We start from the raw sequence: 112,669 nt of genomic DNA, 5'->3' as shown, positions 1-112,669 counted from the left end.
CGCCGGAGGCGACCAGCGCGCCCCCAGCGGTGAGCAGCACGACGCCCGGCACGACCAGCCCGACGAAGGCCAGCGACTCCGCGAAGGCGCACAGGAACAGGATCGCCTCCGCCCAGGACGCGTTCGCCTCGATGAAGGCGCCCCAACGCGCCACGCCGTCGCTGAGCATGGTCCGTGTCGCGTCGTTCATGGAAGCCCCCTTTCGAAATCCTGGTTCATGCTTGGACCGGCCGCGGCGTCACCGGTCCGCCCTCAGGGGCCGCATTTGGAATAGCCGCAATTCAGGCAGCTGTCGCAGCCTTCCTGCCGGATCAGGCCGGGCTGGCCGCATTTCGGGCATTGCGGAAGGCCGGCCGTCTCCATCCCGCCGGGCGGGGCCGCCGCCAGCGTCCCGCCGGCCGCCCCATCCTCGGGCAGCATGCCGATGGCCTTCAGATGCCGTTCGATCACGTCCCCGATGGCGGCGAGCAGCGACGGGACGTAACGGCCCTGCATCCAGGCGCCGCCGCGCGGGTCGAAGACCGCCTTCAACTCCTCCACGACGAAGCCGACCTCGCCGCCGCGGCGGAACACCGCGGAGATCATCCGCGTCAGCGCCACGGTCCAGGCGTAATGCTCCATGTTCTTGGAGTTGATGAAGACCTCGAAAGGCCGGCGCCGCCCGTTCTCCACGATGTCGTTGATGGTGATGTACATGGCGTGGTCGCTGTCCGGCCAGCGCACCTTGTAGGTCTCTCCCGGCAGGGTTTCCGGACGGTCTGGCGGCTTGGCCGCCAAGGCGCCCGCCCCTTGGGCCGGGGAAGGGGGCCGGGGAGCGGGCGAGGCCGCACCCTCCTTCTTGACCGACAGGACGGAGCCGGTGACCGCGTTCGGGCGGTAGGTGGTGCAGCCCTTGCAGCCCAGCTCGAAGGCCTGCCAATAGACGTCCTTGAAGGCGTCGAAGGGCAGATCCTCCGGGCAGTTGATGGTCTTGGAGATGGAGCTGTCCACATGGCGCTGGGCGGCGGCCTGCATCACCACATGCTCCGCCGGGGTCAGGGACTGGGCGTCCACGAAATAGTCGGGCAGGGGGGCCTCGTTCCCGAAGCGCGCACGGAACAGGCGATAGGCGTGGTCGCTCACCTCCTCCGTCCGGCGGGTGCCGTCGGGCATCAGAACGGCGCGCTCGTAGCTGTAGGAGAAGACCGGCTCGATCCCCGACGACACGTTGTCGGCGAACAGCGAGATCGTGCCGGTCGGCGCGATGGAGGTGAGCAGCGCGTTGCGGATGCCGTGCTCGGCGATCAGAGCGCGCACGTCCTCGTCCAGTCCGCGCACCATCGGGGCGTCCAGATAGGCGTCGCGGTCGAAGAGCGGGAAGGCGCCCTTCTCCGCGGCCAACCGGGCGGAGGCGCGGTAGGCCTCGTTGCGGATCGTCCTCAGCCAGGATTCGGTCAGCGCCACCGCCGCCTCGCCGCCGTAGCGCGTGCGGCAGAGGATCAGCGCGTCGGCCAGCCCGGTGACGCCCAGCCCGATGCGGCGCTTGGCGTGGGCCTCCTGGGCCTGCGGCTCCAGCGGGAAGCGCGAGGCGTCCACCACATTGTCCATCATCCGCACGGCGAGCGCCGTCAGTTCCTTCAGCCGGTCGGTGTCGAGCCGGGCCGTCTCCTCGAACGGGCCGATCACCAGGGCGGCGAGGTTGATCGAGCCGAGCAGGCAGGCCCCGTAGGGGGGCAGCGGCTGCTCCCCGCAGGGGTTGGTGGCGGAGATGGATTCGCAATAGCTCAGGTTGTTCCGACCGTTCACCCGGTCGATGAAGATGACGCCCGGCTCCGCATAGGCGTAGGTGGCCTGCATGATGCGGTCCCACAGGCCGCGGGCCCGCACCTCGCGGTGGACCTGTCCGTCGAAGACCAGCGGCCAGGGCCGGTCCTCCCGAACGGCGTCCATGAAGGCGTCGGTGACCAGGACCGACAGGTTGAACATGCGCAGCCGGCCGGGCTCGCGCTTGGCGTCGATGAAGTCCTCGATGTCGGGATGGTCGCAGCGCAAGGTCGCCATCATCGCGCCGCGCCGGGCGCCCGCCGACATGATGGTGCGGCACATGCTGTCCCACACGTCCATGAAGGACAGCGGGCCGGAAGCGTCGGCGCCCACACCCTTCACGAAGGCGCCCTTGGGCCGCAGGGTGGAGAAGTCGTAGCCGATGCCGCCGCCCTGCTGCATGGTCAGCGCCGCTTCGCGCAGATGGGCGAAGATGGCGCCGAGGTCGTCCTCGATCCGCCCCATGACGAAGCAGTTGAACAGCGTCACCGCCCGTCCCGTGCCGGCCCCGGCCAGGATGCGCCCGGCGGGCAGGAATTCGAAGCTTGACAGCGCCCGCTCGAAGCGCGGCGCCCAGACCTGCGGATCGGCCTCCGGCGCGGCGAGCGCCGTGGCGACGCGGCGCCAGGTGTCGGCGACGGTCTGGTCGACGGGATCGCCCGCGGCGGACTTGAAGCGGTACTTCATGTCCCAGATCCGCTGGGATATGGTGGCGATCCCCGGCATGCGTCCTCCCCTTTCGCGGGCGGCCGGTCCGAAACGCCGGGCCGCCGACAATGATGCCCGGAGAGTAGGGGGCGCCCTTCCGGGGGTCAACCCGGCCGTTCCTCTTGCGTTCCGTCGGTCAGTTGCTGATGCGGTTCTTCTGGTCCGGCATGGCCTTGAGCGTCGCCAGGATCCGTCCGGTGTCGGCGCCGGACCCGCACAGGCCGAGAGCGGTTTCGCCGAAGTCCACGAGGCTGTGGTGGCGGGGGGCAGGCGCCCGTTCCAGCGGCACCAGCCACGCCGCGTGCCCGCGCGCCGCCAGGGCGTCGAAATAGCCGCGCTGGGTGTCGAACGGTATGTTGGTCTCGCGCGGGTCGCCGATGACGAAGACGCGGCGTTTGGGATCACGCGGGATGCGGTCGAGGGATTCGGCGGGGTCGAACCAGCCCTGCGGGCGGGCCAGCACCCTCTGGAGCCCGCGCGCCTCCAGATAAGCCCGATAGGCGGGCGCGCCGGAGGAGATGACCGCGCAGCGCAGGTCGTTTCGGCGGGCGAGGAACTCGGCGGTCAGCGTGCCGCCGGCGCTGTGCCCGCCCAGGGCCCACTCCGTCACTCCGTAGCGGGCTTTCAGGACGTCGAGCAACGCGTTCATCAGGGCCGCCTCGCGCGGCGTGTGGCGCGTCGTCCAGAAGCGGCCGGAGCTGCCATAGGCGCCGGGCCGGGCGAGGAACAGGAAGGGGATGCCGAACCGCTCCGCCAGGGCGCGCTCCTGGTCGATCATGGCGGCGACGCCCAGCCCTTCCTGGTGGCCGACGGAGGTCGGCTTGGTCCCCATGATGTCGCCGTGCATCCAGGCCGCGGCGATGGGGTTGGGCCCGGGGGCGGGGCGCAGTCCCGCCGCGTAGTAGCGCAGGCATTCCCCGCGCCCGTCCACCTCGACCCAGGCGGCACTCTCCTGCGCTTCCAGGGCGGCGCAGGCTTGGCGGGAGATGGTGACGCCCTTGGCCACCGCGGCGTTGGAAAAGCGCTCCGCGCTCGGCTGCGACTGGGCTTGCGCGTCCGACGCCATCGGCATCGCCAGCGCCAACGCCAGGGCGAGCCCCGCGAGGATGGCGATGGCCGCGGCGCGGCGCATCAGGAGGCGGTTTCCGTGACCGGGGCGGCGACCGTGTCCGTCGTCTTGGGCCGCACGGTGGCCGGGCCTCCCGCGGCGACGACCAGCCGGTCGGTGGCCGCCTCCAGCCGCTCCTCCAGCTCCTTCATGGCCTTGGCGCGGCCCAGACCCGGCGGGATGGGGGGCAGGAATTCCACGATGATGGTGCCGGGCCGCTTGATGAAGCTGTTGCGCGCCCAGTAGAGGCCGGCGTTCAGCGCCATCGGCACGATGGGGATGTCGAGGTTGTCGTAGAGCACGCCGACGCCGATCCGGTAGGGGCGGTAGGCGCCGACGGCGACCCGCGTGCCCTGCGGGAAGATCACGATGGGCCGCCCCTCGTCCCGCACCGGACGGGCGTTGCGGACCATCGAGGCGACGGCGCGGCCCTTGGCCCCGCGGTCGACGGCGATCATTTTGGCCTTCGCGGCGTACCAGCCCCAGATGGGAATCCACAGAAGCTCGCGCTTCAGGATGATCGCCGGGTCGTTGACGAGGAAGTGCAGCTTCATCGTCTCCCAGGCCGACTGGTGCTTGGCGGCCAGCAGGAAGGACCCGCTCTGGGGTACATGCTCCCGCCCGCGCACCTCGTAGCGGATGCCGGCGAGCGTGCGCTCCAGCCACGAGACGGTGCCGAAATACCACGTGACGACGCGGATCATGCTCGGCCGCGGCAGCAGCAGCGTCCACAGGATGCCGACGCAGATGACCGCCGTCCACACATAGAAGGCGACGTTGAAGGCGAGGGAGCGCAGGAAGATCATGGCCGGGAACTTGTCAGGATTCGATCAGCTTCTCAAGCGTGTAGCGAAGCCGCGTCACAATGTACTTGTTGTATTCGGTCATCAGCAGATTCGCCGTGCCCGGCCACAGCCACCAGTCGTTGAGATGCACGTTGGGGGAGGCGACGGGGTGGGGCACCACCTCGATCTCCGGGATCACCATGCGGAACTCCAGCAGGCTGCGCATCATGTGGTAATTGGCGGTGACCAGCCGCATCGAGCCGTAGCCCTGCGCACGCAGCCAATCCGCCGTCTCGTAGGCGTTGCCGATCGTGCTGTCCGCCGAATAGCCGAGGGTGATGCAGCATTCCATCTCGCCGGGGAACTGGCGGGAACGCTTCAGAAGCTCCTGCACCTCCAGCCCCTCGTAGACTCCGGAGACGAACAGCCGGTGCGCCCGCCCGTCGGCCAGCAGCTCCAGACCGGTGCTCAGCCGGCCGCTGCCGCCGGTCAGCACGACGATGGCGTCGGTGTTGCGGGTGGCCTCGGCGCTGCCGGGCGGCGGCGGGGTGCGGGGGATCGACGCGGCGAACCAGAACAGCCCGCCGAGCCACGCCAGCCCGCCGAGCATCGCCAGCAGCAGCAGCCGTCGGAAAACCCGCAGGACCCGGGCGCGCCGCGAGTGGGCCATCCCTCAGCCTCCGGACGGGCGGGTCGGGAACGCGGTCACGGCATCGACTCCAGCGTGCGCAGCACCGTCCAGCGCGCGGTCAGCGCGGCCAGCAGGCAGGCGGCCAGCGGGACGGCGGCCAGCGCGCCGACGGCCCACCAGGGCGAGGTGGCGAGGTCCGGCAGCAGGCTGGCATGGAGACCGGCGGCGGCATGGCCGATCCCGCCCAGCGTGCCGGCGGCCAGCAGCAGCCCGGTCGTGCCGCCTCGCAGGGTCAGGCCGATGACGTGCGATTCGAACTGCCGTGCCACATAGCGGTCGGTGGCTCCCATCAGGTGCAGCAGCTCCACCACATGGCGGTGGATGGCAAGGCCGGAGCGCACCGCGAAGATCACAGCCATCACGCCCGCCCCGCCGATCAGCGCGACGATGCCGAGCGCCGCCAAATGCATCGCCCCGGCGAAGCGGCGCAGGTCGGCCAGCCACACCGCGTGGTCGTCCAGCGTGGCGCCGGGGGCGGTGGAGGTCAGGCGCGACGCCAGCGCCGCCGTGTCCACCGGCCCGTTGGTCATCACGTCGATCAGCCGCGGCATCGGCAGCAGCGGGTCTGCGGCCTCCTTGCCCAGCCAGGGTTCGAGAAGCCGGCCCACGTCGCCGCTGGACAGGAGGCTGGCGGTCGCGATGCCGGGGGTGGCGCGCAGGACGGTCAGCGCCGCCTCCGTCCGCTCGTCCAGCGGGGCGGCCTGGGCGCTGTCGGGCAGCGGCATGACCTGCACGGTCAGCCCGCCGGCCAGGCCGCTGTCCCAGCGCCGGGTCATGTCGGAGACGAGCAGTGCCCCGGCGAGCGCCAGCGCCGCCAGATAGACCATCAGCGCGGTCAGCCACATCAGGAAGCGCGAGGTCGGGTCCTTGGCCAGCGGCAGGTCGGAGTTGCGGCGGGTCAGCGGCGGCAGGGCCATGGCGTGTCTCCTTCCCTCCGCGTCACGCCCAGCGCGAGGCGTGCGCCGGCAGGACGTGCAGGCGCCCGTTCTCCAGCATCAGGCGCGGGTGTTCGAAACGGCGGATCAGCGCCTCGTTGTGCGAGGCGATGACCACGGTGGTGCCCAGCTTGTGAAGCTCCTCGAACAGGTACAGGAGGCGCATGCCGATGCCGTCGTCCACGTTGCCGGTCGGCTCGTCCGCCAGCAGCAGGCGCGGGCGGTTGATGACCGCGCGGGCGATGGCGACGCGCTGCTGCTGACCGCCCGATAGGGTGGAGGGCAGGGAATTCAGGTGGTTGCCAAGCCCGACCCAGCGCAGGATCTCCGTGCAGTGCTCGACCACGTCCGATTCGCGGGCACCGCCCATGCGCAGCGGCAGGGCGACGTTGTCGAGCGCCGAGAGATGGTCGAGCAGGGCGAAGTCCTGGAACACCACGCCGATCTGACGGCGCAGCGCCGGCAGGTCGGTGCGCTTGACCCGGGCCATGTCCTTGCCGAACAGGGTGACCAGCCCGCGCGACGGGCGGAGCGCCAGATACATCAGCTTGAGCAGCGACGACTTGCCGGCCCCGCTCGCCCCCGTCATGAAGTGGAACGAGCCGGGCGGCAGGGTGAAGCTGATGTCGCGCAGCACCTCCGGTCCGGTGCCATAGCGCAGTCCCACATTCTCGAAACGGATCACGGTCCCACCAAAGGCGCAACGGAAGGCCCCGGCGGCGTCCCGCCGGGTGCGCGGATGGACAATGCACCGGCAGGGGCCGGCGCGTCCACCGCTGTCCGCCTTGCCGCGCCCATTGCCCTGGTTGGAGCGGCCGCGCACGGCGCCCGTGCGTTCCTTGCTTCACACCTCATGACTACCTATAAGGACAGTCTGCAAATTCGGTGACAACGATCGGCATCTATGATCATCACCTGCCCGGCCTGCGACACACGGTACACTCTTGCCGATTCGGCGGTTGGTCCGCAGGGCCGGAAGGTGCGTTGCGCCCAATGCGGCCACATGTGGTGGCAGTCGCCGCAGGATGAAGCCGCTTTTCCTCCCGACGCGGTGACCGAGTTCCATCCGGTCCCGCCGCCATCCTCCAAGACGCCGTCCTCCAAGATGAAGGCGGCTGCCAAGCCTGCGGCGGACCCCGGCGCGCGGCGCCGGGCGCTGGTCGGTTGGGGGGCCTTCGTGACGGTTCTGCTGGCCATCGGCGCCGCCGGCTATCTCGGCCGCGCCACCGTGGTGCGGCTGTGGCCCGCCGCCGCCCTGTTCTACGAGACGGTCGGCCTGCCGGTGGAGCCGCCGGGCACCGGCCTCCAGCTTCAGAACGTCCGCTCGGAACAGAAGGCCGAGGACGGCAGGGCCGCTTTGCTGGTGGAGGGGCAGATCGTCAACGTCTCCGAGACGCTGCGCACGGTGCCGGCGCTGCGGGTCACCGCGCTGGGCGCCGACCGTCAGCCGTTGCGGAACTGGACCGTCGAGCCGGTGCCGCCGCAGATCCTTCCCGGTGAGATCGCCACCTTCCGCGATGTCCAGGCGGACGCCGCCGGGGTGCTGGAGGTCATGATCACCTTCGACGGCGGTCGCTGACCGCAGTTCCGTTATGGCGCGTAGCCCCGGATGATCAGGGAGACCGCGCCGTCGACGATCCGGGTCAGCTGCTCCTCGGTCGGGCGTTCGGACAGGCACAGCATGAAGCGCAGGTGCGTGTGCGACTTGACGAGGCCGACGAACTGCTCCGCCGCGAGCTGCGGATCGGGGATGCGCAGCAGGCCGCGGCGGTCGAGGTCGGTCATGAAGGCGCTGATGTGCTCCATGGTGCGGGCCGGGCCGGCCTCGTAGAAGGCGCTCGCCAGCTCGGGGAAGCGGTGCGCCTCGCCGACGACCACGCGGTAGCCGGCCAGCGCTTGCGGCGACAGGATCAGCGTGACGAAATGGCGGGCGATCAGGCGCAGCCCGTCGGCCATGTCGAGCGCGCGCGCCTCGTCGCAGACGGCGGCCATCGCCTGACCCTTGCATTCGCGGGCGACCATGACGCGGAACAGCTCGTCCTTGCTGCCGAAATGGGCGTAGAGCGTCGCCTTGGACACGTTGGCCGTCTTGGCGATGGCGTCCATGCTGACGGCGCCGTAGCCATGGTCCAGGAACAGCTTTCCGGCGGCCTCCAGGATCTGCGCGGGCTTCGATCCTGCCTCCGGGGTGGGGGCGACCAGCGTGCTCATGCGTTCCTCATGTCCTGAAGCCGGGTGTCCTGAAACCGGCCCTGCGTCCTGTTTTACCACGGTGCCGGCGGTGCTTGCGGGACTTCGTGCGCCGAGTCCCCGCTGCCGTAGCGTGTTCCGCATTCAACCACAATCCCAAACGTTAAAACTAGACCGTTCAGTTCACTCTTGACAACAGGTAGGCCCGCGATCATCTTTTCGCAAGACTAAACTGAACGGTTCAGTTCCGGCGGAGCGGCGGCAAGCCGGATCATACCGGGCAAAGAACCGAAACGGGTGGGTTGGATCACGATGAAGGCCGTGCGGAAGATCGTTCTGTCGGGTGTGGCGGTGGCGGCGCTGGCTGGTGGCGGTTACGCCGGCTGGGAGTGGTGGACCGAAGGCCGCTTTTTCGAGTCGACCGACAACGCCTATGTCCACAGCGACATCACGGTGGTGAGCCCCAAGGTCTCCGCCTATGTGCGGGACGTCCGGGTGGCGGAGAACCAGCAGGTCGTTGCGGGCGACGTGCTGGCGGTGCTGGACGACCAGGACTTCCTCGCCAAGGTCGCGGAGGCCGAGGCCAACGTCGCCGCGCAGAAGGCGGCGCTCGGCACCATCGACAGCAAGCTGCAACTCCAGAAGGCGATCATCGATCAGGCCGCCGCCTCGGTCGCCAGCGCCGAGGCCGAGCAGCGCCGCGCCCAGCAAGATTTCGACCGCACCCGCGCACTGGCCAGCGACAGCTGGGCCAGCCGCCAGAAGTTCGAGACGGCCGACGCCGACCTGCGCAAGGCGACGGCGGAGACCGCCCGCAGCCGCGCCGCGTTGGTCGCGGAGCAGGATCAGGTCGGCGTGCTGAACGCCAGCCGCAGCGAGACCGACGCCCGCTTGCGCCAGGCGGAGGCCGCCTTGCAGACCGCGCGCAACGATCTGAACAACACGGTCATCCGCGCCCCGGTGGACGGGGTGGTCGGCAACCGCGGCGTCCAGGTCGGCCAGTACGCGCGTCCGGGCGTGCAGCTTCTCTCGCTGGTGCCGCTGCCCGACGTCTATGTGGTCGCCAACTTCAAGGAGACGCAGCTCGCCCGCATGCGCCCCGGCCAGCCGGTGACGGTGGAGATCGACGCCTATCCGGACAAGCATCTGCTCGGCCGGGTGGAGAGCTTCGCCCCGGCGTCGGGCTCGCAGTTCAGCCTGCTGCCGCCGGAGAACGCGACCGGCAACTTCACCAAGATCGTCCAGCGCGTGCCCGTGCGCATCGCCCTGCCGCGTGACAGCGCGCTGTCCGGCCTGCTGCGCCCCGGCCTGTCGGTGGTCGCCGAGGTGGACACCCGCGGCGCCGAGGACCAGCCGCACAACGCGGGCACCGTCATGGGCGCGCTGATCCCCGGCCGGACGGTCGCGTCGAAGTAACCGCGCCGATCATCGGAAACCGCTTTCTTTCCAACCGTTTTCGTCCTGGAGAGGGCGACCATGACCGCCATCACCAACGACGACACGCCCACCGCCCGCGACGCCAATCCCCCGGCGGACGCGGGCGGAGAGACCGCCGCGTCCCGGCTCCAAACTCCCCCGCCCCCCGCGGGCCGGGGCGCGGCGGCTCCGTCTTCCCCACCCGCGGCGGGACCGCGCCCGGTGACCACCCGCGACTGGCTGGGCTTCCTGTCCATGGTCGTCGGCATGTTCATGGCGATCCTGGACATCCAGATCGTTTCCAGTTCCCTGTCGGAGATCCAGGCGGGCCTCGCGGCCAGCGCCGACGAGATTTCGTGGGTGCAGACCTCCTACCTCATCGCCGAGGTGGTGATGATCCCGCTGTCCGGCATGCTGGCGCGGATTCTCTCCACCCGCGTGCTGTTCACCATCGCCGCCGCCGGCTTCACCCTGACCAGCGTCGCCTGCGCCTTCACTTCCAGCATCGAATCGATGATCGTGTGGCGGGCGCTTCAGGGCTTCATCGGCGGCGCGATGATCCCGACCGTCTTCGCCACCAGCTTCTCCCTGTTCCCGCCGGAGAAGCGCGCCGGCGTGTCGGTGATGATCGGGCTGGTCGCCACCATGGCGCCGACGCTGGGCCCGACCCTTGGCGGCTGGCTGACCCAGAGCTTCTCCTGGCACTGGCTGTTCCTGGCCAACGTGCTGCCGGGCATCGCCGTGACCGCGCTGGTGTGGACGCTGGTCGACGTGGACAAACCCAACCCGGCGCTGCGCAAGGGCTTCGACTTCATCGGGCTGGGGCTGATGGCCGCCTTCCTCGGCAGCCTGGAGTTCGTGGTCGAGGAAGGCCCGCGCCAGGACTGGTTCCAGGACGAGTATGTGGCGATCTTCGCCGTGGTCGCCGCGGTGGCCGCCGTCGGCTTCTTCTGGCGGGTCCTGACCTACGGCAACCCGATCGTCGAGCTGCGCGCCTTCCTGGACCGCAACTTCGCCATCGGCTCGCTCTACAGCTTCATCATCGGCATCGGGCTCTACGGGGCCGTCTACCTGCAACCGCTGTTCCTGGCGCGGGTGCGCGGGCTGAACAGTCTGCAGATCGGCACGATCATGTTCGTGACCGGCGCCTTCCAGTTCCTGTCCGCGCCGATCGCCGGCGCGCTGTCGAAGAAGCTCGACCTGCGGGTGATGCTGGCGATGGGGCTGTGCCTGTTCGGGACGGGCGTCTGGCTGAACGCCCACCTGACCAACCAGTCCGGCTTCTGGGAGCTGTTCCTGCCGCAGGCGGTGCGCGGCCTGTCGCTGATGCTGTGCTTCATCCCCGTGAACACGATCGCGCTCGGCACCCTGCCGCCGGAGCAGCTCAAGAACGCGTCGGGCCTCTACAACCTGATGCGCAACCTGGGCGGCGCCATCGGTCTGGCGGCGATCAACACCGTGCTGCTGGAGCGGTCGGCCCTGCACATGAACCGGCTGGGCGACAACCTGAACCTCGCCCGCCCGCTGGTGCAGGAGACGCTGGACGGGCTGGCGGCCAAGTTCGACGGGCTGGTCGCCGACCCGCAGGCCGCCGCCATGAAGACGCTGGCCCGCATGGTCGAGCGCGAGGCGATGGTGCTGACCTTCAACGACTGCCTGCTGCTGATGGCCGGGGTGTTCTTCGCCGGGCTCCTGCTGATGCCGCTGGTGCGGCGTCCCGGCGGCAAGCCGGCGGCGGCGGATCACTGACGCTTCGGCGCCGTCCCTTCGTGGCGGCGAAGCGTTCCGGTGAAGCGTTCCGGTGACCGGCGCCGGTCTTCGTGCTATAGGGCAGGCCGTCGCGTCGAAGGGTCTTTCCGCCGTCATGAGCAAGCGCCAATACACCCGCGCCGAGGTCAAGGAACTGCTGTCCGCGCTGGAGCGCCAGTGCCGGGAAGCGTCGAAGCTCGCCCAGCTTGCCGAGCATGAGGCGAGCAAGCACAGCTTCGGCGCCTACCGCGAGTTCCGCGACAAGGTCGGCGAGTTCCAGGCGCTGGTCATCCTGATCGAGCAGCGGCTGCGCAACCTCGTGGACACCCGCTCCGACGACCTGCGCGACCAGTTCGAGCGGCTGGACACGGTGATGCTGGCCCTTCTGGTGCGGGCCAGCATGCGCTTCTTCTTCGTGCTGTCGGCCAACCCGATCCTGCCGATGGGCGCCCGCGAGATCTTCGTGGCGGAGCTGCGCAGCCTGCACGACGCCCACGAGAAGCTGAAGCGCCCCAACTACGCCGGCAAGCTCGGCGCGGACCTGGAGCGCGATCTGGAGACCGCCTCCCTGATCCTGGAGGAGATCATCGACAAGGCGCCGAGCCTGCTCAACTTCCGCGGCGGCGGAGGGGGCGGCGGGGCGTAACCCGCCTCAGCGCTGGATCAGCGCGCTTTCCTTGCCGGACAGCACGAACACCTTGGCGTAGCTCTTGAGAAGCGCGTCGATCAGGGCGTTGACCTTCGGGCTGGACATGGCGCGCGGGTTGGCCGGATCGACGTGGAGGACGCAGCTGTCCTTGACGTCGTTGAAGGCGGCCAGGGCGTGGATGCGGTCGGGCCGGAACTCGTCGGGGAAGTTCTCGTCCATCAACCAGAAGCATTGGAAGTTCCGGCAGGACTGCGGACGCTCCTCATAAACGGTGCAGCCCTTGCCCTGGTCGCAGGACACGCACCATTTGGCCGACGGCTTCTTCAGTTCGGGCACGCCCATCAGCTTGCAGCACAGCGTGCATTCTCCGCAGTTGCGGTCGGCCATAACGCGAAATCCTGATCTGTCCCGGTGAAAGAGCGCGGACACTCGCACAAAGGGCGGTGCCGGGGAAAGTGTCCGTTGGATGGGGGAGGGATTGGGAGAAGCGACGTTCTACGCCAGGCTGGGAAGGACCAGCGGTTCCTCCGCCTCGCGGACCAGCAGAGCCTCGATGGCGTCGGCCGGGGCCGGGCGGGCGTAGAGATAGCCCTGGGCGTACTTGCACATGATGTCGCGCAGGAACTCCGACTCCATCTCGGTCTCCACGCCTTCGGCCACCGCCTCCATGCCCAGGATGGCGGCCAGCGTGGCGATCACCTGCACGATGGCGGCATTGCCTTCGCCTGACGAGATGGCCTGGACGAAGCTGCGGTCGATCTTCAGCGTGTCGGCCGGGAACTTGTGCAGGTAGGACAGCGACGAATAGCCGGTGCCGAAATCGTCGATGGACAGGCGCACGTCCATGTCGCGGATGCCCTGCATCAGCACCCGGCACTTGGCGGGGTCCTTCATCAACAGGCTTTCCGTGATCTCCAGCTTGAGGCTGGAGGGTGGCACCCCGCTCTCCTGCAGCACGTCGCTGACCAGCCCGATCAGGTCGTCGTCGCTGAACTGACGGGAGGAGACGTTCACGCTCATGAACAGCGGGGTGGGGCGGGGGAAGCGGGCCTGCCACCGGCCGAGCTGGCGCGCTGCCTCGCGCAGCGCCCAGCGGCCCATTGGGACGATCAGGCCCGACTCCTCGGCCAGCGGAATGAACTCGCCCGGCGGGACCAGCCCGCGCTCGGGATGCTTCCAGCGCATCAGCGCCTCGAACCCGGCGATGTGGCCCGAGGACAGGGCGACGATCGGCTGGTAGTAGAGGACGAGCTGATTCTGCTCCAACGCCGTGCGCAGGTCGGTTTCCGTGCGCATCTGGGCCATCGCCTGGCGGCGCAGGTTGCTGTCGAACACGTCGACGCGCGCCCGCCCGCCCGATTTGGCGCGGTACATGGCGAGGCTTGCGTCGCGCAGCATCTCCTCCGCCCGGTCGTAGCCGGAGACGCTGAGCGCGATGCCGATGGAGGCGGACAGCACCAACTCGTGGCCGTCCAGCGCCAGCGGCCGCGCGACGGCTTCGCCCATGCGCTCCGCCGCCGACAGGGCGTCGCCCACGTCGTCGATGCCGTCGAGCAGCATGGCGAACTCGTCCGCCGACAGGCGGGCCAGCGTGTCGCCCATGCGGCGGGTGTCGTCCAGCCGCTCCGCGATGGTCTTCAGCAGCCGGTCGCCGACGCTGGAGCCCAGCGCGTCGTTGATCGACTTGAAGCGGTCGAGGTCGACGAAGATGACGGCGAAGGCCTTGCCGCCGGCCCGCCGGTTGCGGTCCAGCGCCTGCCCGATGCGGTCCAGCAGCAGGGTGCGGTTGGGCAGCCCGGTCATGCCGTCGTGGAAGGCGTCGAACAGAAGCTGCTGCTCCGCCCGCTTCTGGGCGGTGATGTCGGTCATCGAGCCGGCGATTCGTACCGACCGGCCCGACCCGTCGCGAACGGCGAGGCCGCGGACCAGCATCCACAGCTCGTCGCCATCGGCGGCGCGGATGCGGAAGACGTGCTGGAGATGCTCGCGCTCGCCCGTCAAATGCAGATCGATGGCGGTGCGCAGACCAGCCAGGTCGTCGGGATGCACCCGGTCGAACCATTCGCCGATCCGGTTGGACAGGCTGTCCACGGCGAAGCCGAGCATGGCCGCCCAGCGCGGGGAGTAGTAAACCTCGTCCGCGTCCAGCCGCCAGTCCCACAGCCCGTCGTTGGCCCCGGCGGCGGCCAGCGCGTAGCGCTCCTCGCTCTGCAGCAGGCGCTGCTCGGCGGTCTTGCGGTCGGTGACGTCGGCCTGGCTGCCGACCAGCCGCACCGGGCGACCGTGGGCATCCAGCACCGCGATGCCGCGGCAGGCCATCCAGCGGATGCCGCCATCGGCGTGGCGCACGCGGTATTCGATCTGGAACACGGTGTTGTCGCTGCCCAGGGCGTCCAGAGTCTCGCGCAGCGACGGGCGGTCGTCGGGATGGACGCGTCCCATCCATTCATCGGGGCTGCTGCCGACCACGCCTTCCTCAAGCCCAAGAAGCGACAGCCAGCGCGGCGAGTAATAGATGGTTCCGGCGCCGAGGTCCCAGTCCCACAAGCCGTCGTTGCTGGCCGCGGCGGCAAGCGCGTAGCGCTCCTCGCTCTTGCGCAGCTGGCGTTCGGCGTGCTTGCGGTCGGTGATGTCGGCGACGGACCCGACGAGGCGGACCGGGTCGCCTGACTCGTCGGGCACCGCCATGCCCCGGCAGACCAGCCAGCGCCAGCCGGAGTCGCCATCGTCCGGCGATAAGCCGGCTTCGCCGTGGCGGACACGGTGTTCGATCTGGAAAGGCAGCGAGACGCCGACCATCTGGCCTTCGAAGGACGCGTAGAGCCAGTCGATGTCGTCCGGGTGGACGCGGTCGAGCCAATCTTCCGGGCGATTGACGTCGCCCGGCGGCAGGCCAAGAAACTCCTTGAAGCGGGGAGACAGGAACATCGTATCGTTGCGAAGGTCCCAGTCCCAGACGCCTTCGGAGCCGGCTTTCTCGGCCAGCAGATATCGCTCGATCGTGCTGCTCAAAGCCCCCTCACCGCCGCGGCGCGCCCGCATCTTGTGACTCGCAACATAGTGCCCGAATGGTGAATGAGAAATGAAGCCCCGTTGCGAAGGATTTGCGCCATGCTGGTGGTAAGGACGACCAAACCCGCTTCGCGGGCGCCCGGCAGCGCCCGCGGGCGCCATCGGCGAGTCGGATCCAGGCCGTCAATGTGAGGAAGCGGAAGCATGGAATGGTCCGATCAGGGCGTCGTGCTGTCGGCGCGGCCGCATGGCGAGACCTCGGCGGTCGTCAGCCTGCTGACGCGGGACCATGGGCGGCACGCCGGCATGGTCATGGGCGGGCGGTCCAGCCGCATGCGGGCAGCGCTGGAACCCGGCACGCTGGTGTCGGCGCGCTGGCGTGGGCGGCTGCCCGAGCATCTCGGCAATCTGACGCTGGAGGTGGTGCAGGGCTATTCCGCCGCCTTTCTCGATGATCCGTTGCGACTCGCGACCCTGACGGCCGCCTGCGCGCTGGCCGAGGCGGCCCTGCCGGAGCACCAGCCGCACCCGGCGCTGTTCGACGGGCTGCTGGCGCTGTTCGGCCTGCTCGGTGGCGACGCCTGGGCCGAGTCCTACGTGCGGTGGGAGGTCGGGCTGCTGGCGGAACTTGGATTCGGGCTGGATCTCGACCGTTGCGCGGTCACCGGGGCCAACGACTACCTTGCCTATGTCAGCCCGCGCACCGGCCGCGCGGTGTCGGCGTCGGCCGGCGAGCCCTACCGCGACCGGCTGCTGCCGCTGCCCGGATTCCTGATCGGACTGGGCGGCGGCGGGCCGCAGGCGGTGGCGGAGGGGCTGCGCCTGACCGGCCATTTCCTGGAGCGCCATCTGCTCAACGGCCCGCTGCCGCCCGCAAGGCTGCGATTAAGAGAACGTTACGAGAACACGGTGGCGCGTGTCCGCTAGATTTGGTATCCACAGGCCATGACGTCCCAAGACCCCGTCCTCGACATCCAGGAGAAGCCGCTCCGCGACGCGCTGAGCGAGCGGTATCTGAGCTACGCGCTGTCCACCATCATGGCGCGGTCGCTGCCCGACGTGCGCGATGGGCTGAAGCCGGTGCACCGGCGGCTGCTCTACGCCATGAGCCAGCTCCGGCTCGACCCCTCGACGCCGCCGAAAAAGTCGGCGCGCGTGGTCGGCGACGTGATCGGCAAGTTCCACCCGCACGGCGACACCTCCGTCTACGACGCGCTGGTCCGTCTGGCGCAGGACTTCGCGGTGCGCTACCCGCTGGTGGACGGGCAGGGGAACTTCGGCAACATCGACGGCGACAACGCCGCGGCCATGCGCTACACCGAGGCGCGCCTGACCGACGTCGCCAAGACCCTGCTGGAGGGCATCGACGAGGACGCGGTCGACTTCCGCCCGACCTACGACGGCGACGGGGACGAACCGGCGGTCCTGCCGGCCAACTTCCCCAACCTGCTGGCCAATGGCTCCAGCGGCATCGCGGTCGGCATGGCGACCAACATCCCGCCGCACAACGCCGCCCAGCTCTGCTCCGCCCTGCGGCTGGTGCTGAAGCACAAGCAGGACTGCGTGAAGGCGGCGTTGGCCGGCAAGGAGAAGCCGGCCCCGACGAAGATCGAGGATCTGGTGACCCTGATCTCCGGCCCCGACTTCCCGACCGGCGGCGTGCTGGTCGAGCCGCGGGCCAACGTCGTCGAGGCCTACCGCACCGGCCGCGGCTCCTTCCGCCTGCGCGCCAAGTGGGAGGTGGAGAAGCTGGGGCAGGGGACTTGGCAGGTCGTCGTCACCGAGATGCCCTATCAGGTCCAGAAGGCCCGGTTGGTCGAAAAGATCGCCGAGCTTCTGACCAACCGCAAGCTGCTGCTTCTGGAGGATGTGCGGGACGAGTCGGCGGAGGACGTGCGCCTCGTCCTGGTGCCGAAGAGCCGCAACGTCGATCCCGAGGTCCTGATGGCCTCCCTGTTCCAGACGACCGATCTGGAAATCCGCTTCGCCATGAACATGAACGTGCTGGACAAGGACAACGTCCCGCGCGTCATGAACCTGTTCGAGGTGCTGGACGCCTTCCTCGACCACCGGATGGAGGTGCTGGAGCGGCGGTCCCGCCACCGGCTGGCCAAGATCGACCACCGGCTGGAGGTTCTGGGCGGTTACCTGATCGCCTATCTGAACCTGGACGAGGTGATCCGCATCATCCGCGAGGAGGACGAGCCCAAGCGGGAGCTGATGCGCGCCTTCTCCCTGACCGAGGTCCAGGCCGAGGCCATCCTCAACATGCGGCTGCGCAACCTGCGCAAGCTGGAGGAGATGGAGATCCAGCGCGAGAACGACGCGCTGACCGCCGAGAGGGCCGGCCTGACCGAACTGCTGGCGGACGAGAGCCTGCGCTGGAAGACCATCGGCAAGGAGACGGAGGAAACGCGCAAGCGCTTCGGCGAGGACCGCCGTACCCAGGTCGCCGAGGCCACGGCCGTCATCGACATCCCCGTCGACGCCATGGTGGAGCGCGAGCCGCTGACCGTGCTGTGCTCGCAGAAGGGCTGGATTCGCGCGGTGCGCGGTCATCTGACCGACGCCGAACGCCTCGACGTCAAATACAAGGAAGGCGACAAGGAAGGCTTCTGGGTCCATTGCGAGACCACCGACAAGCTTCTCGTCTTCGGCACCAACGGTAAATTCTACACGCTGTCCGCCGACAAGCTGCCGCGCGGGCGCGGCTTCGGCGAGCCGGTGCGGCTGATGATCGATCTCGGCAACGAGGCGGACATCATCACCCTGTTCAAGCACCAGCCCGACCGCCGCCTGCTGGTCGCGTCGGAGGACGGGCGCGGCTTCCAGGTCGAGGAGAACGAGGTCGTCGCCCACACCCGCTCCGGCAAACAGGTTCTGAACCCCGACGACAACAAGGATGCCAAGATCTGCATCCCGGCGGAGGGCGATCACGTCGCCGTCATCGGCAACAACCGCCTGATGGTGGTCTTCCCGCTGGAGCAGGTGCCGGTGATGGCCCGCGGCAAGGGCGTGCAGCTTCAGAAGTACAAGGACGGCAGCCTGTCCGACCTGAAGGTGTTCACCATCGCTGAGGGGCTGAGCTGGAAGCATGGCGAGCGGCAGTTCAACGTCACCAATCTGACCGGCTGGCTGGGCAACCGAGCCGGCGTTGGCAAGATGCCGCCCAACGGCTTCCCCAAGGTCAATCGCTTCACCTGAGCCGTCAATACCTAACGTTGCGCGCAAACGGGGGGCTTCAGGCCCCCCGTTTCACTTTTGGCGGAATTTCCGATGGAAAATTCCCGAATTGGTAGGGTCCAGCCATGCTCGGGCTTGAACTCTGACCCGCGATTCCGGCATAGTGACCGTATCAAAACGAACTCGGTGCCGCCGACCGAAGGAGTGCCCCGAATGGGGCATCAGGGGTCGGAGGAACATCGGGCGATAGGGAGGCACGCGCATGGTCACCACAGATCCGTGTGAAGGCACAACGGTGGCACGGGGCTCCATCGGCCCTGGCAGCCTCGGTCCGTGACCCGCACGGTGACGTCGATCCGGCGTTGCCAGACAACTTCCTCAAAAACAACAGCCTTTCGGTTCGCACGCCGCGCTCCCTGTCCGGGGGCCGGAACGGCGGCGTGCACCCGCGCCGGGACGAGAGGACCCAAGGAGACCGCCATGAAACGCCGTACCTTCATCACCAGCGCCGGTGTCGGTGTCGCCGCCAGCACGCTGGCCGCCCCCGCCATCGCGCAGAGCAACCCCGAGATCAAATGGCGCTGCGCGTCGAGCTTTCCCAAGAGCCTGGACACCATCTACGGCGGGGCCGAGCGGGTGGCCAAGCGCGTCGCCGAGATGACCGAGGGCAAGTTCCAGATCCGCACCTTCGCCGGCGGTGAGATCGTCCCCGGCCTGCAGGTGCTGGACGCCGTGAAGGACGGTACCGTGGAGTGCGGCCACACCGTCTCCTACTACTATGTCGGCAAGGACCCGACCTTCGCCTTCGACGCGGCGATGCCCTTCGGCCTGAACGCGCGCCAGCAGAACGCCTGGATGACCCACGGCGGCGGCATGGAGCTGATGCGGGAGTTCTTCAAGGGCTACAACATCATCCAGTTCGCGGCGGGCAACACCGGCACCCAGATGGGCGGCTGGTTCCGCAACGAGTTGAAGTCCGTCGAGGACCTCAAGGGCCTGAAGTTCCGCATCGGCGGCTACGCCGGCACCATCCTGCAGCGCCTTGGCGTCGTGCCGCAGCAGATCGCCGGCGGCGACATCTACCCGGCGCTGGAGAAGGGCACGATCGATGCGGCGGAGTGGGTCGGCCCCTATGACGACGAGAAGCTCGGCTTCAACAAGGTCGCCAAATACTACTACTACCCGGGCTGGTGGGAAGGCGGTCCGCAGGTCTCCTTCCTCGTCAACCTGCCCCAGTGGGAACAGCTTCCCAAGCACTACCAGTCGGTTCTGGAGGCGGCCTGCGCCGACGCGACCGCCGACATGGTCGGCAAGTACGACGTGGTGAACATGCACGCGCTGAAGCGTCTGGTCGGCGCCGGCACGGTGCTGAAGCCCTACCCGCGCGAGATCCTGCAGGCCTGCTACCAGGCGACCTTCGACGTCTATGAGGAGGAGGCCGCGAAGAACGAGAAGTTCCGCAAGGTCTATGAGCCGTGGCGCAAGTTCCGCGACGAGGAATATTTGTGGTTCCGCGTCGCCGAGAACACCTTCGACAACTTCGTCTACTCCGCCCCGACGCCGAAGAAGAAGTCGTAGGGAGCGAGAGGCCGGACACGAAAAAGCCCCGCGGAAGCGGGGCTTTTTTGTTGCCGATGACCCGGTTGTTGTTCCGCTCCCCGATCCTCCCCCGCCGGGCGGGAGAGGAGGGAAACGAGGGGCGGGCTACTTGCCCTGCAACTGCTTCATGAGGTCGGCGTTGGGGTCCTCGGCGGGCTGTTCCGGCGCACCGAAGGGCGGCGGCGGCTCGCCCGAATCGAAGGCCGGGATCTCGATCTTCACGTCGTCCAGATTGATCGGCTCGCCGCGGTCCAGGCCGGAGAAGACCATCTCGGGGAACATGATGACCAGCGCCACCATGATCAGCTGGATGCAGACGAACGGCACGGCGCCCCAGTAGATCTGGCCGGTGGTGATCTTCTTGATGATCTTCCCGGTGATCTTGTCCTTGTAATCCTCCCGTGGAGCGACGCTTCGCAGGAAGAACAGGGCGAAACCGAAGGGCGGATGCATGAAGGAGGTCTGCATGTTGACGCCCAGCAGGACGCCGAACCAGATCAGGTCGATGCCCAGCTTCTCCGCGACCGGGGCGAGCAGCGGCACGATGATGAAGGCCAGCTCGAAGAAGTCGAGGAAGAAGGCGAGCAGGAAGACCATGATGTTGACGACGATCAGGAAGCCCAGTTCGCCGCCCGGCAGGCTGGTCAGCAGATGCTCCACCCAGAGGTCGCCGTTCACGGCGCGGAACACCAGACCGAAGACCGTCGAGCCGATCAGGATGAAGATGACGAAGGAGGACAGCTTGGCCGTCGTGTCCATCGCCTGACGCATCAGCGACCAGCTCAGCTGCCGCTTCATGAGCGCCAGGATCATGGCGCCCGCGGCACCCATGGCGCCGCCTTCCGTCGGCGTCGCGATGCCGATGAAGATGGTGCCGAGCACGAGGAAGATCAGGACCAGCGGCGGCACCAGCGAGGTCAGCACCCGGAACAGCAGCTGGAAGCCGCGCAGGGAGCGGGCCTCCGGCGGCAGGGCCGGGGTGAATTCGGGGCGGACGATGCTGACGACCAGGATGTAGCCGGCGTAGAGGCCGGTCAGAACCAGGCCGGGGACCAGGGCGCCGGCGTACATGTCGCCGACCGAACGGCCGAGCTGGTCGGCCAGGATGATCAGCACCAGCGACGGCGGGATGATCTGGGCCAGCGTGCCCGACGCCGCGATGACGCCCGACGCCAGCCGCCGGTCATAGCCGTAGCGCAGCATGATCGGCAGCGAGATCAGGCCCATCGAGATGACCGACGCCGCCACCACGCCGGTCGTCGCGGCGAGCAGCGCGCCCACGAAGATCACCGCGTAGGCCAGGCCGCCGCGCAGCGGGCCGAAGAGCTGCCCGACCGTGTCGAGCAAGTCCTCGGCCATGCCGGATCGTTCGAGGATCAGCCCCATGAAGGTGAAGAAGGGAATGGCCAGCAGCGTGTCGTTGCGCATGATGCCGAAGACGCGCTCCGGCAGCGCCTGGAACAGCGCCGGGGTCAGCAGGCCCAGCTCGATGCCGATCAGACCGAACAGCAGGCCGTTCGCGGCGAGCGCGAAGGCGACCGGGAAACCCATCAAAAGGAAAAGAACAAGCGCCGCGAACATCAGCGGCGCCATGTTCTCAATGAGGAAGGCGGCCATGGTGTGTGGTCCCCGGTCTCTTAGGAGTGGCTGTGCATCTTCTCGCCGGGCTCGTCAATGAGACCGGCCAGGAAGGCGATGCGTTTGATCAGCTCGGACACCGCCTGCATGGTCAGCAGGAAGAAACCGGCGGGAACCAGGATCTTGGCCGGCCAGCGGATCAGGCCGCCGGCGTCGCTCGACATTTCCTTGGTGATGAAGCTGTCCCAGAACATCGGCCAGGAAAGCCACATGATCAGGATGGCCATCGGGAACAGGAAGAAGAGGATCCCGAAGATGTCCACCATGCACTGGACGCGCCTGGAGAAGCGGCCGAGCACGATGTCAATGCGGATATGCTCGTTGCGCAGGAAGGTGTAACCCGAGCACAACAGGAAAATCGCAGAGAACAAATACCATTGCAGCTCAAGCCAGGCGTTGGAGCTGTAATGGAGGCTGTAGCGGATGACCGCGTTGCCGGCGCTGACAATCACGGCGACCAGCACCAGCCAATAGACGAGCTTGCCGATGCCGTCGTTGACAGCATCGATCAGCCCGCTGATTCGGAGCAGGAACCTCAACGGAGAGCCTCCCTGTTGGTTTGGAACGGGTGTATCCCCGTCCGTTCCTTTTGTTGCCCTGTGAACGGTGGCGCTGGGCGCCGGTTCAATCTTTTATGGTAACACCATGGGGTGTTTGCTGCGGCAATATTCCGCAGGAGACCCCGGCAGCGCAAGAGCTTGCAAGCCTTTATACGTGATTGCCCCAATAGTCTTCGATCACGGGCAATCCGCCAGTCGGTCGGTCAGTCCACCGGATCGTTCGGCAGGCGGAACCAGCCGTCGCGGCCCAGCGCCTCCAGCGGGCGGAACTTGGCCTTGTAGGCCATCTTGCGGCTCTGGGCGATCCAATAGCCGAGATAGACGTAGGGCAGGCCGTCCGCCCGGGCGCGCTCCAGCAGGCTGAGGATCATGAAGCTGCCCAGGCTGCGGCGGTCCTGGCGGGGGTCGTAGAAGCTGTAGACCGCGGAATAGCCGTCGGTCAGCCGGTCGGTCAGCATGCAGCCGACCAGCCGCCCCTCCGCGTCGCGGGCCTCGAACAGGCTGGTGTCGGCCCGGCCCTCGTCGATCATCGCGGCGAAATCGGCCATCGCCATGCGCGCCATGTCGGATTCGCCGTGGCGGGAGTTCTGGTAGAGCGAGAACAGCCGGTACTGCTCCGTCGTGGCCGCCGCCGGGGCCTCCGCCAGGGTCAGGTCGCCGTTGGCCCGGCGGACGCGCTTCTGCGACCGGGTGGGGACGAAGGAGGCCACCGGGATGCGGACGGGGACGCAAGCCTGGCAGTTCGGGCAGACCGGCCGGTAGACGATGTCGTGGCTGCGCCGGAAGCCGGCGCGCGACAGGGTGGAGTTGACCTCCGCCGAATAGGGGCCCAACAGCCGGGTGAACAGCTTGCGCTCCACCCGTCCCGGCAGATAGGGGCAGGGCATCGGCCCGGACCGGAAGAACTGCTGGAGCGGGCGGAGTTGCGGCTGGATGACCGACATCGGGCTGGCTGACTTCTGAGTAACCGGCCCGTGGGTCGGCTGTTGGGGGTCTGTGGCTGGAGAGGGTTGCTGAACGAAGACTACTGGGATTGGCTCTGGGTCATGGGGACGGTGTCCTGGCCGAAGAAGGCGCGTCCGATCTCGTTGGTGATGCCGCAGAGCTGAGCCTGCACGCCGTCCAGATACTCGTGCAGGCCGAGCTGGATCACCTCCTCGATCGGGTGAGCCAAAAGCGCGCCGAGCAACTCGTCCACCTTCTCCATCGCCTCGCTGCCGTTGCGCAGGGTGTAACGGGACTTCAGGCGGGTCAAGAGGCCGTCGATCTGTCGCACACACATCACAACGGAGCGTGGGAACCCCTCGTTGAACATCATGAAGCCGGCAACCGTGGTCGGCGACATGCCGCGCGGGTAGACGCGCCGGAAGGCGTGGTAGCCGGCGGCCGAGCGCAGCACCGTCGTCCACTGGCTCATGTCCAGTGTGGAGCCGACCACGACGGGGGAGGGCAGCAGCGTGTGGTACTTGATGTCGAGCAGCCGGGTGGTCTGGTCCGCCCGCTCGATGTACTTGCCGAGCTGGTAGAAGTACCAGCCCTGGTCGCGGTAGAAGGTGCCCTCGGTGATGCCGGTGTGGGTCTGGCACTCCTCCTTGATCCAGGTGCAGACCTTGGACAGGTTGGGCAGCGCCACGCCCTTGCCGTTCATCTCCACCAGCTTGTTGTGGAACACGTTGATCTGCGTCCACATCTCGGTGGAGATCCAGGGGCGCAGGACGCGGGCGTTCTCCCGCGCCATGCGCAGCATGGACACCAGCGAGTTCGTGTTCTGGGTGTCGAACATGTAGTAGTGGACCACCGCCTCCGCCGTGGGGCGGTCATGGCGGCTGAAGAAGTCCTTCTCGTCGGCGTTGAGCTGGACGATGGAGAACCAGTTGGTCATCCCCCGCGTGTCGCGCGCGAAGGTCTCATGCACGTCCAGGATCCGGGCGAGATTCTCGGCGCGCTCCATGTAGCGCGCCATCCAGAAAATGCATTCGGCGTAACGGGCCAGCAGATTCACGACGCGCTCCCTTCCTGTGCCCCATCCTGGGGACCCCCGTCCTGGAGAACCCAGGTGTCCTTGGACCCGCCGCCCTGCGACGAATTGACGATCAGCGTGCCCTTCTTCAGCGCCACGCGGGTCAGGCCGCCGGGCAGCACCCAGGTGTTCTTTCCCGTGATGGCGAAGGGGCGCAGATCGACGTGGCGGGGATCGATGCCGTCGTCGGTCACGGTGGGGCAGACCGACAGGTCGACCACCGGCTGGCTGATGTAGTTGGACGGGTCGGCCAGCAGCTTGGCCCGGCAATCCGCCAACTCCTCCTTGCTGGCGCGCGGGCCGATGGTGATGCCGTAGCCGCCGGCCTCGCCGACCGGCTTCACCACCAGCTTGTCCAGGTTGTCCAGCGTGTATTGCAGCGCGTCGGCCTCGCGGCAGATGCGCGTGTCCACGTTGGGGATGATCGCCTCCTGGTCCAGGTAGTATTTGATCATCCGCGGGACGTAGCAGTAGATCGCCTTGTCGTCCGCCACGCCGGTGCCGATGGCGTTGGCCAGCGCCACGTTGCCCTTGCGGTAGGCCTCCATGATGCCCGGCACGCCCAGCATGCTGTCCGGGTTGAAGGCCTTGGGGTCGAGGAAGGCGTCGTCGATGCGGCGGTAGATCGAATCGACCCGCGCCAGACCGTTGGTGGTCTTCATGTAGACGCGGTCGTTCTCCACCACCAGATCGCGGCCCTCGACCAGCGGCACGCCCATCTCGCGCGCTAGGAAGATGTGCTCGAAATAGGCGGAGTTGTAGGAGCCGGGCGACAGCAGCACGACCTGCGGGTCGGCCACGTCCTGCGGCGCGATCTCCATCATCGCGTCGAGCAGTTTGTGGCCGTAGTTGTCCACCGGTCGGATGCCGATGTCCTGCATCAGGTCCGGGAACACGCGCTGCATCATGTGGCGGTTCTCGACCACGTAGGACACGCCGGACGGCACGCGCCCGTTGTCCTCCAGCACGCGGAAGGTCCCCTCGCGGTCGCGGACGAGGTCCGTGCCCATGATGTGGATGTAGGTGTCGAACGGCACGTCCAGCCCGACCATCTGCGGCCGGAAGCAGCTGTTGCCCAGTACGAGGTCGGCGGGGATCACCCCGTCCTTCAGGATCTTCTGGTCGTGGTAGATGTCGTGGAGGAACAGGTTCAGCGCCGTGACGCGCTGGGTTATTCCCGCCTCCAGATGCGCCCATTCCTTGGCCGAGATCACCCGGGGAATGATGTCGAAGGGAAGAATCCGGTCCACCGCGTCCTTGTTCGAGTAAACGAGGAAGGTGATGCCCAGATTGTACAGTTCACGTTCGGCGTCCTGCGACCGCCGCAACAGATCCCCGAAGTTCAGACCGGCCAGTCTCTGCCGGATCAGCGCCGAGTGCTCGGCTGGATAATCACGGCCTCCGAACAATTCGTCGTAGTAAAGGCCGGGATCATAGTTCGTCAAAAGGTCAGTCGCCTTGCCTTCGGGTACGCTCACAGACTCCCCCGCAGCTAACGCCCTTGATTGACCGCTGCCGTGTGGCAATGGTGTCTGACGCGAAGTATGAACCATCGCTTCGCCATTTGAACAGGGCAAACATTCCTGGCGTTGTGCGGCGCATCGACAAATCAAGAAGGGGTACGTTCAAAGGCAAGGAACTAACGCCTTGGTACCAGCGCCTCGTCCGGCTTTGGTATCAGTTCGTGGCGGCGGGCGGGGGTGCGGTCTTGGTTTCGCGCAGCAGGACCATGCTGATGCGGCGGTTGCGTGGGCTGCCCGGCTGGTCGGGCACCAGCAGATCGCGGTCGGCGCGGCCGATCACGTCCTGGACGCGCTCCTCCGGAATGCCGCCGGCGATCAGGGCGCGGCGGGTGGCGTTGGCGCGTTCGGTGGAGAGGTCCCAGTTGTCGCGCCCGGCCCCGGAGGTGAAGGGAATGCCGTCGGTGTGGCCGCTGATCGACAGCTTGTTGGGCAGCTTGGCGAGCGCCTTGGCCACCTGCATGACGAGCTGGCGGGTCTGCGGGTACATCTGGCCCGACCCGCCGGGGAACATCGAGACGCGGTCCTGGTCGACGATCTGGATTCGCAGGCCCTCGGGCGTCTGGTCGATCATCAGGTTCTGGGCCAGCGGCTCCAGCTCCGGCACGGATTGGATGGCTTGGCGGATCTCGGTGGCGGCCTGCTGGAACTGGCGGGCCTCCTTCTGGGCGTCCTGCAGCTTCTCGCCGCCTTCCTTCACCCGCTCCGCGAAGTCGGACAGCCGCTCGCCCGGCTTCTGGCCGGGGATGCCGAGCTGCTTGGCCTGCTCCTCCAGGCGCTTCTGGTAGTCGAGCCGCGACTCGTTGGATTTCTGTTCGGCGGTCGAGGCGGTCGAGGCGGTCGAGGCGGGCGGCGGGGGGGCGGCGTCGGTCGGGTCGTTCGCCTCGTCGTCCTCCTGGGTCGAATGGCCGGGCGGGCCGGAAACCGGGACGTCGGCCGACATCGGCGAGGAGGGGGAGATCTGGGCGCCCGGCGCCGTGATGGTGCGCCCGCCCAGCATGCCGCCGGACCCCGAGCTTTCCCGGCTGACCGAGGTTGGGGAGAAATAGTCCGCGATGCCCTTGCGCTGGTCCGACGTGGTGACGTTGAGCAGCCACAGCAGCAGGAAGAAGGCCATCATTGCCGTCACGAAGTCGGCGTAGGCGACTTTCCAGGCGCCGCCATGGTGGCCGCCATGGCCACCCTTCTTCTTCTTGATGATGATCGGCTGTTCGCCGCCGGACGGGTTCGCTGACATGAAGCCTTGCTGGGTGGGGCCTTACGGTCGGGACTGCGCGGTCCGTGCGGACGCGCGAAGGGTGGAGCGTTATCCTTAAGATCCATTTAATGCGGCGGAGGGCGGCTTCCGGCGGCTTCCGGCCGGTCCGGGGCAGATGCGGCTTGCGCCGACGGTCCGGCTGGGTTAATCCCGCTGTTTCGCCGCCGCACCCCCGCCCCAATAACCGACGAGCCCACACAGGCCGCCATGACCTTCGATTCTCGGGCTTTCCGCAGCGCCCTCGGATGCTTCGCCACCGGCATCGCCGTGGTCACCACCGTCGCCCCGGACGGCGAGCCGATCGGCGTGACCGTGAATTCCTTCTCGTCGGTGTCGCTCGACCCGCCGCTGGTGCAGTTCTGCCTGGGCCGCGCGGCCATGTCGTTCGAAGCCTTCACAACCGCACCGTCCTTCGCCGTGAACATCCTGGCCGAAGGGCAGGCGGAGCTGTCCAACCGCTTCTCCCGCCGTGACCTGCAGGAGCGCTGGGACGGGGTGGGTGTCGAACGCTGGGACAGCGGCGTGCCGATCCTCACCGGCTGCCTCGCCAGCCTGGAGTGCGACCGGGAGCATGTCTATGACGGCGGCGACCACGTCATCATCGTGGGCCGCGTGCGCCGCCTGTCGGGCAGCGAGGACGGGAAGCCGCTGCTCTACTTCCGGGGCGCCTATTCGCAGCTTCCCTGAGCCGGGCCCCGGGTCAGGGGATATCGCTCAGGAGATATCCGTCATCAGTTCCGTCGGGAAGCCCGCCTCCTCCATGTGGGCGACGAGGCGCTGGACGTGGCTGCGCCCGCGGGTTTCCAGCACCACGTCGATCTCGGCCATGCGCACCGGCACGTCGTGGAACAGGCGCTGGTGGTGCACCTCGACGATGTTGGCCCCGGCCTCGCCGAGCAGGCGGGCGACGCGGGCGAGCGCGCCGGGGGCGTCGGTGATGCCGATGCGCAGCCGCACCATGCGCCCCTCGTAGACCAGTCCGCGCGTCAGCACCTGGGCCAGGATGCGCGCGTCGATGTTGCCGCCGGAGACAACGATGCCCACCCGCTTGCCACGGAACCGCTCCGGGTCGTCCAGCACCGCGGCCAGACCCGCCGCCCCGGCCCCCTCAGCGACCAGCTTCTGCACGGTGGCGAGGCGGTAGACGGCCTCCTCCAGCCGCGGCTCGCCCACCTCCAGCACGGCGTCCACATGCCGGCGGACCAGCGGCAAGGTGACGGCGCCGGGGGCCTTGACCGCGATGCCGTCGGCGATGGTGGCGCCGCCGCAGGTGATGGGTTGCCCGGCCAGCGCCTGGCGCATCGACGGGAACATGGCGCATTCCACCCCGACCACCGCGATGTCCGGCTTCAGCGCCTTGGCCGCCACCGCCATGCCGCCGATCAGCCCGCCGCCGCCGACCGGCACCACCAGCATCTCCAGGTCCGGCGCGGCGTCGAGCAGCTCCAGGGCGGCGGTGCCCTGGCCGGCGGCGATCAGCGGGTCGTCGTAGGGATGGACGAAGGTCAGCCCCTCGCGCGCCGCCAGCTCCTGGGCGTGGGCCGCGGCGTCGCTCAGCGTCTCGCCGTGCAGTTCGACCCGCGCGCCGAGGCTCTCCGTGCGCTCGACCTTGGTGAAGGGGGTGAAGGAGGGCATCACGATGACCGAGCGGATGCCCAGCCGCGTGGCATGGCAGGCCACGGCCTGGGCGTGGTTGCCCGCCGACATGGCGATCACCCCGGAACGCCGTTCCGCCTCGCCCAGCGACAGCAGCTTGTTGAGCGCCCCGCGCTCCTTGAAGGAGCCGGTGAGGTGCTGGTTTTCCAGTTTCAGCACCACCGAGCAGCCGGTGATCTCCGACAGTCGGGGCGAGGCTTCGGTGGGCGTGACGGGCAGGTGGCTGCCGATCCGCGCGGCGGCGGCGCGGACGTCGTCCAGGGTCAGAGTCGGGGTCGGAGACGGTGTAGCCTCGGTCATTGCGAACTCCCTGGACGGCTGGGGGAAAGCGTCAGCAGCGTGGCGCCGTCGCGGGCCAGCGTGCCGCGGTCGCCGGCCAGCCGCAGCCCCACCCCGTCGCGCCAGCCCTGCGCCAGATCCCCCCAATGGGGCGACAGCGGGTTGCCCGACTGGCCGGTGGCGATGGAGAAGCGGGAGTTGCCGAGGTCGGCCAGATCGTAGACCGCGCGCAGCCCCGGACCGTGGACGTGGGAGAAGGGGTCCTGCGGGTCGCGCACGTGGGTGGTGCCGCGGTTGACGGTGAAGGCGCCGCCGCCGGTCGGGATCGACAGGTCGAACATCGACCCGAGCAGCGGCACCCGGCCCAGCAGCCGGTGGGTCAGCGCGGCCTTGTGCTCGGCCCCCCAGCGCCAGCCGTTCATGTCCGCGCCGTGGCGCCGCTCGATCTCGGCCAGTGCCGTCTTGAGGGAGCCGGCGAGCATGGTGGCGCAATCCTCGCGGGCCGGCGTCGTCCGGTCGTCGCACCACTGCGGCGCCTGGGTCAGCACACGGTGCAGGGCGCGCGGGCGCAGGTCCCAGTAGCTTTGGAACAGTGGTCCCAGCTCGTCGGCGAAGACGCTGCGCACCAGCTCCCGCTCCCACCAGGAGAAAATCAGCGGCTCGGCCCGGTCGCGGTCCATCCGCCCGTCCCAGCCGGCCAGACGGTCCAGCGCGGCGCGGGCCTGTCCGTTCAGGTGGGGCACGCCGCGCAGCGGCTCCAGCATCAGGGGCAGCAGGTCGCGCGCCGGCAGGGACAGCTCGTCCATCTGCTGGGCGGCGACCTCCTCCACCGTGTGCGGGCCGTCGCCCAGCATCTGCACGATCCGCTCCGCGCGGGCGGGGTCCGGCCATTCGGTCGCCAGGGCGTAGGGGTAGCCGGGGCCGACCACCGCGTTGTTGGCGTTGACGAACTGGCCCGACGGCGGATCGACCGCCTGGGGCAGAGCGTCGAAGGGGATGTAGCCGATCCAGTCGTGTTCGCCGGTCCAGCCCGGCACCGGAACGCGCCCGTCGCCACCGCGCCGCACCGGGACCAGCGCCGGCGACAGGAAGCCCAGCGTCCCCGCCGTGTCGGCGTAGACGACGTTCTGCTGCGGCGCCACGTGGAGGAACAGCGCCTCGCGCACCGCCGCGGCGTCGATGGCGTGGTTGAGGCGGTACAGCGCCTCCGCCGTGGTGTCGGCGGCGTCCAGGCCGGGGAAGGCCAGCGCCAGCACATGGCCCTCCGGCGCGGCGTCGGCGGCGTCCGGCGTGGTCAGCACCGGGCCGTGCCGCGTCTCCCGCACCGTCAGCGTCTCGTCCGGCTGCCCGGCGATGCGGATCGTCTCCCGGCGCGTCTCGAAGGCCGCGCTGCCGTCCGGCGTCAGGTAGCGGCCAGGGTCTTGCGGGTCGAGCTTCTCGATGAACAGGTCCTGGGTGTCGCTGTGGGTGGTGGTGAAGCCCCAGGCGACGCGCCCGTTGTGCCCCAGGATGTGAAGCGGCACACCGGGGATGGTCGCCCCGGCGATGCGGTGTTCCGGCGTCACGATGCGCGCCAGATACCACAGGATCGGCGCCTCCAGCCCGAGATGGGGATCGTTGGCGATGATCGGCTTGCCGGTCGCGCTGCGCCCCCCGGTCAGCGCCCATTCGTTGGACGCGGTGTCGAAGCCGAGGTCGGGCAGAGCGGCCAGCGCGCCTTGCAGGTCCATGCCGTCGAGCGCCGCCGCCAGGGTCACCGGGGCGGTGGCGTCGGAATCCGGGAACAGGTCGCGCATCTGCTCCGGCGTCAGGTTCTTCAGGGCGCTGGCGCGGAACAGCTCGTCCCGCGAATCGCCCGAGAGCTGGAGCGCCATCAGCTTGCCCCAGACGAGGCTGTCGGCGGGCCGCCAGGGCTCCGGCGTGTGGCGCAGGAGCTGGAACTCGATGGGCAGGGCCTCGCGCCGCGTCTCCATCCAGGCATTGACCCCGGCGGCGTAGGCGTCGAAGGCCGTGCGGGCTTCCGGCGACAGCTCCTCATAGGCCTCCTCGGCCCGGAGGTAGACGCCGAGCGTGCGCATGGAGCGGTCGAGCCGCAGCGCCCAGTCGCCGAAACGCGTGCCGATCAGCTCGGCCAGGCGTCCGGCGCCGCCGCGCCGCATCGTCTCCATCTGCCACAGCCGGTCCTGGGCGTGGACGTAGCCGAGCGCGAAGTAGGCGTCCCGCTCGGTGGCGGCGAAGATGTGCGGGACGGCGTTGCGGTCGCGCAGGATCTCCACCGGGCTTTCCAGCCCGGGGACGGTGGCGGCGCCTTCATAGGCCGGAGTCTGCTGGCGAAGCCACAGCAGAAATCCGCCCGCCCCCAGCACCGGCACCACGATCACCAGGGCGAGAACGGCGACCAGGATGGCCAGGGGCTTGCGGACGGCGCGGGGGATCATCGGGAAACCAAAGCTCGGAAAAGGGGCTCGACAGACAGAGATGGGGATGGGGCCCGCCTGGGGCCATGCTCCTCAATTCCGCTTGCGGCCGCCCGCAGTCCCGGACTTACGGCGCCGCGGCTTCCTTCAGGTACGCGACCAGATCGCGGCGGTCGGACGCGCTGGGGATGGTCTGCATGGGCATCTTGCTGCCGGGGGTCATCACGTCGGGGCCGATTTCGAACAGGCGGGCCACCGCCGCCTCGTCCCAGACGATTCCGCTGCCCTTCAGCGCCGGGGAGTAGTGGTAGCCCGCCACCGCCCCGGCGGGGCGCCCGAACAAGCCCCACAGCGTCGGCCCCGCGCGGTTGCCGCCGTCCGGAGTCAGCGTGTGGCAGAAGGCGCAGGCGCGGAACAGCGTCTTGCCGCGCTCCGGATCGGGCGCGTCGTCGCCCAGCGCGGGGCTGCCGGCGGCCAGCAGGAGGAGGGCGGCCAGCGGCAGCTTCCCGCTCATGGCGCGTCGTCCGGGTCGGTGACGGTCAGCGCGACCACGGACGTGTTGATGAGCAGCTTCCCGGCGTTCTCGAAATTCACGGTGACGCGGTCGCCGATGGCCGACTGCACCTGCCCCAGCCCCCAGTCGGGACGGGCGGGATGGCGCACCCAGGCGCCGGGAACCAGTGAATCGTCCATGCCGCGCCTCCTGCATCCGCCGGGATTGGTTATCGCTTTCGCGGGATGACCGCGGAAAAGCGGCGGCATCCGCGCCCCTGGAATGATACAAACGAACGTCGCCGCCGGCCATCCCCATAGGGTGCCGGCATGCAACAGAATGCCGCCCGGCCGGGGGAAGTTCCCAGGACTGCGGCCATGGCCGTTCCCCGGTTCGCCGGAGGCCGGCCGTCAACGATCTGGAGACCACCCGTGCCGCTTGACATCCGTGTGATCGAGCTTGTCGCCTCCCGCATCTGCCACGACCTCGTGAGCCCGGTGGGAGCGATCCGCAACGGGTTGGAGCTGATCGAGGAGATGGAGGACGAGCCCGCCGGGGGCTTCCTGGGCGAGGCGGTGAAGCTGATCGAGCATTCCTCCGGGCAGGCCGACCGGCGGCTGCGCGTCTTTCGGCTGGCCTACGGCCTCGCCGGGCGGGAGCAGAAGGGCTTCGGCGACACCCGCTCCTCCGCGCAAGGGCTTCTGGAGGGCGGGCGCACCACGCTGGAATGGCCGGCCGGGGTGCCGAACGACCAGCTCGCCTTCAAGCGCGGCGCGTCGAAGGTGCTGCTCAACGTCATCATCCTGGCCGACGAGGCGCTGACCCACGGCGGCACCATCACCGTCGCGGCGGAGGGGGACGAGCAGGCGGGGCGTTTCACCATCACCGCCGCCGGGCGTCCCGGCGCCCTCAAGGAGGAGTCCGCGGCGGCGCTGGCCGGCACGGTGGCCGCCGCCGATCTGACTCCGCGCAGCATCCACGCCTACATGACCGGGCGCTTCGCGGAGGACGACGGCTACCGCGTCGCCGCCACCCCGGCTGGGCCCGACCGGCTGGTCTTCACCGTCGAGTGGTGACGCGGCCCCCACCGGGGAGCCTGACCCGCGCAGCGATGACGTAATTCAAACCGCCACTGGTCCGGTGCGCGGCGCTTTGCCATGGCTGCGTGGAGCGTCCCCGGCGGTCATAGGCGGTGACGTCGGCTCCGGCCTTGTGGGCTGTGACCTTGGGCCGGTGGGCTCGGCATGAGGACGGATCCCGAGAGTGGTATCAAAGGAGGTAAGGTTCTCTTAATCAGTGTTTGACAGGCTCCCTTCCATAGCTGGGAAGGCCCGTACCGGCGGCGTCGCGCACGCCGCCCTCCGGACGGCCGGCCGGAAACGGATGCAATTGCGGGCGTGGGGATCGCGACATGGATGATCTGCTCTCCGAATTCCTGACGGAAACCAACGAGAACCTGTCGGTTCTCGACGTGGAACTGGTCCGTCTGGAGCAGAATCCCAACAATCCGGAACTTCTGTCGAACATCTTCCGTCTGGTGCACACCATCAAGGGCACCTGCGGCTTCCTCGGCCTGCCGCGCCTGGAAAAGGTCGCGCACGCCTCGGAAAACGTTCTGGGCAAGTTCCGCGACGGGGAACTGACCATCAATCCCGAAGCGGTCTCCCTGATCCTTCAGGCGCTGGACACCATCAAGAGCCTGCTGGCGGTGCTGGAGGCGACGGAGGCGGAGCCGCCGGGCGACGACCTGCCCCTGATCGAGCGGCTGAACCTGTGCGCCGAAGGCAAGCTGGGTGCCGCCGCTGCCCCGGCCAAGCCCGCCGCGGCCCCGGTGCCGCCGCCGGCCCCCGCGGTTGCGGCGGCGGAGGAGGTTCCGGTCTCCTCCTCGGGCAACCTCACGCTGGACGAGCTTGAGGCGATCTGGAACGCCACCCCCGGCCCGACCAGCACCGCGCTGGCCCCGGTCGCCGCGGAGCCGGCGGAAGAACCCGCCCCCTCGCACGATCTGGTGGTCCCGGACCCCGATCCGGTCCCCGCCGCCGCCAAGATGCCCGCTCCCACCGCGGAGGCCGCGTCCGGCGCCGGTGCGGGCGGCGAGGCCGCGACCAAGGAATCGGCGGTCGCCGCGCAGACCATCCGCGTCAACGTGGACCTGCTCGAAAACCTGATGACCATGGTGTCGGAGCTGGTGCTGACCCGCAACCAGCTGCTCCAGATCCTGCGGTCGCAGAAGGAGAGCGAGTTCGCCGCCCCGCTGCAGCGCCTGAACCACGTGACGTCGGAGCTGCAGGAAGGCGTCATGAAGACGCGCATGCAGCCCATCGGCAACGCCTGGGCCAAGCTGCCGCGTCTGGTGCGCGACCTGTCGCACGAACTGGGCAAGAAGATCGACCTCCAGATGCTCGGCGCCGACACCGAGCTGGACCGCCAGGTGCTGGAGCTGATCAAGGACCCGCTGACGCACATGGTGCGCAACTCCGCCGACCACGGCCTGGAGGTGCCCGCCGACCGTGTGCGCGCGGGCAAGTCGGAGACCGGCCGCATCACGCTGAACGCCTACCACGAGGGCGGCCACATCATCATCGAGATCCAGGACGACGGTAAGGGCCTGGCGATCGACCGGATCAAGCAGAAGGCGATCCAGAACGGGATGGCCTCGGAAGGCGAGCTGGCGGCGATGTCCGACCAGCAGATCATCCAGTTCATCATGAAGCCGGGCTTCTCGACCGCGGCGAAGGTCACCAACGTGTCGGGCCGCGGCGTCGGCATGGACGTGGTCAAGACCAACATCGAGAAGATCGGCGGCACGATCGAGATCAAGTCCCAGCAGGGCAAGGGCTCGACCTTCGTCATCAAGATCCCGCTGACGCTGGCCATCGTCTCCGCCCTGATCGTGGAGTGCGCCGGCGAGCGCTTCGCCATCCCGCAGATCAGCGTGGTCGAGCTGGTGCGCGCCGCCGCCGACAGCGAGCACACCATCGAGCGGCTGAAAGGCACGCCGGTCCTGCGCCTGCGCAACCGCCTGCTGCCGCTGGTCTCGCTGCAGGAGCTGCTGCGGCTGGACGACCAGGAGGGCGGGGAGAAGAAGACCGACGAGACCTTCATCGTGGTCACGCAGGTCGGCACCTACACCTTCGGCATCATGGTCGACCGCGTGTTCGACACCGAGGAAATCGTGGTGAAGCCGGTGGCGCCCATCCTGCGCCACATCGAGATGTTCTCGGGCAACACCATCCTCGGCGACGGCTCGGTCATCATGATCCTCGACCCCAACGGCATCGCGTCGGCGACCGGCGAGATGGCCATGGGCGAGACCGCGTCGAAGGAGGCGACCTCCGTCCAGGCGACCCGCCAGGAGGACAAGATGGCCCTCCTGCTGTTCCGCGCCGGGGCCGGAGCGCCGAAGGCGGTGCCGCTGTCGCTGGTGGCCCGCCTGGAGGATGTGGACCTCGCCAGCGTCGAATCGTCCAACGGCATGCCGGTGGTCCAGTACCGCGGCAAGCTGATGCCGCTGGTGCCGATCGATCCGGGCTTCATGATCGGCCAGGAAGGCCGCCAGCCGGTTCTGGTCTTCGCCGACGGCGACCGCTCGATGGGCCTGATCGTCGACGAGATCGTCGACATCGTGGAGGAGCGTCTGGTGGTGCAGCTCACCGCCGACCGTCCGGGCCTGATGGGCTCGGCGATCATCGCCGGCAAGGCGACGGACGTGATCGACGCGGGCTTCTTCCTGACCCAGGCCTACAAGGATTGGTTCGGCTCGTCCTCGACCGATGCGTACGAGGAGGAGAAGGCGCTCCAGCGCGTGCTGCTCGTCGACGACAGCCCCTTCTTCCGCAACCTGCTGACCCCGCTGCTGTCGGTCGCCGGCTACGACGTCACCGCCGTGGAGAACGCCAACGAGGCGCTGGCGCTGTGCGAGGCGGGCGAGGACTTCGACGTCATCGTCTCCGACATCGAGATGCCGGGGATGAGCGGCTTCGACTTCGCCGAGGCGGTCCGCCAGGGCGGCACCCGCTGGAGCGGCACGCCGATGGTCGCCCTGTCCAGCCACGCCTCCCCACGCGACCTCGACCGCGGCCGTCAGGCCGGGTTCACCGATTATGTCGCCAAGTTCGACCGTGACGCGCTGCTGTACGCGCTGCAGCAGACCCTGTCCGAGCAGAAAGGTGCCGCATGAGCAACGCCAAGCTGCCCGCCACCACCAAGAAGTCCAAGGGCGACGAGATCACCTCCGGTGGCAGCCAGGACTATGTGACCATGACGATCGCCGACCAGCTGTTCGGCATCCCGGTCCTGCAGGTTCAGGACGTCCTGGGGCACCAGCGGATCACCCGCATCCCGCTGGCCCCGCCGGAGGTCGCCGGTTCGCTGAACCTGCGCGGTCGCATCGTCACTGCCATCGACGTGCGCCTGCGGCTCGGCCTGACATCGCGCCCGAAGGACAAGCCGGGCATGTCCATCGTGGTGGACCTGCGCGGCGAGCTTTACAGCCTGATGGTCGATTCGGTGGGGGAGGTGCTGAGCCTCTCCAACGATGACTTCGAGCGCAACCCGGCCACACTCGACCCGCGCTGGCGCGAGGTGTCCACGGGCATCTACCGCCTGAACGGCCAGCTCATGGTCGTCCTGGACGTGCCGCGTCTGCTGAACTTCACCACGATGGAAGCGGCCTGAGGCGAAACCCCGGTCGGTGTGCAAAGCGAAGCCTGAGGCCCGTTCACCATGAAAGTTTGTCTGGTCGTCGATGACAGCCGCGTGGTCCGCAAGGTCGCGCGGAAGATCCTGGAAGAGCTGCACTTCGCCTGCACCGAGGCGGAGGACGGCAAGCAGGCCATGGAGGCCTGCGCGCAGAAGATGCCGGACGCCATCCTGCTGGACTGGAACATGCCGGTGATGACCGGAATCGAGTTCCTGCGCCGTCTGCGCAAGATGAGCGGCGGGGACATTCCCAAGGTCGTGTTCTGCACGACGGAGAATGACCTCGCCCACATCCAGGAGGCGCTGTCCGCCGGGGCGAACGAGTACATCATGAAGCCGTTCGACAGCGACATCATCCAGACCAAGTTTGAGCAGGTCGGGCTGCTGTGACGGGCGGGACCCCCGCGACGCGCACCGCTCCGACCCTGAAAGGCTGATTGCGTTATGTCCGATCGTTTCGGCAGGCCTCCCCCCCCCGCACCGGCGGGCCATCCCACCGGTGCGGCCGGCGGCGATCCCGTCCGGGTGATGGTGGTCGACGATTCCGCCGTGATCCGCGGTCTTCTGACCCGTGCTCTGGAAGGCGACACCGAAATCCGCGTGGTCGCGTCGGTCGGCGACGGCCAGATGGCGGTCAACGCCCTGCAGCGCAACTCGCTCGACGTCATCGTCCTCGACATCGAGATGCCGGTGATGGATGGGCTGACCGCCATCCCGAAGCTGCTGGCGGTGGCGCCGCAGGTGAAGATCATCATGGCCTCCACGCTGACGCTGCGCGGGGCCGACATTTCCATGCGCTGCCTCTCCGCGGGGGCGGCCGACTATATCCCCAAGCCGACCTCCACCCGCGAGATCGGCGGGGCGGACGCCTTCAAGCGCGAGCTGGTGTCGAAGGTCAAGGCGCTGGGCGCCGCCGCGCGCCGCGCCGGATCCCGCACCCGCGGCGAGCTGCGCCCGCTGACCCCGGTGCCCGCCGCCTTCCTGAAGCGCGAGCCGCCGCCCGTCACGCTGCGCCCGGCCCCGGCCGTCGGTTCCGTCGGCCAGGTGAAGCCGGACGTCATCGCCATCGGCAGTTCCACGGGCGGCCCGCAGGCGCTGTTCGAGGTGCTCTCCCATCTGAAGGCCGGCGTCACCCAGCCGATCCTGATCACCCAGCACATGCCGGCGACCTTCACCACCATCCTGGCCGAGCACATCACCCGCCAGTGCGGGCTGAACGCCCAGGAGGCGAAGGACGGCGAGCCGATCGTGTCGGGGCGTTGCTACATCGCGCCGGGCGACTTCCACATGCTGGTGACCCAGCGCGCGGGCGCCAACGTGATCTCGCTGACCAAGGACCCGCCCGAGAATTTCTGCCGTCCGGCGGTGGACCCGATGATGCGGTCCATCCTCCGCGCCTTCGGCGGGCGCAAGGTTCTGGCCTGCATCCTGACCGGCATGGGGCAGGACGGGCTGAAGGGCTGCACCGAGGTGGTGAACGCCGGCGGCACCCTGATCGCGCAGGACGAGGCGTCCAGCGTCGTGTGGGGCATGCCGGGCGCCGTTGCCCAGGCGGGCATCTGCTCCGCGGTGCTGCCGCTCAAGGAAATCGGTCCCTACATCCGCAAGTTCGCATCGAGGGCAGCATGAGAGTCGAAGATTTCGACATGTTCTCCACGCTGCTCAAGCAGCGTTCCGGTCTGGTCCTGACCCGGGACAAGGCCTACCTGCTCGAATCCCGGCTGATGCCGGTGGCGCGCAAGTGGAACATGAAGGGGCTGGAGGAACTGGCCGCCACCGTGCGGACGCGCAAGGACGAAGCCCTGCTGCGCGACATCACGGAGGCGATGACGACCAACGAGTCGTCCTTCTTCCGCGACCAGAAGCCCTTCGACCAGTTCAAGCAGATCGTCCTGCCGAAGCTGATGGCGGCGCGCGCGGCGAAGCGGTCGATCCGCATCTGGTCGGCGGCCTGCTCGTCCGGGCAGGAAGCCTACTCGCTGGCCATGCTGCTGAACGAGGATGCGGCGAAGCTGGCCGGCTGGCGGATCGAGATCGTCGGCACCGACATCTCGGCGGAGATGGTGGAACGCTCCAAGTCGGGCATCTACACCCAGTTCGAGGTCCAGCGTGGCCTGCCGATTCAAATGCTGGTGAAGCATTTCAAGCAGCAGGGCGACAAGTGGCAGATCAGCCAGCAGCTCCGCCAGATGGCCTCGTTCCGCGAGTTCAATCTGCTGGGCGACCTGTCCGTGCTGGGGCAGTTCGACATCGTCTTCTGCCGCAACGTGCTGATCTATTTCGACCAGCCGACCAAGACCAAGGTGCTGGAGGCGATCGCCCGCCAGATGCCGCAGGACGGCGTGCTCTATCTCGGCGGTGCGGAAACCGTTCTGGGCATCACCGACCGCTTCAAGCCGGTGGATGGACAGCGCGGCCTCTACAGCCTGGGCGGCTTCCAGGTGCCGAGCGGCCTCAAGGCGGCTGTTTGATTGAAAAGGGCGTGGTTCAAGGCGGCGTGACGGTAAGACGGTCGGCGGCGCCTTCCTCCATGATCCAACGGCGGAAGGCGGCGATCTTGGGCCGGTCGGCGGTCACCTCCGGGCAGACGAGGTAGTAGCCGAAGTCTCCCGGCAGGGCGAGGTCGAACAGCCGGGTCAGCCGCCCGCTCGCCAACTCCTCCAGCACCAGGGTGCCGCGCGCCATCGCGATGCCTTGGCCGTTCTCCGCGGCTTCGATGGCGATGCCGATCTCGTCGAAGACCATCTCCGAGCTTGGCTTCAGGTCGCCGAGCCCGGCCATGGCGAGCCACGTCGCCCAATAGCTGTGGCCGGTCTCCTCGACCAGGACATGATGGCGCAGGTCGGCGGGCTGGCGCAGCGGCATCGGGCCTTGCAGCAGGGCCGGGCTGCAGACGGGAAACACCGCGTCGTCGAGGAAGCGGTCGGCCCTCAACCCTTCCCACAACCCCAGGCCATGGCGAAGCCCGATGTCGATGTCGGCTTCGCGTTCGAAATCGATCTCGTGCTGGCTGACGCTGATGCGCAGGTGGATTTCCGGGTGGCGAGCGCGGAAGCGTCCGATGCGACTCATCAGCCAGCGGCTGGCGAAGGAGGGCGAGACGCTCATTGTCAGCACGCCGGAGCGCTCATGCTCCATCACCCGCTCCAGGCCGGTGGCCAGCCGCGCGAAGGCGTCGCGCACGCTGGGCAGCAGGAGCTGGCCGGCGTCGGTCAGAACCAGCGCCTGATTCAGCCGGCGGAACAGCCGGATGCCCAGCCGATCCTCCAGCGTGCGGATCTGGTGGCTGATCGCGCTCTGGGTGACGTTCAGCTCCTCCGCCGCGCGGGTGAAGCTGAGATGGCGCGCCGCCGCTTCGAAAGCGCGCAGGCCGTTGAGGGGAGGGATCTGCATGGGTCCGCATCCGCCGGGTTGTTGCCGCCGGATTGTTGCCCAGCCGCATGAAATTCTCTCATGCAGGTTAGAGAAAGCATCCTTTGCGGACAAGCCGCTTCCAGGTCATTTCTAGGGGACGGAAATCATTAAGCGGAGTGTCGGATCATGAGCAGGAGAGCGCTGGGCGCCGTTTCCTCAGACCGGGGCATGGTGTCTCTCGGCGGCGCGCGACGCTTTGCCGAGCGGGCGTTCGGCGAGGTTCTGGGAATGATCGAGCGCCACCGGCAGCGCCGCTCCCTGGCGGCGCTGGACGATCATCTGCTGCGCGATGTCGGGTTGAGCCGCACCGAAGCCCGCCGGGAGACCGACAAGGCCTTCTGGCAGGAGTGACCATGGTCGTGGCGGGCCCGAGCCCGCCGTTCGCCAGGGCCGTTCACCAAAATGACTGTCAACGGTGACGGGCGGTCGGCGGTCAGCCGGCCGCCTGCGCCTGCTGGTGCGGGACGCGGGGGATTGGGGACGCGTCCTCGTGCGGGTCGCGCAGCACATAGCCGCGGCCCCACACCGTCTCGATGTAATTGTCGCCCTGGGTCGCCGCCGCCAGCTTCTTGCGCAGCTTGCAGACGAAGACGTCGATGATCTTCAGCTCCGGCTCGTCCATGCCGCCGTAGAGATGGTTCAGGAACATCTCCTTGGTCAGGGTCGTGCCCTTGCGCAGGGACAGCAGTTCCAGGATGCCGTATTCCTTGCCGGTCAGGTGGAGCGGCTGGTTGTCCACCTCCACCGTGCGGGTGTCCAGGTTCACGGTCAGGCGGCCGGTGCGGATGATGCTGTCGGAATGGCCCTTGGAGCGGCGGACGATCGCCTGGATGCGGGCGATCAGCTCGCGCTTGTCGAAGGGCTTGGTCAGATAATCGTCGGCGCCGAAGCCCAAACCCTTGATCTTGTGGTCCAGCTCCGACAGGCCGGAAAGAATGAGGATCGGCGTGGTCACACGGGCGGCGCGCAGGCGGCGCAGCACCTCGTAGCCGTCGATGTCCGGCAGCATCAGGTCGAGGATGATGATGTCGTAATCGTACAACTTGCCGATTTCGAGTCCATCCTCACCGAGGTCGGTAGAGTCGACGATGTAGCCTTCCGACTGGAGCATCAGTTCGATGCTCTTGGCCGTGGAGGAGTCGTCTTCGACCAGCAGAACCCTCATGGCGGTATCCCGATGTTAGATGGCGCGTTTCTGGCTTCCGATGCGGCGTTGCTTTCCCGCAGTTCTTTAACCAATTCCCTTAACAGATCGGCGGGTCTGTTTACACAAGTTAACAGACGATTCAGCTTAACGCCAGAGGCATAGCACTTCATTTAACGTTAATGTTTTTGGACGAGCATGACGCGGGCGGCATGGCGGCGGACTCCCGGCCCACCGCAAATTGCGCCGTCCGCGCCCGGCTCACCCGTCCCATTCCCGTTCGCTGATCCGCAAGACCGTGCCCGCCGACGTCGCCCGCATCCTTCAGGAAATCGAGTCCGTCTCCGGCTGCAGCCGGTTCGGGCGGGTCACCGCCGTGCTCGGCCTGCTGGTCGAGGTCGGGGGGATCGAGAAGGAATTGTCGGTGGGCGGGCGCTGCATCGTCGAATCCCGCGACGGCCGGCAGGTCCCCTGCGAGGTGGTCGGTTTCCGCCAGGGACGCGCGCTGCTGATGCCCTTCGGCTCCATCGACGGGGTCGGGTTGGGCTGCCGCGCGCTGGTCTCGGACAGCCAGCCCATGGTCTTTCCGACGGAGGCGTGGCTCGGCCGCGTCATCAACGCGCTGGGCGAACCGGTGGACGGCAAGGGGCCCCTGCCCAAGGGAACGCACGGCGTTCCCATCCGCAACAACCCGCCGCCCGCCCATTCCCGCGCCCGCGTGGGCGAGAAGCTGGACCTGGGCATCCGCGCGATCAACGCCTTCCTCACCTGCTGCCGCGGCCAGCGCATGGGCATCTTCGCCGGCTCCGGCGTCGGCAAGTCGTCGGTGATGTCGATGCTCGCCCGCTTCTCCGGCGCGGAGGTCGCGGTGATCGGGCTGATCGGCGAACGCGGGCGCGAGCTTCAGGAATTCATCACGGAGGATCTCGGGGAGGAGGGGCTGGCGCGCAGCGTCGTGGTCTGCGCCACCTCCGACGAGGCGCCGCTGATGCGCCGTCAGGCCGCCTACATGACGCTGGCCGTGGCGGAGGCCTTCCGCGACGCCGGCTGCAACGTGCTGTGCATGATGGACAGCGTGACCCGCTTCGCCATGGCCCAGCGCGAGATCGGCCTGTCGGCCGGCGAGCCGCCGACGACCAAGGGCTACCCCCCGACCGTCTTCGCCGAGCTGCCGCGCCTGCTGGAACGCGCCGGGCCGGGCCTCAGCGGGTCGGGCTCCATCACCGGCCTGTTCACCGTGCTGGTGGAGGGCGACGACCACAACGAGCCCATCGCCGACGCCGTGCGCGGCATCCTGGACGGCCACATCGTCCTGGAGCGTCAGATCGGCGAGCGCGGACGCTACCCGGCCATCAACATCCTGCGCAGCGTGTCGCGCACCATGCCCGGCTGCAACTCCCCCATGGAGAACGAGCTGGTCAACCACGCGCGGCGGCTGATGTCGTCCTACGACAACATGGCGGAGATGATCCGCCTGGGCGCCTACCGCAAGGGCACCGACCCGCAGGTGGACGAGGCCATCCATTTCCAGCCGGCCTTGGAGGCGTTCCTGAAGCAGGGCAAGCGCGAGGCGACCGACCTCGACAACAGCTACGCCCAGCTCGCCGCCATCTTCGGCATTGAACAGTGGCCGCCGCAAGAATGAGCAGTCTGAAGACCATCATCCGCCTCCAGAAGTGGAAGCTCGACGAGAAGCGCCGGGCGCTGGCGGAACTCCAGAACCTCGCCGACCGGCTCCAGGCCGAGATCGAGCGGCTGAAGGAGGAGATCGCGGCGGAGCGCGACACCGCCCGCGGCAACGTCGAATACGCCTTCACCTACAGCAACTACATCCAGGCGGCGATGGAGCGCGGCAAGCGGCTGACCCAGTCCATGGGGCAGGTGGAAGCCCAGATCGCCGTCGCCACCGACGAGATGGCCGAAGCCTTCCAGGAGCTGAAGCGCTACGAGCTGGCCGAGGAGGAGCGGCTGAAGCGCGAGAAGGAAAAGCTGAAGCGCAAGGAAGCCACCATGCTGGACGAGACCGCGCTGGTCGGCTTCCGCCGCCGCCAGCAGGAGGAGAGCAGCGTCGAATCCTGACGTCCCGCTTCGACCGGCCCGGCCCGCTCAGGTTGCCAGGGCGGTGTCGGTGGGAAGATCCGAATAGGACACCACGCGCGCGCGGCCGGCGCGTTTGGCGGCGTACAGCGCCCGGTCGGCGTTCTGAAGCGCCAAGGTCAGGTCCGCCGCGTCCGTCGGCCACAGCGCAACACCAATGCTGCAGCCGATCTGGATGTCCAGGTCGTCCACCCGGATCGGGGCGGACACGCTGTCGATGATCCGTCTGGCGACGTCCAGGGCGTAATGCCCCTGTTGGCCGTCCGGCAGCGCGAGCAGCACCGCGAACTCGTCGCCGCCGAGGCGCGCGGCGAAGTCCCCTTGGCGCACGCAACGCCCCAGCCGGGTTCCGATTTCCTTCAGCACGATGTCACCGGTGTGGTGACCGTGCTCGTCGTTGATCGGCTTGAACCCGTCGAGGTCGATGTAGAGGATCGCGAGCGGATCGCGATCCTGTGCGGGCTGTTCCCGAAGGCGTTCCACGTGAGCCTCGAAGAAACGACGGTTGGCGAGCCCGGTCAGGCGATCCTCGAAGGCGATGGCGCTCAGCGTCCGCCCCATCGTCCGCATCGCTTGGGCGACCTGACCGATCTCCGACGTGTGGAGCGGCGCCGGGATGCAGGGGGCGTTGGGATCGAAGAGGTCCGAGGATAGGAACGCCGCCGACGCCTTGAGGTCCCGCAGACCGCGCAGGACCATCACCTCCATCAGCACCCAGACACCTCCGGCGATGAGGAGCACCACGCCGGCCATGACGCCGGTTCCCAGCATCAGGTTCCGGTCGGCCGCCGCCAGAATGTCGTCGCGCGCGACGGCGACGACGATCTTGGCGCCGGTTTCCTCCAGGGTCGAGAAACCGCTGATCCGGGGAACGCCGTCCAGGCCCTCGCCTTCGATGATGCCCACCTCTTCCCGCAGGATGCTGCGGAGCATCGGATGATCGGCCATCGGTTGGCCGACGAGACCCTGCGGGTCCGGAACACGGGCGAGGATCGTCCCCTGTGAATCGAACAGCGACACGATGCCACCGGACTCGTGGGCGATCTCCGTGGACAACTCCGCGAGCCAGCCCAGATCCACCCCCGCCACCAGCATGCGGCTGACCGACCCGTCGTCATCGAGGATCGGCAGGGCGGTGACCACGCGCGGCTGCTTGCTGTTCTGGCCGATCAGAAAGTTGCTGACCGTGAAGCCGCGCGTCGCCAGGGCTTTACGGAAATAGTCACGATCGGCCACGTTCATGGGCCGATTCCTGTTGCTGCTGCACAACAGGTTGCCATCGGGGTTGAACAGCGCGAACCCGGTGCTCCAAGGGTAAAGGTTGGTCGCCTGTTTCAACATCGTCGCGCAACGTTCGGGACTCGCCTCCCGGATGTCGGGGACCAGGGTGAGAAGCTGGAGGACGCTGTGGGCCTGCTGCACGATCTGCGCTTGCTGCTGCGCTCCCCGGTCGGCCAGCAGGCGGGTGGCCTCACGCGCCCGCTCGATGTCCTGGCTGCGCTCTTGAAGCAGAAGCACGACGACCAGACCCACCATCGGAAGAAGGGCGAGCAGGATGAAGGCTTCGAGGCGTGCGCGAAGCCCGACGCGCGCCCAGAGGGTTTGGGCGCGTCTTAATATCCGTGTACGTTTCACCAGACTCATCCACGCACCGACCGACCCGCTTTATTCTCATGCGGGTTGAGGAAATCAAGCGGCGAAAGCTGTGACTTGGCGCGGTGCAGCCATGCCGAACGCACGCCGGGGTGTGGCGTGGGGGATCAGACGCGCCGCATCCGGGAGAAAAGATGCGGGTTCTCCCAACCGGGCTGACGGTCCTCGATGACCACGCGCTGACGGACAGGCAGGGTCCGCTCCACCGTGACTTCGACCCAGCGGGGAATCAACTCGTTGTTCAGGTCGTCGAGAACGGCGACGGCCAGCGCCTCCGGCCCGGCGGTTGCCGCGCTTCCGGAAAGGGCGCCGAGATAAGCGGCGACGCCGTCCGGCGTGGCGACCGCGCGGTCGGGAACGTAGCGCAGGGTCAGGCGGGTGCCGGGTGCCGGTTCCCCGTGCAACTCCACCAGATAATCGTGGCGGGCGTCCGGGTTGGTGGCGGTGGTCAGAAACTCGCGGCGGTGCATGGCGTCCGGGTTCGTCAGGCGGTGTAGCTGCTGCCGCCGGCCCCGGTCCGGGTCAGCTTGACCCAGCATTTGGCGCCGGACTGGAAGGACAAGCCGCCGATGTAGCCGACGGCACGGATGCTGTCCGCGAAAATCTGGATCAGGTCCAGGCGGATCTCCGGCGACAGCGGGGTGTGGCTGCGCAGGATCAGGTCGAACCGGTTGGGCTGCACCAGCCCGTCGAGCTGCATGGGGCCGAGGCGGCTGAGGTCGAGGTCGAGCAGGAAGCGGCTCCCCTTGTCGCCGCCCTTACGGCCCGTCTTGCCATCCTCTTCCGAATTTATGGGATGGATGTGCAGCTTGATCGGGAGCAGCCCGTTGGCGTCCATCATCGGCAGGGTGTAGGGGCGCCAGTCGCCGGGAAGGGGATCGCCGGCCTGCTGCTGAAGGCTGCGGAATTCGCGCTCCAACTGGGATAGCAGGCTCCCCTGGCCGGATTTCTCCAGGGCGGCGGCGGCGTCCTCGCCCAGCCAGCCGCGGGCGTCGCCGCCGCGGATCGCCGACAGGAAGAAACTCATCGCCGCGCCGAGCTTGCGGTTCGGCTGCGGCATCACCGTGCCGATCAGCGCCTGCGCGGCGGAGCGGTCCACTCCGGCGAGGGTGGCCAGGAGCTGGCGCATGGCGGGCCAGTCCCGCTCGCTCAGCGGTCCCGGCTCGGCGGCGAGCGGGGGCGGCGCGGTCTGGAGCGCCTTGGCGGGGTCGGTCAAGGCGGCGGTGACGGCGCTGCCCTGCGGCAGGCTCGCCTGGACGTTGAGTGCCAGCATGCCCTGCGGCGTGGCGAGGATCGGCTGGCCCTGCGGCGTGCTGCCGGCCACCGTGCCCTTCAGCACCGGCCCGTCGGGCGTCTCCGGCGTTGCCGGGGAAGCGCCGGAGTCTGTGCTGGGCATCGCGGGCGCTGCGGTGGGGGTTGCGGTGCTGCGGGGCGAGGCAGGGGCCGATTGCGGTGCCGCCGGGGGCGGAGAACCGGGTTGGGTCGGGGCGCCGTCCTTGCGGAGCGGGTTGCCGGCGCTCTGGCCGTCCGATGGCGGAGACCCGTCGTCCGGCGGGGCTGCCTGCGGCTGGTCCGGCGGGGGCGTGACGGTCAGGATCTTGAGAGCGACGGTGCCGCCCTGGGTCAGGACCGGTTCCCCGGCAGGTTTCGCGAGGGTCGGTTTCGTGGGGGAGGCAACCTCCGGGAGGTCCCCTCCGGGATGCGCCGCATCGCCGCCGAGTTCCACCGTGGTGTCGAGCATCGGTTTGCCGGGGAGCGGCGATGCGCTGGAAGGCGTGGACGGCGCCTGCGGGGTGGGGGCCGCGTTGGGCTGACCGGCTTGTGTCGGTGGCGGAGCTTGGCCGCCGTCGGTGACGGGGAGGGGAGCGGGTGCCGCCGGTGTGGCGGTGGGCTGGCCGGGCAGGGCCGCGCCCGGCGGGGCCGGGGGCTTCGGTGCCGCGGCGATGACCAGCGCGGGGACGACGGTTCCCGGCAGCAGCAGGGGAAGCGGCTGGCCCGTTGGTCCTATTGTCGGCGTGGCGGACCCCGGGCTGGGCAGGATCACCACCGGCGTCGCGGAGCCCTGGGGGGACGTCGTTCCGGTCTGGCCGGGAACGGCCTGCGGCGGCCCGCCGGCCGTCGGTGAGCTTGGTGCGTGAGGTGGTGTGGCCGGCGCCATGGTCTGGGTGCCCTGGGTCAGCACCAGGACCTTCGCCGCGAGACTCTGGGTGGGGGAGGCCGCAGCGGGGTCGGTCGATGCCGCCTGCTCCAGCAGCACCTGCGCCGGGGTGATCTGGAGTGTCACCGGCTTGTCGGCGGGCAGCGGCGTCGGGGTCTGCACAAGCAGCTCGCCGGCCTGGGTGCGCACGCGGGCCAAGCCCTCCGGCGTGGTGCCGACGACGGTGCCGGTCAGCACCACCGGGCGGGCGATGTCCTGCAACCGCTCCGGCAGGGCCTTGACCGTGCCCTCGGCGACCGTCACCGGGGCGGGCGCGGGGGTGGCCGCCGCCGGGGCGGCGGGCGCGCCGGCGGCTGTGGGAGGAAGGGCGCCCCCCATCCCGGCCTTACTGGCCGTTCAGAAGCCGCTGGGCGATGGCCAGCACGTCCCGCGCAGCGTCGGAGCTGGGGGAGCGGGTCAGCAGCGGCGACTGGTTGCGGATGGCGTCGCGCACCTTCAGGTCGCGGCGGATGATGCCGGCCAGGGCGGGCTTGTATTTCAGGAAGTTCTGGCAGGCCTTCAGGATGGTGCCGTAGGTGCGCTCGCCGTCCTTCACGCTCTGCGCCATGTTTACCACGACGCGCAGGTCGGCGGTGGGGTTGGTGGCGTGGGTCAGCTTGATGAAGGCGTAGGCGTCGGTCAGCGAGGTCGGCTCGTCCGTCGTCACCACCAGCGTCGTCCCGGCCGGGCCGGACAGGGTGCGCACCGTGCGGTCGACGCCGGCGCCCATGTCCATGATGACGCAGTCGTAGCGCCGGGCCAGCTCCATCAGGTCGTTGCGCAGGCCGGACAGGCGCTGGCTCGGCAACTGGGCGAGCGTCCCCGAGCCGGAGCGGCCGGCGATGATGTCGAAGCCGCCCTCGGTGTAGCGCTGGGCCGCGCGGCCCAGCGTCACGTCGCCGTTGATGACCGCGCCCAGATCGTTCTTGGGCTGGAAGCCGAGCTGGATGTCGACGTTGGCGAGGCCGAGGTCGCCGTCGAACAGCAGCGAGTTCTTGCCCATCTTGGTCAGCGCGTGGGCGAGCGTGATCGAGAACCACGTCTTGCCGACGCCGCCCTTTCCACTGGCCACGGCGATGACGTTGGCACCGCGCAGCGGGTGAACGTTCTTGAGGGCGGCCGGAAACACCGGATCGGTCATGGGATGGTCCTCGACGAAGAACGAACGGCTTTGGTCTTGGCGGGGGCCGCCGGCTTGGGCCGGTTGCGCGCCGCCTTGTCCTCGGCGGGCATCATCAGGCGGGCGAAGGCCACCGGGTTCAGCGGTGTCAGCCCCTCGGCCACCTTGGAGGAAACGCTGGCGTTGCAGAAGGCCATGCGCGAACGGTGCGCGGTGCCGAGCAGGCTGCCCAGCCGACGCGCCATGTCGAGACGGGTGATCAGCATCCGCCGCACGCCCAGCGCCTTGAAGGATTGGGCGATGTCGGCGGCTTCCATGGCGTCCAGCCCGGCGGGGAGCACGAGAATCGGCTCGGCCACCCCGGCGGACAGCAAGGCCTTGAGGTCGGCCATGTCTTCCCGGTTGTAGGGGTTGCGCCCGGCGGTATCCACCAGGACGACGTCGGCACCGCGGCTGACCTCGAACGCGCCCGCGAGCGCGTCGGGGTCCTCCACCGTCGCCAGTTTGATTTTCATCAGACGCGTGAAGGCGGCCAACTGTTCCATGCCGCCGGCGCGAACCGTGTCGGTGGTGATCACGCCGACCGAGCGTTTGCGGAACACCGCCTGGGCGGCCAGCTTGGCGACGATCAGCGTCTTGCCGCTGCCCGGCGGGCCGACCAGGATCAGCGGCTTGTTGCCGCCGCGCCGGTCCTGCAGCGGGCTGAAGGTGAACATGGAGTCGAGTGCGGCGCCCAGCGCCAGCGCGGGGTCGTCGGTGTCCAGCCCGGCGGCGGCGTCGATCAGCTGCTCGGCCAGCGCGGCGGGGACGCCGTGGCGGTGCAGCACGTCGGCCACCACCTCGCCCACGTCGATCTCCGGCTCCTCCTCGACCACCACAACGGGGCGGGCGGTCCGGGTCGGCTGGGCCGTGCGCGCCTGCGCCATCAGCAGATCGTCGTCCTCCACCGCCGCGGTCACGCGAACGCCGCCGCCGTCCTCCTCGCGCGTGGCGACGATGATGGCATCGTCGCCCAGCGTCTGGCGGACCATGCGCATGGCTTCGGACATGGACTTGGCGTGGAACGACTTCAGCCGCATCGGCCCGCTCCCCGCCCGTCACACTGGTTCGTCATGGCCTGCATCAGATCTGCCCCAGGGTCTTGATCCGCGCCTTGGGGTGGATCTCGTTCTGCGACATCACCACGGTGGCCGGCCGGAACCGCTCGACGATCGAGCGGACGAAGGGACGGATCAGGGGGCTGGTCAACAGGACGGGGGTCTCGCCCATCATGGCGTGTCGCTCGAAGGTTTGGCGGACCGAAGTGATGAATTGCTGAAGCCGGCTCGGCGCCATCGTCAGTTGCCGGTCGTCGCCATCGCCCACCAGCGATTCCGCGAACGCCTGCTCCCATTCGGGGGACAGGGTGACGAGCGGGATGACTCCCATCTCGTTGATGTTCGCGTCGCAGATCTGCCGCGCCAGGCGCGTGCGCACATGCTCGGTGATCTGCGTGATGCTGCGGGTTTGGCTTGCCGCTTCGGACACGCCCTCCAGAATGGTCGCAAGATCGCGTACCGAAACCCGTTCTGCAAGCAGGTTCTGCAACACCCGTTGCAATCCGCCCACAGTGATCTGCGCCGGCACCACGTCGGCGATCAGCTTCTGGTGCTCCTTGTCCAGCTCGTCCAGCAGCTTCTGAGTCTCGGTGAAGGACAGCAGCTCCGGCATGTTGTCCTTGATGAGTTCGGTCAGGTGCGTGGTGATGACCGTGGACGGGTCGACCACCGTGTAGCCCTTGAACAGAGCCTCCTCGCGGTAGCCCGGCTCGATCCAGATGGCCGGCAGGCCGAAGGTCGGCTCCACCGTCTGCTCGCCCGGCAGGCTCATCGCCTCGCCGCGCGGGTCCATGACCAGCAGCATGTTCGGGCGGATGTCGCCGCGCCCCGCCTCGATCTCCTTGACGCGGATGATGTAGGCGTTGGGCGGAAGCTGGAGGTTGTCCTGGATGCGCACGGCGGGCATGACGAATCCGACCTCGCCGGCGATCTGGCGGCGCAGCCCCTTGATCTGGTCGGTCAGCCGGTGGCTGCCCGCCTGCGGCTGGTTGATCAGCGACAGCAGGCCGTAGCCCAGCTCCAGCCGGATCAGGTCGATGGCCAGCGCCGTGGCGATCGGCTCGTCGGCCACCGGGGCGGCCCCGCCGCCCGGCCCGCCCATGCCCGCGGCCTCGGCGGCGGCGGCTTCCGCCTCCTCCGCCTCCTTCTTCGCGCGCATCTTCGGCAGATACCAGGCGGCGGCCCCGACGGCGGCGACCACCGGCAGGAAGGGCAGCATCGGCATGCCCGGCATCAGGGCCAGAAGGCCGATGGCACCCGCCGACAGGCCCAGCGCGCTGACATGGTTGGTGAGCTGGCCGACCACCGCCTTGTCGGTGGAGCCGCCGGTGCCAGCCTTCGAAACCAGGAAGCCGGCGGAGATGGAGATGACCAGCGCCGGGATCTGCGAGACGAGGCCGTCGCCGATGGTCAGCTTGGTGAAGGTGTCCAGCGCCTGCATGATCGGCATGTCGTAGCGCAGGACCGCCAGCGACACGCCGCCGATGATGTTGATGAACATGATCATCAGGCCGGCGACGGCGTCGCCCTTCACGAACTTCGACGCACCGTCCATGGAGCCGAAGAAGGCGCTTTCGTCCTCCAGCTCCTTGCGCTTGGCGCGGGCGGTGGTCTCGTCGATCATGCCGGCGGACAGGTCGGCGTCGATGGCCATCTGCTTGCCGGGCATGGCGTCCAGGGTGAAGCGCGCCGCCACTTCGGCGATGCGGCCCGAACCGGCGGTGATCACCTTGAAGTTCACGATCGTCAGGATCGCGTAGACGATCACGCCGATGATGAAGTCGCCGCCCATGACGAAGCCGGCGAAGGCCTCGATCACATGGCCCGCCGCCGCCGTGCCCTCATGCCCCTGGGTCAGGATCAGGCGGGTCGACGCCATGTTCAGCGACAGGCGCAGCAGCGTCGTGATGAGCAGGATGGTTGGGTAGGACGACAGCTCCAGCGGCTTTTCGATGAACAACACCACCATCAGGATCAGGATCGAGATGGTGACGTTCAGCCCGAGCATCATGTCGAGCAGCATCGGCGGCAGCGGCAGGATCAGCCCGACGACGATCAGCATGATGCCGGCCGCCATCACGATGTCGCCGCGCTTCAGCGCCCCCTTGGCGACGGCCACCATGTCGGTCAGCGCGGACATGTTGCCGCCGCCCGCTCGCGCGCCCGGATTGTGTTCGGTCAGTGCCATGCCGCCGCTCCTCCGCCTTTCCCCCGATCAGCGGATCAGTAGGCCGCCCGTTCCTCGCTGCCCGGCGGCGGCACCGGCACGCCCTCCTCGCTGTACTGCTTCAGCTTGTTGCGCAGCGTGCGGATCGAGATGCCCAGGATGTTCGCCGCGTGGGTGCGGTTGCCCAGGCAGTGCGACAGCGTGCCGATGATCAGGTCGCGCTCGACCTCGGCCACCGTGCGCCCGACGAGGCCCTGGACGGCCGGGGCGCCGGGCGCCGCTCCGGCATTGCCGTAGGACGATGCCCCGGCGTTGCCGTAGGCCGCCGCTCCCGCGGCGTGGCCCGGAGGCGGTGCGTAGGAGGTCGGGTAGCCGGGCGCCGGCTGCCCATAGCCGCGCGGCGCCTGCGGCACCGTGCCGCCCGGTCCGGCGAAGGGGTTGGCGACCGGCGAATTGGTCGGGATCGACGCCTGCGCCGAGCCTTCCGGGGCGAGCATCTGGCTGGTCAGCATGATCGCGTCCGGCCCCACCGTCTCCGCCTTGGAGAGCAGCACGGCGCGGTGCATGGTGTTTTCCAGCTCGCGCACGTTGCCGCGCCAGTGGTGGGCGCGCAGCATCAGCAGCGCGTCGTCCGACAGCCGCTTCTCGCCCAGCCCGTTGGCCTGCGCGTATTTCTTCAGGAAATGGTCGGCGATCATCGGGATGTCGGCCGGCCGTTCGCGCAGGGACGGGATGGCGACGCTGAAGACGTTCAGGCGGAAATAGAGGTCCTCGCGGAAGTTGCCGGCGCGGACCTCGTTCTCCAGGTTGCGGTTGGAGGTGGCGATCAGGCGGACGTTGACCTTCACCGGCTGGGACGAGCCGATGCGGTCGATCTCCTTCTCCTGGATGGCGCGCAGCAGCTTGGCCTGGAGCCGCGGGTGCATCTCCGACAGCTCGTCGAGCAGCAGGGTGCCGCCGTTGGCCTCCTCGAAGCGGCCCAGCCGGCGGGCGACGGCGCCGGTGAAGGCGCCCTTCTCATGGCCGAACAGCTCCGATTCCAGCAGGTTCTCCGGGATGGCCGCGCAGTTCACCGCGACGAAGGGCGCGTCGGAGCGCCGGCTCTTGCGGTGGATGTAGCGGGCCATCAGCTCCTTGCCGGTGCCGCTCTCGCCGGTGATCAGCACGGAGGCGTCGCTGGGCGCCACCTGGTCCGCCAGCCGCAGGGTCGCCAGCATGGCCGGGTCCTGGCAGACGATGGCGTGGCTTTCCTCCGCCACCGCTTCCAGCACGGCGGCGATCAGTTCCGCGTCGGGGGGCAGGGGGATGTATTCCTTCGCGCCGGCGCGGATCGCCTTCACCGCCGCCGCCGCGTCGGTGCCGATGCCGCAGGCCACCACGGGAATGGTGATCCGTTCCGCCTTCAGGCTTTCGATGAAGGTCGCGATGTCGAGTTTGACGTCGATCATCACGAGGTCCGCCCCCGCCGCCGCGCGCAGGGCGTTCAGGGCGCCCGCGATGCTGTCGGTGTGGGACACCTTCGCCCCGCGCTGCATGGCGATCTTGCCAGCGGCGGTGATGTACCCTTCCAACGTTCCAACGATCAGCAGACGCATCTTACGCTCCCCTCGGAGAACCCCGGTCGGAGTCCCGGTCGAAGTACTGAATCCGCTTTCCAGGCGGAAGAACGGCGTTCAGGAGCATCTCCAGACGCCGCGGATTTTCCTGACGCGCGATGGATACCGCGCCGATGGTGTAGAGAGTCTTGACGAGCGCGTCCTCTTCCGCCGTCCGCTCCACCTTGGCGGCCAGCGGCGCCAGCGCGACGTTGCCGAGCACCGCCCCGTAGAAGGTGGTCAGCAGGGCCAGCGCCATCGCCGGGCCGATGCTCGACGGGTCGTTCAGACTGCCCAGCATCTGGACGAGGCCGACCAGCGTGCCGATCAGCCCCATGGCCGGCGCCACCTCCGACGCGCGGCGCAGCACGCCGGCGCTCTTGACCTTGCCGGCGCCCGACGCCTCGACCTCGCCGATCAGCATCCGCTCGATGTCATCGGGCGGCAGCCCCTCGGCCACCAGCGTGACCGAGCGGTGCAGGAAGGACTCGTGCTTCAGCTCCGGCAGGACGTTGCGCAGCGTCTCCGGCGCGCGCCGCGCCGCCTCGGCGAGCAGCAGCACCTGCCGGGCCACGCCGCGCGGGTCGCTGGTCCGGTGGATCAGCACCGCCCCGGCGTCGCGCCACGCGATGGCCACGTCGGACAGCGAGAAGGAGGCGGTGGTGACCGCCAGCGTGCCGCCCAGCACGATGATGAGCGACGGCGGGTCGACGAAGGCGCGCAAACTGCCGCCCGACGCCATGGCGACGAAGATGACCACGGCGGCGGCGGCCAGGCCGACCAGCGTCGCCATGTCCACCCCGCCGCGCGGGCGGGCCGAACGCCCGCCCCGGCGGGACGATTCGGCGCTGTCTCGTGTGAGGCTCATCCGCGGTCCGACTTGATGATTTCGGTCATGGTGATGCCCAGCCGGTCTTCCACCACCACGACCTCGCCGCGGGCGACCAGACGGTTGTTCACGTAGATGTCGATGGCCTCGCCGACCTTGCGGTCCAGCTCCACCACCGCGCCGCGCCCGAGCTTGAGCAGCTGGCTGACCTGCATGGTCGATTTGCCGAGCACGGCGGAGATCTGGACGGGGATGTCGTAGACCGCTTCCAGATCCTTGGCCGGACCCAGGCCGGTCTCATACTCCGCAATGTCGCTGCGGCCGCCGCCGTCCAACTCGTCGAGGGAGAAGCTGTCCTTGGCCATCGAAGTCTCCAGAAGCCCTTAGAACCTCAAAAAAATCCTGTTCGCCGCCATCGGTCCGCCGGGGCGTCAGCCCGGCGGCGCCTCCAGCAGGCCGGCCATCCGCCGTTCGATCTGGACGAGCAGGCCGGCGGTGTCGCGCTCCACCCCGCCTTCGGCCCATTCGATCCGGCAGCTTCCCGGCGCCAGCGCGGAATCGCCGACCACCATCAGCTTGGCGCCGAAGCCGCGGGCCGCGATCACCTGGTCGAGATGCTCGCGCACCGCGTCCACCGTGTCGTCGGCGACGCGCACCACCAGGCGCGGCTCGTCGATCAGGTCGGTCAGGCAGGCGCGGACCAGCCCTTCCACCTCCATCAGCCCGCCGCGCCGCGCCAGTTCCGGCATCAGCTTGCGGACGATGGCCAGCGCGATGTGCACGGGCTGGTCGGCCCGCTGGGCGCTGGTCGCGTAATGCTCGTTCAGCAGATGCTGCACGCCGTTGCCGACGGTTTCCAGCGCGTTGGCGATCCGCGCCTGCACCGTCGCCTCGATCTCGACGCGGGCCTGCTCGTAGCCGTCCTTGCGGCCGGCGTTGTTGCCGTCCACGAACCCCTTGCCGTAGCCCACCGATTTTCCGGCGGTCTCGCCCTCGGCATAGCCCTCGGCGCGGGCGGCGGCCAGATCGGCCTCGCCGAACACCGGGGGCGGCGGCTCGGGCGGCAGCTCCGGCTCCGGTTCGGGCTCCGGTTCCGGCAGGGGAATGTTGTCGAAATAGTCGTCGTCGGCCTGGAGCTGGCGGCGCGGCGGCGCGTCCACGTCGAAGGACTCGTCGAACAGGAACTTGCGGACCGAACTCATCGCGTCAGCTCTCCTGATACAGCCAGTTGCGCAGGATCGACACCGCTTCCTCCGGATGCTTCTCCACGATCTCGCCCACCTTGCGCAGCGAGGAAGCGCGGACGCGGCCTTCGACGCGGTTGATGTCGATCATCTGCTCCAGCTCCTCGTCGGCCTGGGCGGCCTCCAGGGCGAGATCCTGGGCCAGCGCGCCGGTCGGCGCGGCCAGCGCGGCGGGCATGCCGCCCTGGTCGGCCAGCAGGCGGTCCATGTCGTCCTCCTCCTGCTGGTCGGCCTTCTCGAAGGCACGGGTGATCAGTGGGCGGATGACCAGCAGGATGATCAGCACAGCGACGATGCCCAGCACGACCATCTCCGCGATGCGGAACAGGTCGTCCTTGGTCATGCCGAGGAACAGCTCCTCCGGCTTCTGGATGTCGTCTTCCGGCGACCAGAAGCGCATGTTGATGACTTCCAGCGTGTCGCCGCGCACGGCGTCGAGGCCGACGGCGGAGCGGACGAGCGCCTTGATGCTCTCAAGCTCCTGCTCCGGCCGCGGCTGGTAGGCCGCCGGGTTGCCGTCCTTGGGCAGGCTGTAGGTGCCGTCGACCAGAACCGCGACCGACAGGCGGCGGACCTGCCCGGATTCGCGGACGTGGTTCTTGGTGGTCCGGCTGATCTCGTAGTTGATCGTCTCTTCGCTGCGGTTCTGCTTGTTCTGCGAGATCGGCCCGGCGTTGTTGCCCGACTGCGCGGTCGGCAGATTCTGGTCCACGGTGACCGGCGACAGCGGGTCGCGGTCGTGGCTCTCGTTCGCCTCGGTCACCGTCTGGGTGGAGCGGACGACCTGGCTTTCCGGATCGAAGATTTCCGACTGGGTCGTGATGCGGTCGAAGTCGAGGTCGGCCGACACCTCCGCCCGCACCTTGCCGTAGCCGACGGTGCGGCCCAGCAGATCCTCGATGATGCGGGCGACGCGGCTCTCGTAGGCGACCTTCTTCTCCTCCGCGGAGGCCAGCATGGCGTCCGCGCTGTCGTTGCCGGTGCCGCGGGCGAGCAGGGTGCCCTTGTCGTCGACGATGGAGATGCGGCTGGGGTCGAGGTTCGGCACCGAGGCGGCGATCAGGTGCTGGATCGCCTGGATGTTCTCGCGCGACAGCTGGGCGCCGGGGCGCAGCTTTATGAAGATGCTGGCCGTCGCCGGGTTCTGCTGTCGGGCGAACAGCTCGCGCTTGGGCAGCACCAGATGGACGCGGGCGCTCTGCACGCCGTTCAGCGTCTGCACCGTGCGCGCCATCTCGCCTTCGAGGGCGCGCAGGTGGTTGATGTTCTGCATGAAGCTGGTGGCGCCGAAGCCTTCGCCCTTGTCGAACAGCTCGTAGCCGATCGAGCCGCCCGACGGCAGGCCGGCGGCGGCCATCCGCATGCGGGTCGGCCCGACCTGCTCGGCGGCGACCATGATCTTCGTGCCGGTCTTGTCCACTGTGAAGGGGACCTTCGCCTCCTCCAGCTTCTTGGCGATGGCGGCGGCCTCGGTGGGCTGGAGTTCGGCGTAGAGAAGCTCCATCTCCGGGGTGGAGAGGCGCGTCATCAGATAGACGAAGAATCCGATCAAAAGCAGGCCGACGCCGCCGATGGCGGCCAGGCGCGCGGGACCCAGGTTGCGCAAGGTCTGCAGAAGGTTGTTCACGCGCCAGTCCCCGATCGGATGCCCCGGTGGATGTCCGGGAAGTTCTTGATTTCGCAGACGCAAAAAAGAAATCTGCAAAAACCGCGCCGGTCTCTGCTTTCCCGTGCATGCTGGGCTGTCTTGATGAAGAGAGTGTTAATCCGTGGGCAGAAATTGCCCAGTGCCCGGCAAATTGTGCCTACCGATGCGCGCCGGCAACGCTTCTTTGCCGACTGTAGGGCGAGGAATGGGGATCGGGCTCGCTAAAAGAGCGCGGTGGGCGGATCGTTTCCGAAGCCGACAATTAAAAATTACCCCGAAAGAACGAATGGATTGCGAGCATATACCCATTCTTATTCTGTGGTTTGTTTGGACGTAGGTAGTAAATCCCGCAACGGTGGTTGACTTTGCGACACCGACGACATAGCTGAGTTGCAATGGTCGCTTGTCCGATACCAAAAAGATCGTGGCACAAGCACGTCAGAATCTTTCCAACGCAAAACCGAATGTTGCTTCGCGCGACATGGGCTTTGCCACCGTTGCCGATGGGGGAATGCCGTGAAAAGACGTGGACGCGAAAAGAAGGAAGGCCTCAATGAGGTCGATGTGTTCGTCGGACAGCGCCTGCGCGAGTTGCGCATGCTCGCCGGTCTGAGTCAGAGCGACGTTGCGTCGGCTCTGGGGCTGACCTTCCAGCAGCTTCAGAAATACGAGCGTGGCTTCAACCGGGTTTCGGCAAGCCGGCTGTTCAAGCTGGCGCAGTTCTTCCGGGTTCCGGTTTCCGTGTTCTTCGAAGGTCTCGAAGAACGCCACGCCGCCCAGGAGGCGGGCACCGCCAGCCCCCAGACGGAGGAGTCGGAGGGCACTCTGCGCTCCCGCGAGGCGCTCATGCTCGCCCGCTACTTCCAGAACATCCGCGATCCGGAGATCCGCGGTGCGATCCGGGAACTGGCCGAACGCTGCGCCGACCAAGCCGATGGTGCCGGCGGTCCGGCCCTTGGCGAGGATGTGGATGTGGTGGATGCGCCTGCCGCGCGCGGCCGCCGCGGACGCGGTGCCGGCCACAGCGTCGGGCGGGCGTGAGGCACGGGCGGGGATGACGAGGGCTTGGCCCCATGCGATTCCCCCGCCCCGTTCCCAACCGGTGTGACCAGCCCTGCCATCCGACGGCGGGGTTATGGAAGACCGCGCAAGCCCGGTCGCCTTCAAGCCCCCCGTGGGGTGTCCGGGCGCGCGCGGTCTCGTCGAACCTTGCTGTGGCGTTGAGGCCGAATGGAAAAAGCCAGCAACCCGTCCAGGTTGCTGGCTTCATGATGGTGGAGCCAAGGAGGATCGAACTCCTGACCTCTACAATGCCATTGTAGCGCTCTCCCAGCTGAGCTATGGCCCCACTTATGATCAGACCAACACAAGAAGTGTTGGTGCGCTTGGAGGGACTCGAACCCCCACGGCCTTTCAGCCACTAGGACCTGAACCTAGCGCGTCTACCAATTCCGCCACAAGCGCATCGTCTGCTCTTTGTCCCGCGCCCTCGGGGTGACGCGGGAGCGCTGATATAGCCGTGCCGCCGCTGGTGCTCAAGCGAAATCGTTCGAAAGGGCGTTTTTTCCGGGGTAGGGCGTTCATTCCCTTCGGTGCACTCCGGGCGTGCGGGGCGCTACGACTTTCCCCCTTTCGCGCGGGGAGGGCGTGGCTGCTATCTTCAGCCTTGCCCCAAGGGCGTGTGCCTCCCTGTTTTGCACCTCAAGAGCCCGCCGTTCGTTCGGACGGCGGGCCACTTTCTTGGGGCCGGTGGCCCGGCCCTCTACAGGGGGAGGCGCTCGCCCTGCGCGCCGGTCATGGCCTCCGCCGCCTTCGCCCGCTTCGCCATGGCGCGGTCCAGAACGCGCCGGAGTTGGCGCGGCGTCACCGGCTTGCGGACCACCTCCAGCCCATGCGCGGCGGCGTCCGTCTCGCATTCCGGGCCGGCTTCCCCGGTCAGGATCATCGCGGGCACGTCCCATCCGGCCATGGCACGGACGCGGACCACGGCCTCCGTCCCGACGCGCCCCTCGCGCAGGCGGTAATCGACCAGCATCACGTCGGGCATGCGTCCGTCCGCCTCGATCTTCGCCACTGCCTCGTCGGTGGAGCCGGCGATCCGCACTTCGTATCCCCATTCGCGGAACATGTCGCGCAGTCCCAGCAGGACGATGGCGTCGTCGTCCACCAGCAGGACGTGCGGGGCCTCGCCGCCGCCGGTGAAGACGGAGGCGGCCATCGGCGGCGGAGCCGTCGGCGTTTCCACCTCGGCCAACGGGACGGTGACGGCGAAGACGGACCCGCGGCCCGGCTGGGATTTCACCTCCACCGGATGGTCGAGGATCGCCGAGAGCCGCTGCACGATGGCGAGCCCGAGCCCGAGCCCGCGCGCCCGGTCGCGCTCCGGGTTGTTGATCTGATGGAACTCGGCGAAGATCCGGGTCAACTGGTCGGACGGGATGCCGATCCCGGTGTCGCTGACCTCGATCCGCACCCGACCGCCCCGCGTCTTGCCGTCCTGCGTCTTGCCGTCCAGCGGGCGGACGGCGATCTGCACCGCGCCGCGCTCCGTGTACTTGACCGCGTTCTCCAGCAGATTGCGCATCATGCGGCCCAGCAGGACACGGTCGCTGAGCACCGTCGTCGCATGGTCCTGGACGATGCGGAAGGCCAGCTTCTTGCTTTCCAGGATCGGCGCGTAGGAGGCGGCGATCTCGTCCAGCAGGCTGTTCAGGGCGAAGGGCTCCACGCGCGGATCGACCGCTCCGGCGTCCAGCCGCGACACGTCCAGCAGGCTGTCCAGCAGTCCTTTCAGCGTGTCCAGGCCGCGCTCCAGCATCTCCAGGCTGCGCTGTCCCTGCTCGTCGCTGATGAAGCGGTGCAGGATGCCGGTGAACAGGAACATGGACTGCATCGGCTGGCGCAGGTCGTGGCTGGCGGCGGCGAGGAACTTCGATTTGGCGCGGTTGGCCTCGTCGGCCTCGTCCTTGGCGCGCTGGAGCGCCTGTTCCATCGCCTTGCGTTCCCCGACGTCGCGCAGGGTGCAGATCGCCAAGATCACCCGCCCATCAGCGCCGCGGACCGGCGTGGCGCTGACCGACAGGGTCATGGCGGTTCCGTCGGGCCGGGTGTAGGGCAGGTCCTCCTGCTCCACCGTCTCGCCGTTCCGCAGCGCGCGGGACAGCGGGCAGCGTCCTTCGCCGAAGCAGGCGCCGCCGCTGCAGGACCGCGTGCCGTCGCAGCCGCAGCCGGTGACGGGCGGCGGTGGGCCGCCGAGCAGATGGAGCGCGGTGTCGTTGACCTTGACGATCCGCCCGCTCGGCGCTTCCGCCACCAGCAGCCCCGAGGGCAGATGGTCGAGAATGGCCGTCAGCAGGCCGCGCTCCGCCTCAAGCTGCCGGGTCAGGAGCGTGCGCTCGTCCTCCAGGTGCCGGCGCTCGGTGGCGTCCCGGAAGTAGAGAGCCAGACCCTTGCGCGACGGGAAGGCGCGGACGGCGAACCAGATGCCGCTGCGCGGCCCCTGCGTCTCGAACTCCACCGGCTCACGGTTTTCCATGGCCTGTTGCAGGGTGCGTCCGGAGTCGCCGGACATCAGTTCCGCGAATGCCTGACGCCCGTTCCGGCCGACGGCGTCTCCGGAGTCGGGGAGCAGGGTCCGCGCCCGTTCGTTGACGAAGACCACCCGCCAGGACCGGTCGAGTTCGGCCACGGCGTCCGTCGTGCTCTCCAGGACCGAGGCCTTCTCGACCACCGTTTCCAGCATCCGTTCCCGGACGCGCAGGAATTGCCGCATGCCCCAGGCGGCGCCCAGGCAGGTGAGCAGAAGCACCCCGCCGAACAGCGCCAGCGAAAGGAGCATGGCGTCCCGGACCGGACGCATCGCGGCGTCCCGGTCGATCCCGATGGCGATCATCGATTCGCCGGTGCCGGTCTCCAGGGGGGCGGAGACCACCATCCGTTCCGTTCCTCCGCTCTCGAAGGCGGCCGCCGACCGTGTCCCACGCGCCGCCCGCATGGCCTGAAGCATGGCCGTGGGCAGGGGCTGCCCGATGGCCTCGGGGGCCTCCGGCAGGCGCGCCACCGCATGGCCCTGGCGGTCGGCGATCACCATTTCCATGCCCGGTGGCAAGGGGCGGCTGCCCAGATTCTCCTCCAGCCAGCGGGCGTCGAGAAGAACCGTCACCACGCCGCCCGCGGGACTGCCCGGCACGCCGTCCGACGCCGGATAGGCCAGCCGGAAGGGCAGGATGGGGCGCTGGTTGGGATAGCGCAGCCCGTACTCGCCCACCGTCAGGGCGCCGGTGGCCAGCGCGCTCTGGAAAGTGCGGATGCCGCCGAGATCCACGCCCAGCGAGACCGGGTCGGTCGCGCACCACACGCGACCCTGCCGGTCGGCCACCTCGACCGACAGATAGGCGGGATAGCGGGCACGCAGCCGGTCCATGGTCTGCTGGCAGGACGGCGGCCCCGCCAGCGGCACGCCCGATTCGACGATCGTGGCCAGCACTTGCCGCGCCTCCGCGGCGATTCGCAACTGTTCGGCGTCCAGCAGGTCAAGAAGGCGCAGGGTATCATTGCGCACCTCGTTCTCCCGATCCTGCCGCAGGCTGTGCTGCGTCATGAACTGGAGCGCCGCAAGCGGCACCACGGCGACCACGATCAAAAGAAACAGACGCAGATAATGGGGCATTGCCAAGGAGATCTGATGAAGGAGACCGGCCATCCTCGCACCCGGATGGCCCAAACGGTCATGGGTGGCAGCCGAAACAGGGCCGTCGTTGGTGGATGTTCTTCAAACTCCACAGCGCGTTCATGCCACACGGGGGCGGAGATGCAACGATTAACGGACTGGATAACTCCATTTTGCTTCGGCGGCGGTCCCCTTCCTCAGCGGCGTCCGAGACGGAGGACGGCCAAGGCGCAGCGCAGGGGGCGATGACGAGGCGCAGGGCGGTTGGATCACAGGTGTCCACCGTCAACGTGGCGGTCGTGTCCATGCGAACCGCTTCTCCCAAAGCCATCCGCTCCGGCGATCAAGCGTGCGCAGCATGCGTTGTGGCGGCGGTGGACGTAACCGTCCCGAGCAATCCAGGCAGCCGTGCGCAACGATAAATTTTCATGGCGCCGCTCGCATTCCCGTAATATTTCTCAATTGTAATTGGAGCCCCCGCCACCGTCTGTCCGCGTGAGCCGATCATGCCGTGGAACCTCAGGCCCTCCTATCAGGCCATCACTTTGCTGCGCCGACACAGCCGGGAATGCCGTGGGTTGGAAACCCGTGAATATCTGGTCGCCGTGGAGCGCCGGATGGTGGAGCTCATTGATCTGGAGCGGCAGGAGACCCGCGACGCAGCCGCGTCACCGATCCGTCAGGCGGCGGAGTGAACTCGACTTTTATCGTATTTCAGATCGGTAATGTCGTAAGCCGCTCCTGAAACACAACCGACACAGATCGGTGTTAAAGGCCAACGTGTCGTTCATTGACACGAGGCCGTCGCGTTCATGGTTTTCCCGACCGAAATGGCCGACAACGATGATGGCGGTAGCAAGGAGGGTTGCGACGTCGCCCTCTGCACCGTCCCCGCCGAGTCCATTCACAGCCGCATTCGGCGGGTTCACCAGCGCGCCACCGCCATGCTGAGCGAGGCGCTGACCGGGTTCAACCTGACAGCGCCGCAATGGGCGGCGCTGGCGGCGCTGCACCAGCACGGGCCGATGTCGCAGATCGATCTGGGGCGCAGCATCGCGATGGACCCCGCCACCATGCAGGGGGTGGTGGTGCGGCTGATCGACCGCGGCTATCTCCTGCGCAGCCCCGACAGCCTCGACCGCCGCCGCAACCTCGTCCGGCTGGCCGACAGCGGGCGACGGGTGGTCGAGGCGGCGGGGCCGGCCATCGCGCAGGCGGAGGCCGAACTGACCGGGCGTCTGTCCGCGGACGAACGGCACCGGCTGGCCGATCTTCTGGCCCGCCTGTGCGTGTGAGCCCCGGCGGTTCCTCCATGATCAAGTCGTAACGGTGGGTAGGGCCAATGGTCCGGGTTAGCCCGAGTTATGCACATTCGCCTGAACGGCGTCCTTGACTCTGCAAATGTTGCTTTTTTGTTTTTGCCGACTTGCCTGGAACCGGTAAAACCCACAAAAGCCGGGCGTTTCCGCTTCATCAGTTGTGCCTGAAATTTAGGCATTTTGTTCGGGACCGCTGATTCACGGCCATGCTCACAGGTTGCTCCCGGATTCGCTCACAGAGTTACCCACAGCTTCTGGGGATATCCCGATATTGCGGATAGAGATGCCTGCCCTCCGCTCCTGTCCTCAACCGATCACCCGCCACTGGCCATCCGGGTCCAGACAGGCGGTCCCGACAAGCGTCGCGGGGCGTCCGCCGACGACTCCCGGCATCTGGAAATCGCGGCAATAGCGACCGCCGGGGCCGAGATAGGTGGGGGAGGTCCGGGTGGCCAGCGGCGCCGCCGGAACGGGCTGGGGAACCGGCACATAGACCACGGGCGGCGGTGGAACATAGACGGGGGGCGGAAAGCCGAAGGCCAGCGGCAGCGAAATGCTGAAGCCGAAGAAATTCCCTCCATGCCAGCCACCGGCGAACGCCGGAGCCGGAGTCATCAGAAGGACGGGCAGGAGCAGCGCGCACAGCCGCGCCGAAGCCGGGAAGGGGATCATCGCACACCTCCGCCGCGGCGCGGGATGGGGCGCCGCCACAAGGAAAGATGGGTACGAAAAAAGGCGCCGTCGAGACGGCGCCTTTTTCACGTTCGGCTAAGTCTGAAACCCGGCGCGGTGGCGTCACATCGCCGTGCGGACGGCCTCGGCACCGCTGCGCGTGTCGGCGGCGCGGGCCGGGGTGGCCGTGGAGGAGGACTGGGCGGGCGCCGGAGCCGGCTGCGGGGCGGCGGCCGGGGTCGGGCGGACGGGCTTCTGCTCGACCCGCCGCGGAGCCGAGACGGTCCCCACGGCGGCCGGGGCCTGGGTCGCCGACGACGGCGCGGAGGGGCTGGTCGGCACGTCGTCGTAGATGCCCGGATGCACCCGCACGGTGCCGTCCGTCTCCACCGTGGAGGTCCAGTAGACGAAGCGGACCGGGACGGCGTTGGGCAGGGAGACCGTCTTGGTCTTGCCGCTGTCGAGCTGACGCTCGATCGCCGCGGAGTCGAGCTTGGCGGGGCGCAGCAGCGTCTCCGCGACCATCCGCGCGTCGGCCAGCCGCACGCAGCCGGAACTGGCGGCGCGCAGGTCGCGCTCGAACAGCCGCGGGTCGTTGGTGCCGTGCAGGAAGATGCCGTCGCCGTTGGTCAGGTTGAACCGGAAGCGGCCGAGGGCGTTGTCGTCGCCGGGCTTCTGGACGATGCGGATGCGCTCCGGCGTGACCTGCCACCAGTTGATGCTTTCCGGCACCACCTCGACCCCGTCCAGATAGACGACGGCGTCCTTGATGCCGGTGTTGCCCTTCTTGCGCAGGACCGGCAGCTTGTCCTCGACCAGAACGGTCGGCGGCACGGTCCAGGTGGGGTTGATCGTCACGCTGGTGACGCGGTCCTGGAGCAGCGGGGTCTGGCGCGACGGGCGTCCGACCACGGCGCGCATGGTGAAGTTCAGCTTGCCGCGTTCGATGTAGGTCACGGTCTGGCTGGGCAGGTTGACCAGGATCACCGTGTCCGGAACCGACGCCTGGAAGGCGCGCATCGACGCGGTGGCGCCGCGCATCAGCTTGGCGGCCTCCTTCGGCGTGCGGTCGAGCGCCTGGCGCGTGACCTCGCCGACCTTGCCGTCCTGCATCAGCCCTTCGGACAGCTGGAAGGCGCGGACCGCCACTTCGAGGGTGTCGTCGAAGGTCTCCGTCCACTGTTCCTGGTTCAGGAAGCCCAGCTCGATCAGCCGGGTGGACAGGCGGCCGATGCGGTCGGCGGTGCGCGCCCGCACCTGGATGGTCAGGGCCGGGGGCGGGGGCAGCACCTCCACCACCGTGCCGGGCGTCGCCGTTCCGCTGAGGACATTGCCGGGCGTCGCCGACGGATCGGCCTGCGGGATCGGCTCGGCGGGCGGGGTCACGACGACCGTCGGCGCGGTCCCGGCGGCGGGGGCGGTGCCCTCCGGCACGTCGGACGGACGGACGGGGCCGGGGGCCACCACGTCGACCATGCCGCCGTCGCCCTTTTTCAGGACGGAGCCGTAACCGACGCGCGTTTGCTGCACGCGGGGCATGGCCTCCAGTTCGGCGGCGCGCTGGTCGATCCGCGCGATCCAGGTTCCCACGACATCCCGGCCCGTGGAGGTGCCCGAAGCGGTGGACGGCGCGGCCTGCGCGGGCAGGGCGAGCAGCCCGGCGAGGAGGCACGCGGCCACCCTCGCTCCGAGGGCGGGCCGGGCGCAGGTGCGAATGGTCGTCAGCATAATCGAAGCATCCCACGCGGCGATGAACAGACGGCTAACGAAAGGCTCTGTCCATACGTGAGGTCGCACGGACGACACGCGGGAACCAGCGCCCTTTCGGCATAAGACATCTGACGCCCGCGGCGGCGCGGCACAAGTGACATCGCGCCGGATGATGCTTCTGTGCCACAATGTGCACAGCAGAGTTGCCGCTGCGACACAGGCAATGGCGGAGCCGTGGATGATCGATTGGTATCAGCCGATTTGGTAAACGGCGACGCTCACGCCGGAACCGCAAAATCACACAAGGCGCCAGAGATTCGACACATTTTTTGTTAACCGCTTTCAGGGTACAGGAGGCGACCATCTCTCCATCCGGTCGCCATCATGCCGCGTTCGCCGTACGGTTTCGTCCTGCCGCTGCTTCTGTCCCTGGCCGTCGCCACGCCTGTCGCCGTCAACCCTGCGGATGCCCTCGCCAAGGCGGCCCAGGAGACGGTGCACAAGCAGGCGCCCAAGCCCACCGCCAAATCGGCCGCCAAGGCCGCGCCCCAGAAGGCCGCTGCGTCCAAGACGGCAGCGAAGCCCGCCGCCGTCCGGACCGTGCACAAGGCCGCCGTCCACAAATCGGCCACCCACAAGGCCACCGTTCGCAAGGCCGCCGTCCATCGCACCGGCAAGGCGCGCCGCGCGGGCCGGGTCGCCGCCGGGGCCGCCGCCGGCACCGTGGCGGGTGCCGCCGTCTTCCGTCCGGTCCACGCCTATGTGCTGATGGACGCGCAGTCGGGTCGGGTCCTCGATTCGGAGAACGCCGATACGCTGACCTACCCGGCGTCGCTGACCAAGATGATGACCCTGCTCCTGACCTTCGAGGCGCTGGAGCGCGGCACGCTGCGGCTGGACCAGGAACTGCCGGTGTCGCGCCACGCCACCAACCAGAAGCCGTCGCGCCTGAACCTCGCCGTCGGTTCGACCATCCGGGTGGAGGACGCGATCCTCGCCCTGACCGTGAAGTCGGCCAACGACGTCGCCGTCGTGCTGGCGGAGGCGCTGGGCGGCAGCGAGGAGCAGTTCGCCGAGATGATGACGGCCAAGGCGCAGGCGCTGGGCATGGCCAGCACCACCTTCCGCAACGCCTCCGGCCTGCCGCACAAGGAGCAGCGCACCACCGCCCGCGACATGGCCCGCCTGTCGCGCGCCATCGTGGCCCGCCCGGCGCGGGAATACGCCTATTTCTCGCGCACGCGCTTCGACTGGAACGGCACGGTGGTGCCCGGCCACAACCGGCTGCTCGGCCGGGTCGAGGGCTACGACGGCATCAAGACGGGCTTCATCAACCTCAGCGGCTTCAACCTCGCCGGCAGCGCCAGCCGCAACGGCCAGCGTCTGGTCGCCGTCGTGCTGGGCGGCACCACCGCCGCGTCCCGCGACCGCGAGGTCGCCGAGTTGCTGGAGCAGGGCTTCGGCGCCGCGCCGCCCAAGCAGACGGTGGCCGTCACCGACGTGAAGGCCGTCCGTTAAGCGCGCCCCTCACGGCTCCGCCGGCCGCTTGCGGTCGGCGTGGCCCAGGGGCTTGTCCGGGGCGATGTGATCGCGCACCCGCTGCTTCAGTTCGGTGATGTCGGGGAAGCGGCCCTCGGCCTTGCGCGACCAGACCACCGCAGTGCCGTGCCGCACCTCGAAGATGCCCCCGGTGCCGGGCATCAGGGTGACGCCGCCCAGTTCCTCCTCGAAGGTGGTCAGAAGCTCCTGCGCCATCCAGGCGGCGCGCAGCATCCAGCGGCACTGGCGGCAATATTCGATCTGAAGGGTGGGCCGGTCGGGGGCTTCGCTGGTCACGGTGCGCGCTCCTGTCGCTTGGGCTGTCGTCCGTAAGGGTGCTGCCGAACGGCCCGTCTTCCAAGCCCTTCGCGCGTCTCCGTTCGAAGAAGGGGCGCTCTGGCATCCCCACAGAGCGGTATCGCCAAAGACGTTTTGCCTCGCGGCCCCCTCCGGCGCTCTTCTGGAGCCGGGGCAACGAGGTGGGGAGCATGCCGGTACACACCGCGAAACGCTTGTGGAGCCAGGAAACGGGCTGCGGATTCTGCATGAGGTCGGAGACCGGCGCCTTGTGGTGCCGCGGCCTGTGCCGCGACATATCCCTGGCCGAACTGGTTCACCGCGTCCATGCGGTCCGCGACAACGCCATGCGGCTGGAGGTCTCCACCCTGCTGGTGACGAAGCCGTCCCCCCTGCACGCCGTGCCCGACGACAAGGACGCCCCCGCCGCCCGGGCCGCCCAGCTCCGCGGTGCCGCGGTGAACAGCATGGTTCGCAGCCTGCACCGCCTGCGCAAGAGCGCGAACGCCATGGCGCGTTCCGCCGACCGGCTGGAGGCCACCCGCAACGCGCTGGGCCTCGGCAAAGAGGAAACCGCTGCCGCGGAATCCCCGTCCGCAGGCCCTCCCCTTTCCCTGTGCCGCCCCAATCGGGTATGACGCTGAAGACCGGCCGGAACGGCCGCCGTCACGCGGCTGTCATGGTTCTGGCGTAAACAAGGGCCTTCGTTCGCATACCGGGGCACTCCAGTGAGGCTCCGGACCGGCGGAGACGACCAGAGAGGGAAACGGGAGACATGAAGGCCAAGCGCACACATCTGGCCGCGGCGTTCGCCGCCATAGGAACGACCATCGCCGCCGTCGCCGCGAGCGCGCTTCTGCTGGCCTTGCCCGCCCAGGCCGCCACCGACAAGCCGACCGGCAAGCTGGTGCTCTACACCTCCCAGCTCGAAGCCGACGCGAAGCAGACGGTGGACGCCTTCAAGGCCAAGAACCCCGGCGTCGAGGTCGAATGGGTCCGCAGCGGCACGACCGAGCTGATGAACAAGCTCCGCGCCGAGATCGCCGCGGGCAGCCCGCAGGCCGACCTGCTGCTGATCGCCGACGCGGTGACCATGGAGTCGCTGAAGGCGGAGAAGCGCCTGCTGGCCTACAAGGACGCGCCGGTCCAGGGCTACCGCCCCGGCACCCACGATCCGGACGGCACCTGGTTCGCCACCAAGCTGATCACCACCGGGATCGCCTACAACACGGCGGCGCCGATGAAGCCCTCCTCCTGGCTCGACCTGCTGAAGCCGGAGGCCAAGGGCACCACCGTGATGCCCAGCCCCCTCTATTCCGGCGCCGCCGCCATCCACATGGCCGCCGTGAAGGAGCAGCCGGATCTCGGCATGGCCTTCTACGAGAAGCTCCAGGCCAACGGCACCACCGCGGCCAAGGGCAACGGCGGCATCCTGAAGTCGGTGGCCAGCGGCGAGAAGCTGTACGGCGTCATCGTCGACTATCTGCCGATCCGCGAGCAGGCCAAGGGCGCCCCCGTCGCCTTCGTCTTCCCCAAGGAGGGCGTCAGCGCGGTGACCGAGCCGGTGGCCATCCTGAACACCAGCAAGAATCCCGACGCCGCCAAGGCCTTCATCGCCTTCCTGCTGAGCAAGGAGGGGCAGGAGCTGGCCTCCCGCCAGGGCTTCCTGCCGGCGCTGCCGGGGGTGGCGCCGCCGGCCGGGTTCCCGGACACCTCCTTCATCTCGCTGATGCCCTATGACCCGGCCAAGGCCCTGAAGGACGACGAGGCCAACAAGAAGGACTTCGCCGACCTGTTCGGCGGCTGAGGATGAGTCTCGCCACCTTTGGCGACCGGCGGCCTTTCCACGCCGCCGGTCGTTTTTCCGTTTCCGGGGCGCCGCTGCTGTTCGCGCTGGCCGGGCTGATCGTCCTGCTGCCGATCCTGCGGCTGGTGTGGGAGGTCGCCGGGCCCATGGCGGCGGGCGACCTGACGGCGATGACCCGCGTGCTGACGTCCAAGATGACGTGGCGCGCCACCGGGAACAGCGTCGCCATCGCGGCGGGGGCCACGGTTGTCGCGGCGGCGCTTGGCGTGCCCTTCGCGCTGCTCTGCGGCATGACCGACCTGAGGGGCAAGACGGCGCTGGCCTTCTGCCTGATCCTGCCTCTGATGATTCCGGCGCAGATCGTCGCCCTGTCGTGGATTCACCTCGCCGGGTCGGGAAGCCCGCTGCTGAAGCCGCTGGGACTCGCCCCGGCGCCGGGCACGCCGAATCCGGTCTATTCCTCCGCCGGGATGATCCTGGTGATGGGGATCGAGCACGCGCCGCTGGTCTTTCTGGCGCTGCGCGCCGCGCTCCGCGCCGTACCGCGCGATCTGGTGGAGGCGGCGCAGGCGGCGGGTGCCCGGCGGGGGCGGGTGCTGCGCACCATCGTCCTGCCGCTCAGCCTGCCGGGTCTGGCCGCCGGTCTGGCCCTGTCCTTCGTCGCCGCGCTGGGCAATTTCGGGGTTCCGGCGCTGCTCGGCATCCCGGCGGGGATTCCGGTGCTGCCGACGCTGATCTACCGGCGGCTGGCCGGGTTCGGCCCGTCCGTTCTGCCGGAGGTCGCGGTGCTGGCCGTGCTGATCGGCGCCATCGCCTGCATCGGCATCGCCGCGCAGATGGCGCTCCAGGCGCGGGTGGACGCGCGGGTGATCGGCGGCTCGGCGCCCGCGGCGGTGCTGCGGCTGGGCCGGGCGCGGCGCCCGCTGGAAATCCTCTGCTGGAGCGTGGTGGCGCTGATCCTGGCGGCTCCGCTGGCGGCTCTGGCCTCGACCAGCCTGATCCGCGTCTACGGCCTTCCGCTGGGGCCGGAGACGGCGACGCTGGCGCATTACGCGACGGTGCTGGGGCTGGATCAGGTGGGGCGGGCCTTCACCAATTCCTTCGTGCTGTCGGGGGCGGCGGCGCTGCTGCTGACCCTGCTGGCGATCCCGCTGGCCCATGCGATGGCCGGGCCTGGAAAGGGTGGGCGGCTGGTCCGCGCCGTCGGCGTGCTGATCGAGCTGCCGCACGCGGTGCCCGGCGTGGTGCTGGCAATCGGCTGCATCCTGGTCTTCCTGAAGCCGCTGCCGCTGCTGAGCGTCAGCCTGTACGGCACGCTGGGGATCATCCTGGCGGCCTATCTGGCGCGCTTCCTGTCGCTGGCCCTGCGCCCGGCCCAGGCCGCCTGCGCCGCGCTGGACCCGGCGATGGAGGAAGCGGCGCGCGCCTGCGGCGCCGGCCCGCTGCGCCGCCTGCGCACCATCGTGGCGCCGCTGGTGGCCCCCGCGGCGGCGGCGGGCGGGGTGCTGGTGTTCCTGACCGCCTTCAACGAGCTGACCGTGTCGATCCTGCTGTGGTCGCAGGGGCGGGAGACCCTGGGCGTCGTTGTCTACGCGCTGGAGGAGGGCGGCAGCCCGACGCTCGCCGCGGCGCTGAGCGTGGTGACGATCGCCGTGGTCGTGGCGGTGCTGCTGGCCGTCGGCTGGCTGGGGCGGCGGCTGCCGGCGGGGATCATTCCCTGGCGGGGGTGAGGCGTTCCCGAGACGGGCCCCCACCCAACCCTCCCCCGCTTCGCAGGGGAGGGCTTTAACTCCTCCCCCTGCGCAGCGGGGGGAGGCTGGGAGGGGGGCTCTACGCCAACCACCTCACGCCCCCTCCGGCACCACCCAGCCGTCGCGCACGGCGAGGCGCAGCGCTTCGCCCGGCGCGACCTGGGCGTCGCCGGACACCCGCAGCAGCAGGCGCACGCCCGGGGCCGCCTGCGGTTCGGCCTCCACAAGGACGAAGCCGCCCTTGTAGGCGGCGCGCACCACCGTCGCGGTGATGGGACCGTCCGCCGCCGGCTCCAGATCCTCGGGCCGCAGGCAGACCAGCGCTTGCCCCTCCGGCTGGCCGGTACGGCAGCGGACCAGCGCGTCCGCCCCGAACAGGCGCACCCGCGCCCGGCCGTCGGCGGCCGGACCCGTCACCACACCGTCCACCACCGCGCCCTGGCCGACGAAGCCGGCGACCATGCGCGTCGCCGGTTCGCGGTAGAGCGTGCGGGGCGCCGCCACCTGGGCCAGCCGCCCGCGGTCGAGCACGGCGATGCGCGTCGCCAGCGCCATGGCCTCGGCCTGATCGTGGGTGACATAGACCATGGTGGCGCCGGTCTTGGCGTGGAAGTCGGCGAACTCCTCCTCCATCGCCGCGCGCAGATGCACGTCGAGGTTGGCGAGCGGCTCGTCCAGCAGCACCAGCTCCGGGCTCATCACGAGGCAGCGGGCCAGCGCCACGCGCTGCCGCTGGCCGCCCGACAGTTCGGCGGGGTGGCGCGCGTCGAAGCCCGAAAGCCCCACCGTGTCGAGCGCGGCGCGCACCCGCTGCTCCCGCTCCGCGCGGGGAACGCGGGCGGTCTCCAGCGGGTAGGCGACGTTGCCGGCCACCGTCATGTGCGGCCACAGCGCGTAGGACTGGAAGACGAGGCCGATCCGCCGCTCCTCCGGCGGGACGTGGGTGCCGGGGCCGGACAGCGTGCGCCCGCCGACCGTGATGCGCCCGCCGTCCAGCCGCTCGAAGCCGGCGACCATGCGCAGCAGCGTGCTTTTCCCGCAGCCCGACGGGCCGAGCAGGGCGAGGAACTCCCCCGCCGCCACGTCGATGGTCACGCCGTCCACCGCAGGGGCGGGCGTCCCGGCATAGTGGCGGGAAGCGTCGTCGATCAGGAGAGCGGGCGTCTGAGTGGTCATGGCACCGGAAGTCGCGCTATTCAGGAAGGCGGCGAGGGATAGGCACAGTGCGGAACGGGGGCGTGATGTCAAGTGACGCTGCTATGACGAGGGCAACGACGGTGCGCGGCGGCAAGGTCCGGCTGCGCTCCCTGTCGGGGCTGGGCAACAAGGGGCCGGCCTGCTTCCTGGCGATGATCGGCGGGGCGCGGCTGCTGCTCGACCTCGGCGAGGGGCCGGACGCCGGGCGCCTGCCGCCGCTGAGCGGGGCGGGGCGGGTGGACGCCATCCTGATCACCCACACCCACGGCGACCATGCCGGCGCCCTGGGCCTGCGCCACCGGCTCGGCAGCCCGCCGGTCTACGCAACGCCGCTGGCCGCCCGCCTCCTGCCGCCGACCGTCGCGGCCCTGCCGCTGCCGGTCCGCGGAACGGTGGAGACCCAGGGTGTGCCGGTGACGACCGGGCGGTCCGGCCACGCGCCGGGTGGGGTGTGGATCCATCTGGGGACGGAGGATGGCGGGATTCTCTACATGGGCGACCATTCCGACGAGTCGGCCCTGTTCCCCTTCGACCCGCCGCCGCCGGCGCGGCGGGTGATCCTCGACGCCTCCTACGGGCTGGACGACACCCCGCAGGCGGAGCGGCTGGCCGCGCTGGAGCCCTTCCTGCACGCGGGCGGCGCGCTGTTCCCGGTGGCGGCGGACGGGCGGGGGCCGGAGATGGCCCTGTGGGCGATGGAGCATGGCGTCGTTCCGGCCATCGACGACGCCCACCGCGTCGCCATCGCCCATCTGCTGGCGGAGGCCGACACCGCCCTGCGACCCGGCACGGAGGAACGGCTGCGCCGGCTGCTCGACCGCGCCAAGGAACCGGGCGACCCGCGCGACGTGACCTTCGCCGCCGGTCCCAACGCCACCAGCGGCACCGCCGCGGAGCTGGTGGAGCGCTGGGCCGGGGCGGGCAGGCGGGAGACAGGCGGGCCGGACATCGTCTTCACCGGCTACCTCGCGGCGGGCACGCCGTCGCGGACCCTGGTCGACGCCGGCCGCGCGCGGTATCTGCGCTGGAACGTCCACCCGACGCTGCGCCAGTTGACGGCGTTGGTCGCGGCGACCGGGGCGGAGCGGGTGCTGCCCGCCTTCGGCGACATCCGGCACCGGGAGGGCTGGCGGACCGCCTTCGCCCCGGCCACTCTGGAGGGGCTGGACGCCCCGGAGGGCTGACGCGCGAGAGGATCGCGGCGGACGCCCTGTTGGCATGGCTTGTCTCTCCCAAGCCGCCGGACGTTCATGGGCACCTTCGAGTTGCTGTCCCTCCTGCTGACCCTGGCGGCGCTGTTCAGCTTCGCCAGCCGCGGGCTGCTCGGCCTGCCGGCGACGGCGGGGGTGTTCCTGCTGGCCTTCGGCTTCGCCTTCGCGACGGCGGTGGTTGGGACGCTGGTGCCGGCCATCGACATCCGCGCCTGGGAGGAGCGTCTGGTGACCAGCGCCCACCTGCCCGAAGCGCTGCTGGAGGGGGTGCTGGCCTTTCTGCTGTTCGCCGGGGCGGTGGAACAGGACAGCGGCACGCTGTGGCGGCGGCGCTGGGCGGTGGCGCTGCTGGCGACGCTGGGGGTCGTGATCTCGACCGCCGTCATGGGCGCCGGCATGTGGCTGGTCTTCGACGCCATGGGCCAGCCGGTGCCGCTGCTGTGGTGTCTGGTGCTGGGGGCGGCGCTGGCGCCGACCGACCCGGTGGCGGTGCTGGCCGTGCTGCGCAAGGCGCCGCTGCCGGAGGGGCTGCGCACCGCCATCGCGGGGGAGAGCCTGTTCAACGACGGCATGGGGGTGGTGCTGTTCGCCCTCCTGCTCGGGCTGGCCACCGGGACCGACACCGATGTGACGGTGCTGGGCGTTGCCTGGGACATCGTGAAGGAGGCGGGCGGCGGCGTCCTGCTCGGGCTGGCGACCGGTTCGATCGCCTTTTGGGCGAAGAGCCGGGCGGACGACCCGGCGGTTGAGCTGTCGATCTCGCTCGCCCTGGCGGCGGCGACCTACAGCCTCGCCCAGCGGCTCGGCCTGTCCGGCCCCATCGCCGTGGTGGTGGCGGGGTTGCTGATCGGCAACACCGCCAAGCACCACGTCTCGTCGGAGCGGACGGGCTTCATTATGAAGGCCTTCTGGTCGATGGTCGACGCGATCCTGAACGCCATCCTGTTCATGCTGGTCGGGCTGGAGGCGGCGGTGGTGCTGTCCTGGCAGGCGCCGGTGATGGTCGCAGCCGTCCTGGCGCCTCTGCTGGCGCTTGTGGCCCGGCTGGCGAGCGTTCTTCCGGTTGTCGCGGTTCATCTGCGCAGCCAACGCAAGGCGGCGGCGACCGCCGTGCTGACCTGGGGCGGGGTGCGCGGCGGCATTGCGGTGGCGCTGGTCCTGTCGCTGCCCGACAACCCGCACCGCGACCTGCTGCTGGTGGCCTGCTACGCCGTCGTCGCCTTCACCATCATCGTGCAGAGCCTGACGCTCGGCCGGCTGGCCCGGCGTCTGTTCCCCGAGGGCTGACGGAGGTCTCCCGCGCAAGACAGGGATGCGCAAAACAGCCTTTCCTGTGGAAAGCATCCCATTATCTACTGAAGCCAATCAGGCAATCGCCTTTATCAACGTCTCATTTTTGTTGTTTTGGAGTGTCGGGATGACGGACACGACTCTGGGCCGGGCGGCGGGTTCGGCCACGCTTCTGCCGGGAATCGACTGGCGGGTGGTCACCGTGGCGCTGCTCGCCCTGGCGGGCGGCGGCCTGTGGATCGGCGACGCCGTGTCGGGTCGGCAGGCGGCGCTCTATCTGGTGGGCGGCGCCATGGGCCTCGTGCTCTACCATGCGCTGTTCGGCTTCACCTCCGCCTTCCGCGTCTTCATCGCGGACCGGCGCGGGGCGGGGCTGCGGGCGCAGATGGTCATGCTCGCCGTGGCCTGCGCGCTGTTCTTCCCGGTGCTGGCGGCGGGGACGCTGTTCGGCACGCCGGTGAAGGGGCTGGTGTCACCGGTCGGCCTGTCGGTGGTGGCCGGCGCCTTCCTGTTCGGCATCGGCATGCAGTTGGGCGGCGGCTGCGCCTCGGGCACGCTGTTCACGGTGGGCGGCGGCAGCACGCGCATGGTCGTGACGCTGGCCTTCTTCATCGTCGGCTCGGTGCTGGGCGCCTATCACCTGCCCTGGTGGCAGGCGCAATGGACCGCCGCCCCGGTGTCGGTGGTCGCCGCCTGGGGCTGGCCGGTGGCGCTGGCGGTCAACCTGGCCATCTTCGCCGCGGTCTATGCCGGCACCCTCGCGCTGGAGAGGCGGCGCCACGGCCGCCTGATCGAGGGCGCCCCGGCGAAGACGGAGGGGCTGCGGCGCTTCCTGCGCGGTCCCTGGCCGCTGGTCTGGGGCGCGGTCGCGCTGGCCGTGCTGAACTTCGCGACGCTGGCGCTGGCCGGACGGCCGTGGGGCATCACCTCGGCCTTCGCGCTGTGGGGCAGCAAGGGGCTGGCCGCGCTGGGCGTGGACGTCGCCTCCTGGCCCTTCTGGCAGGCGCCGGCCCAGGCCAGGGCGTTGCAGGACAGCGTGCTGGCCGACATCACCTCGGTGATGGATTTCGGCATCATCCTGGGCGCGCTGCTCGCCGCCGGGCTGGCCGGCAAGTTCGCCCCGGTGTGGAAACTGCCGCTGCGGTCGCTGGTGGCGGCGGTGGTCGGCGGGCTGCTGCTCGGCTACGGCTCGCGCCTCGCCTACGGCTGCAACATCGGCGCCTATTTCAGCGGCATCGCGTCGGGCAGTTTGCACGGCTGGGTGTGGATCGTCGCGGCACTGGCCGGCAACTACCTTGGCACCGCCCTGCGCCCGTTCTTCGGCCTGGAGGTCGAGCGCACGCCGCGTCCGACCGCCTGCTGAGCGACGTCGAGGGCGCCGTGGCCTGTCAAGGCGGCGAACCGGTGGACTCCGGTTCGCCGCATGTCGATCGGGACGACGTTATGATCCGTACGAAACCGACACGATGTCCGAAGCGGACAGCGTCTTGACATTCAGCGTTGCGATCGCGATTCCCGCACCGGAACCGATGCCGTCAGCATCGTAGGACAGGACACCGGTCGTGGTGTTGAAGATGAAGCGGTCATTGGCATCGACCGGGGCATCCAGCGCAAACAGATCGGCGTTCAGTGTCCCATCAGGAAGATTGCCGTACGACCAGCCGTAGACTTCGATGCGATCCACCCCGTTTTCGAAGTCCTGGATGGTGTCGCTTCCCGTGTCGTAACGTAGGAAACGAAAGGCATCCGCACCGGAGCCACCGATCAGGAGGTCGCTGCCGTTGCCGCCGATGAAGGTGTCGTCACCCTTCCCGCCGGAGAGGGTATCGTTGCCTTCCCATCCGTCCAATTGGTTGGCCGCCGTGTTGCCGATCAGGGTGTCGCCGTAATAGGACCCTTGAATATTCTCGATGCCGCTGAGGCGATCGCCTTCGGCAACGCCACCACTTCCCATTCCGGTGGTCAGATTCACGGTGACGGCCGCTCCGGAGCGGCTGAAATAGGCGATATCGACCCCGTCTCCACCGACGATCAGATCGGCTCCGACGCCTCCTTCGAAGGAATCGTTTCCTGCGCCGCCGCGTAACGTATCATTGGCGCTGCCTCCGACCAGCCAATCGTTGCCGGCGCCCGCATTGATCTCGACGGAAACCGCGCGGTAATCACCGTAGAAGTAATCGTCTCCGTCACCGCCATAGGCCCGTTCGACGTTCCAAACATCCAGGTCGATGTAGACGGGGCCGCCTCCTTGCACGACGACGGTGTCGTATCCGTCTCCGCCGTCGCCCCAATCATCGTAACCGCTGATGTAGAGGCGGTCGTTCCCATTGCCTCCCAACAGTGTGTCGAAGCCCGGGCCTCCAACGAGCGTGTCGTCACCAGCGCCGCCCTGAAGCAGATCGTCGCCGTCTCCTCCACGCAGGGTGTCGTTGAAGTCGCTGCCGGTGATGGTGTCGTTCCCGCCGCGGCCGTCGATAAGAACACTTTCGATCGCGCCGGAGGCTGTCAGCACATCGTCGCCCGCGCTGCCGTAGGCGTGCTCGATGTCCGTGGCGGCGAGATCCAGCGTGATGCCGACCGTTCCTTGAACGACGACGGTATCGATGCCGGCACCGCCGCTGATCAGCAGATCGTCCGCATCGATGTACAGGCGGTCATCTCCATCGCCACCACGCAGAATATCCGCCCCTCTTCCACCAATCAGCGTGTCATTCCCTTCCAAGCCAGAAAGGTCGTCGTCATTCTGTGTGCCCCGCAATTCATCCGCATCCGGGGTCCCAACAATCACCGGCATCGTCATCTCCTGATCGATCTTATTTTTGCAACCAGCCGTAAGGCGTTTTGAAAATAGAGTTCGGAAAGGAGCGAGCGATGTGACGGCTGTCACTCTCTTCGAGGGATTTTCATGGGCCATTTCGCCGCATAATGAATGTTGTTTGGGGAAAACCATCCAGGAATGTTGGCGGCGGGCGTCCCCGATGCTCAACGGTATTCCGGCCTCCGGGCCAGCCCTTCCTTGAGATGCTGGATCAGCAGCCGCACCTTGGGCGACAGGTGGCGCTGCGGCGGGTAGACGGCCCAGACGGCGGTGTTGGGCGGGCGGTGGGCTTCCAATAGGGAGACCAGCCGGCCCGCCGTCAGATGCTCCACCACATAATAATCGGGCAGCTGGCACAGCCCGAAGCCGCGCAATGCGGCGTCCAGCACCGCCGTGCCGCTGTTGCAGCGCCAGCGCCCCTGCGGCCGGAACAGCCACTCGGGCCCGCCGTCCTCCAGCGATCCCGCGTCGAAGGTCCAGCCGTCCGCCGTGCCGGTCAGGCAGTCGTGTTCGGCGAGGTCGTCTAGCCGGCGCGGCGTCCCGCGCCGCTCCAGGTAGGACGGTGCGGCGCACAGATGCATGACCCGCGGCGCGATCCGCGTGGCGACAAGGCTGGAATCCATCAGCCGCCCCAGCCGCACCGCGAGGTCCACCCCCTCATGCACCAGATCCAGCCGGCGGTTGGTCAGCTCGATCTCGACGCGGAGTTGCGGGTAACGCTCCAGGAAATCGTTGACCAGCGGGACCACGAACCGCTCGCCATAAGCCACCGCGCAGGTCAGGCGCAGCAGGCCCTTGGGCTCCGCCTGGAGGTCGCTGACGGCGAGCAGCGCCTCGTCCCGCTCCTCGATCAGGCGGCGGCACTGGGCGAGCAGGGAGCGGCCGGCCTCGGTCAGCGTCACGCTGCGGGTGGTGCGGTAGAACAGGCGGGCCTGCAAGCGGTCCTCCAGCCGCGCCACCTGCCGGCTGACCTGCGAGGAGGAGATGCGCAGCCGCTCCGCCGCGCGGGAGAAGCCGCCGCACTCGGCGACCGCCACGAACTCGTCGATGCCATCCCAGCGGCTCACCCGTCAAACTCCCGATTCCGCGCCGATTATCCCCATACGGCAACAATCCTCTCCAACATTGCAGCGTTGTCAACGCGCGCGGAATGCTAACGTCGATCATCAAAGAAACGCGAACGCATGGAGACGGTGGGATGGTGAAGTCACGCGCGGCGGTGGCCTGGGAAGCGAAGCGCCCCCTGGAGATCGAAGAGGTCGAGGTCGCGGCGCCCAGGCAGGGCGAGGTTCTGGTGCGCATCGTCGCTACCGGCGTCTGTCACACCGACGCCTACACCCTGTCCGGCATGGACTCGGAAGGCGTGTTCCCGGCGATCCTGGGCCATGAGGGCGCCGGCATCGTCGAGGAGGTCGGGCCGGGCGTTACCTCCGTCCAGGTGGGCGACCACGTCATTCCGCTCTACACGCCGGAATGCGGCAAGTGCAAATTCTGCCTGTCCGGCAAGACCAACCTCTGTCAGGCGATCCGCGCCACCCAGGGCAAGGGGCTGATGCCGGACGGCACCAGCCGCTTCACGGCGAAGGGCCAGCCGGTGTTCCACTATATGGGCACCTCCACCTTCTCCGAATACACGGTGCTTCCGGAGATCGCGGTCGCCAAGATCAACAAGGCCGCTCCGCTGGAGAAGGTCTGCCTGCTCGGCTGCGGCGTGACCACCGGCATGGGTGCGGTGCGCAACACCGCGAAGGTCGAGCCGGGCTCGACGGTGGCCATCTTCGGCCTGGGCGGCATCGGCCTGTCGGCGATCATCGGCGCCGTCATGGCGAAGGCGTCGCGCATCATCGGCATCGACATCAACCCCGACAAGTTCGAGATCGCCAAGCAGCTCGGCGCCACCGACGTGGTGAACCCGAAGGACTACGACCGCCCGATCCAGGAAGTTCTGGTCGAGATGACCGACGGCGGCGTCGACTACAGCTTCGAGTGCATCGGCAACGTGAAGGTGATGCGCGCGGCGCTGGAGTGCTGTCACAAGGGGTGGGGCGAGTCGGTGATCATCGGCGTCGCCGGAGCCGGGGAGGAGATCAGCACCCGCCCGTTCCAGCTGGTCACCGGGCGTGTCTGGCGCGGCTCCGCCTTCGGCGGCGTGCGCGGCCGGTCGGAGTTGCCGGATTACGTGGAGCGCTACCTGAAGGGCGAGTTCGAGCTGGACACCTTCATCACCCACACCATGGGGCTGGAGGACATCAACCACGCCTTCGACCTGATGCACGAGGGCAAGAGCATCCGTTCCGTCATCCTCTACAACCCGTGAGGACCGGATGGAGTCGCAACTGACCCAGATCGCGGCGAACCGCTGCTTCGGCGGCTGGCACAAGCGTTTCCGGCACCGCTCCGCGGTGCTGGACTGCGACATGGTGTTCGCCGTCTATCTGCCGCCGCAGGCCGAATCGGGCAGGGTGCCGGTGTTCTACTGGCTGTCCGGCCTGACCTGCACCGACGAGAACTTCATGCAGAAGGCCGGCGCCATGCGGATGGCGGCGGAACTCGGCATCGCCATCGTGGCGCCGGACACCAGCCCGCGCGGCCCCGACGTGCCCGGCGATCCGGACGGCGCCTGGGACTTCGGGCTGGGCGCCGGCTTCTACGTCAACGCGACGCGGGAGCCGTGGGCGAAGCACTACCGCATGCACGACTATGTGGTGCGGGAGCTGCCGGCGCTGGTCGAGGCCGAACTTCCGGTGACCGACCGGCGTTCGATCTCCGGCCATTCGATGGGCGGGCATGGCGCGCTCGTCTGCGCGCTGCGCAACCCGGGCCGCTACCGCGCCGTGTCGGCCTTCGCGCCGATCGGCAACCCGGCCAGCGTGCCCTGGGGCGAGAAGGCATTCGAGCGCTTCTTCGGCACCGATTACGCGGCGTGGCTGGAGTGGGACAGCTGCGCCCTGCTGGGCCGTGCCACGGAGAAGCTGCCGATCCTGGTGGACCAGGGCGACGCCGACAGCTTCCTGGAGAAGCAGCTGAAGCCGGAGAATCTGCAACGGGCGGCGGAGGCGGCGGGCCACCCGCTGACCCTGCGGATGCAGCCGGGCTACGACCACAGCTACTTCTTCATCGCCAGCTTCATCGACGACCATCTGCGCCACCACGCAGCGGCGCTGCTGGAGGGCTGACGCCTTTCCGTCCGGACATACGGTTCACCCGCTTTCGGAATGGGCCGTATGTCCGGACCGGTCTCCCATTCGTGTCGACAAGCCTCCTACCCAAAGGCATCATTTCGTTACGACGCGAAATAATTGGGAGGTTGTCGTGAAGTTCATGTCCAAGACCCGCCGTCTGGCCTTCGCCGCCGTGGCGGGCGCGGTCGCCATCGGCGCCACCGTCGCCGTGGCGCAGACCCCGGCCTTCTTCCGCATCGGCACGGGCGGCACCGCCGGCACCTACTATCCGGTGGGCGGGCTGATCGCCAACGTCATCTCCGGCGCCAACGGCGGCGTGCCCGGTCTGGTGGCGACCGCCGTGGCCTCCAACGGCTCCGTCGCCAACATCAACGCCATCAAGGGTGGTTCGTCCGAGTCGGGCTTCTCGCAGTCGGATGTCGCCTATTGGGCCCACACCGGCACCGGCCTGTTCGAGGGCAAGGGCAAGGTGGAGGACCTGCGCGTCATCGCCACGCTCTACCCGGAAACCATCCATCTGGTCGCCCGCAAGGACGCCAACATCAAGTCGGTTGCCGACCTGAAGGGCAAGCGGGTGTCGCTGGACGAGCCGGGCTCGGGCACGCTGGTCGACTCGCGCATCGTGCTCGGCGCCTTCGGCCTGACCGAGAAGGACGTGAAGGCGGAATATCTGAAGCCGGGCCCGGCGGGCGACCGCCTGCGCGACGGCGCGCTGGACGCCTACTTCTTCGTCGGGGGCTACCCGACCGGCGCCATCTCCGAACTCGCGACCTCCTCGGGCATCTCGCTGGTCCCGATCACCGGGCCGGAAATCGACAAGATGCTGGCCCAGTACCAGTTCTTCGCCAAGGACACGGTGCCGGCCAACACCTACAAGGACGTTCCGGAGACGGCGACCATCTCCGTTAACGCCCAGTGGCTGACCAGCGCCAAACAGCCGGACGACCTCGTCTACAACATCGTCAAGACGCTCTACAACGAGAAGAGCCGCGCCGCGCTCGAAGCCGGCCACGCCAAGGGCAAGCTCGTCACGTTGCAGACGGCGACCAACGGCCTGGGCATCCCGCTGCATCCGGGTGCGGAGAAGTTCTTCAAGGAGCAGGGCGTCCTGAAGTAAGGCGCGTCTGATCAGCTTGGCAATCCTAACCCTCTCCTCTCCCGAGAGAGGGTGCCCGCGAAGCGGGTGGGGTAGGGGGATGCGCTTGTGCCGGACGGTCCGCCACGCGCACCCCCCTCACCCCGACCCTCTCCCCAGGGGGGAGAGGGGGCTTTGAGCATGCGCCGGCCCAGCCCGATTTATTCTGGAGCATCCATGACCGATACCCATCGCGATCCGCCATCCGACATCCGGCTGGATTCCGCGTCCATGGAACTCGACGAGGCCAAGGCGCGGGAGCTGGAGGAGAAGTTCGACTCCGAGATACGCTTCCGGCCGCTGTCGCCGCTGGCCGGAAAGCTGGTCGGCGGGCTGCTGATCATTCTGTCGCTGTTCCATTACTACACCGCCGGCTTCGGCCTGCTGCCGGAGATGGAGCACCGGGGCATCCATCTGTCCTTCGTGCTGGGCCTCGTCTTCCTGGTCTTCCCCTTCACCAAGCGCGGCTACGGCGAGCCGGTGATGGGGACGCTGCTGCGCCCGCTGGGCATCGGCCTTCAGGACTGGGCGCTGGCCATCGGCGCGGTGGTCGCGGTGATGCATGTCCCGCTGATCCCGCTCGACGATCTGGCCTTCCGCGTCGGCAACCCGACCACCACCGACGTCATCCTCGGCTCCATCCTGATCATCGTGCTGCTGGAGGCGACGCGCCGGTCGGTCGGCTGGCCGCTGCCGATCATCTCGCTGATCTTCATGAGCTACGCGATCTGGGGGCCGCAGATGCCCGGGCTGCTGAAGCATCCCGGCGCCACGGTCTCGCAACTCGTCGACCATCTGTATCTGACGACGCAGGGCGTCTACGGCATCGCGCTCGGCGTGGTGGCGACCTACGTCTTCCACTTCGTGCTGTTCGGCGTCTTCGCCACGCGCATCGGGCTAGGGCAGCTCTTCCTCGACTGCGCGGCCTGGGTGGCCGGGCGCTACGCCGGCGGTCCCGCCAAGGTCGCCATCTTCGGGTCGGCGCTGTTCGGCATGATCTCCGGCTCCTCGGTCGCCAACACGGTGACGGTGGGCTCGCTGACCATCCCGGCGATGAAGCGGATGGGCTACAAGCCGCATTTCGCCGCCGCCGTGGAATCGACGGCCTCCACCGGCGGGCAGATCACCCCGCCGATCATGGGCGCCGCCGCCTTCCTGATGATCGAGTTCCTGGGCCTGCCCTACACGACCATCATCATGGCGGCCATCGTCCCGGCCTTCATGCATTTCTTCGGCGTTCTTGTTCAGGTGCATTTCGAAGCCAAGCGCAACGGCCTGCGCGGCCTGCGCCCCGACGAAATGCCGGATCTGAAGGAAGCCTTCCGCCGCGACTGGCCGACGGTCATCCCGCTGGTCGTGCTGATCGGCATCCTGATCGCCGGCTACACCCCCTACATGGCGGCCTTCTGGGGCATCACCCTGTGCATCGCGGTCGGCCTGCTGAACCCGCGCAAGCGCATGACCATCTGGGAGGTTCTGGACGGGCTGCGCGACGGCGCCAAATACGCGCTGGCGGTCGGCGCCGCCGCCGCCACGGTGGGCATCATCGTCGGCGTGGTCACGCTGACCGGCGTGGGCTTCAAGATCTCCTACATCGTCACCTCCACCGCGGGCGAGATGGCGGTGTGGGCCGGGGCGTTCCTGCCGGGCTGGCTGGCCGACGCCAAGGGGCTGACGCTGCTGTTCACCCTGATCATGACCGGCGTGGTCTGCATCCTGATGGGCTGCGGCATCCCGACGACGGCCAACTACATCATCATGGCGACCATCGCCGCCCCGGCGCTGGGTCTGCTGGGGGTGGCGCCGATCGTCGCGCATTTCTTCGTCTTCTACTACGGCGTGCTGGCCGACATCACGCCACCGGTGGCCCTGGCGGCCTACGCGGCGGCGGGCATGGCGGGAGCCGACCCCTTCAAGACCGGCAACACCGCCTTCCGGCTGGGGCTGGCGAAGGCGCTGGTGCCCTTCGTCTTCGTCTTCTCGCCGTCGCTGCTGCTGGTGGCGCCGGGCTTCAACTGGCCGGACTTCTTCATCGCCTTCCTTGGCTGCATCGTCGGCATCGTCTGTCTGGGCGCCACCCTGACCGGCTGGCTGCTGACCACGATGCGGGGGTGGGAGCGGCTGCTGCTCGGCATCGCCGCCATCCTGCTGGTGACGCCGGAGCTGTATTCGTCGCTGCTGGGGCTGGCGCTGATCGTGCCCGTCCTGCTCCGCCAGATGTCCGCCCGCCGCCTGACCCCCGAAGCCGCCTAACGGAAACATCCGGTCTTTTCGAGAGGACCCGACCATGAACATTCCCCATCCCTACCTGATGTTCCTCGGCGACGTTCAGGACCAGCTCGGCGCCAAGACCGCGCAGGGCATCGTGGACTGGCGGCGCGACTGGTGCCTCGGCCAGATCCGGCTGGAGGGCTGCAAGGCCGACCTCGGCATTCCCGACATGACGATCGCGGAAGCGGCAGGGCGGGGCGCCCGCACGCTGGTGGTCGGCGTGGTGAACGCCGGCGGCGTCCTGCCGGAGCATTGGACGAGCGTCATCGTCCAGGCCATCGAGGCCGGCATGGACGTGGCGAGCGGCCTGCACACCCGGCTGGAAAGCATCCCGGCCATCGCCGAGGCGGCGGCGCGCCACGGCCGCCAGCTTTTCAACGTCCGCCATTCCGACCAGCGCTTCGCCACCGGCAAGGGCACCAAGCGTCCGGGCCGGCGGCTGCTGACGGTGGGCACCGACTGCTCCGTCGGCAAGAAGTACACGGCGCTGGCCCTGGAGAAGGAGATGCGCGCCCGCGGCATGGACGCGGATTTCCGCGCCACCGGCCAGACCGGCGTGTTCATCTCCGGACGCGGGGTCGCCATCGACGCGGTGGTGGCGGACTTCATCTCCGGCGCGGTGGAGTGGATCGCCCCAGCGGCCGACCCAGCCCACTGGGACCTGATCGAGGGGCAGGGCTCGCTCTACCACCCCTCCTTCGCGGGTGTGTCGCTGGGGCTGCTGCACGGTGCCCAGCCCGACGCCTTCGTCGTCTGCCACGAGCCGACCCGCAGCACCATGCGCGGCGTGCAGCACCCGCTGCCGTCGATCCAGGAGGTCATCGACCTGACCATCCGCTGCGGGCAACTGACCAACCCCGCCATCCGTCCGGTCGGCATCGCCATCAACACCAAGGCCTATGGCGAGGACGAGGCGCGCGCCTGCCTGGAGGCGGCGGCCAAGGCCCATGGCCTTCCGGCCAGTGATCCTATCCGGTTCGGCGTAGGCGAAATTGTTGACCGTCTGACGGAAGAATTTGCCACTGAGTAACGTTAATAGGGGATGATCAGGATGACGATGGGCGGTACGGAGCACCCCCGCCCATCGTCCTATGAATGATCACCCGTCATCCGGTTCAGCCGAGTTGGATCGCGGGTCCGGCCTTCCCACTTGGACATGATGAGCAACCGCACTCCCGCCACCCAATACGCCGCCCTTCCTTTCCGCCTTCGCAACGGCCGGCCGGAAATCCTGCTGGTCACGTCGCGGGAAACCAAGCGGTGGATCATCCCCAAGGGGTGGGCGGAGGAGGGCGTGAAGCCCTGCGACATGGCGGCGCGGGAAGCCTACGAGGAAGCCGGCGTGCGGGGCACCGTCGACCACCGGCCCTTCGGCAACTTCCGCTACATGAAGCGGCTCAGCGTCAACAAGTCGGTGCTGTGCGCGGTGACCGTCTTCCTGCTGGAGGTCGACGAGGTGCTGGACGAGTGGCCCGAGAAGGGCCAGCGCGAGCGCCGCTGGCTGACCCCGTCCCAGGCCGCCCTGGCCGTCGGGGAAAGCGGCCTCGTGGAGATGCTGCTGCGGCTGGGCATCCCGCCGGACTGAATCCGGGCCGGGACGAAGCTCTTGGTAAAGAAGAAAGGCCCCTTCCGCGCCGGCGGAAGGGGCCTTTTCAGTGTCAGCGCTCCAGCCTTGCGGCGAGACGGGCGAAGGTGAAGGGCTCATCCGTCAGGAAGCGGATGTCCTCGATGACCTGGGCGCGCAGCGAGCGGTCGTCGATGCTGCGGCCCCAGAAGGCCGTCTCGTCCAGATAGGCGGCGACCATCGCCTCCAGCCCCGCCGGGGTGCCGTCGTCCAGGGCGCCGATGGCGCGGACGCGCTCGACGATCTCGGCGGAATCGCGCGGCGGCAGTTTCTTGGCGCCGGGGAAACGGCCGAGGTAGAAGGCCAGCCAGGCGGCCAGCGACAGGCTCATCAGCGGCGCCGGCCGTCCGAAGCGCTCCCGGTAGGCGAGCAGCCGGTCCAGGTTGCGGGTCTGGTACTTGACGAGGCCGTTCAGGCTGATGTCGTACCACAGGTGCCGGATGTAGGGGTTGCGGAAGCGGCGCAGCACGGCGGCCGCGAAGTCCTCCAGCTCCGGCTTCGGCAGGGTGAGAAAGGGGATGACCTCCTCGTTGAGCAGCCGGTCGAGGAAGCGCGCCCCGGCGGGATCGCTCACCGCCTCGCCCACCGTCTCGACGCCGGCCAGCAGGGCCAGGGCACACAGGCCGGTGTGGGCGCCGTTGAGGATGGCGACCTTGCGCGCCTTGTAGGGGGTGACGTCGGCGGTGACGACGGTGCCCTCGTCATGCTCGCCCAGCGGCAGGCGCAGCGCCGGCATCCCCTCCTTGCGCTCGATCACGAAGAGGTGGAACAGCTCGGCGGCCGCCATGAAGCTGTCGTCGTAACCCAGCTCGCGGCGCAACTCGTCGGCCTCGGCGCGCGGGAAGCCGGGGACGATGCGGTCGACCAGCGTGTTGTAGAAGGCGTTCGCCGTCTCGATCCAGTCGATGAAGGCCGGCTCCAGCGCCCAGTCGCGGGCGTGCAGCAGGACGATGCGCTTCAGCTCCTCGCCGTTGTGGTCGATCAGCTCGCAGGCCAGCATCTGCAGGCCGGCGTCGGGCGCGCCGTCGAAGGCCTTCCAGCGCTCGTGCAGGAAGCGGGTCATCTTGCCGGGGAAGGAAACCGGCGGCTCGTCGGCGTAGGCCACTGACGGGACATAGGCGATCCCGGCGTCGGTGGTGTTGGAGACGACCACGGTAACGTTCGGGTCGCGCGCCAGCTCCAGCACCGACGCCCAGTCGCCGTGCGCGGCGATCTCGTTGCGCACGCAGCCGATCAGCCGGGCCTGCGAGACCTTCCGGCCGGCTTCGTCGACGCCGCGCGACAGGACGGTGTAGACGCCCTCCTGTTCGTTCAGCGTCTGCGGGAAGCTGCCGGGGATGGGGCGGACAACGGTCACGCCCCAGTCGCCACCGGTGGCCTCGTTCAGGCGGTCGACCTTCCAGTCGAAGAAGGCGCGCAGGAAATTGCCTTCGCCGAATTGCACGATCCGCGTCGTCGTCGGGCGCGGCCGGCCGTTGAGAAAGGATGCGTTCAGGCGCTGCATGGTCGGCGTCCTTGTCCGAGAGGTGGCGGGGTTCAGAGCGTGACGCCGGACTTGAAGATCACGAGGTCGTGGACGTCGTTCTCCTCGTTGCGCGCCTCCTTGCCGTTGGCGACGGCGAGGATGCTGTCGATGAAGGACGGCAGCAGGCTGTCCACCGTGGCGGTGGCCTCGGCGATGGGGCCGGCGTTGAAGTCGATCCAGTGCTTCTTCTTCTCGGCCATGGCGGTGTTGGTGGCGATCTTCATGGTCGGCACCACGCCGCCCAGCGGCGTGCCGCGGCCGGTGGTGAACAGCACGATGTGGCAGCCGGCGGCGGCCAGGGCGGTGACCGCCACGCCGTCGTTGCCCGGAGCCTCCAACAGGGTCAGGCCCGGCTTGCGGATGCGCTCGGCGTAGCGGATGACGTCGCGCACCGGGGAGAGGCCGGCCTTCTGGGTGCAGCCCAGCGACTTCTCCTCCAGCGTGCTGATGCCGCCCGCCTTGTTGCCGGGCGAGGGGTTCTCGTAGATCGGCTGGTTGTGGTCGATGAAATACTGCTTGAAGTCGTTGATCAGGGTGACGACGCCCTCGAAGACTTCGCGGCTCTCGGCGCGCTCCATCAGCAGATGCTCGGCGCCGAACATCTCCGGCACCTCGGTCAGCACGGTGGCGCCGCCGATCCCGCACAGCCAGTCGGAGAAGGCGCCCAGCAGCGGGTTCGCCGTGATTCCGGAGAAGCCGTCCGAGCCGCCGCACTTCAGGCCGATGCGCAGGCGGTCGGCGCCGACCGGCTCGCGCTTGTCCTCGCGCATCACCGCGGCCAGCTCGGTCATCGCCTCCAGCGACGCCTCAAGCTCGTCCGACACCTCCTGGGTGGTCAGGTAGCGCAGGCGGCGCGGGTCGGGATGCTCGAAGCCCTGGGTGAACAGGGCGCGGGTGTTGTTCTCGCAGCCCAGCCCCATGACCAGCACGCCGCCGGCGTTGGGGTGGATGGCGAAGTCGCGCAGGATGTTGCGGGTGTTGTCGAGGTCGCCGCCGAGCTGCGAACAGCCGTAGGGATGCTCCAGCACTGTGACGCGGGAGCCCTCGGGAAGCAGGCCCATCGTCTCGAAGCGCTTGGCCGCGTTCTTGGCGAGGCCGTTGACGCAGCCGACCAGCGGGATGATCCACAGGTCGTTGCGCACGCCGATCTCGCCGTTGGCGCGGACGAAGGCCTGGATGGTCGGCGCCTCCCGCCTGGCCGGCGCCGCGTCGTTCGCCGGGCCGGCGTAGGCGTAGTCCTGCAGGCCGCCCAGCGCGGTCCCGATGTTGTGGGTGTGGATATGCCGCCCCACCGGGATCGCCTCCTTGGCGAGGCCGATCACGCTGCCGTACTTGATGACCCGGTCGCCCGGCTGGTGCGGCGTCACGGCGAACTTGTGGCCCTGCGGCACCTCGTCGAGCAGGACGACGCCCAGACCGTCGATCGCGGTGCCCTGGGCCAGCGGCTCCAGGGCGACGGCGACGGTGTCGCTGGAATGGATCTTCAGGTACTTCGACATGTCAGGCCCCTTGGGGGAGAAGCGAGGGAAGCGGGAGGGCGGCAGGAAAGGTCAGCGGGCCAGGGGTCAGCGGGCCAGGAGCAGCGAAAGCTCCGGCACGAAGGTGACGAGCATGAGCGAGATGAACAGCGCCACGAAGAGCAGGGTGGACTGCTTCATGAAGTCCGAGATCTTCACCTTGGCGAGGTTGCAGACCAGCAGCATGACCGTGCCCACCGGCGGTGTCAGACAGCCGACCGCGAGGTTCACGATCACCACGATGCCGAAGTGGATCGGGTCGATGCCGAGCTGGTGCACCGTCGGCATCAGCAGCGGGACCATGACGATGAGGATCGCGTTGCCCTCGATCAGCATGCCGAGGAACAGCAGCAGCAGATTGAGGATGATCAGGAAGACGTACTTGTTGTCGGTCAGCGCCGTGATGAAGGTCGCCAACTGCTGCGCCGCCTGCTCCAGCGACAGCACCCAGGCCAGGGCCGAGCAGGCCATGATGACCAGCATGACCGAGGAGGTCGCCTTGAAGGTGCCGACCAGGGCGTCCAGGACATGGGCGACGCGCATTTCGCGGTAGATCACGAAACCGATCACCAGGACGATCAGCACCGCCACCGCGCCCGCTTCGGTCGGGGTGAAGATGTTGGCGCGGATGCCGCCGATGATGGCGACCAGCAGGACCAGCACCGGCCAGGCGCCGACCAGCGCGCTGGTGGTCTCCGAGGCGGTCGGCCAGCTGTCGCGGGACGGCGGATAGCCGTTGCGCTTGGACACGATGTAGGCGGCGCCCATCAGCATGATGGCCATGACGATGCCGGGCAGGATGCCGGCCATGAACATGGCGCCGATGGAGACGTCGGCGACGAGGCCGTAGATGATCAGCGCGATGCCCGGCGGGATGATCGGCGTCACCAGCGCGCCCGACGCCGTGACGGCGGCGGCGAAGGCGCGGTTGTAGCCCTTGCGCTCCATCTCCGGCACCAGCATGCGGGTGAGCATGGCGCTGTCGGCGAGGTTGGAGGCGCTGACGCCGCCCAGCAGCGTGCTCAGCATGATGTTGGTCAGCGCCATGCCGCCGGTGAGTTTGCCGACCATCAGGTCGGCCACGCGCAGCAGGCGCTTGGCCACGCCGGTGTGGTCCATCAGCGTGCCGAGCAGGATGAAGAAGGGGATCGCCAGGAGGGACAGATTCTGCGACGCGCCGATCAGCCGCTGCACCGCGATCTGGTCCGGAACCGGGCTGAAGAACACGAAATAGACAAGAACCGATGCGAAGATTGCAATGTAGATTCGCATATTCAAAGCGAAAAGACAAAGCATAATAAGAATGATGACGGGCCAGCTCATGGCGCTTCCCCCTTGACGATCACCATGATGTCAATAAAGCAACGGTGCAGAAGATAGGCGACGAGGCCAATCGCACCGACCGGAACGGCAATGTCGATCCAGAACCAGGAGATCTGAAGAATTTCCGTCAGCTTGTACTGGGCGCTCTGGGCGAGCAGGTAGCCGAGCCAGCCGGCATAGCCGAGAACCAGGATCGACAGGGCCGAAATGGTCAGATCGACCGCCGCCCGGATGCGGGTGGGCAGCAGGTCCACGAACAGCGGGATTTCGAGATGCTGGCCGTCACGCTCGGCGACGATGGCGCCGATCATGATGATCCAGATCATCAGAAGCCCCGACATCTCCTCGCCCCAATGCAGCGGGGCGTCGAAGAGATAGCGCGCGAACACCGCCACGATGGTCATCACCACCAGACCGGCCAGCGCGGTTCCCGCGATGACCGATGGCAAACGCCGGATCAACTCCATGGCATAATCCTCCAGGCGATCCGGGCGGAACGGAAGCTCCGCCCGGATTTACTTATTTCTTACTTGAGATCCTTCTGGATCTGTTCATACAGGCCAGCCGACCACTTGGGGAACTGGGTGTATACGACCTTGGTGGCCTCGCGGAACGGCGCCGGGTCCGGCTGGATCACGGTGACGCCGGTCGCCTTCATCTTCTCGATGAACTCGGCGTCCTGCTCGGCGGCCAGCTTCTGGCTGTAGAGGCCGGCCTCATAGCCGGTCTCGTGGACCATCTTCACGACGTCCGCCGGCAGCTTGCTGAAGAAGGCTTCGCCGCCGACCCACACCGAGGTGTTGGTCAGATAGCCGACGAGGCTGAGATACTTGGCCTGCTCATGCAGCTTGGCGCCGTACAGCACGGAGATCGGGTTCTCCACGCCGTCGATCAGGCCGGTGGTCAGGGCCGGGTAGACCTCGCCCAGCGGCATCGGCGTCGCGGTGGCGCCCATCGCCTCGATCGTCTTGATCTGCATCACGTTGTTCGGGACGCGGATCTTCATGCCCTTGAGGTCTTCGGGCGTGTTGATCGGCTTCTTGGCGAGGATGTGGCGCACGCCGTACAGGTAGTTGGACATGACGATGTGCACGCCCTTCTTGCGCAGCGCCTCGTCCTTCTTCTTGAACCAATCGCTCTCGTAGATCTTGAAGAGCTTCTGGGGGTCGTCGGTCAGATACGGGCCGAACAGCACGCCGAGATCCGCGTCGTAATCCTGCAGGAAGCCGACGTCGGTCAGGGTGATGACGTTCATCCCCATCATCGCCTGTTCCATCACGTCCTTCTTGGCGCCCAGCTGGGAGCTGGGGAACAGCTTCAGGGTGATTTCACCCTTGCTCTTTTCCTTCAGGAGGTCGGCCCAGTGATGCATCACCCGGTCGAGCGGCTCGCCCGGGTTGTTCTCATAGGCGACCATGATCTCGGTCTTGGCCATGGCGCCGGACGCGGCACCGATCGACAGCACGCACGCGGCAAGGGCAGACGCCAGAAAGCGCTTCATTGTTATTTCCTCCATAGTGGATGCCGGAGAGCCCGTCTGCGGACGTGGCCCAGGGACGGGTCCCGCCGAACATGGCCGGACCCGGCGGCGGGACCGGCATGTCCCGCCGTAGCAGTTCTGGTGGCGGCGGCGCCCGGCGGGCGCCGCCGGAAGGGTCAGCGCTCGATCATCACCTTGACCGTGGTGTCGCGCTCCTTGGCCCAGTAGGGCAGGGCCTTGTCGGCCTCCTCGAAGGGGAAGACCTTGGAGATCAGGTCGTCGGGGGCGTGGCCGAGCGTTTCGAGATAGTGGATGACGGCCTGGAAATCCTCGGAGGTCGCGTTGCGCGACCCCATGATGTCCAGCTCCTTCAGGTTGAAGAACTGCGTCTTGTAGGACACCGGCTCCTTGGCATAGCCGATGTAGACGACGCGGCCGGCGAAGGACACGAGGTCGATGGCCTGGGTGAAGGTGGCGGGCAGGCCGACCGCCTCGATCACCACGTCGGCGCCGTCGCCGTTGGTCAGCTCCAGGACGCGGGCGGTAACGTCCTCTTTGGCGGCATCGATGGTGTGGGCGGCGCCGTAGCGGCGGGCCAGACCGGTCTTCGCCTCGCCGATGTCCACGGCGATCACCGTGGCGCCGCGATGGACGGAGCCGGCGATGGCGCCCATGCCGATCATGCCGCAGCCCAGCACCAGGACGGTGTCGGACGCCTCGACGCGCCCGCGCGCGGCGGCGTGGAAGCCGACCGACAGCGGCTCGACCAGCGCCAGATGGCGCGGCGCCAGCGTGTCGTTCAGGATCAGCTTGCCGTAGGGCAGGACGATGCGCTCGGCCAAGCCGCCGTTCTGCTGCACGCCGAGCGTGCGGTTGCTGCGGCAGGCGTTGACCCGGCCCTTGCGGCAGGACGGGCAGGTGCCGCAGGCGGTGTAGGGAATGACGATGGCGCGCCGGCCCACGGCGTATTCGGCCGGAACGCCCTCGCCCACCGCGGCGATCTCGCCGCCGATCTCGTGGCCGGGGATGCGCGGCAGGGACACCAGCGGGTTCAGCCCCTTGAAGGTGCTGAGGTCGCTGCCGCACAGGGCGACGTGGCGGATGGCCAGGAGCACCTCGCCGGGGCCGGGGGTCGGCTCCGCCACCTCGTGGATCGCGCAGACGTCCACGCCTTCGATCATCAGTGCTTTCACAGGTGATGTCCTTTTTTGGGAAGCCGACGTGTTCAGGGCTTGGGCGCAGCCGTGGGCTGCGCTTCCTGGTTGAACACGCTCTCGCTGAAATGGAAGTGTGCGTTGCTGGCCTCGACGGCCTTCCCGACCGAGCGCTCGCGCAGCGCTGCGATGATCTGACGATGATAATCGACCGTGGTCGGCCCGATCACCGCGTTGCTCTTGCCGATCTCCATGTAATAGATCATCGGCTGCGACATCGCCTGATACATCTTCTGCAACATGGAGTTGCGGGAGGCGGCGACGATGGCGGCGTGGAAGCGGAAGTCCACCTCCGCGGCCTCGCGCACCGTCAACTGGTGCTCCATGTCCTCGGCCAGACGGTCGAGCCCGTCGATCTCCGCGTCGGTGATGTGCCGGACCACCTCGGGCAGCACGCCGATCTCGATGATCCGGCGGAACTGCAAGACTTCCCGGCAGGTCTTGACGCTGCGGTCAAAGCATTGATCGAGAATGCGGAACATCGCCTCGATGTCCGGCTTGCTGGCGCGCGGGCCGCGCTGCGTCTTTTCCACCAAGCCATAAGCTTCGAGAAAGATGATGACTTCGCGGATCGTGTTGCGGCTGACGCCGAACCGTTCCGCCAGCAGCCGCTCATTGGGCAAGAGATCGCCGGGCTGGTAGCGCTCGGGGATCTCCTTGCGAAGCTCTTCGAAGATGGCCTTGACGGTTGAGACGCCGTTCATGATCGCGCCGCCTGAGTTTGGTCCAACAATTGGACAACTGATGGCGAACGATAGCACCGCGGCTCCGGGTGGAAAACGGCAAAAGGAGTCATAAAATGTCAAAAACAGCGCTGTTAACGCATGAAGTTAAATTGTTGCACCGCATCATCGTGCTGTGCGGCGCCTTGCTCCGGGTTTTTCTCTTCTCCGTCTTTGGTGAGGCATTGAATTGAAACCTTGGGATGTCGGCGTGCGCCCGTTCGACCGTTGGGCACGCCCGGTTGAAGCATCCCGCTTGCTTATCCCCCCGGAATGCGATAACAGGGCGCGGCGCGCACGAATGGGGCGCGGGCGGGCCGGGAACGGCCGGTCGGCGGCTTGGTCGCACCCCGAGAAAGTTGTTGCAATCCGATGCGGCGCCGCGTAACGTCCCGCTTAGGAAAGCAAGTTAATTCAATGGGTTGGGCTTTCGTGCCCAGTTCATTCGAACGATGAAGTCGCGGTCGTGGCGGAATTGGTAGACGCGCAGCGTTGAGGTCGCTGTGGCAGAAATGCTGTGGAAGTTCGAGTCTTCTCGACCGCACCATCCCTATCGTCGGCGCATTGCCGGACGACAATGAAAATCGGGGCCTTCTCAGGCCCCTTTTTCATGCCCGCACGGAGCGGGCCTTATCCCCCTTCACTCCTCAAGGGTCCAGTTCCCGGCGGTCCGGCAGGTGCGCAACGGCGTCCCGGCATCCCGCCCGGCGGGGGTGGTGACGACGTGGGTCAGGCCGAAGCACAGGCGCCCACGGTCCTTCGGATCGGCGATGCGGCCCGTCACGGTGACCACGCCGGAGCGCAAGCGGTCTCCCGACATCCACTCCTGACCGACCGCCGCCCGTTCCGTGCCCGACGCGGCGAGAGCGCCGAGGAAGGCCCCGGCGACCTGCGCCTGGTCGTCCTGGCTCATGCGCAGGCGGGTGGCGTTGCTCCAGCCCGGTCCGACCAGCAGTTCCGGCGTCCGGACATTGACGGCCACCCGGTCGGCCGCGATGGCCACGGCCAGATCCAGCGGGTCTTCCGGAGCCACCCCCGGCGGCGTGTCGATCAGTCCGGTCAGGCTGGCGAGCCCGGTCCGCGTGCCTTCGCCCATTTTGCCGTCGATGGCGCCGTCGTAGCGCCCCAGCCGGGCGAGCGCCCGCTGCGCCGCCATGATCCGTTCCTCCGGAGTCAGGACGCGCGGGGTGGGCATCGGGGCGCGTCCCTCGGTGATCGCCTCGACATCCAGCCGGTGGTTCAGCCGGCTGAAGCCCGGCCCGCCGTTCCACCAGGTCAGCAGGCCGAGATGGAGCACCGCCGCGGCGGACAGCAGGGCAAGCGGCCAGGACCCCTGCTCCGGCGCGCGGACCGGCCCGCCGAAGGCCGCGCCCAGTGCACCGCGCACCACGGTGCGCACCAGCATCCACAGGCCCAGCCCGGCGGCGATGGGAAGCCCGATGTCCCAGCCCAGCCGCAGCGCCGCCGGGGCGGGCTGTTCCGGCGTCGCACCGGTCAGCAGGGCCGCGCCGTCCACGCCCGCCACCAGCAGCAGGACCAGGGCGAGCAGCCCCGCCGCGGCGATCCAGCTCCGCGCCACGGCGGTGCGGCTGGTCTCGGCGAAGCGCTCCGCCAGGACGGCGGCGATCTCCGTCACGAAGCCGGGGCTGACGCAGCCCTCATGGTCGGCGACGATTGCCGCGGCGTCCGGCTCCCGGCCGTCCAGCACCGCCTCGGCGATGGAGCGGGTCAGGCGGTAGGTGCCGGCCAGGGCGAAGGCGTCGGCGGGTGGCAGCGCCGCGATGCGCGCCAGAACCGGGGCCAGCACGGTGTCCAGGAAGGGGGGAAGCGGGGCGGAGTCGCCGTCCGCCCCGACGGTCTCCACCTCGAACGGCACGCCGTCGCAGTCCCAGGACAGCGCGACCACCGTCAGCGTGCCGCTGCGCTGGTAGAGGAGTTGCGTGCCGGAATGGCGCACCGTCGCGGGCGCGGGGTTGGCGAGCGCGGCGAAACCGGAGAAGCCGGCCTCCTCCAGCGCCATCCGCACCGCCGCCGGGGCGTCCGGCGGGGCGGTGAGGCTGTAGGACGGGTGGGCGGTCAGGCGGGGGTGGTGGATGTGGGTGAACTGCCCGACCCCGCCGCAGGACTCGCAGGCGACCACCCCGTCGCCGGCGCAGACCGGGCAGCGGTGCTGGCCGCGTCCGCCGCAATCGGGGCAGTCCGGCGCCTCGGCCGTCGCGCTGTGGGTGCAGCGGACCTTGCCGCCGCGGCAGCCGTCGCCGCCGCAGGCCCGCACCCCGCCGCCGTTGCAGCCGGTGCAGACCTCGTGAAGGTAGTAAGGGCCGCGCAGCGAGGGCAGGGGCGGCAGCGGTTCCTCCGCCGCGGCCATCGCCTCGACCCGCTCGTCCAGCGGGCCGAGCAGCGTGGCGAAGCGGTGGGCGGTTTCCAGCGAGGCGGCCTCGGCGTCAAGATCGCGGGCGAGCGTCGCGTTCAACTCGGCGGCGTTGCGGCAGTAGATGGCGAATCGCACCATCTCCGCGCCCAGCCGGACCTCGACCTCCGTCGCCCAGTCGATGCTCAGGGTCAGATGGGCGCCGACCATCACCTCGCGCTGCTGGGCCTGGCGAAGCGTCACGCCTTCCGGCGCCGGGACGTTGCCCGAAGCCGCCCGGCGCAGCCGCCGGATCAGGGCGGTCTGCGGAACCGTCGCGGCGGGGGCGGGCCGGTGACGGTCGCCCGGAGGCGGGTCGCTAAGGGGCGAATCGCCTTGGGGCTGATCGCCCTGGGTCCGATCGCCCTGGGTCCGATCGCCTTGCGGCAAATCACTGGAGCCCAGTCGGAGGGGGCCAAGCTCGTTCCGGTCGAAGTCGAGGCTGTCGGGCATGGGGCGTGCGTGTCCGCGAACAGGGGCGCCGGCACTGGATCAGGCCGCGGATGCCGGAGCAGAAAATCAGGCGGCGACGTCCGGCGCGGGCCCGCCACCGGTCGGCGCCCGGTCGTCGGACTCACGGTCTCCGAAGTCGAGATCGTCTGAGGCGTCGGCGGAGGCCGGCGTGTCCGCGGCGTCGTCGGGAGCCGGCGCGTGGCGGACCCAGCGGCGGCCTTCCATGGCGAATCCGTGGTCGCGGAACCACAGCCGCTCGGCCTCGTCGGCGGCGCGGAACAGCACCAGAGTCCAGCCGTCGCAGTCCTGCGTCCCGTCGCCGCCATCGTCGGGCATCGCGTAGGGCTGGAGCGAATAGGGGAAGTCGTCGCGGGTCACTGCATGCCCCCCGGATTGGAGCCGCCGGAACCGGATGGCCGCGCCGGAGCGGACGGGGGTTCGGACCCGTCCCCCTCGATCGGTTCCAGGTCGCTTTCGGCGGCGTATTTGATGAGACGGCCGTCGTCCAGACGGATGTCGTAGGTCGGCTCACCGGCAAGGGTCCGTGCGACGACGAGGGCTTCCTGGCCCGCAAACCTTACCCGTGTTCCCAACCGCAGCATCCCGCCCCCGACCATGTCTTGTTCGTCGTCGCAGGCTAAGGATTCGGCCGGGGGTGTGCTGTGTCAAAAACCGGACGCCAAAGGAGCAAGGCTGTGCTTGCGGGGTTCTCCCCTTGCGGGGCTTGGTGCGACGGGCCCTTTGCGCTGTTGATGATGCAAAAGGACAGGTGTGGTGCAACGATGGAGGTGTTCATGCCCGCACAGCAGGACAACGGCAACCGGAAGCCGTCCGTCATCGATCTCGTGACCGATCCCGAGAAGTTCGATCAATGGCAGCGCCAGCGGGAGCGCGACGAGGCATCGGACAGTGACCGCGGACGTGAGCCGGACCGCGGCCGGCCCGATTCCCCCGGTGGGCGGGACTGACCGCCCAGGGGATGATGGCCTGGGGTGTCGATGGCCCGGGGATCAAAGGTCTGGGTTGGATCGAGCGGCTATTCGGCGGCCTCGCGGGGCGGCGGCGCCTCCGCTGGAATGCCCAGCGGGGCACCGCAATGGAACTGCATGAGCCGGCGCTCGACCCGGATCAGATAGGCGCGCGCATCCAACCCCACGGGGCCGCGGCTGTGTTCGCGGACGAGCCTGATCGCGCGACAGGCGTGACCGCATTCCGGTGTGGCAAACTGGCACAAGACGATCGTCCGCCAAAAGGTGTGGGTCCCAAAGTATTACTTCTTTTGACGGAGAGCGTCGAGCTTCAGTTGCGACTCGAATTCAATGTCACAACGTATCGTTCAGCAGCGACACCGGTGCCGCCCCGGCTGGTTTGCATACGATAGTATGTATCGCGGGACTTGGCTGTCCTGCCATTGCTGCCCAGGCAACGGTTGAAGGGGTTCAGTTCGACCCCTGGTTGTCTTCGGCCCGCGCGCCGGGCTGGGCGTCTTCGAGAGCCGCCAAATACTCCAGAAGCCGTTCCAGCGTCTCGGTCGGCATCCCGACGGACGGGACGTCGTTGCGCTTGGCGGCCTTCAGCGCGGTGCGAAGCAGAGTGCGGTCGATGTCGGTCAAGCCGGCCATGATGATGACGTGCGTGTGAAACGACGATGCACAACCTGTATCATCAAGGCGCGCAACCACGCCATGCCCAATCGGAAGGCAGTCGCACGAAACCGCCGACACGGACGGGTGCCGCCGGTCCGCGCGAGCAGACTCCCGCGCGCAACGCCCTGTCGCATCCTGGTGACACGACGCGCCATACTTTTGCCGTGACGACGAAGAGTATAGGTATCCCTTTTCCCGGTTCGCCGGGGCCGCAGCTTTTCGCCAACATGAGCTTTCGAACGGTGATGCTGACTTCCTCCGCTTTCCGCCATCGGATCGGCCGCTTCCTGGTGGTCCTGATGCTGTGCGGCGCGCTTGTCGCGGCCGTCCACCAATCGGCCATGGCCCAGTCCGCCACGCCGACAGCGGAAGCGGCGGCGGACTTCAAGACGAAACTGCCGCAATGGCAGAACGCCTTGGAGCGGGCGGCCAACCGCATCGCGGGCGGCGATCTGGCAAACACCGAGTACGAGACGCTGCGCGCCGATCTGGCGAAGATCCAGCACGAGGTCCGCGAGGCCGGGGCCGCCGCCGCCGCCGCCCGCGACACCGCCCAGCGCATGCTCGACGCGCTGGGCCCGCCGCCGGCCCAGGGCGCCCCGCCGGAGGAGGCCGGGATCGCCGCGGAGCGCAAGCGCCTGACCCAGACAATCGGCGAGGCGGAGGGGCGGACCAAGCAGACCGAGCTGATCGTCACCCGCGCCGACATCCTGCTGCGCACCGCCGCCGACCAGCGCATGACCCAGCTCACCGAGCAGATCGTCCGGCGCGGCCCGGTGCCGCTGCTGCCCGCCACCTGGGCCGCCCTGCCCGAGCAGACGGCCTATGTGCAGGAGCGCATCGGGCGGGCCTTCGGCATCGTGATGGGTGACGACGAGTGGCGCGGCCGCCTGTACGGTCTGGGCGCGCTCGCCGCCGTCCTGTTCCTGGTCGCCTGGCCGGTGCGCCGCGTGCTGCTCCGCCGCTACGGCCACCGCAATCAGGAGGAGCGGCCCAGCTACCGCCAGCGGGTGGTGGCGATGGCGGTGGAGGCGCTGGCCCGCTGCCTCGTGCCGCTGGTGCCGACTCTGGTGCTGAGCGGCGCCCTGGTCGGGCTGCTGCGCGACGCGGCCGACGCCGGGCCGCTGACCGCGCTGGTGGTCGGGGTGTCGGGCGGCCTGACCGCCTATTTCCTGGTCACCGGTGTCGCCCGCGCCACCCTGGCGCCCGATCATCCGTCCTGGCAGCTCGCCAACCTCGACCCGGACAGCGCGCGCCGTCTGGTCCGCCGCGTCCCGCTCGCCATGATCGGACTGGCGCTGGCCGGCACTGGCATCGCCTTGTCGGAGGGGATGTTCACCCCGCCGGAGCTGCGGTCGATCACCGGCTTCGGCACCATGGCGCTGATCGCCGTGTCGCTGCTGTTCCTCTACCCCGATCACCTCTGGCTCGCCGCCCCGCCGCCGGAGGCCGAGGCGACCGACGATTGCGGGTGCCCCGAGCCGACGCCCGGGGGCGGACTGGACGTCACCCTGCCTCCTCCGGCGTCCGCACCCGCCGCGGCGGAGGCCGAAGAGGCTCCGCCGCCCCGTCCACGGGTCGTCGGGCTGCGTCTGCGCCTGCTGATCGGCGCGGTGGCGCTCGCCTCGCTGGTCGCCTCGGGCGCCGGCTATCTGGTCGGTGCGATCTACGCCTCGAAGCTGATGCTGACCACGCTCATCATCGGCGGCGTCCTGCTGGTGGCGCGCGGCGTCCTGCGGGAGCTGCTGTGCGTCCTGCTGGAGCGCGGCAGCGGGCAGGTGGCCGAGGTGCGCGACATCGTGATCGCCACCGACCGCGGCCGGCGGATGCTGGGGCAGGCCGGGCGCACGGTGATCGACGGGCTGCTGCTGACCGTGGCGGCCTTCTTCCTGCTGCCGCTGACCGGCATGACCCTGTCGGAGATGAAGGGGCTGGCCGACGGCTTCCTCAGCGGCGTCACGGTGGGCGGCGTGCGCATCGCGCCGGGCGACATCATGTCGGCGCTGATGGTGCTGGGCGTCGTCGTCGCGGTGACCCGCTTCATCCAGCGCCAGCTCGACGAGCGCATCCTCGGCCGCGTCAACATGGACGACGGCGTGCGCAACTCCATCCGCATGGGCGTGGGCTATCTCGGCACCACCATGGCGGTGCTGATGTCGGTCGGCACGCTGGGGCTCGACCTGTCCAGCCTCGCCATGATCGCGTCGGCCCTGTCGGTCGGTATCGGTTTCGGCCTGCAGAACGTCGTCAGCAACTTCATCTCCGGCCTGATCATGCTGGTGGAGCGGCCGGTGAAGGTGGGCGATTGGGTGGTCGTCAACGGGCTGGAGGGCACCGTGCGCCGGATCAGCGTCCGCGCGACGGAGATCCAGACCTTCCAGCGCGCCTCGGTGATCATCCCGAACTCGGAGTTCATCTCCAAGTCGGTGGTCAACTGGACGCTGAAGGACAAGACCACCCGCATCGAGATCAAGGTCCGCATCACCTACGACACCGACGCCCGGCAGGTCTACGCGATGCTGCTGAGGATCGGCTATGGCCACGCCCAGGTGCTGCGCAACCCGGAGCCGGTGGTGATGTTCCGCGACTTCGGGCCGAGCGGGCCGGAGTTCGAGCTGCGCTGTTTCGTCGCCAACACCGAGCACATCATCCCGGTGCGCAACGAACTGCGCATGCGCATCCTGGAGCAGTTCCGCGAACAGGGCATCCAGATGCCCTTCGACCAGCAGACCGTCCACATGCCGAAGGTCGAGGCGATGCTGGAGGTCCTTCTGGCCGAGCGCCGCGCCCAGGCCGGCGTGCCGGAGCTTCAGGTGGTGGCCGACGGCGGCAAGGTCGTGCCGCTGGCCGATACCCTTACCGAGCGCGGGCCGCGCACCGCCACGTAAGGCTCAGGGCTGCGGCTCCGCCGGCTTGCGGCGCCGCAGTTGGGTCACCTTGGGCGGAGGCCCGGCGGGGTCGGGCAGAGGGTGCCAGCCGGCGATGGCGCGCACGCAGCGCAGCGCCTCCGGGTTGTTGGCGAAGACGGGGAACAGCCGGCGCAGTTCCACCACGGCGGACCATTCCCCGCGGTCGTGGAAGGCTTGGCGGATCGCTTCGGCTTCGCTCTCGCTGACGGTGAACATGGCGCCAGACTGCTCCGCGGACCGGTGGCGCGCAAGTCGTCGCAGCGCCGGAAACAGCCCTTTGCCGTGGCCCGCAGGCCCTGTCAAGGAAAGTTGTTCACAGGCGCGCGCATCCTTCGCTTGACTCCCGTTGCCGGGCAGGGCAGCCGCTGGATCAGGGGCGAAGGCAAGCTCGGCGCCCGAAAAATCCTTGATTGGCGCGGTTTTCTAATGTGCCCAAAAACAAGGCATTTCTGCCGGACCCCTTGAGGGACCGTTGATCCCTTCGGTTACCCCTCGATTCGCCAACAGAGTTATCCACAGAATCTGGGGATATCCGAAATATTGACATATCAGTCGGGCCGGCCCTCTCAGGCTGGGCGGCGGATCAGCCGCACGGCGCCGACGCCCAGCAGCATGGTCAACGCGCCGCCGAACAGGAACAGGGCGGGCAGCCCGACCTGATGGGCAACCGCCCCATAGACCACCGGCCCGATTCCCTGCCCCAGGAAGAAGGAGGAGGCGAAGAGGGCGAGCGCCGACCCACGCGCCGTCGCCGACAACTCCGTCGCCTGGGTCTGCATCGTGTTGTGCAGCATGTAGAAGCCGAATCCGGCGACCAGGAACAGCAAGGACACCACCGGCCAGGGCACTGGGGCGAGCATCGCCAGATAGGCCCCGCCGGCCACCAGGCCGCCGGCCCCCATCATCCCCCATTGGCCGAGCGTGCCCAACAGGCGCCGCACGATGAAACTGTAGACGACTCCGCCAATGGCGAAAGCGGCGAGCGTCACCCCGGCCTCGAAGGCGCCCTCCGCCCCGTGGCGGGCCAGCATGGGAGCGACGAAGGGGAAGACGCCGAAAATCAGCAGCCCTTCGGCCGCCACCGTCGCGAAGACCCAGACCGACACCGGATTCGCCAGGACGGAGGCGTAGCGCGCCCGCGCGTCGGCAATGGACAGGGGAAGCCGCTCCTCCCGCTCACCCTTCAGGAGCAGGGCGGCGGTCAGCGCGATCAGGCCGGTCACCACCGCGGCCAGGGCGAAGACGGTGCGCCAGCCCGCCACCTCCGACAGGGCGCCGGCCACCGCGGAGCCGGACATCTGACCGAGGATGACCGCCAGCAGGAAGCGGCTGATGGCGAACTGCCGCTCGGTGTAGACCACCCGGTCGCCGATCAGCGCCATGGAGGCCGGGATGATTCCCCCGGCGAAGGCGCCGGCCAGCATCCGCGAGGCCAGAACGGTGTAGTAGCCGGGCGCCACCGCCGACAGCGCCACACCGATGGTCAGGACGACCAGCGACAGCCGGATCAGCCGCGTCTTGCCGATGGCGTCACCGACCGGCCCCAGGATCAGCTGCATCGCCGCGTAGGGCAGCGTGTAGGCGGAGGAGAGCAGGGCCGCCTCGGCCACGCCGATGCCCAGGTCTGACGCGATGACGGTCAGCATCGGGTCCGTGGTCCGCAGGGAAAAAGCGCTCGCGAAGCCGGCGAGGCCGAGCATCAGGATGAGAAGGCGCATGGGAAAGCGTCGGCCGGTCTATGGTCTGGGGCGTGCGGGGGGACAACCCTAAAGCAGACGCGCCCGTCCGGCGCACGGCAAGATGGCCATGGCACCCATGCGTGTGCATGATCCGACACGCCTCGGCCGCCGTATAGGACAAGGCCGTACAGCCAAGCGTCGCCGACCAGGAGACCGCCATGCCAACGACTCGCGATACCGTCCGAACCGCTGCCCGATCCGCCGTCCAGTTTGCCGCCGTGACGCTGTCCGCCGTCCTGATGCTGTCCGCGGCCGTACCCGGCGCGGCGGTGGCGGACGACAGCCGGGTGACGCCCGACGCGCTCGACTGGGCTTCGCTGCCCCTGCCGGCCATCGACGGCGGGACGCTCGCGCCCGATGCCTTCCGGGGCAAGGCGGTGCTGGTGGTCAACACGGCATCGCAATGCGGCTACACCGGCCAGTACGAGGGGCTGCAAAAGCTCTGGGCCGGGCGGCGGGACCGCGGGCTGGTCGTCCTGGGTGTGCCGAGCAACGATTTCGGCGGGCAGGAGCCTGGCAGCAACGCGCAGGTCGCGTCCTTCTGCGAAATCAACTACGGCGTGGACTTTCCCCTGATGGAAAAGCAGTCCGTTACCGGTCCGCAGGCCCATCCGCTCTACCGCTGGGCGGCGGCGGTCACCGGGCCGCAGGGCGTGCCGCGCTGGAACTTCCACAAGATCCTGATCGGCCGCGACGGACGGCTGGTGGAGTGGTTCGGCAGCCCGGTCGCGCCGGACTCCGCCACCCTGACCGCGGCCGTGGACAAGGCGCTGGCCCAATCCTCTTTGACGCCGTAAGCGCATGGACGCGCTGTCCTTCGATGAGCGCCGGGCCTCGGTCGTCCGGCTGCTGTCCTACGGCGGGCTGATCCCCTTCGTCGGCGGGACCGCGCTGGCCTGGATGGCGGAAGGCGACGGGCAGGCCGCCCTGGTGCGGGCGGTTGTCGTCTACGCGGTGTCGATCCTGTCCTTCATCGGCGCCATCCACTGGGGCCGGGTCCTCTCGGGGCGCGACGGCGAGACGAGCGGGCCGGCGTGGCTGGTCTGGGGCGTGACGCCGTCGCTGCTGGGGTGGGGCGCCACCCTGCTGCCGTCCGGCCTGACGGTGCCGGCGCTGATCCTGGCCTTCCTCCTCGCCTGGGCGGTGGACCGCAGCGCGGCGGCGGACGGGCGCTATCCCCGCTGGTTCGGCACGCTTCGGACCCGCCTGACCATCGTCGTCTGCCTGACGCTCGCCGCGCTCATCCCGCTTGCCGCATGACCGTTTCCCGATGGGGCACCAGCGCCGCAGCCTTCAGCAGCACCTCCGGTCCGGCGCCGGGGAGATGGGCGTTCTCGCTGATGTGGCGGCGCCATGCGCGGGCGCCGGGCAGGCCCTGGAAGAGCCCCAGCATGTGCCGCGTGATCGCCGACAGCGGCGCCCCCTGGCGCATCCGCTCCTCGGCGTAGGCCGCCATCGCCTCGACCACCGCATAGCGGTCGGGACCGGGCTCGCCGCCGAACAGGCGTCGGTCGGCGTCGGCCAGGATGAAAGGCGTCTCGTAGGCGGCGCGCCCGATCATCACGCTGTCCAGCGTGGCGAGATGCCCTTCCGCCTCGTCCAGGGTCCGGATGCCGCCGTTGATGGCGATGGTAAGCTGCGGGTTCTCCTGCTTCAGCCGGTGCACGAGGTCGTAGCGCAGCGGCGGGATGTCCCGGTTCTCCTTGGGGCTGAGGCCCTTCAGCCAGGCCTTGCGGGCGTGCACGATGAAATGGGTGCAGCCGGCGGCGGACACGGTGCGGACGAAATGGTCCAGAGTCGGCCACTCCTCCATCTCGTCGATGGCGATCCGCGATTTCACGGTGACGGAGATCGACACCGCCTCGCGCATGGCGCCGACCAGCCGGGCGACCAGATCGGGCTCGGCCATCAGGCAGGCGCCGAAGCGGCCCGACTGCACGCGGTCGCTTGGACAGCCGACGTTCAGGTTGACCTCGTCATAGCCCCACTCCTCGGCGATGCGGGCGCAGGCCGCCAGTTCCGCCGGGTCCGACCCGCCGAGCTGGAGCGCCACCGGATGCTCCGCCGCGTCGTAGCCGAGCAGCCGCTCACGGTCGCCGTGCAGCACGGCGCCGGTGGTCACCATCTCGGTGTAGAGCAGCGTGTTCTTCGACAGCAGGCGATGGAAGGTCCGGCAATGGCGGTCCGTCCAGTCCATCATCGGTGCAACGCTGAGGGCAATGGCGGGCATGGGCGAGAACTGTCTGTGAATCGGGAACGGCGGCGCACCAATTGGACCAAGCCGTCACGGATGGCAAGGGGAAGCCGTTGGAAGGCGGCTGAATGCTGCGGTGACCGTGCGAAATCGCCCTGAGTCCGTGTGGTTCACCGCAGGGCAGCGTCCGCCCCTCGGGTTCGCGGGGCCGCGCCGTTCTGCGCCCGGCGAACCTGAAACGTTCCGCTCACCCTGCCGTTGGTGTGTCGGAAGATCGGTACAGTCTGTCTGGAAAGCTGACACTCCGGGAGAGATGCGACGCCAGCGGGCTTCCTCGGGAAAATAAGCTATTCCAACAGGTTGGCCGAAATCTTGACGGTTGGCATGCCGTGTGCTTATACCAGCGTAACCAAAAACGCGGACCGGCAGACGACGCGGACGAACAGGGAGGGAAAAGCGGCACCCATGGCCGACGACATCATTCTTGAGGCGCGCGGACTCTCGAAAGAGTTCAAGGGCTTCATCGCGGTGAAGGAGGTGAACCTCCAGGTTCGCCGCGGCACGATCCATGCGCTGATCGGCCCGAACGGCGCCGGCAAGAGCACGGTCTTCAACCTGTTGACCAAGTTCCTGACGCCGACGCGCGGCCAGATCCTCTACAAGGGGCGCGACATCACCGCCATGAAGCCCGCCGACGTGGCGCTGCTTGGCATGGTGCGCTCCTTCCAGATCTCCGCCGTCTTCCCGCACCTCAGCGTGCTGGAGAATGTCCGCGTGGCGCTGCAGCGCCCGCGCGGCACCAGCTTCCATTTCTGGAAGCCGGAGGCCAGCCTGTACGACCTCCACGCCCGCGCCGAGGAGTTGATCGAGGCGGTGAACCTGACCCCCTGGGCCGGCCACACCGCCGCCGAGCTGCCCTACGGCCGCAAGCGCGCCTTGGAGATCGCCACCACGCTGGCGCTCGACCCGGAGGTGATGCTGCTCGACGAGCCGCTGGCCGGCATGGGCCACGAGGACATCGAGGGCACCGCCGCCCTCATCAAGCGCGTCTCCGCCGACCGCACCATCCTGATGGTGGAGCACAACCTGTCGGTCGTCGCCCACCTGTCGGACACGATCACCGTGCTCCGCCGCGGCGAGATCCTGGCCGAGGGCGCATACGACGTCGTATCGCGCAACCCGCAGGTCATGGAGGCCTACATGGGCACGGGTGAGGTGGGCCATGCCTGACGGCGCGACCGTGAAGACCGCCATGCTGGAAATCCGCGACCTCCAGGCCTTCTACGGCGAGAGCCACGTGCTGCACGGCGTCAACATCGACGTGCGCCAGGGCGAGGTGGTGACTCTGCTGGGCCGCAACGGCGCCGGCAAGACGACGACCATGCGCTCGATCATGGGAATCGTCGGCAAGCGCAACGGCTCGATCCGCTTCCAGGGCAAGGAGCTGATCGGCATGGCGCAGCACAGGATTCCCCGCCTCGGCATCGGCTACGTGCCGGAGGAGCGCGGCATCTTCTCCTCCCTCAGCGTGGACGAGAACCTGATGCTGCCGCCGGTGGTGAAGTCGGGCGGCATGACCGTGCCACAGATCTACGAGCTGTTCCCCAACCTCCAGGGCCGCGGCACCACCCAGGGCACGCGCCTGTCGGGCGGCGAGCAGCAGATGCTGGCCATCGCGCGCATCCTGCGCACCGGCGCCGACCTGATTCTGCTCGACGAACCGACCGAGGGCCTCGCCCCCGTGATCATCGAGCAGATCGGGGTGGCGGTGCGCAAGCTGAAGCAGCGCGGCTTCACCATCGTGCTGGTGGAGCAGAATTTCCGCTTCGCCGCGACCATCGCCGACCGCCACTACGTGATGGAGGAAGGCCATGTCGTGGACATGATCCCGAACGACCAGCTCGCCCAGAACATGGACAAGCTGCACACCTATCTGGGTGTCTGACCAAATCACCCCCTCTGCCGAAAACACTCAAAACAAAGCCAATCGAAGGGAGTTCGAAATGCTCAAGACGTTGCTTTGCGGGACCGCACTGCTGGCGTTGACCGCCGGGGCCGCGCATGCCCAGGTCTCCAACAACGTGATCAAGATCGGCGTGATGAACGACCGGTCCGGCATCTACGCCGACCTCGCCGGCGAAGGCTCGGCCATCGCCGCCCGTCTGGCGGCCGAGGAGTTCGGCGGCAAGATCGCCGGCGCGCCGATCGAGATCGTCGTCGCCGATCACCAGAACAAGGCCGACATCGCCGCCAACACGGCGCGCGAGTGGATCGACGCCGGCAACGTGGACGTCATCGCCGACGTGCCGAACTCCGCCGCCGCGCTGGCCGTCCAGGGCATCACCAAGGACAAGAAGCGCATCTTCCTGATGTCCGGTCCGGGTTCGACCGACCTCAGCGGCAAGTCCTGCAGCCCCTACGGCTTCCAGTGGACCTACGACAACTACGCCATGGCCGCCGGCACCGCCCGCGCGCTGGTCGAGCAGGGCAAGAAGAACTGGTACTTCATCACCGCGGACTACGCCTTCGGCCACTCGCTGGAGGATGAGACCTCGAAGATGGTCAAGCAGCTCGACGGCAAGGTCGCCGGCAACGTCCGCCATCCGCTGGGCACCGCCGACTTCTCGTCCTACCTGCTCCAGGCCCAGGCCTCGAAGGCCGATGTGATCGGCCTCGCCAACGCGGGCGGCGACGCCACCAACGCCGTCAAGCAGGCGTCGGAGTTCGGCATCACCCAGTCGGGCCAGAGCCTCGCCGGCCTGCTGCTGTTCATCAGCGACATCCACGCGCTGGGCCTCCAGGCCTCCCAGGGCCTGCTGCTGACCACCGGCTTCTACTGGGACATGGACGAGCAGACCCGCGAGTGGACGAAGAAGTTCGAGGCCAAGGCCGGTCGCAAGCCGACCATGGTCCAGGCCGGCGTCTACTCCGCCGTCCGTCATTACCTGAAGGCGGTCGAGGCGGTGGGTTCCGACGATCCGGACAAGGTCGCCGCCAAGATGCGCGAGACCCCGGTCGCCGACATGTTCACCAAGAACGGCAAGATCGCCGCGAACGGCCGCATGTTCCACGACATGTATCTGGCCCAGGTGAAGACCCCGGGCGAGTCCAAGGCCCCCTGGGACTATTACAAGATCGTGAAGACGATCCCGGCCGAGCAGGCGTTCCTCGACCCGGCCAAGAGCGGCTGCACGCTGGTGAAGTAAGCGTCTGAGACGGGCCCCCCTCCCGGCCTCCCCCCGCTTTCGCAGGGGGAGGGTAGGGTGGGGGCCCACCCCAAGCACCCAATCAAAAAAAACACAAGTCCGATACACAGGGAGGGACGGTCATGTTCGACTTGCTGGGGGTGCCGCCCCAGGTCCTGTTCGGCCAGCTTCTGCTCGGCCTCATCAACGGGTCCTTCTACGCGCTGCTCAGCCTTGGGCTGGCGGTCATCTTCGGCATGCTGAACGTCATCAACTTCGCCCACGGCGCGCTCTACATGATCGGCGCCTTCGTGGCGTGGCTGCTGCTGACGAAGCTCGGCCTCGGCTACTGGTGGGCGCTGGGCCTGTCGCCGCTGATCGTCGGGCTGCTGGGCGTGGTCCTGGAAAAGACCATGCTGTCGCGGCTCTACAAGCTCGACCATCTCTACGGCCTGCTGCTGACCTTCGGCCTCGCCCTGATCATGGAAGGCGCCTTCCGCCACTTCTACGGCGTGTCGGGCCAGCCCTATCCGATCCCGGACGCGCTCAAGGGCGGCCAGAACCTGGGCTTCATGTTCCTGCCCAACTACCGCGGCTGGGTCGTCGTCGCCTCTCTGATCGTCTGTTTCGGGACGTGGTTCGCCATCGAGCGGACGCGGCTCGGCGCCTACCTGCGCGCCGCCACCGAGAACCCGGTGCTGGTCCAGGCCTTCGGCATCAACGTGCCGGTGATGATCACCGCCACCTACGGCTTCGGCGTCGCGCTGGCCGGGCTGGCCGGCGTGCTGGCGGCACCCATTTATCAGGTGTCGCCGCTGATGGGCTCCAACCTGATCATCGTCGTCTTCGCGGTGGTGGTGATCGGCGGCATGGGCTCCATCCTCGGCGCCATTGTCACCGGCCTGGGGCTGGGGCTGCTGGAGGGCCTGACCAAGGTCTTCTACCCCGAGGCCTCCAACATCGTGGTGTTCGTCGTGATGGCGATCGTCCTTCTCATCAAGCCCGCGGGCCTCTTCGGACGGGAGCGCTGAGCCATGGCCGCCCAAATCAAGACGACCGACACCCAGACGACCACCATCGCGCTGCGCCGCCCGGGGCAGGACACCGCGCGGAACGCCATTATCCTCGGCATCGGCCTGCTGATCGCGCTGGCGGCACCCTTCGTGCTGTACCCCGTCTTTGTGATGAAGGTGCTGTGCTTCGCGCTGTTCGCCTGCGCCTTCAACCTGCTGATCGGCTTCGCCGGGCTGCTGAGCTTCGGCCACGCGGCCTTCTTCGGCGGGGCCGCCTACATCACTGCCCATTCCGCCAAGGTCTGGGGGCTGGGGCCGGAGGTCAGCATCCTGCTCGGCATGGGCTTCTCCGCCCTGCTCGGCCTCGCCTTCGGTGCGCTGGCGATCCGCCGGCAGGGCATCTACTTCGCCATGATCACGCTGGCGCTGTCGCAGATGGTCTTCTTCATGGCGCTCCAGCTCAAGTTCACCGGCGGCGAGGACGGCATCCAGGCGGTGCCGCGCGGCCATCTGTTCGGGGTGATCGACCTGAACAACTCGCTGTCCATGTACTACTTCGTGCTGGCGGTGTTCCTGGTCGGCTTCGCGGTGGTCTGGCGCGCGGTCCATTCGCCCTTCGGTCAGGTGCTGAAGGCGATCCGCGAGAACGAGCCGCGCGCCGTGTCGCTCGGCTACCGGACGGAGCGCTACAAGCTGCTGGCCTTCGTGTTGTCGGCGAGCCTCGCCGGCTTGGCCGGCGGGACCAAGGCGCTGGTCTTCCAGCTCGCCTCGCTGACCGACGTGACGTGGCAGATGTCCGGCGAGGTGGTGCTGATGACGCTGCTCGGCGGCATGGGCACGCTGCTCGGCCCGGTGGTGGGGGCGGCCATCGTCGTCACTCTGGAAAGCTATCTGGCGGCCACCAGCATGCCAGTCCCGGTGGTGATCGGCGCGATCTTCGTGGTCTGCGTGCTGGTCTTCCGCCGCGGCATCGTGGGCGAGCTTCAAGCCCGCTTCGGCCGGCGGTAAGATCGACGATACCGAACGACACAAAAAGCCAAAACCAGGATCAGCACGATGGATCAACCTTCAGATCTGCCGCTGTGGACCCCGTCGGAGGCGCGCGTCGCCGCCTCCAACCTGACGGCCTTCCGGCAGGCCGCGAGCGCCCGCTTCGGGCTGCGGCTGGACGATTACGACGCGCTCTACGACTGGTCAGTCGCCGGCAAGGAGGATTTCTGGCGCTTCCTGTGGGAGTGGGCCGGACTCAAGGGCGATCTCGGCGGCGTGGCCCTGGCCGACGGCGACAAGATGCCCGGCGCCCGCTGGTTTCCCGAGGCCAGCCTGAACTACGCCGAGAACATGCTCGCCAACGCCCCGGAGGGCGAGGCGGTCGTCTTCTGGGCCGAGGACAAGGTCAAGCGCCGCTGGTCGGGCGCCGAGCTGAAGGCCGAGGTCTCCCGCCTCCAGCAGGCGCTCAAGGCCGCCGGCGTCGGCAAGGGCGACCGCGTCGCCGCCGTCGTCCCCAACATGCCCGAGACACTGGCCGCCATGCTCGCCACGGCCAGCCTGGGAGCCATCTGGTCCTCCTGCTCCCCCGACTTTGGCGCCCAGGGCATCACCGACCGCTTCGGCCAGATCGAGCCGACCGTCCTCTTCGCCCCCGACGGCTACTGGTACAACGGCAAGAGCCACGACATCCGGGCCAAGATCGCCCAAGTGCTGACCGAACTGCCCACCGTCAAGGCCGCCGTCGTCATCCCCTACATCGACGAGACGCCGGACGTCTCGGCGATTCGCGGCGGCGTCACCTGGGGCGACTTCATCGCCCCCTTCGCGGCGGCGGAGCCGAGCTTCGAGCGGGTGGCCTTCAACCACCCGCTGTTCATCCTCTATTCGTCGGGCACCACCGGTAAGCCCAAGTGCATCGTCCACGGCACCGGCGGCACGCTGCTCCAGCACGTGAAGGAGCACCGGCTGCACAGCGACGTCAAGCCGGGCGACCGGGTGTTCTACTACACCACCTGCGGCTGGATGATGTGGAACTGGCTGGTCTCCGGGCTGGCCGCCGGGGCGACGCTGCTGCTCTACGACGGTTCGCCCTTCGCGCCGGACGGCAACATCCTGTTCGACTACGCCGACGCCGAGGGCATGACGCTGTTCGGCACCTCGGCCAAGTTCATCCAGCAGGCCGAGAAGTCGGGGCTGGAACCGATGCGCACACACCGGCTCGACACGCTGCGGGCGCTCGCCTCGACCGGCTCGCCGCTGATGCCGGAGAACTTCGCGTACGTCTACCGGGCGATCAAGACGGACATCCATCTGGCCTCGATCAGCGGCGGCACGGACATCGTGTCCTGCTTCGTCCTGGGTAACCCGACGGCCCCGGTGTGGGCTGGCGAGTTGCAGACGGCGGGGCTCGGCATGGCGGTGGCGGCCTTCGACGACGCCGGCCACGCGGTCAGCGGCGAGAAGGGCGAGTTGGTCTGCACACGGCCCTTCCCCTGCATGCCGGTGGGCTTCTGGGCCGACCCGGACGGGGCGAAGTACCGCGCGGCCTATTTCGAGCGCTTCCCCAACGTGTGGACGCACGGCGACTTCATCGAGCGCACCGTGCATGGCGGCTGGGTGATCTACGGGCGCTCCGACGCGGTGCTCAATCCCGGCGGGGTGCGCATCGGCACGGCGGAGATCTACCGGCAGGTCGAGCAGCTTCCGGAAATCCTGGAGGCGGTGTGCATCGGCCAGGAGTGGGACGGCGACGTGCGCGTCATCCTGTTCGTGGTGCTGCGCGAGGGTCTGGCCCTCGACAAGGCGCTGGAGGACACGATCCGCAAGCGCATCAAGGAGAACTGCTCGCCGCGGCACGTCCCGGCGCGCATCGTGGCGGTCAAGGACATCCCGCGCACGCGCTCGGGCAAGATCACCGAACTGGCGGTGCGCGACGCGGTGCACGGCCGCCCGATCAAGAACACCGAGGCGCTGGCCAACCCGATGGCACTCGACGAGTTCCGCGAGCGCCCGGAACTGGAAGGCTGACCGCCGTTCCGCCCTCTCCCCGGACGGGGGGAGGGCACCCAAACCATCAAGACAGCAGAGGATAAGCCATGACCTTGACTCAGAAGGTCGCGGTGGTCACCGGCTCGACCAGCGGGATCGGCTTGGGCATCGCGCGGGCGCTGGCCGGGGCCGGGGCGGACGTGGTGCTGAACGGCTTCGGCGAGGCCGACGCCATCGAGGAACTGCGCGCCGGTCTGGCGGCGGAGTTCGGCGTGCGCGTCGGCTATCACGGCGCCGACCTGTCCAAGCCGGCGGAGATCGCCGCGCTGATCGGCCACGCGGAGGAGACCTTCGGCTCCGTCGACGTGCTGGTGAACAACGCCGGCATCCAGCACGTTGCCCCGGTGGAGGACTTTCCGGCCGACCGCTGGGACGCGGTGATCGCGCTCAACCTGTCCGCCGTCTTCCACGGCACCCACCACGCCCTGCCGGGCATGAAGCGGCGCGGCTGGGGGCGCATCCTCAACATCGCCTCGGTGCACGGCCATGTCGCGTCGGTCAACAAGGCGGCCTACGTCGCGGCCAAGCACGGCGTCGTCGGGCTGACGAAAACGGTGGCGCTGGAGACGGCGGGCACCGGCGTCACCTGCAACGCCATCTGTCCGGGTTGGGTGCTGACTCCGCTGGTGCAGAAGCAGATCGACGCGATCGCCTCGACCAAAAACATTCCGGAGCCGCAAGCAAAGGCGGAACTGCTCGGCGCCAAGCAGCCCTCCGGCGCCTTCGTGACGCCGGACGAGTTGGGTGGGCTGGCGGTCTATCTGTGCTCCGACTCGGCGGCGCAGATGACCGGCGCCAGCCTGTTGATGGACGGCGGCTGGACCGCCCAGTAAGGGCGTCGATGCCCTCTCCCGCCCAGCGGCGGGAGAGGGGCCCATCATCACTTCTGGACGTTGGCTGCGGTCTGGCCGAACAGGACCTTCTTGCCCTCCTCGGTGACCGAGGGGCGCTTGGCCAGTTCCGCGCCCTTCTCATAGGCGCGAACGGTCGCCGGGCGGGCCTGGATCGCCTCGAACCAGCGCTTCAACTCGGGGAAGTCGGCGAGGTTCTGGCGCTGCCGCTCGTGCGGGACGATCCAGGGGTAGCAGGCCATGTCGGCGATGGTCAGCTCATCCCCCGCGATGAAGGCGCGGCCGGCCAGACGCTTGTTCAGGACGCCGTAGAGGCGGTTGGTCTCCTTCACATAGCGGTCGATGGCGTAGGGGATCTGTTCGGGCGCGTACTGCACGAAAT

Annotated in this window: 99 protein-coding genes and 3 tRNA genes (2 of these 102 only partly in view); 45 read left to right on the top strand and 57 right to left on the bottom strand. The window is 68.5% G+C overall.

Features of this window, described 5'->3' with window-relative positions; all coding sequences use genetic code 11:
- From FHW79_RS18805 to ftsE, 7 genes are all read right to left on the bottom strand, one after another.
- Positions 1 to 190, bottom strand: partial view of a DedA family protein gene (locus tag FHW79_RS18805; protein WP_247884493.1) — the 5' portion only. The gene continues 455 nt to the left of window position 1, outside the view; the window shows 190 of its 645 coding nt (coding positions 1-190); its start codon is at positions 188 to 190; its stop codon lies off the left edge, out of view.
- A gap of 62 nt (positions 191 to 252) precedes the next feature.
- On the bottom strand, positions 253 to 2,529 hold the full coding sequence (locus tag FHW79_RS18800; RefSeq protein WP_183180357.1) for an adenosylcobalamin-dependent ribonucleoside-diphosphate reductase: 2,277 nt from the start codon (positions 2,527 to 2,529) through the stop codon (positions 253 to 255).
- A gap of 118 nt (positions 2,530 to 2,647) precedes the next feature.
- On the bottom strand, positions 2,648 to 3,643 hold the full coding sequence (locus FHW79_RS18795; protein ID WP_183180356.1) for an alpha/beta hydrolase: 996 nt from the start codon (positions 3,641 to 3,643) through the stop codon (positions 2,648 to 2,650).
- A complete protein-coding gene (locus FHW79_RS18790; protein WP_183180355.1) occupies positions 3,643 to 4,425 on the bottom strand; it encodes a 1-acyl-sn-glycerol-3-phosphate acyltransferase in 783 nt (260 codons plus the stop codon). The genes FHW79_RS18795 and FHW79_RS18790 overlap by 1 nt, the downstream gene beginning before the upstream one ends.
- A gap of 13 nt (positions 4,426 to 4,438) precedes the next feature.
- Positions 4,439 to 5,074 carry a YdcF family protein gene (locus tag FHW79_RS18785; protein WP_183180354.1) on the bottom strand — a complete coding sequence of 212 codons (636 nt, stop codon included), beginning with the start codon at positions 5,072 to 5,074 and terminating at the stop codon, positions 4,439 to 4,441.
- Between the two features lie 35 nt (positions 5,075 to 5,109).
- Positions 5,110 to 6,012: a hypothetical protein gene (locus tag FHW79_RS18780; RefSeq protein WP_183180353.1), complete on the bottom strand. Its 903-nt coding sequence runs from the start codon at positions 6,010 to 6,012 to the stop codon at positions 5,110 to 5,112.
- Positions 6,013 to 6,034: 22 nt separating this feature from the next.
- Entirely contained in the window at positions 6,035 to 6,715 is a 681-nt protein-coding gene (gene ftsE / locus FHW79_RS18775; RefSeq protein ID WP_014198283.1) for a cell division ATP-binding protein FtsE, read from the bottom strand.
- Positions 6,716 to 6,934: 219 nt separating this feature from the next.
- On the opposite strand from ftsE, the gene FHW79_RS18770 reads away from it, so the two are divergent.
- Positions 6,935 to 7,609, top strand: a complete 675-nt coding sequence (locus FHW79_RS18770) for a zinc-ribbon domain-containing protein (protein WP_183180352.1) — start codon at positions 6,935 to 6,937, stop codon at positions 7,607 to 7,609.
- Between the two features lie 11 nt (positions 7,610 to 7,620).
- Here the strand turns inward: FHW79_RS18770 and FHW79_RS18765 are convergent, their stop codons facing one another.
- Complete coding sequence (locus FHW79_RS18765; RefSeq protein ID WP_183180351.1) at positions 7,621 to 8,241, bottom strand: TetR/AcrR family transcriptional regulator; 621 nt, start codon at positions 8,239 to 8,241, stop codon at positions 7,621 to 7,623.
- A gap of 291 nt (positions 8,242 to 8,532) precedes the next feature.
- Here FHW79_RS18765 and FHW79_RS18760 point away from each other — a divergent pair, with 291 nt between their 5' ends.
- The 3 genes from FHW79_RS18760 (at position 8,533) to FHW79_RS18750 (ending at position 12,031) form a co-directional block, all read left to right on the top strand.
- Positions 8,533 to 9,636 carry an HlyD family secretion protein gene (locus tag FHW79_RS18760; protein ID WP_183180350.1) on the top strand — a complete coding sequence of 368 codons (1,104 nt, stop codon included), beginning with the start codon at positions 8,533 to 8,535 and terminating at the stop codon, positions 9,634 to 9,636.
- A gap of 60 nt (positions 9,637 to 9,696) precedes the next feature.
- Entirely contained in the window at positions 9,697 to 11,385 is a 1,689-nt protein-coding gene (locus FHW79_RS18755; RefSeq protein WP_183180349.1) for a DHA2 family efflux MFS transporter permease subunit, read from the top strand.
- A gap of 115 nt (positions 11,386 to 11,500) precedes the next feature.
- The gene (locus FHW79_RS18750; RefSeq protein ID WP_183180348.1) at positions 11,501 to 12,031 is read left to right on the top strand and encodes a hypothetical protein; all 531 of its coding nucleotides are present in this window, start codon (positions 11,501 to 11,503) and stop codon (positions 12,029 to 12,031) included.
- A 6-nt stretch (positions 12,032 to 12,037) separates the two neighbouring features.
- Here FHW79_RS18750 and FHW79_RS18745 read toward each other — a convergent pair whose 3' ends face one another.
- Together FHW79_RS18745 and FHW79_RS18740 are read right to left on the bottom strand one after the other, a co-directional pair.
- On the bottom strand, positions 12,038 to 12,421 hold the full coding sequence (locus FHW79_RS18745; RefSeq protein ID WP_183180347.1) for a hypothetical protein: 384 nt from the start codon (positions 12,419 to 12,421) through the stop codon (positions 12,038 to 12,040).
- Between the two features lie 108 nt (positions 12,422 to 12,529).
- Positions 12,530 to 15,046 (bottom strand): bifunctional diguanylate cyclase/phosphodiesterase, encoded by a 2,517-nt coding sequence (locus FHW79_RS18740; RefSeq protein WP_183180346.1) that lies wholly within the window; start codon positions 15,044 to 15,046, stop codon positions 12,530 to 12,532.
- A 204-nt stretch (positions 15,047 to 15,250) separates the two neighbouring features.
- Here FHW79_RS18740 and recO point away from each other — a divergent pair, with 204 nt between their 5' ends.
- The 3 genes from recO to FHW79_RS18725 all read left to right on the top strand — a co-directional run bounded on the left by recO (position 15,251) and on the right by FHW79_RS18725 (position 19,807).
- Entirely contained in the window at positions 15,251 to 15,973 is a 723-nt protein-coding gene (recO, locus tag FHW79_RS18735; protein ID WP_183180345.1) for a DNA repair protein RecO, read from the top strand.
- An 18-nt stretch (positions 15,974 to 15,991) separates the two neighbouring features.
- Positions 15,992 to 18,250: a DNA topoisomerase IV subunit A gene (gene parC, locus FHW79_RS18730; protein ID WP_183180344.1), complete on the top strand. Its 2,259-nt coding sequence runs from the start codon at positions 15,992 to 15,994 to the stop codon at positions 18,248 to 18,250.
- 459 nt (positions 18,251 to 18,709) lie between these two features.
- Entirely contained in the window at positions 18,710 to 19,807 is a 1,098-nt protein-coding gene (locus tag FHW79_RS18725) for a TRAP transporter substrate-binding protein (protein WP_183180343.1), read from the top strand.
- 126 nt (positions 19,808 to 19,933) lie between these two features.
- On the opposite strand, the gene FHW79_RS18720 is transcribed toward FHW79_RS18725, so the two are convergent.
- The 6 genes from FHW79_RS18720 to FHW79_RS18695 all read right to left on the bottom strand — a co-directional run bounded on the left by FHW79_RS18720 (position 19,934) and on the right by FHW79_RS18695 (position 26,803).
- Complete coding sequence (locus FHW79_RS18720) at positions 19,934 to 21,445, bottom strand: TRAP transporter large permease subunit (protein ID WP_183180342.1); 1,512 nt, start codon at positions 21,443 to 21,445, stop codon at positions 19,934 to 19,936.
- A 20-nt stretch (positions 21,446 to 21,465) separates the two neighbouring features.
- Positions 21,466 to 22,005 carry a TRAP transporter small permease subunit gene (locus FHW79_RS18715; protein WP_183180341.1) on the bottom strand — a complete coding sequence of 180 codons (540 nt, stop codon included), beginning with the start codon at positions 22,003 to 22,005 and terminating at the stop codon, positions 21,466 to 21,468.
- A gap of 224 nt (positions 22,006 to 22,229) precedes the next feature.
- Positions 22,230 to 22,970 carry an arginyltransferase gene (locus FHW79_RS18710; RefSeq protein ID WP_183180340.1) on the bottom strand — a complete coding sequence of 247 codons (741 nt, stop codon included), beginning with the start codon at positions 22,968 to 22,970 and terminating at the stop codon, positions 22,230 to 22,232.
- An 80-nt stretch (positions 22,971 to 23,050) separates the two neighbouring features.
- Positions 23,051 to 24,028, bottom strand: coding sequence for an alpha-E domain-containing protein (locus FHW79_RS18705; protein WP_183180339.1), 978 nt, complete (start codon positions 24,026 to 24,028; stop codon positions 23,051 to 23,053).
- A complete protein-coding gene (locus FHW79_RS18700; protein WP_211108371.1) occupies positions 24,025 to 25,491 on the bottom strand; it encodes a circularly permuted type 2 ATP-grasp protein in 1,467 nt (488 codons plus the stop codon). Before FHW79_RS18700 ends, FHW79_RS18705 begins: the two co-directional genes overlap by 4 nt.
- Before the next feature lie 232 nt (positions 25,492 to 25,723).
- Positions 25,724 to 26,803 (bottom strand): flagellar motor protein MotB, encoded by a 1,080-nt coding sequence (locus FHW79_RS18695; RefSeq protein ID WP_183180337.1) that lies wholly within the window; start codon positions 26,801 to 26,803, stop codon positions 25,724 to 25,726.
- A 228-nt stretch (positions 26,804 to 27,031) separates the two neighbouring features.
- On the opposite strand from FHW79_RS18695, the gene FHW79_RS18690 reads away from it, so the two are divergent.
- Positions 27,032 to 27,511, top strand: a complete 480-nt coding sequence (locus FHW79_RS18690; RefSeq protein ID WP_183180336.1) for a flavin reductase family protein — start codon at positions 27,032 to 27,034, stop codon at positions 27,509 to 27,511.
- A 27-nt stretch (positions 27,512 to 27,538) separates the two neighbouring features.
- On the opposite strand, the gene FHW79_RS18685 is transcribed toward FHW79_RS18690, so the two are convergent.
- The 4 genes from FHW79_RS18685 to FHW79_RS18670 all read right to left on the bottom strand — a co-directional run bounded on the left by FHW79_RS18685 (position 27,539) and on the right by FHW79_RS18670 (position 31,869).
- Complete coding sequence (locus FHW79_RS18685; RefSeq protein WP_183180335.1) at positions 27,539 to 28,780, bottom strand: threonine ammonia-lyase; 1,242 nt, start codon at positions 28,778 to 28,780, stop codon at positions 27,539 to 27,541.
- On the bottom strand, positions 28,777 to 31,197 hold the full coding sequence (locus FHW79_RS18680; RefSeq protein WP_183180334.1) for a penicillin acylase family protein: 2,421 nt from the start codon (positions 31,195 to 31,197) through the stop codon (positions 28,777 to 28,779). Before FHW79_RS18680 ends, FHW79_RS18685 begins: the two co-directional genes overlap by 4 nt.
- Positions 31,198 to 31,303: 106 nt before the next feature.
- Entirely contained in the window at positions 31,304 to 31,690 is a 387-nt protein-coding gene (locus tag FHW79_RS18675) for a c-type cytochrome (protein ID WP_183180333.1), read from the bottom strand.
- Entirely contained in the window at positions 31,687 to 31,869 is a 183-nt protein-coding gene (locus FHW79_RS18670; protein ID WP_014198307.1) for a DUF3553 domain-containing protein, read from the bottom strand. Before FHW79_RS18670 ends, FHW79_RS18675 begins: the two co-directional genes overlap by 4 nt.
- 231 nt (positions 31,870 to 32,100) lie before the next feature.
- Between FHW79_RS18670 and FHW79_RS18665 the strand changes: the two genes are divergently transcribed.
- From FHW79_RS18665 to FHW79_RS18640, 6 genes are all read left to right on the top strand, one after another.
- Complete coding sequence (locus FHW79_RS18665; protein WP_183180332.1) at positions 32,101 to 32,745, top strand: histidine phosphotransferase family protein; 645 nt, start codon at positions 32,101 to 32,103, stop codon at positions 32,743 to 32,745.
- Positions 32,746 to 33,080: 335 nt separating this feature from the next.
- On the top strand, positions 33,081 to 35,849 hold the full coding sequence (locus FHW79_RS18660) for a chemotaxis protein CheW (RefSeq protein WP_183180331.1): 2,769 nt from the start codon (positions 33,081 to 33,083) through the stop codon (positions 35,847 to 35,849).
- Positions 35,846 to 36,346, top strand: a complete 501-nt coding sequence (locus FHW79_RS18655; RefSeq protein WP_014198311.1) for a chemotaxis protein CheW — start codon at positions 35,846 to 35,848, stop codon at positions 36,344 to 36,346. The genes FHW79_RS18660 and FHW79_RS18655 overlap by 4 nt, the downstream gene beginning before the upstream one ends.
- A 48-nt stretch (positions 36,347 to 36,394) precedes the next feature.
- Positions 36,395 to 36,760, top strand: coding sequence for a response regulator (locus tag FHW79_RS18650; protein ID WP_014198312.1), 366 nt, complete (start codon positions 36,395 to 36,397; stop codon positions 36,758 to 36,760).
- A gap of 138 nt (positions 36,761 to 36,898) precedes the next feature.
- A complete protein-coding gene (locus tag FHW79_RS18645; RefSeq protein WP_183180438.1) occupies positions 36,899 to 37,999 on the top strand; it encodes a chemotaxis response regulator protein-glutamate methylesterase in 1,101 nt (366 codons plus the stop codon).
- Positions 37,996 to 38,841 carry a protein-glutamate O-methyltransferase gene (locus FHW79_RS18640; RefSeq protein WP_183180330.1) on the top strand — a complete coding sequence of 282 codons (846 nt, stop codon included), beginning with the start codon at positions 37,996 to 37,998 and terminating at the stop codon, positions 38,839 to 38,841. The genes FHW79_RS18645 and FHW79_RS18640 overlap by 4 nt, the downstream gene beginning before the upstream one ends.
- Before the next feature lie 16 nt (positions 38,842 to 38,857).
- Here the strand turns inward: FHW79_RS18640 and gcvA are convergent, their stop codons facing one another.
- The gene (gene gcvA / locus FHW79_RS18635; protein ID WP_183180329.1) at positions 38,858 to 39,763 is read right to left on the bottom strand and encodes a transcriptional regulator GcvA; all 906 of its coding nucleotides are present in this window, start codon (positions 39,761 to 39,763) and stop codon (positions 38,858 to 38,860) included.
- Between the two features lie 147 nt (positions 39,764 to 39,910).
- Here gcvA and FHW79_RS18630 point away from each other — a divergent pair, with 147 nt between their 5' ends.
- Complete coding sequence (locus FHW79_RS18630; RefSeq protein WP_247884492.1) at positions 39,911 to 40,135, top strand: DUF1127 domain-containing protein; 225 nt, start codon at positions 39,911 to 39,913, stop codon at positions 40,133 to 40,135.
- An 82-nt stretch (positions 40,136 to 40,217) separates the two neighbouring features.
- Here FHW79_RS18630 and ctrA read toward each other — a convergent pair whose 3' ends face one another.
- Positions 40,218 to 40,949 (bottom strand): response regulator transcription factor CtrA, encoded by a 732-nt coding sequence (gene ctrA, locus FHW79_RS18625; protein ID WP_014198317.1) that lies wholly within the window; start codon positions 40,947 to 40,949, stop codon positions 40,218 to 40,220.
- 277 nt (positions 40,950 to 41,226) lie between these two features.
- Between ctrA and fliI the strand changes: the two genes are divergently transcribed.
- Together fliI and FHW79_RS18615 are read left to right on the top strand one after the other, a co-directional pair.
- Entirely contained in the window at positions 41,227 to 42,573 is a 1,347-nt protein-coding gene (gene fliI / locus FHW79_RS18620; RefSeq protein ID WP_014198319.1) for a flagellar protein export ATPase FliI, read from the top strand.
- Entirely contained in the window at positions 42,570 to 43,007 is a 438-nt protein-coding gene (locus tag FHW79_RS18615; protein WP_109070286.1) for a flagellar FliJ family protein, read from the top strand. The genes fliI and FHW79_RS18615 overlap by 4 nt, the downstream gene beginning before the upstream one ends.
- Positions 43,008 to 43,034: 27 nt before the next feature.
- On the opposite strand, the gene FHW79_RS18610 is transcribed toward FHW79_RS18615, so the two are convergent.
- The 11 genes from FHW79_RS18610 to fliF form a co-directional block, all read right to left on the bottom strand.
- Positions 43,035 to 44,660 carry a sensor domain-containing diguanylate cyclase gene (locus FHW79_RS18610; protein WP_183180328.1) on the bottom strand — a complete coding sequence of 542 codons (1,626 nt, stop codon included), beginning with the start codon at positions 44,658 to 44,660 and terminating at the stop codon, positions 43,035 to 43,037.
- A 125-nt stretch (positions 44,661 to 44,785) separates the two neighbouring features.
- Positions 44,786 to 45,148, bottom strand: coding sequence for a hypothetical protein (locus tag FHW79_RS18605; protein WP_183180327.1), 363 nt, complete (start codon positions 45,146 to 45,148; stop codon positions 44,786 to 44,788).
- Positions 45,149 to 45,162: 14 nt separating this feature from the next.
- The gene (locus FHW79_RS18600; protein WP_211108369.1) at positions 45,163 to 47,214 is read right to left on the bottom strand and encodes a hypothetical protein; all 2,052 of its coding nucleotides are present in this window, start codon (positions 47,212 to 47,214) and stop codon (positions 45,163 to 45,165) included.
- Between the two features lie 7 nt (positions 47,215 to 47,221).
- Positions 47,222 to 48,016: a MinD/ParA family protein gene (locus tag FHW79_RS18595; RefSeq protein ID WP_014198325.1), complete on the bottom strand. Its 795-nt coding sequence runs from the start codon at positions 48,014 to 48,016 to the stop codon at positions 47,222 to 47,224.
- A complete protein-coding gene (locus tag FHW79_RS18590; protein ID WP_014198326.1) occupies positions 48,013 to 49,074 on the bottom strand; it encodes a GTPase in 1,062 nt (353 codons plus the stop codon). The genes FHW79_RS18595 and FHW79_RS18590 overlap by 4 nt, the downstream gene beginning before the upstream one ends.
- Before the next feature lie 43 nt (positions 49,075 to 49,117).
- Complete coding sequence (gene flhA, locus FHW79_RS18585) at positions 49,118 to 51,280, bottom strand: flagellar biosynthesis protein FlhA (protein WP_183180326.1); 2,163 nt, start codon at positions 51,278 to 51,280, stop codon at positions 49,118 to 49,120.
- 35 nt (positions 51,281 to 51,315) lie between these two features.
- Complete coding sequence (locus FHW79_RS18580) at positions 51,316 to 52,854, bottom strand: sigma-54 dependent transcriptional regulator (protein WP_183180325.1); 1,539 nt, start codon at positions 52,852 to 52,854, stop codon at positions 51,316 to 51,318.
- A 1-nt stretch (position 52,855) separates the two neighbouring features.
- Positions 52,856 to 53,722 (bottom strand): MotA/TolQ/ExbB proton channel family protein, encoded by an 867-nt coding sequence (locus FHW79_RS18575; protein ID WP_114858039.1) that lies wholly within the window; start codon positions 53,720 to 53,722, stop codon positions 52,856 to 52,858.
- On the bottom strand, positions 53,719 to 54,048 hold the full coding sequence (fliN, locus tag FHW79_RS18570) for a flagellar motor switch protein FliN (protein WP_014198330.1): 330 nt from the start codon (positions 54,046 to 54,048) through the stop codon (positions 53,719 to 53,721). Before fliN ends, FHW79_RS18575 begins: the two co-directional genes overlap by 4 nt.
- A gap of 66 nt (positions 54,049 to 54,114) precedes the next feature.
- Positions 54,115 to 54,885 carry a FliH/SctL family protein gene (locus FHW79_RS18565; protein WP_183180324.1) on the bottom strand — a complete coding sequence of 257 codons (771 nt, stop codon included), beginning with the start codon at positions 54,883 to 54,885 and terminating at the stop codon, positions 54,115 to 54,117.
- Positions 54,886 to 54,889: 4 nt separating this feature from the next.
- Complete coding sequence (gene fliF, locus FHW79_RS18560; protein WP_183180323.1) at positions 54,890 to 56,554, bottom strand: flagellar basal-body MS-ring/collar protein FliF; 1,665 nt, start codon at positions 56,552 to 56,554, stop codon at positions 54,890 to 54,892.
- 585 nt (positions 56,555 to 57,139) lie between these two features.
- On the opposite strand from fliF, the gene FHW79_RS18555 reads away from it, so the two are divergent.
- Positions 57,140 to 57,616 carry a helix-turn-helix transcriptional regulator gene (locus tag FHW79_RS18555; RefSeq protein WP_348984215.1) on the top strand — a complete coding sequence of 159 codons (477 nt, stop codon included), beginning with the start codon at positions 57,140 to 57,142 and terminating at the stop codon, positions 57,614 to 57,616.
- Positions 57,617 to 57,847: 231 nt separating this feature from the next.
- Here FHW79_RS18555 and FHW79_RS18550 read toward each other — a convergent pair.
- The 3 genes from FHW79_RS18550 to FHW79_RS18540 form a co-directional block, all read right to left on the bottom strand.
- Positions 57,848 to 57,923 (bottom strand) — tRNA-Ala (locus tag FHW79_RS18550).
- Between the two features lie 29 nt (positions 57,924 to 57,952).
- Positions 57,953 to 58,039 (bottom strand) — tRNA-Leu (locus tag FHW79_RS18545).
- 298 nt (positions 58,040 to 58,337) lie between these two features.
- A complete protein-coding gene (locus tag FHW79_RS18540) occupies positions 58,338 to 61,244 on the bottom strand; it encodes an ATP-binding protein (protein ID WP_183180321.1) in 2,907 nt (968 codons plus the stop codon).
- A gap of 506 nt (positions 61,245 to 61,750) precedes the next feature.
- On the opposite strand from FHW79_RS18540, the gene FHW79_RS18535 reads away from it, so the two are divergent.
- Positions 61,751 to 61,939: a hypothetical protein gene (locus tag FHW79_RS18535; protein WP_183180320.1), complete on the top strand. Its 189-nt coding sequence runs from the start codon at positions 61,751 to 61,753 to the stop codon at positions 61,937 to 61,939.
- A gap of 117 nt (positions 61,940 to 62,056) precedes the next feature.
- Positions 62,057 to 62,539 carry a MarR family transcriptional regulator gene (locus FHW79_RS18530; protein WP_183180319.1) on the top strand — a complete coding sequence of 161 codons (483 nt, stop codon included), beginning with the start codon at positions 62,057 to 62,059 and terminating at the stop codon, positions 62,537 to 62,539.
- Between the two features lie 330 nt (positions 62,540 to 62,869).
- Here FHW79_RS18530 and FHW79_RS18525 read toward each other — a convergent pair whose 3' ends face one another.
- Together FHW79_RS18525 and FHW79_RS18520 are read right to left on the bottom strand one after the other, a co-directional pair.
- A complete protein-coding gene (locus FHW79_RS18525) occupies positions 62,870 to 63,235 on the bottom strand; it encodes a hypothetical protein (protein WP_183180318.1) in 366 nt (121 codons plus the stop codon).
- 123 nt (positions 63,236 to 63,358) lie between these two features.
- Positions 63,359 to 64,963 carry a L,D-transpeptidase family protein gene (locus FHW79_RS18520; RefSeq protein WP_183180317.1) on the bottom strand — a complete coding sequence of 535 codons (1,605 nt, stop codon included), beginning with the start codon at positions 64,961 to 64,963 and terminating at the stop codon, positions 63,359 to 63,361.
- A 366-nt stretch (positions 64,964 to 65,329) separates the two neighbouring features.
- On the opposite strand from FHW79_RS18520, the gene FHW79_RS18515 reads away from it, so the two are divergent.
- Positions 65,330 to 66,463: a D-alanyl-D-alanine carboxypeptidase family protein gene (locus FHW79_RS18515; RefSeq protein ID WP_183180316.1), complete on the top strand. Its 1,134-nt coding sequence runs from the start codon at positions 65,330 to 65,332 to the stop codon at positions 66,461 to 66,463.
- Positions 66,464 to 66,472: 9 nt separating this feature from the next.
- Here the strand turns inward: FHW79_RS18515 and FHW79_RS18510 are convergent, their stop codons facing one another.
- The gene (locus tag FHW79_RS18510; RefSeq protein ID WP_183180315.1) at positions 66,473 to 66,781 is read right to left on the bottom strand and encodes a SelT/SelW/SelH family protein; all 309 of its coding nucleotides are present in this window, start codon (positions 66,779 to 66,781) and stop codon (positions 66,473 to 66,475) included.
- A 248-nt stretch (positions 66,782 to 67,029) separates the two neighbouring features.
- On the opposite strand from FHW79_RS18510, the gene FHW79_RS18505 reads away from it, so the two are divergent.
- The 3 genes from FHW79_RS18505 to FHW79_RS18495 all read left to right on the top strand — a co-directional run bounded on the left by FHW79_RS18505 (position 67,030) and on the right by FHW79_RS18495 (position 70,318).
- On the top strand, positions 67,030 to 67,419 hold the full coding sequence (locus tag FHW79_RS18505) for a hypothetical protein (RefSeq protein WP_247884491.1): 390 nt from the start codon (positions 67,030 to 67,032) through the stop codon (positions 67,417 to 67,419).
- A 137-nt stretch (positions 67,420 to 67,556) separates the two neighbouring features.
- A complete protein-coding gene (locus tag FHW79_RS18500; RefSeq protein ID WP_183180313.1) occupies positions 67,557 to 68,588 on the top strand; it encodes an ABC transporter substrate-binding protein in 1,032 nt (343 codons plus the stop codon).
- A 2-nt stretch (positions 68,589 to 68,590) separates the two neighbouring features.
- On the top strand, positions 68,591 to 70,318 hold the full coding sequence (locus FHW79_RS18495) for an iron ABC transporter permease (protein WP_183180312.1): 1,728 nt from the start codon (positions 68,591 to 68,593) through the stop codon (positions 70,316 to 70,318).
- Positions 70,319 to 70,432: 114 nt separating this feature from the next.
- Here the strand turns inward: FHW79_RS18495 and FHW79_RS18490 are convergent, their stop codons facing one another.
- Entirely contained in the window at positions 70,433 to 71,515 is a 1,083-nt protein-coding gene (locus FHW79_RS18490; RefSeq protein ID WP_183180311.1) for an ABC transporter ATP-binding protein, read from the bottom strand.
- A gap of 83 nt (positions 71,516 to 71,598) precedes the next feature.
- Here FHW79_RS18490 and FHW79_RS18485 point away from each other — a divergent pair, with 83 nt between their 5' ends.
- The 3 genes from FHW79_RS18485 to FHW79_RS18475 all read left to right on the top strand — a co-directional run bounded on the left by FHW79_RS18485 (position 71,599) and on the right by FHW79_RS18475 (position 75,400).
- Positions 71,599 to 72,720, top strand: coding sequence for an MBL fold metallo-hydrolase (locus FHW79_RS18485; RefSeq protein ID WP_183180310.1), 1,122 nt, complete (start codon positions 71,599 to 71,601; stop codon positions 72,718 to 72,720).
- Between the two features lie 66 nt (positions 72,721 to 72,786).
- Complete coding sequence (locus tag FHW79_RS18480) at positions 72,787 to 74,034, top strand: sodium:proton antiporter (protein WP_183180309.1); 1,248 nt, start codon at positions 72,787 to 72,789, stop codon at positions 74,032 to 74,034.
- Positions 74,035 to 74,164: 130 nt separating this feature from the next.
- The gene (locus FHW79_RS18475) at positions 74,165 to 75,400 is read left to right on the top strand and encodes a YeeE/YedE family protein (protein WP_183180308.1); all 1,236 of its coding nucleotides are present in this window, start codon (positions 74,165 to 74,167) and stop codon (positions 75,398 to 75,400) included.
- 78 nt (positions 75,401 to 75,478) lie between these two features.
- On the opposite strand, the gene FHW79_RS33300 is transcribed toward FHW79_RS18475, so the two are convergent.
- Positions 75,479 to 77,023, bottom strand: coding sequence for a calcium-binding protein (locus FHW79_RS33300; RefSeq protein ID WP_183180307.1), 1,545 nt, complete (start codon positions 77,021 to 77,023; stop codon positions 75,479 to 75,481).
- The gene (locus FHW79_RS18465; RefSeq protein ID WP_183180306.1) at positions 77,020 to 77,922 is read right to left on the bottom strand and encodes a LysR substrate-binding domain-containing protein; all 903 of its coding nucleotides are present in this window, start codon (positions 77,920 to 77,922) and stop codon (positions 77,020 to 77,022) included. Before FHW79_RS18465 ends, FHW79_RS33300 begins: the two co-directional genes overlap by 4 nt.
- 131 nt (positions 77,923 to 78,053) lie before the next feature.
- On the opposite strand from FHW79_RS18465, the gene FHW79_RS18460 reads away from it, so the two are divergent.
- From FHW79_RS18460 to FHW79_RS18435, 6 genes are all read left to right on the top strand, one after another.
- Positions 78,054 to 79,172, top strand: coding sequence for an S-(hydroxymethyl)glutathione dehydrogenase/class III alcohol dehydrogenase (locus FHW79_RS18460; protein ID WP_211108367.1), 1,119 nt, complete (start codon positions 78,054 to 78,056; stop codon positions 79,170 to 79,172).
- 7 nt (positions 79,173 to 79,179) lie between these two features.
- Positions 79,180 to 80,031: an S-formylglutathione hydrolase gene (gene fghA, locus FHW79_RS18455; RefSeq protein ID WP_183180305.1), complete on the top strand. Its 852-nt coding sequence runs from the start codon at positions 79,180 to 79,182 to the stop codon at positions 80,029 to 80,031.
- 145 nt (positions 80,032 to 80,176) lie between these two features.
- Positions 80,177 to 81,154 carry a TAXI family TRAP transporter solute-binding subunit gene (locus tag FHW79_RS18450; RefSeq protein WP_211108381.1) on the top strand — a complete coding sequence of 326 codons (978 nt, stop codon included), beginning with the start codon at positions 80,177 to 80,179 and terminating at the stop codon, positions 81,152 to 81,154.
- A 195-nt stretch (positions 81,155 to 81,349) separates the two neighbouring features.
- Positions 81,350 to 83,425, top strand: a complete 2,076-nt coding sequence (locus FHW79_RS18445) for a TRAP transporter permease (protein ID WP_211108366.1) — start codon at positions 81,350 to 81,352, stop codon at positions 83,423 to 83,425.
- Positions 83,426 to 83,459: 34 nt separating this feature from the next.
- Positions 83,460 to 84,473 (top strand): N-acetyltransferase DgcN, encoded by a 1,014-nt coding sequence (gene dgcN, locus FHW79_RS18440; protein WP_183180303.1) that lies wholly within the window; start codon positions 83,460 to 83,462, stop codon positions 84,471 to 84,473.
- Positions 84,474 to 84,602: 129 nt separating this feature from the next.
- Positions 84,603 to 85,028 carry an NUDIX hydrolase gene (locus FHW79_RS18435; RefSeq protein ID WP_145680993.1) on the top strand — a complete coding sequence of 142 codons (426 nt, stop codon included), beginning with the start codon at positions 84,603 to 84,605 and terminating at the stop codon, positions 85,026 to 85,028.
- A gap of 73 nt (positions 85,029 to 85,101) precedes the next feature.
- Here FHW79_RS18435 and FHW79_RS18430 read toward each other — a convergent pair whose 3' ends face one another.
- The 7 genes from FHW79_RS18430 to FHW79_RS18400 all read right to left on the bottom strand — a co-directional run bounded on the left by FHW79_RS18430 (position 85,102) and on the right by FHW79_RS18400 (position 92,887).
- Positions 85,102 to 86,571 carry a tagaturonate reductase gene (locus tag FHW79_RS18430; protein ID WP_183180302.1) on the bottom strand — a complete coding sequence of 490 codons (1,470 nt, stop codon included), beginning with the start codon at positions 86,569 to 86,571 and terminating at the stop codon, positions 85,102 to 85,104.
- 32 nt (positions 86,572 to 86,603) lie between these two features.
- The gene (locus tag FHW79_RS18425; protein ID WP_183180301.1) at positions 86,604 to 88,091 is read right to left on the bottom strand and encodes an altronate dehydratase family protein; all 1,488 of its coding nucleotides are present in this window, start codon (positions 88,089 to 88,091) and stop codon (positions 86,604 to 86,606) included.
- A 66-nt stretch (positions 88,092 to 88,157) separates the two neighbouring features.
- Entirely contained in the window at positions 88,158 to 89,405 is a 1,248-nt protein-coding gene (locus tag FHW79_RS18420) for a TRAP transporter large permease (RefSeq protein WP_282184009.1), read from the bottom strand.
- A gap of 23 nt (positions 89,406 to 89,428) precedes the next feature.
- Positions 89,429 to 89,899 (bottom strand): TRAP transporter small permease, encoded by a 471-nt coding sequence (locus FHW79_RS18415; RefSeq protein WP_145672642.1) that lies wholly within the window; start codon positions 89,897 to 89,899, stop codon positions 89,429 to 89,431.
- 59 nt (positions 89,900 to 89,958) lie between these two features.
- A complete protein-coding gene (locus tag FHW79_RS18410) occupies positions 89,959 to 90,933 on the bottom strand; it encodes a C4-dicarboxylate TRAP transporter substrate-binding protein (protein WP_145672641.1) in 975 nt (324 codons plus the stop codon).
- 155 nt (positions 90,934 to 91,088) lie between these two features.
- Positions 91,089 to 92,105 carry a zinc-binding alcohol dehydrogenase family protein gene (locus FHW79_RS18405; RefSeq protein ID WP_348984214.1) on the bottom strand — a complete coding sequence of 339 codons (1,017 nt, stop codon included), beginning with the start codon at positions 92,103 to 92,105 and terminating at the stop codon, positions 91,089 to 91,091.
- Positions 92,106 to 92,137: 32 nt separating this feature from the next.
- Positions 92,138 to 92,887, bottom strand: a complete 750-nt coding sequence (locus tag FHW79_RS18400; protein WP_348984213.1) for a FadR/GntR family transcriptional regulator — start codon at positions 92,885 to 92,887, stop codon at positions 92,138 to 92,140.
- Positions 92,888 to 93,308: 421 nt separating this feature from the next.
- On the opposite strand from FHW79_RS18400, the gene FHW79_RS18395 reads away from it, so the two are divergent.
- A tRNA-Leu gene (locus FHW79_RS18395) sits at positions 93,309 to 93,395 on the top strand.
- A gap of 93 nt (positions 93,396 to 93,488) precedes the next feature.
- Here the strand turns inward: FHW79_RS18395 and FHW79_RS32775 are convergent.
- The 3 genes from FHW79_RS32775 to FHW79_RS18380 form a co-directional block, all read right to left on the bottom strand.
- On the bottom strand, positions 93,489 to 95,711 hold the full coding sequence (locus FHW79_RS32775; RefSeq protein WP_247884490.1) for a hypothetical protein: 2,223 nt from the start codon (positions 95,709 to 95,711) through the stop codon (positions 93,489 to 93,491).
- Between the two features lie 66 nt (positions 95,712 to 95,777).
- Entirely contained in the window at positions 95,778 to 96,089 is a 312-nt protein-coding gene (locus FHW79_RS18385) for a hypothetical protein (RefSeq protein WP_183180299.1), read from the bottom strand.
- Entirely contained in the window at positions 96,086 to 96,313 is a 228-nt protein-coding gene (locus FHW79_RS18380; RefSeq protein ID WP_183180298.1) for a hypothetical protein, read from the bottom strand. Before FHW79_RS18380 ends, FHW79_RS18385 begins: the two co-directional genes overlap by 4 nt.
- Before the next feature lie 192 nt (positions 96,314 to 96,505).
- Between FHW79_RS18380 and FHW79_RS18375 the strand changes: the two genes are divergently transcribed.
- Entirely contained in the window at positions 96,506 to 96,679 is a 174-nt protein-coding gene (locus FHW79_RS18375) for a hypothetical protein (protein WP_247884489.1), read from the top strand.
- A 471-nt stretch (positions 96,680 to 97,150) separates the two neighbouring features.
- Here the strand turns inward: FHW79_RS18375 and FHW79_RS18370 are convergent, their stop codons facing one another.
- The gene (locus FHW79_RS18370) at positions 97,151 to 97,333 is read right to left on the bottom strand and encodes a hypothetical protein (protein WP_183180296.1); all 183 of its coding nucleotides are present in this window, start codon (positions 97,331 to 97,333) and stop codon (positions 97,151 to 97,153) included.
- A gap of 269 nt (positions 97,334 to 97,602) precedes the next feature.
- Between FHW79_RS18370 and FHW79_RS18365 the strand changes: the two genes are divergently transcribed.
- Complete coding sequence (locus FHW79_RS18365; protein WP_247884488.1) at positions 97,603 to 100,245, top strand: DUF3772 domain-containing protein; 2,643 nt, start codon at positions 97,603 to 97,605, stop codon at positions 100,243 to 100,245.
- A 3-nt stretch (positions 100,246 to 100,248) separates the two neighbouring features.
- On the opposite strand, the gene FHW79_RS18360 is transcribed toward FHW79_RS18365, so the two are convergent.
- Together FHW79_RS18360 and FHW79_RS18355 are read right to left on the bottom strand one after the other, a co-directional pair.
- The gene (locus FHW79_RS18360) at positions 100,249 to 100,482 is read right to left on the bottom strand and encodes a hypothetical protein (protein WP_183180295.1); all 234 of its coding nucleotides are present in this window, start codon (positions 100,480 to 100,482) and stop codon (positions 100,249 to 100,251) included.
- 350 nt (positions 100,483 to 100,832) lie between these two features.
- Entirely contained in the window at positions 100,833 to 101,984 is a 1,152-nt protein-coding gene (locus FHW79_RS18355; RefSeq protein WP_183180294.1) for an MFS transporter, read from the bottom strand.
- A gap of 179 nt (positions 101,985 to 102,163) precedes the next feature.
- On the opposite strand from FHW79_RS18355, the gene FHW79_RS18350 reads away from it, so the two are divergent.
- A complete protein-coding gene (locus FHW79_RS18350) occupies positions 102,164 to 102,802 on the top strand; it encodes a glutathione peroxidase (protein ID WP_183180293.1) in 639 nt (212 codons plus the stop codon).
- 4 nt (positions 102,803 to 102,806) lie between these two features.
- A complete protein-coding gene (locus FHW79_RS18345; RefSeq protein WP_183180292.1) occupies positions 102,807 to 103,265 on the top strand; it encodes a DUF3429 domain-containing protein in 459 nt (152 codons plus the stop codon).
- Here the strand turns inward: FHW79_RS18345 and dusA are convergent.
- Positions 103,246 to 104,235 carry a tRNA dihydrouridine(20/20a) synthase DusA gene (dusA, locus tag FHW79_RS18340; protein WP_183180291.1) on the bottom strand — a complete coding sequence of 330 codons (990 nt, stop codon included), beginning with the start codon at positions 104,233 to 104,235 and terminating at the stop codon, positions 103,246 to 103,248. The two genes, FHW79_RS18345 and dusA, sit on opposite strands and share 20 nt — an antisense overlap.
- 429 nt (positions 104,236 to 104,664) lie before the next feature.
- Here dusA and FHW79_RS18335 point away from each other — a divergent pair, with 429 nt between their 5' ends.
- The 7 genes from FHW79_RS18335 to FHW79_RS18305 all read left to right on the top strand — a co-directional run bounded on the left by FHW79_RS18335 (position 104,665) and on the right by FHW79_RS18305 (position 112,269).
- On the top strand, positions 104,665 to 105,429 hold the full coding sequence (locus tag FHW79_RS18335; RefSeq protein WP_059399139.1) for an ABC transporter ATP-binding protein: 765 nt from the start codon (positions 104,665 to 104,667) through the stop codon (positions 105,427 to 105,429).
- A complete protein-coding gene (locus FHW79_RS18330; RefSeq protein WP_183180290.1) occupies positions 105,422 to 106,144 on the top strand; it encodes an ABC transporter ATP-binding protein in 723 nt (240 codons plus the stop codon). Before FHW79_RS18335 ends, FHW79_RS18330 begins: the two co-directional genes overlap by 8 nt.
- A 58-nt stretch (positions 106,145 to 106,202) precedes the next feature.
- Positions 106,203 to 107,405, top strand: a complete 1,203-nt coding sequence (locus tag FHW79_RS18325) for an ABC transporter substrate-binding protein (protein WP_183180289.1) — start codon at positions 106,203 to 106,205, stop codon at positions 107,403 to 107,405.
- 122 nt (positions 107,406 to 107,527) lie between these two features.
- A complete protein-coding gene (locus tag FHW79_RS18320; protein ID WP_014197554.1) occupies positions 107,528 to 108,415 on the top strand; it encodes a branched-chain amino acid ABC transporter permease in 888 nt (295 codons plus the stop codon).
- Between the two features lie 3 nt (positions 108,416 to 108,418).
- Complete coding sequence (locus tag FHW79_RS18315) at positions 108,419 to 109,405, top strand: branched-chain amino acid ABC transporter permease (RefSeq protein WP_014197553.1); 987 nt, start codon at positions 108,419 to 108,421, stop codon at positions 109,403 to 109,405.
- A gap of 48 nt (positions 109,406 to 109,453) precedes the next feature.
- Positions 109,454 to 111,415 (top strand): acetoacetate--CoA ligase, encoded by a 1,962-nt coding sequence (locus tag FHW79_RS18310; RefSeq protein ID WP_183180288.1) that lies wholly within the window; start codon positions 109,454 to 109,456, stop codon positions 111,413 to 111,415.
- A 68-nt stretch (positions 111,416 to 111,483) separates the two neighbouring features.
- Positions 111,484 to 112,269: a 3-hydroxybutyrate dehydrogenase gene (locus FHW79_RS18305; protein WP_183180287.1), complete on the top strand. Its 786-nt coding sequence runs from the start codon at positions 111,484 to 111,486 to the stop codon at positions 112,267 to 112,269.
- Between the two features lie 47 nt (positions 112,270 to 112,316).
- Here the strand turns inward: FHW79_RS18305 and FHW79_RS18300 are convergent, their stop codons facing one another.
- Positions 112,317 to 112,669, bottom strand: partial view of a glutathione binding-like protein gene (locus FHW79_RS18300; protein ID WP_183180286.1) — the 3' portion only. It continues 349 nt past the right edge of the window; 353 of the gene's 702 nt are visible here — the last part of the coding sequence; its start codon lies off the right edge, out of view; its stop codon occupies positions 112,317 to 112,319.

The sequence above is a fragment of the Azospirillum sp. OGB3 genome, from assembly GCF_014192915.1.
Classification (GTDB): Bacteria; Pseudomonadota; Alphaproteobacteria; order Azospirillales; family Azospirillaceae; genus Azospirillum.
Note: the sequence above shows the minus strand (reverse complement) of the source record. Positions and strands in the feature narration are given on the sequence as shown.

What these genes read in the sequence shown, in the direction of transcription:
- FHW79_RS18765 (WP_183180351.1), bottom strand. Translation starts at nt 8,241, where the DNA reads ATGAGCACGCTGGTCGCCCCCACCCCGGAGGCAGGATCGAAGCCCGCG.
- FHW79_RS18645 (WP_183180438.1), top strand. Translation starts at nt 36,899, where the DNA reads ATGGTGGTCGACGATTCCGCCGTGATCCGCGGTCTTCTGACCCGTGCT.
- FHW79_RS18380 (WP_183180298.1), bottom strand. Translation starts at nt 96,313, where the DNA reads ATGCTGCGGTTGGGAACACGGGTAAGGTTTGCGGGCCAGGAAGCCCTC.
- FHW79_RS18710 (WP_183180340.1), bottom strand. Translation starts at nt 22,970, where the DNA reads ATGTCGGTCATCCAGCCGCAACTCCGCCCGCTCCAGCAGTTCTTCCGG.
- flhA (WP_183180326.1), bottom strand. Translation starts at nt 51,280, where the DNA reads ATGGCACTGACCGAACACAATCCGGGCGCGCGAGCGGGCGGCGGCAAC.
- FHW79_RS18315 (WP_014197553.1), top strand. Translation starts at nt 108,419, where the DNA reads ATGGCCGCCCAAATCAAGACGACCGACACCCAGACGACCACCATCGCG.
- FHW79_RS18435 (WP_145680993.1), top strand. Translation starts at nt 84,603, where the DNA reads ATGAGCAACCGCACTCCCGCCACCCAATACGCCGCCCTTCCTTTCCGC.
- FHW79_RS18460 (WP_211108367.1), top strand. Translation starts at nt 78,054, where the DNA reads ATGGTGAAGTCACGCGCGGCGGTGGCCTGGGAAGCGAAGCGCCCCCTG.
- FHW79_RS18725 (WP_183180343.1), top strand. Translation starts at nt 18,710, where the DNA reads ATGAAACGCCGTACCTTCATCACCAGCGCCGGTGTCGGTGTCGCCGCC.
- ctrA (WP_014198317.1), bottom strand. Translation starts at nt 40,949, where the DNA reads ATGAGGGTTCTGCTGGTCGAAGACGACTCCTCCACGGCCAAGAGCATC.
- FHW79_RS18565 (WP_183180324.1), bottom strand. Translation starts at nt 54,885, where the DNA reads ATGAGTTCGGTCCGCAAGTTCCTGTTCGACGAGTCCTTCGACGTGGAC.
- FHW79_RS18515 (WP_183180316.1), top strand. Translation starts at nt 65,330, where the DNA reads ATGCCGCGTTCGCCGTACGGTTTCGTCCTGCCGCTGCTTCTGTCCCTG.
- FHW79_RS18420 (WP_282184009.1), bottom strand. Translation starts at nt 89,405, where the DNA reads ATGCTTTGTCTTTTCGCTTTGAATATGCGAATCTACATTGCAATCTTC.
- gcvA (WP_183180329.1), bottom strand. Translation starts at nt 39,763, where the DNA reads ATGCAGATCCCTCCCCTCAACGGCCTGCGCGCTTTCGAAGCGGCGGCG.
- FHW79_RS18670 (WP_014198307.1), bottom strand. Translation starts at nt 31,869, where the DNA reads ATGGACGATTCACTGGTTCCCGGCGCCTGGGTGCGCCATCCCGCCCGT.
- FHW79_RS18800 (WP_183180357.1), bottom strand. Translation starts at nt 2,529, where the DNA reads ATGCCGGGGATCGCCACCATATCCCAGCGGATCTGGGACATGAAGTAC.
- FHW79_RS18650 (WP_014198312.1), top strand. Translation starts at nt 36,395, where the DNA reads ATGAAAGTTTGTCTGGTCGTCGATGACAGCCGCGTGGTCCGCAAGGTC.
- FHW79_RS18425 (WP_183180301.1), bottom strand. Translation starts at nt 88,091, where the DNA reads ATGTCGAAGTACCTGAAGATCCATTCCAGCGACACCGTCGCCGTCGCC.
- FHW79_RS18690 (WP_183180336.1), top strand. Translation starts at nt 27,032, where the DNA reads ATGACCTTCGATTCTCGGGCTTTCCGCAGCGCCCTCGGATGCTTCGCC.
- FHW79_RS18450 (WP_211108381.1), top strand. Translation starts at nt 80,177, where the DNA reads ATGTCCAAGACCCGCCGTCTGGCCTTCGCCGCCGTGGCGGGCGCGGTC.
- FHW79_RS18530 (WP_183180319.1), top strand. Translation starts at nt 62,057, where the DNA reads ATGGTTTTCCCGACCGAAATGGCCGACAACGATGATGGCGGTAGCAAG.
- FHW79_RS18795 (WP_183180356.1), bottom strand. Translation starts at nt 3,643, where the DNA reads ATGCGCCGCGCCGCGGCCATCGCCATCCTCGCGGGGCTCGCCCTGGCG.
- FHW79_RS18345 (WP_183180292.1), top strand. Translation starts at nt 102,807, where the DNA reads ATGGACGCGCTGTCCTTCGATGAGCGCCGGGCCTCGGTCGTCCGGCTG.
- FHW79_RS32775 (WP_247884490.1), bottom strand. Translation starts at nt 95,711, where the DNA reads ATGCCCGACAGCCTCGACTTCGACCGGAACGAGCTTGGCCCCCTCCGA.
- FHW79_RS18490 (WP_183180311.1), bottom strand. Translation starts at nt 71,515, where the DNA reads ATGACCACTCAGACGCCCGCTCTCCTGATCGACGACGCTTCCCGCCAC.
- FHW79_RS18305 (WP_183180287.1), top strand. Translation starts at nt 111,484, where the DNA reads ATGACCTTGACTCAGAAGGTCGCGGTGGTCACCGGCTCGACCAGCGGG.
- FHW79_RS18695 (WP_183180337.1), bottom strand. Translation starts at nt 26,803, where the DNA reads ATGTCAGCGAACCCGTCCGGCGGCGAACAGCCGATCATCATCAAGAAG.
- FHW79_RS18350 (WP_183180293.1), top strand. Translation starts at nt 102,164, where the DNA reads ATGCCAACGACTCGCGATACCGTCCGAACCGCTGCCCGATCCGCCGTC.
- parC (WP_183180344.1), top strand. Translation starts at nt 15,992, where the DNA reads ATGACGTCCCAAGACCCCGTCCTCGACATCCAGGAGAAGCCGCTCCGC.
- FHW79_RS18590 (WP_014198326.1), bottom strand. Translation starts at nt 49,074, where the DNA reads ATGCGGCTGAAGTCGTTCCACGCCAAGTCCATGTCCGAAGCCATGCGC.
- FHW79_RS18355 (WP_183180294.1), bottom strand. Translation starts at nt 101,984, where the DNA reads ATGCGCCTTCTCATCCTGATGCTCGGCCTCGCCGGCTTCGCGAGCGCT.
- FHW79_RS18410 (WP_145672641.1), bottom strand. Translation starts at nt 90,933, where the DNA reads ATGAAGCGCTTTCTGGCGTCTGCCCTTGCCGCGTGCGTGCTGTCGATC.
- FHW79_RS18500 (WP_183180313.1), top strand. Translation starts at nt 67,557, where the DNA reads ATGAAGGCCAAGCGCACACATCTGGCCGCGGCGTTCGCCGCCATAGGA.
- FHW79_RS18755 (WP_183180349.1), top strand. Translation starts at nt 9,697, where the DNA reads ATGACCGCCATCACCAACGACGACACGCCCACCGCCCGCGACGCCAAT.
- FHW79_RS18375 (WP_247884489.1), top strand. Translation starts at nt 96,506, where the DNA reads ATGCCCGCACAGCAGGACAACGGCAACCGGAAGCCGTCCGTCATCGAT.
- FHW79_RS18525 (WP_183180318.1), bottom strand. Translation starts at nt 63,235, where the DNA reads ATGATCCCCTTCCCGGCTTCGGCGCGGCTGTGCGCGCTGCTCCTGCCC.
- FHW79_RS18790 (WP_183180355.1), bottom strand. Translation starts at nt 4,425, where the DNA reads ATGATCTTCCTGCGCTCCCTCGCCTTCAACGTCGCCTTCTATGTGTGG.
- FHW79_RS18445 (WP_211108366.1), top strand. Translation starts at nt 81,350, where the DNA reads ATGACCGATACCCATCGCGATCCGCCATCCGACATCCGGCTGGATTCC.
- FHW79_RS18615 (WP_109070286.1), top strand. Translation starts at nt 42,570, where the DNA reads ATGAGCAGTCTGAAGACCATCATCCGCCTCCAGAAGTGGAAGCTCGAC.
- FHW79_RS18330 (WP_183180290.1), top strand. Translation starts at nt 105,422, where the DNA reads ATGCCTGACGGCGCGACCGTGAAGACCGCCATGCTGGAAATCCGCGAC.
- FHW79_RS18595 (WP_014198325.1), bottom strand. Translation starts at nt 48,016, where the DNA reads ATGACCGATCCGGTGTTTCCGGCCGCCCTCAAGAACGTTCACCCGCTG.
- FHW79_RS18475 (WP_183180308.1), top strand. Translation starts at nt 74,165, where the DNA reads ATGACGGACACGACTCTGGGCCGGGCGGCGGGTTCGGCCACGCTTCTG.
- FHW79_RS18480 (WP_183180309.1), top strand. Translation starts at nt 72,787, where the DNA reads ATGGGCACCTTCGAGTTGCTGTCCCTCCTGCTGACCCTGGCGGCGCTG.
- FHW79_RS18760 (WP_183180350.1), top strand. Translation starts at nt 8,533, where the DNA reads ATGAAGGCCGTGCGGAAGATCGTTCTGTCGGGTGTGGCGGTGGCGGCG.
- FHW79_RS18600 (WP_211108369.1), bottom strand. Translation starts at nt 47,214, where the DNA reads ATGGGGGGCGCCCTTCCTCCCACAGCCGCCGGCGCGCCCGCCGCCCCG.
- dgcN (WP_183180303.1), top strand. Translation starts at nt 83,460, where the DNA reads ATGAACATTCCCCATCCCTACCTGATGTTCCTCGGCGACGTTCAGGAC.
- fliN (WP_014198330.1), bottom strand. Translation starts at nt 54,048, where the DNA reads ATGGCCAAGGACAGCTTCTCCCTCGACGAGTTGGACGGCGGCGGCCGC.
- FHW79_RS18495 (WP_183180312.1), top strand. Translation starts at nt 68,591, where the DNA reads ATGAGTCTCGCCACCTTTGGCGACCGGCGGCCTTTCCACGCCGCCGGT.
- FHW79_RS18660 (WP_183180331.1), top strand. Translation starts at nt 33,081, where the DNA reads ATGGATGATCTGCTCTCCGAATTCCTGACGGAAACCAACGAGAACCTG.
- FHW79_RS18520 (WP_183180317.1), bottom strand. Translation starts at nt 64,963, where the DNA reads ATGCTGACGACCATTCGCACCTGCGCCCGGCCCGCCCTCGGAGCGAGG.
- FHW79_RS18655 (WP_014198311.1), top strand. Translation starts at nt 35,846, where the DNA reads ATGAGCAACGCCAAGCTGCCCGCCACCACCAAGAAGTCCAAGGGCGAC.
- FHW79_RS18540 (WP_183180321.1), bottom strand. Translation starts at nt 61,244, where the DNA reads ATGCCCCATTATCTGCGTCTGTTTCTTTTGATCGTGGTCGCCGTGGTG.
- FHW79_RS18605 (WP_183180327.1), bottom strand. Translation starts at nt 45,148, where the DNA reads ATGCACCGCCGCGAGTTTCTGACCACCGCCACCAACCCGGACGCCCGC.
- dusA (WP_183180291.1), bottom strand. Translation starts at nt 104,235, where the DNA reads ATGCCCGCCATTGCCCTCAGCGTTGCACCGATGATGGACTGGACGGAC.
- FHW79_RS18630 (WP_247884492.1), top strand. Translation starts at nt 39,911, where the DNA reads ATGAGCAGGAGAGCGCTGGGCGCCGTTTCCTCAGACCGGGGCATGGTG.
- recO (WP_183180345.1), top strand. Translation starts at nt 15,251, where the DNA reads ATGGAATGGTCCGATCAGGGCGTCGTGCTGTCGGCGCGGCCGCATGGC.
- FHW79_RS18745 (WP_183180347.1), bottom strand. Translation starts at nt 12,421, where the DNA reads ATGGCCGACCGCAACTGCGGAGAATGCACGCTGTGCTGCAAGCTGATG.
- FHW79_RS18365 (WP_247884488.1), top strand. Translation starts at nt 97,603, where the DNA reads ATGCTGACTTCCTCCGCTTTCCGCCATCGGATCGGCCGCTTCCTGGTG.
- FHW79_RS18575 (WP_114858039.1), bottom strand. Translation starts at nt 53,722, where the DNA reads ATGAGCCTCACACGAGACAGCGCCGAATCGTCCCGCCGGGGCGGGCGT.
- FHW79_RS18320 (WP_014197554.1), top strand. Translation starts at nt 107,528, where the DNA reads ATGTTCGACTTGCTGGGGGTGCCGCCCCAGGTCCTGTTCGGCCAGCTT.
- FHW79_RS18770 (WP_183180352.1), top strand. Translation starts at nt 6,935, where the DNA reads ATGATCATCACCTGCCCGGCCTGCGACACACGGTACACTCTTGCCGAT.
- FHW79_RS18780 (WP_183180353.1), bottom strand. Translation starts at nt 6,012, where the DNA reads ATGGCCCTGCCGCCGCTGACCCGCCGCAACTCCGACCTGCCGCTGGCC.
- FHW79_RS18580 (WP_183180325.1), bottom strand. Translation starts at nt 52,854, where the DNA reads ATGCGTCTGCTGATCGTTGGAACGTTGGAAGGGTACATCACCGCCGCT.
- fghA (WP_183180305.1), top strand. Translation starts at nt 79,180, where the DNA reads ATGGAGTCGCAACTGACCCAGATCGCGGCGAACCGCTGCTTCGGCGGC.
- FHW79_RS18485 (WP_183180310.1), top strand. Translation starts at nt 71,599, where the DNA reads ATGACGAGGGCAACGACGGTGCGCGGCGGCAAGGTCCGGCTGCGCTCC.
- FHW79_RS18535 (WP_183180320.1), top strand. Translation starts at nt 61,751, where the DNA reads ATGCCGTGGAACCTCAGGCCCTCCTATCAGGCCATCACTTTGCTGCGC.
- FHW79_RS18675 (WP_183180333.1), bottom strand. Translation starts at nt 31,690, where the DNA reads ATGAGCGGGAAGCTGCCGCTGGCCGCCCTCCTCCTGCTGGCCGCCGGC.
- FHW79_RS18750 (WP_183180348.1), top strand. Translation starts at nt 11,501, where the DNA reads ATGAGCAAGCGCCAATACACCCGCGCCGAGGTCAAGGAACTGCTGTCC.
- FHW79_RS18370 (WP_183180296.1), bottom strand. Translation starts at nt 97,333, where the DNA reads ATGGCCGGCTTGACCGACATCGACCGCACTCTGCTTCGCACCGCGCTG.
- FHW79_RS18415 (WP_145672642.1), bottom strand. Translation starts at nt 89,899, where the DNA reads ATGGAGTTGATCCGGCGTTTGCCATCGGTCATCGCGGGAACCGCGCTG.
- FHW79_RS18430 (WP_183180302.1), bottom strand. Translation starts at nt 86,571, where the DNA reads ATGCAGCGCCTGAACGCATCCTTTCTCAACGGCCGGCCGCGCCCGACG.
- FHW79_RS18310 (WP_183180288.1), top strand. Translation starts at nt 109,454, where the DNA reads ATGGATCAACCTTCAGATCTGCCGCTGTGGACCCCGTCGGAGGCGCGC.
- FHW79_RS18785 (WP_183180354.1), bottom strand. Translation starts at nt 5,074, where the DNA reads ATGGCCCACTCGCGGCGCGCCCGGGTCCTGCGGGTTTTCCGACGGCTG.
- FHW79_RS18335 (WP_059399139.1), top strand. Translation starts at nt 104,665, where the DNA reads ATGGCCGACGACATCATTCTTGAGGCGCGCGGACTCTCGAAAGAGTTC.
- FHW79_RS18720 (WP_183180342.1), bottom strand. Translation starts at nt 21,445, where the DNA reads ATGGCCGCCTTCCTCATTGAGAACATGGCGCCGCTGATGTTCGCGGCG.
- FHW79_RS18640 (WP_183180330.1), top strand. Translation starts at nt 37,996, where the DNA reads ATGAGAGTCGAAGATTTCGACATGTTCTCCACGCTGCTCAAGCAGCGT.
- FHW79_RS18505 (WP_247884491.1), top strand. Translation starts at nt 67,030, where the DNA reads ATGAGGTCGGAGACCGGCGCCTTGTGGTGCCGCGGCCTGTGCCGCGAC.
- FHW79_RS18680 (WP_183180334.1), bottom strand. Translation starts at nt 31,197, where the DNA reads ATGATCCCCCGCGCCGTCCGCAAGCCCCTGGCCATCCTGGTCGCCGTT.
- FHW79_RS18360 (WP_183180295.1), bottom strand. Translation starts at nt 100,482, where the DNA reads ATGTTCACCGTCAGCGAGAGCGAAGCCGAAGCGATCCGCCAAGCCTTC.
- FHW79_RS18685 (WP_183180335.1), bottom strand. Translation starts at nt 28,780, where the DNA reads ATGACCGAGGCTACACCGTCTCCGACCCCGACTCTGACCCTGGACGAC.
- FHW79_RS18325 (WP_183180289.1), top strand. Translation starts at nt 106,203, where the DNA reads ATGCTCAAGACGTTGCTTTGCGGGACCGCACTGCTGGCGTTGACCGCC.